General features: G+C 41.7%; 130 protein-coding genes, 3 pseudogenes and 1 riboswitch (1 of these 134 running past the window's edge). Of the genes and pseudogenes, 21 read left to right on the top strand and 112 right to left on the bottom strand.

What is annotated here, in order from left to right; translation table 11 throughout:
• Positions 1–190 precede the first annotated feature (190 nt).
• Positions 191–1000, bottom strand: a complete 810-nt coding sequence (locus tag RSX31_RS10960; protein WP_315634523.1) for a class I SAM-dependent methyltransferase — start codon at positions 998–1000, stop codon at positions 191–193.
• Between the two features lie 126 nt (positions 1001–1126).
• On the bottom strand, positions 1127–1897 hold the full coding sequence (locus tag RSX31_RS10965) for a phosphotransferase (protein WP_315634937.1): 771 nt from the start codon (positions 1895–1897) through the stop codon (positions 1127–1129).
• 289 nt (positions 1898–2186) lie between these two features.
• Here RSX31_RS10965 and RSX31_RS10970 point away from each other — a divergent pair, with 289 nt between their 5' ends.
• On the top strand, positions 2187–2681 hold the full coding sequence (locus RSX31_RS10970; protein ID WP_315634524.1) for a GNAT family N-acetyltransferase: 495 nt from the start codon (positions 2187–2189) through the stop codon (positions 2679–2681).
• 68 nt (positions 2682–2749) lie between these two features.
• Here the strand turns inward: RSX31_RS10970 and RSX31_RS10975 are convergent, their stop codons facing one another.
• Both RSX31_RS10975 and RSX31_RS10980 read right to left on the bottom strand, forming a co-directional pair.
• Positions 2750–3169 (bottom strand): VOC family protein, encoded by a 420-nt coding sequence (locus RSX31_RS10975; protein WP_315634525.1) that lies wholly within the window; start codon positions 3167–3169, stop codon positions 2750–2752.
• A gap of 79 nt (positions 3170–3248) precedes the next feature.
• On the bottom strand, positions 3249–4046 hold the full coding sequence (locus RSX31_RS10980; protein WP_315634526.1) for a class I SAM-dependent methyltransferase: 798 nt from the start codon (positions 4044–4046) through the stop codon (positions 3249–3251).
• Between the two features lie 352 nt (positions 4047–4398).
• Here RSX31_RS10980 and RSX31_RS10985 point away from each other — a divergent pair, with 352 nt between their 5' ends.
• The gene (locus RSX31_RS10985) at positions 4399–5040 is read left to right on the top strand and encodes a GNAT family N-acetyltransferase (RefSeq protein ID WP_315634527.1); all 642 of its coding nucleotides are present in this window, start codon (positions 4399–4401) and stop codon (positions 5038–5040) included.
• 86 nt (positions 5041–5126) lie between these two features.
• Here the strand turns inward: RSX31_RS10985 and RSX31_RS10990 are convergent, their stop codons facing one another.
• The 22 genes and pseudogenes from RSX31_RS10990 to RSX31_RS11095 all read right to left on the bottom strand — a co-directional run bounded on the left by RSX31_RS10990 (position 5127) and on the right by RSX31_RS11095 (position 22674).
• Positions 5127–5744 (bottom strand): NUDIX hydrolase, encoded by a 618-nt coding sequence (locus RSX31_RS10990; protein ID WP_315634528.1) that lies wholly within the window; start codon positions 5742–5744, stop codon positions 5127–5129.
• A 61-nt stretch (positions 5745–5805) separates the two neighbouring features.
• A complete protein-coding gene (locus tag RSX31_RS10995) occupies positions 5806–6396 on the bottom strand; it encodes a GNAT family N-acetyltransferase (RefSeq protein WP_315634529.1) in 591 nt (196 codons plus the stop codon).
• On the bottom strand, positions 6386–6820 hold the full coding sequence (locus tag RSX31_RS11000) for an NUDIX hydrolase (RefSeq protein ID WP_315634530.1): 435 nt from the start codon (positions 6818–6820) through the stop codon (positions 6386–6388). The genes RSX31_RS10995 and RSX31_RS11000 overlap by 11 nt, the downstream gene beginning before the upstream one ends.
• A 144-nt stretch (positions 6821–6964) precedes the next feature.
• The gene (locus RSX31_RS11005) at positions 6965–7714 is read right to left on the bottom strand and encodes a phosphotransferase family protein (RefSeq protein WP_315634531.1); all 750 of its coding nucleotides are present in this window, start codon (positions 7712–7714) and stop codon (positions 6965–6967) included.
• 284 nt (positions 7715–7998) lie between these two features.
• Entirely contained in the window at positions 7999–8370 is a 372-nt protein-coding gene (locus tag RSX31_RS11010) for a VOC family protein (protein ID WP_315634532.1), read from the bottom strand.
• 54 nt (positions 8371–8424) lie between these two features.
• Positions 8425–8922: a DinB family protein gene (locus RSX31_RS11015; protein WP_315634533.1), complete on the bottom strand. Its 498-nt coding sequence runs from the start codon at positions 8920–8922 to the stop codon at positions 8425–8427.
• A 252-nt stretch (positions 8923–9174) separates the two neighbouring features.
• Positions 9175–9607: pseudogene (locus RSX31_RS11020) on the bottom strand (deaminase).
• A gap of 66 nt (positions 9608–9673) precedes the next feature.
• Complete coding sequence (locus tag RSX31_RS11025; RefSeq protein ID WP_315634534.1) at positions 9674–10246, bottom strand: histidine phosphatase family protein; 573 nt, start codon at positions 10244–10246, stop codon at positions 9674–9676.
• A 344-nt stretch (positions 10247–10590) separates the two neighbouring features.
• On the bottom strand, positions 10591–13035 hold the full coding sequence (locus RSX31_RS11030) for a heavy metal translocating P-type ATPase (RefSeq protein WP_315634535.1): 2445 nt from the start codon (positions 13033–13035) through the stop codon (positions 10591–10593).
• An 11-nt stretch (positions 13036–13046) separates the two neighbouring features.
• The gene (locus tag RSX31_RS11035) at positions 13047–13352 is read right to left on the bottom strand and encodes a metalloregulator ArsR/SmtB family transcription factor (protein WP_397540992.1); all 306 of its coding nucleotides are present in this window, start codon (positions 13350–13352) and stop codon (positions 13047–13049) included.
• A gap of 269 nt (positions 13353–13621) precedes the next feature.
• Positions 13622–14380: an HAD-IIB family hydrolase gene (locus tag RSX31_RS11040; protein ID WP_315634537.1), complete on the bottom strand. Its 759-nt coding sequence runs from the start codon at positions 14378–14380 to the stop codon at positions 13622–13624.
• Between the two features lie 26 nt (positions 14381–14406).
• Entirely contained in the window at positions 14407–15063 is a 657-nt protein-coding gene (locus RSX31_RS11045; RefSeq protein WP_315634938.1) for an HAD family hydrolase, read from the bottom strand.
• Between the two features lie 375 nt (positions 15064–15438).
• Positions 15439–15861: a FosM family fosfomycin resistance protein gene (gene fosM, locus RSX31_RS11050; RefSeq protein WP_315634538.1), complete on the bottom strand. Its 423-nt coding sequence runs from the start codon at positions 15859–15861 to the stop codon at positions 15439–15441.
• Between the two features lie 20 nt (positions 15862–15881).
• Positions 15882–16796: an alpha/beta fold hydrolase gene (locus RSX31_RS11055; protein ID WP_315634539.1), complete on the bottom strand. Its 915-nt coding sequence runs from the start codon at positions 16794–16796 to the stop codon at positions 15882–15884.
• A 10-nt stretch (positions 16797–16806) separates the two neighbouring features.
• Complete coding sequence (locus RSX31_RS11060; protein ID WP_315634540.1) at positions 16807–17604, bottom strand: aminoglycoside adenylyltransferase domain-containing protein; 798 nt, start codon at positions 17602–17604, stop codon at positions 16807–16809.
• Between the two features lie 95 nt (positions 17605–17699).
• Positions 17700–18203 (bottom strand): hypothetical protein, encoded by a 504-nt coding sequence (locus tag RSX31_RS11065; RefSeq protein WP_315634541.1) that lies wholly within the window; start codon positions 18201–18203, stop codon positions 17700–17702.
• Between the two features lie 198 nt (positions 18204–18401).
• Entirely contained in the window at positions 18402–18830 is a 429-nt protein-coding gene (locus RSX31_RS11070; protein WP_315634542.1) for a hypothetical protein, read from the bottom strand.
• A 289-nt stretch (positions 18831–19119) separates the two neighbouring features.
• On the bottom strand, positions 19120–19944 hold the full coding sequence (locus RSX31_RS11075; protein ID WP_315634543.1) for a zinc-dependent metalloprotease: 825 nt from the start codon (positions 19942–19944) through the stop codon (positions 19120–19122).
• Between the two features lie 549 nt (positions 19945–20493).
• The gene (locus RSX31_RS11080) at positions 20494–21078 is read right to left on the bottom strand and encodes a hypothetical protein (protein WP_315634544.1); all 585 of its coding nucleotides are present in this window, start codon (positions 21076–21078) and stop codon (positions 20494–20496) included.
• Positions 21079–21180: 102 nt separating this feature from the next.
• Entirely contained in the window at positions 21181–22260 is a 1080-nt protein-coding gene (locus RSX31_RS11085) for an alpha/beta fold hydrolase (protein ID WP_315634545.1), read from the bottom strand.
• Positions 22242–22412, bottom strand: a complete 171-nt coding sequence (locus tag RSX31_RS11090; RefSeq protein WP_315634546.1) for a hypothetical protein — start codon at positions 22410–22412, stop codon at positions 22242–22244. Before RSX31_RS11090 ends, RSX31_RS11085 begins: the two co-directional genes overlap by 19 nt.
• 58 nt (positions 22413–22470) lie before the next feature.
• On the bottom strand, positions 22471–22674 hold the full coding sequence (locus tag RSX31_RS11095) for an ATPase (protein WP_315634547.1): 204 nt from the start codon (positions 22672–22674) through the stop codon (positions 22471–22473).
• 287 nt (positions 22675–22961) lie between these two features.
• Between RSX31_RS11095 and RSX31_RS11100 the strand changes: the two genes are divergently transcribed.
• On the top strand, positions 22962–23252 hold the full coding sequence (locus RSX31_RS11100; protein ID WP_315634548.1) for a hypothetical protein: 291 nt from the start codon (positions 22962–22964) through the stop codon (positions 23250–23252).
• Positions 23253–23338: 86 nt separating this feature from the next.
• On the opposite strand, the gene RSX31_RS11105 is transcribed toward RSX31_RS11100, so the two are convergent.
• The 8 genes from RSX31_RS11105 to RSX31_RS11140 form a co-directional block, all read right to left on the bottom strand.
• Positions 23339–23689 carry a DUF4181 domain-containing protein gene (locus tag RSX31_RS11105; protein WP_315634549.1) on the bottom strand — a complete coding sequence of 117 codons (351 nt, stop codon included), beginning with the start codon at positions 23687–23689 and terminating at the stop codon, positions 23339–23341.
• 50 nt (positions 23690–23739) lie between these two features.
• Positions 23740–24393 carry a hypothetical protein gene (locus RSX31_RS11110; RefSeq protein WP_315634550.1) on the bottom strand — a complete coding sequence of 218 codons (654 nt, stop codon included), beginning with the start codon at positions 24391–24393 and terminating at the stop codon, positions 23740–23742.
• Positions 24386–24931 (bottom strand): sigma-70 family RNA polymerase sigma factor, encoded by a 546-nt coding sequence (locus RSX31_RS11115; RefSeq protein ID WP_315634551.1) that lies wholly within the window; start codon positions 24929–24931, stop codon positions 24386–24388. Before RSX31_RS11115 ends, RSX31_RS11110 begins: the two co-directional genes overlap by 8 nt.
• A 126-nt stretch (positions 24932–25057) precedes the next feature.
• Entirely contained in the window at positions 25058–25732 is a 675-nt protein-coding gene (locus RSX31_RS11120; RefSeq protein WP_315634552.1) for a lysoplasmalogenase, read from the bottom strand.
• Between the two features lie 35 nt (positions 25733–25767).
• A complete protein-coding gene (locus tag RSX31_RS11125; protein ID WP_315634553.1) occupies positions 25768–25992 on the bottom strand; it encodes a hypothetical protein in 225 nt (74 codons plus the stop codon).
• A gap of 152 nt (positions 25993–26144) precedes the next feature.
• Entirely contained in the window at positions 26145–30371 is a 4227-nt protein-coding gene (locus tag RSX31_RS11130; protein ID WP_315634554.1) for a S8 family serine peptidase, read from the bottom strand.
• A 361-nt stretch (positions 30372–30732) separates the two neighbouring features.
• Positions 30733–31110 (bottom strand): hypothetical protein, encoded by a 378-nt coding sequence (locus tag RSX31_RS11135; protein WP_315634555.1) that lies wholly within the window; start codon positions 31108–31110, stop codon positions 30733–30735.
• Positions 31103–31309: a hypothetical protein gene (locus RSX31_RS11140; protein WP_315634556.1), complete on the bottom strand. Its 207-nt coding sequence runs from the start codon at positions 31307–31309 to the stop codon at positions 31103–31105. The genes RSX31_RS11135 and RSX31_RS11140 overlap by 8 nt, the downstream gene beginning before the upstream one ends.
• A 220-nt stretch (positions 31310–31529) precedes the next feature.
• Between RSX31_RS11140 and RSX31_RS11145 the strand changes: the two genes are divergently transcribed.
• Positions 31530–31721 (top strand): hypothetical protein, encoded by a 192-nt coding sequence (locus tag RSX31_RS11145; RefSeq protein WP_315634557.1) that lies wholly within the window; start codon positions 31530–31532, stop codon positions 31719–31721.
• Here RSX31_RS11145 and RSX31_RS11150 read toward each other — a convergent pair whose 3' ends face one another.
• Together RSX31_RS11150 and RSX31_RS11155 are read right to left on the bottom strand one after the other, a co-directional pair.
• A complete protein-coding gene (locus RSX31_RS11150; RefSeq protein WP_315634558.1) occupies positions 31722–31904 on the bottom strand; it encodes a hypothetical protein in 183 nt (60 codons plus the stop codon).
• A gap of 47 nt (positions 31905–31951) precedes the next feature.
• Positions 31952–32359, bottom strand: a complete 408-nt coding sequence (locus tag RSX31_RS11155; RefSeq protein ID WP_262371814.1) for a YbaN family protein — start codon at positions 32357–32359, stop codon at positions 31952–31954.
• A 282-nt stretch (positions 32360–32641) separates the two neighbouring features.
• Between RSX31_RS11155 and RSX31_RS11160 the strand changes: the two genes are divergently transcribed.
• Both RSX31_RS11160 and RSX31_RS11165 read left to right on the top strand, forming a co-directional pair.
• Positions 32642–33835: a YhgE/Pip domain-containing protein gene (locus RSX31_RS11160; protein ID WP_315634939.1), complete on the top strand. Its 1194-nt coding sequence runs from the start codon at positions 32642–32644 to the stop codon at positions 33833–33835.
• A gap of 580 nt (positions 33836–34415) precedes the next feature.
• The gene (locus RSX31_RS11165; RefSeq protein WP_187443565.1) at positions 34416–34586 is read left to right on the top strand and encodes a hypothetical protein; all 171 of its coding nucleotides are present in this window, start codon (positions 34416–34418) and stop codon (positions 34584–34586) included.
• A gap of 25 nt (positions 34587–34611) precedes the next feature.
• Here RSX31_RS11165 and RSX31_RS11170 read toward each other — a convergent pair whose 3' ends face one another.
• Positions 34612–35592 (bottom strand): DUF1835 domain-containing protein, encoded by a 981-nt coding sequence (locus RSX31_RS11170; RefSeq protein ID WP_315634559.1) that lies wholly within the window; start codon positions 35590–35592, stop codon positions 34612–34614.
• Between the two features lie 254 nt (positions 35593–35846).
• Here RSX31_RS11170 and RSX31_RS11175 point away from each other — a divergent pair, with 254 nt between their 5' ends.
• Positions 35847–36782, top strand: a complete 936-nt coding sequence (locus RSX31_RS11175; RefSeq protein ID WP_315634560.1) for an iron-hydroxamate ABC transporter substrate-binding protein — start codon at positions 35847–35849, stop codon at positions 36780–36782.
• Between the two features lie 122 nt (positions 36783–36904).
• Here the strand turns inward: RSX31_RS11175 and RSX31_RS11180 are convergent, their stop codons facing one another.
• The 6 genes from RSX31_RS11180 to RSX31_RS11205 all read right to left on the bottom strand — a co-directional run bounded on the left by RSX31_RS11180 (position 36905) and on the right by RSX31_RS11205 (position 44566).
• Positions 36905–38308 (bottom strand): sensor histidine kinase, encoded by a 1404-nt coding sequence (locus tag RSX31_RS11180; RefSeq protein ID WP_315634561.1) that lies wholly within the window; start codon positions 38306–38308, stop codon positions 36905–36907.
• Entirely contained in the window at positions 38298–39002 is a 705-nt protein-coding gene (locus tag RSX31_RS11185) for a response regulator transcription factor (protein WP_282137272.1), read from the bottom strand. The genes RSX31_RS11180 and RSX31_RS11185 overlap by 11 nt, the downstream gene beginning before the upstream one ends.
• A gap of 189 nt (positions 39003–39191) precedes the next feature.
• Positions 39192–40070 carry a hypothetical protein gene (locus RSX31_RS11190; RefSeq protein WP_315634562.1) on the bottom strand — a complete coding sequence of 293 codons (879 nt, stop codon included), beginning with the start codon at positions 40068–40070 and terminating at the stop codon, positions 39192–39194.
• A gap of 137 nt (positions 40071–40207) precedes the next feature.
• Positions 40208–41092, bottom strand: coding sequence for a peptidylprolyl isomerase (locus RSX31_RS11195; protein WP_315634563.1), 885 nt, complete (start codon positions 41090–41092; stop codon positions 40208–40210).
• Positions 41093–41299: 207 nt separating this feature from the next.
• Positions 41300–42571 (bottom strand): S1C family serine protease, encoded by a 1272-nt coding sequence (locus tag RSX31_RS11200; RefSeq protein ID WP_315634564.1) that lies wholly within the window; start codon positions 42569–42571, stop codon positions 41300–41302.
• Positions 42572–42829: 258 nt separating this feature from the next.
• Positions 42830–44566 carry a phosphotransferase gene (locus RSX31_RS11205; RefSeq protein ID WP_315634565.1) on the bottom strand — a complete coding sequence of 579 codons (1737 nt, stop codon included), beginning with the start codon at positions 44564–44566 and terminating at the stop codon, positions 42830–42832.
• A gap of 313 nt (positions 44567–44879) precedes the next feature.
• On the opposite strand from RSX31_RS11205, the gene RSX31_RS11210 reads away from it, so the two are divergent.
• Entirely contained in the window at positions 44880–45395 is a 516-nt protein-coding gene (locus RSX31_RS11210) for a DUF3231 family protein (RefSeq protein ID WP_148967771.1), read from the top strand.
• Positions 45396–45595: 200 nt separating this feature from the next.
• Here the strand turns inward: RSX31_RS11210 and RSX31_RS11215 are convergent, their stop codons facing one another.
• The 4 genes from RSX31_RS11215 to RSX31_RS11230 form a co-directional block, all read right to left on the bottom strand.
• Positions 45596–46729 carry a zinc-dependent alcohol dehydrogenase gene (locus RSX31_RS11215; RefSeq protein WP_315634566.1) on the bottom strand — a complete coding sequence of 378 codons (1134 nt, stop codon included), beginning with the start codon at positions 46727–46729 and terminating at the stop codon, positions 45596–45598.
• A 33-nt stretch (positions 46730–46762) separates the two neighbouring features.
• On the bottom strand, positions 46763–47386 hold the full coding sequence (locus RSX31_RS11220) for a DUF421 domain-containing protein (protein ID WP_148994630.1): 624 nt from the start codon (positions 47384–47386) through the stop codon (positions 46763–46765).
• 109 nt (positions 47387–47495) lie between these two features.
• Positions 47496–48335: an MBL fold metallo-hydrolase gene (locus tag RSX31_RS11225; RefSeq protein ID WP_315634567.1), complete on the bottom strand. Its 840-nt coding sequence runs from the start codon at positions 48333–48335 to the stop codon at positions 47496–47498.
• Complete coding sequence (locus tag RSX31_RS11230) at positions 48332–49531, bottom strand: MFS transporter (protein WP_148995148.1); 1200 nt, start codon at positions 49529–49531, stop codon at positions 48332–48334. The genes RSX31_RS11225 and RSX31_RS11230 overlap by 4 nt, the downstream gene beginning before the upstream one ends.
• A gap of 364 nt (positions 49532–49895) precedes the next feature.
• Here RSX31_RS11230 and RSX31_RS11235 point away from each other — a divergent pair, with 364 nt between their 5' ends.
• Complete coding sequence (locus RSX31_RS11235; RefSeq protein ID WP_315634568.1) at positions 49896–50531, top strand: lysozyme inhibitor LprI family protein; 636 nt, start codon at positions 49896–49898, stop codon at positions 50529–50531.
• 162 nt (positions 50532–50693) lie between these two features.
• Here RSX31_RS11235 and RSX31_RS11240 read toward each other — a convergent pair whose 3' ends face one another.
• The 4 genes from RSX31_RS11240 to RSX31_RS11255 form a co-directional block, all read right to left on the bottom strand.
• Entirely contained in the window at positions 50694–51470 is a 777-nt protein-coding gene (locus RSX31_RS11240) for an AraC family transcriptional regulator (RefSeq protein WP_315634569.1), read from the bottom strand.
• A 21-nt stretch (positions 51471–51491) separates the two neighbouring features.
• A complete protein-coding gene (locus RSX31_RS11245; protein WP_315634570.1) occupies positions 51492–52067 on the bottom strand; it encodes a LysE family translocator in 576 nt (191 codons plus the stop codon).
• 125 nt (positions 52068–52192) lie between these two features.
• A complete protein-coding gene (locus RSX31_RS11250) occupies positions 52193–52720 on the bottom strand; it encodes an AAA family ATPase (RefSeq protein ID WP_148967764.1) in 528 nt (175 codons plus the stop codon).
• A 35-nt stretch (positions 52721–52755) separates the two neighbouring features.
• A complete protein-coding gene (locus RSX31_RS11255) occupies positions 52756–53460 on the bottom strand; it encodes a CPBP family intramembrane glutamic endopeptidase (protein ID WP_315634571.1) in 705 nt (234 codons plus the stop codon).
• A gap of 89 nt (positions 53461–53549) precedes the next feature.
• On the opposite strand from RSX31_RS11255, the gene RSX31_RS11260 reads away from it, so the two are divergent.
• On the top strand, positions 53550–54275 hold the full coding sequence (locus tag RSX31_RS11260; RefSeq protein WP_315634572.1) for a MerR family transcriptional regulator: 726 nt from the start codon (positions 53550–53552) through the stop codon (positions 54273–54275).
• Positions 54276–54309: 34 nt separating this feature from the next.
• Here RSX31_RS11260 and RSX31_RS23340 read toward each other — a convergent pair whose 3' ends face one another.
• Entirely contained in the window at positions 54310–54648 is a 339-nt protein-coding gene (locus tag RSX31_RS23340) for a DUF4306 domain-containing protein (RefSeq protein WP_397548090.1), read from the bottom strand.
• Between the two features lie 295 nt (positions 54649–54943).
• On the opposite strand from RSX31_RS23340, the gene RSX31_RS11265 reads away from it, so the two are divergent.
• On the top strand, positions 54944–56041 hold the full coding sequence (locus RSX31_RS11265) for a hypothetical protein (protein ID WP_315634573.1): 1098 nt from the start codon (positions 54944–54946) through the stop codon (positions 56039–56041).
• A gap of 133 nt (positions 56042–56174) precedes the next feature.
• On the opposite strand, the pseudogene RSX31_RS11270 reads toward RSX31_RS11265, so the two are convergent.
• From RSX31_RS11270 to RSX31_RS11280, 3 genes and pseudogenes are all read right to left on the bottom strand, one after another.
• A pseudogene (locus tag RSX31_RS11270) lies at positions 56175–56354 on the bottom strand (D-mannonate oxidoreductase); the annotation flags it as partial.
• 266 nt (positions 56355–56620) lie between these two features.
• Positions 56621–60976: a S8 family serine peptidase gene (locus RSX31_RS11275; RefSeq protein WP_315634574.1), complete on the bottom strand. Its 4356-nt coding sequence runs from the start codon at positions 60974–60976 to the stop codon at positions 56621–56623.
• A 576-nt stretch (positions 60977–61552) separates the two neighbouring features.
• Positions 61553–61870: a PadR family transcriptional regulator gene (locus RSX31_RS11280; RefSeq protein ID WP_315634575.1), complete on the bottom strand. Its 318-nt coding sequence runs from the start codon at positions 61868–61870 to the stop codon at positions 61553–61555.
• Positions 61871–61904: 34 nt separating this feature from the next.
• Between RSX31_RS11280 and RSX31_RS11285 the strand changes: the two are divergent.
• A pseudogene (locus tag RSX31_RS11285) lies at positions 61905–62435 on the top strand (cytochrome P450); the annotation flags it as partial.
• A gap of 157 nt (positions 62436–62592) precedes the next feature.
• Here the strand turns inward: RSX31_RS11285 and RSX31_RS11290 are convergent.
• The 6 genes from RSX31_RS11290 to vanR form a co-directional block, all read right to left on the bottom strand.
• Entirely contained in the window at positions 62593–63057 is a 465-nt protein-coding gene (locus RSX31_RS11290; RefSeq protein WP_315634576.1) for a hypothetical protein, read from the bottom strand.
• A 132-nt stretch (positions 63058–63189) separates the two neighbouring features.
• The gene (locus RSX31_RS11295) at positions 63190–63483 is read right to left on the bottom strand and encodes a CBO0543 family protein (protein ID WP_315634577.1); all 294 of its coding nucleotides are present in this window, start codon (positions 63481–63483) and stop codon (positions 63190–63192) included.
• Positions 63484–63696: 213 nt separating this feature from the next.
• Positions 63697–64302, bottom strand: a complete 606-nt coding sequence (locus RSX31_RS11300) for a GNAT family N-acetyltransferase (protein ID WP_148994646.1) — start codon at positions 64300–64302, stop codon at positions 63697–63699.
• Positions 64303–64526: 224 nt separating this feature from the next.
• Positions 64527–65396 carry a VanY-A/VanY-F/VanY-M family D-Ala-D-Ala carboxypeptidase gene (gene vanY, locus RSX31_RS11305; protein ID WP_315634578.1) on the bottom strand — a complete coding sequence of 290 codons (870 nt, stop codon included), beginning with the start codon at positions 65394–65396 and terminating at the stop codon, positions 64527–64529.
• A gap of 90 nt (positions 65397–65486) precedes the next feature.
• Positions 65487–66596, bottom strand: coding sequence for a HAMP domain-containing sensor histidine kinase (locus tag RSX31_RS11310; RefSeq protein ID WP_315634579.1), 1110 nt, complete (start codon positions 66594–66596; stop codon positions 65487–65489).
• A complete protein-coding gene (vanR, locus tag RSX31_RS11315) occupies positions 66589–67290 on the bottom strand; it encodes a vancomycin resistance response regulator transcription factor, VanR-F/VanR-M family (RefSeq protein WP_148967729.1) in 702 nt (233 codons plus the stop codon). Before vanR ends, RSX31_RS11310 begins: the two co-directional genes overlap by 8 nt.
• A 1010-nt stretch (positions 67291–68300) precedes the next feature.
• Here vanR and RSX31_RS11320 point away from each other — a divergent pair.
• A complete protein-coding gene (locus RSX31_RS11320; RefSeq protein WP_315634580.1) occupies positions 68301–69845 on the top strand; it encodes a metal ABC transporter solute-binding protein, Zn/Mn family in 1545 nt (514 codons plus the stop codon).
• A 120-nt stretch (positions 69846–69965) separates the two neighbouring features.
• On the opposite strand, the gene RSX31_RS11325 is transcribed toward RSX31_RS11320, so the two are convergent.
• The 16 genes from RSX31_RS11325 to RSX31_RS11400 all read right to left on the bottom strand — a co-directional run bounded on the left by RSX31_RS11325 (position 69966) and on the right by RSX31_RS11400 (position 80696).
• On the bottom strand, positions 69966–71207 hold the full coding sequence (locus RSX31_RS11325) for an ATP-binding protein (protein ID WP_315634581.1): 1242 nt from the start codon (positions 71205–71207) through the stop codon (positions 69966–69968).
• A gap of 267 nt (positions 71208–71474) precedes the next feature.
• Positions 71475–72620: a DUF418 domain-containing protein gene (locus tag RSX31_RS11330; RefSeq protein ID WP_315634582.1), complete on the bottom strand. Its 1146-nt coding sequence runs from the start codon at positions 72618–72620 to the stop codon at positions 71475–71477.
• A gap of 106 nt (positions 72621–72726) precedes the next feature.
• Positions 72727–73119: a DUF3021 family protein gene (locus RSX31_RS11335; protein WP_315634583.1), complete on the bottom strand. Its 393-nt coding sequence runs from the start codon at positions 73117–73119 to the stop codon at positions 72727–72729.
• 24 nt (positions 73120–73143) lie between these two features.
• A complete protein-coding gene (locus tag RSX31_RS11340) occupies positions 73144–73614 on the bottom strand; it encodes a DUF1648 domain-containing protein (RefSeq protein WP_315634584.1) in 471 nt (156 codons plus the stop codon).
• Positions 73615–73778: 164 nt separating this feature from the next.
• Positions 73779–74126, bottom strand: coding sequence for a hypothetical protein (locus RSX31_RS11345; RefSeq protein WP_315634585.1), 348 nt, complete (start codon positions 74124–74126; stop codon positions 73779–73781).
• A 182-nt stretch (positions 74127–74308) separates the two neighbouring features.
• A complete protein-coding gene (locus tag RSX31_RS11350) occupies positions 74309–74854 on the bottom strand; it encodes a hypothetical protein (protein WP_315634586.1) in 546 nt (181 codons plus the stop codon).
• A 56-nt stretch (positions 74855–74910) separates the two neighbouring features.
• A complete protein-coding gene (locus RSX31_RS11355) occupies positions 74911–75294 on the bottom strand; it encodes a VOC family protein (RefSeq protein WP_148967714.1) in 384 nt (127 codons plus the stop codon).
• 61 nt (positions 75295–75355) lie between these two features.
• Positions 75356–75634, bottom strand: a complete 279-nt coding sequence (locus tag RSX31_RS11360) for an ArsR/SmtB family transcription factor (RefSeq protein ID WP_148967713.1) — start codon at positions 75632–75634, stop codon at positions 75356–75358.
• A gap of 209 nt (positions 75635–75843) precedes the next feature.
• Positions 75844–76281, bottom strand: a complete 438-nt coding sequence (locus RSX31_RS11365; protein WP_315634587.1) for a VOC family protein — start codon at positions 76279–76281, stop codon at positions 75844–75846.
• 402 nt (positions 76282–76683) lie between these two features.
• Positions 76684–77181, bottom strand: a complete 498-nt coding sequence (locus RSX31_RS11370; protein WP_315634588.1) for a DinB family protein — start codon at positions 77179–77181, stop codon at positions 76684–76686.
• A gap of 412 nt (positions 77182–77593) precedes the next feature.
• A complete protein-coding gene (locus tag RSX31_RS11375; protein ID WP_315634589.1) occupies positions 77594–78148 on the bottom strand; it encodes a cysteine hydrolase family protein in 555 nt (184 codons plus the stop codon).
• A 48-nt stretch (positions 78149–78196) separates the two neighbouring features.
• The gene (locus RSX31_RS11380; RefSeq protein WP_315634590.1) at positions 78197–78706 is read right to left on the bottom strand and encodes a MepB family protein; all 510 of its coding nucleotides are present in this window, start codon (positions 78704–78706) and stop codon (positions 78197–78199) included.
• A gap of 120 nt (positions 78707–78826) precedes the next feature.
• Positions 78827–78997, bottom strand: a complete 171-nt coding sequence (locus tag RSX31_RS11385; protein WP_315634591.1) for a hypothetical protein — start codon at positions 78995–78997, stop codon at positions 78827–78829.
• A gap of 40 nt (positions 78998–79037) precedes the next feature.
• Positions 79038–79661 carry a hypothetical protein gene (locus tag RSX31_RS11390; RefSeq protein WP_315634592.1) on the bottom strand — a complete coding sequence of 208 codons (624 nt, stop codon included), beginning with the start codon at positions 79659–79661 and terminating at the stop codon, positions 79038–79040.
• Entirely contained in the window at positions 79658–80212 is a 555-nt protein-coding gene (locus tag RSX31_RS11395) for a GrpB family protein (RefSeq protein ID WP_315634593.1), read from the bottom strand. The genes RSX31_RS11390 and RSX31_RS11395 overlap by 4 nt, the downstream gene beginning before the upstream one ends.
• A complete protein-coding gene (locus tag RSX31_RS11400; protein ID WP_315634594.1) occupies positions 80199–80696 on the bottom strand; it encodes a GNAT family N-acetyltransferase in 498 nt (165 codons plus the stop codon). Before RSX31_RS11400 ends, RSX31_RS11395 begins: the two co-directional genes overlap by 14 nt.
• Positions 80697–80859: 163 nt before the next feature.
• Between RSX31_RS11400 and RSX31_RS11405 the strand changes: the two genes are divergently transcribed.
• Together RSX31_RS11405 and RSX31_RS11410 are read left to right on the top strand one after the other, a co-directional pair.
• Complete coding sequence (locus RSX31_RS11405) at positions 80860–81378, top strand: hypothetical protein (RefSeq protein WP_315634595.1); 519 nt, start codon at positions 80860–80862, stop codon at positions 81376–81378.
• 14 nt (positions 81379–81392) lie between these two features.
• A complete protein-coding gene (locus RSX31_RS11410; RefSeq protein WP_315634596.1) occupies positions 81393–81866 on the top strand; it encodes a GNAT family N-acetyltransferase in 474 nt (157 codons plus the stop codon).
• 93 nt (positions 81867–81959) lie between these two features.
• On the opposite strand, the gene RSX31_RS11415 is transcribed toward RSX31_RS11410, so the two are convergent.
• Positions 81960–82463 carry a DinB family protein gene (locus tag RSX31_RS11415; RefSeq protein WP_315634597.1) on the bottom strand — a complete coding sequence of 168 codons (504 nt, stop codon included), beginning with the start codon at positions 82461–82463 and terminating at the stop codon, positions 81960–81962.
• Between the two features lie 474 nt (positions 82464–82937).
• Here RSX31_RS11415 and RSX31_RS11420 point away from each other — a divergent pair, with 474 nt between their 5' ends.
• Positions 82938–84128, top strand: a complete 1191-nt coding sequence (locus RSX31_RS11420) for an MFS transporter (protein ID WP_282137320.1) — start codon at positions 82938–82940, stop codon at positions 84126–84128.
• Between the two features lie 55 nt (positions 84129–84183).
• On the opposite strand, the gene RSX31_RS11425 is transcribed toward RSX31_RS11420, so the two are convergent.
• From RSX31_RS11425 to RSX31_RS11435, 3 genes are all read right to left on the bottom strand, one after another.
• On the bottom strand, positions 84184–85329 hold the full coding sequence (locus RSX31_RS11425) for a serine hydrolase domain-containing protein (RefSeq protein ID WP_315634598.1): 1146 nt from the start codon (positions 85327–85329) through the stop codon (positions 84184–84186).
• Between the two features lie 89 nt (positions 85330–85418).
• Positions 85419–85691, bottom strand: a complete 273-nt coding sequence (locus tag RSX31_RS11430) for a hypothetical protein (protein ID WP_315634599.1) — start codon at positions 85689–85691, stop codon at positions 85419–85421.
• Positions 85692–86178: 487 nt separating this feature from the next.
• Positions 86179–86421 carry a hypothetical protein gene (locus tag RSX31_RS11435; RefSeq protein WP_262371863.1) on the bottom strand — a complete coding sequence of 81 codons (243 nt, stop codon included), beginning with the start codon at positions 86419–86421 and terminating at the stop codon, positions 86179–86181.
• On the opposite strand from RSX31_RS11435, the gene RSX31_RS11440 reads away from it, so the two are divergent.
• Together RSX31_RS11440 and RSX31_RS11445 are read left to right on the top strand one after the other, a co-directional pair.
• Positions 86327–86893 (top strand): HNH endonuclease family protein, encoded by a 567-nt coding sequence (locus RSX31_RS11440; RefSeq protein ID WP_262371853.1) that lies wholly within the window; start codon positions 86327–86329, stop codon positions 86891–86893. The genes RSX31_RS11435 and RSX31_RS11440 overlap by 95 nt on opposite strands.
• 14 nt (positions 86894–86907) lie before the next feature.
• A complete protein-coding gene (locus RSX31_RS11445) occupies positions 86908–87213 on the top strand; it encodes a hypothetical protein (RefSeq protein ID WP_315634600.1) in 306 nt (101 codons plus the stop codon).
• A 124-nt stretch (positions 87214–87337) separates the two neighbouring features.
• Here the strand turns inward: RSX31_RS11445 and RSX31_RS11450 are convergent, their stop codons facing one another.
• The 14 genes from RSX31_RS11450 to RSX31_RS11515 form a co-directional block, all read right to left on the bottom strand.
• Positions 87338–87781 carry a GNAT family N-acetyltransferase gene (locus RSX31_RS11450; protein WP_315634601.1) on the bottom strand — a complete coding sequence of 148 codons (444 nt, stop codon included), beginning with the start codon at positions 87779–87781 and terminating at the stop codon, positions 87338–87340.
• Between the two features lie 126 nt (positions 87782–87907).
• Positions 87908–88441 carry a GNAT family N-acetyltransferase gene (locus tag RSX31_RS11455; RefSeq protein WP_315634602.1) on the bottom strand — a complete coding sequence of 178 codons (534 nt, stop codon included), beginning with the start codon at positions 88439–88441 and terminating at the stop codon, positions 87908–87910.
• 598 nt (positions 88442–89039) lie between these two features.
• On the bottom strand, positions 89040–89237 hold the full coding sequence (locus RSX31_RS11460; protein ID WP_315634603.1) for a hypothetical protein: 198 nt from the start codon (positions 89235–89237) through the stop codon (positions 89040–89042).
• A gap of 194 nt (positions 89238–89431) precedes the next feature.
• Positions 89432–90412 carry a Gfo/Idh/MocA family protein gene (locus RSX31_RS11465; RefSeq protein WP_315634604.1) on the bottom strand — a complete coding sequence of 327 codons (981 nt, stop codon included), beginning with the start codon at positions 90410–90412 and terminating at the stop codon, positions 89432–89434.
• Between the two features lie 76 nt (positions 90413–90488).
• Entirely contained in the window at positions 90489–90770 is a 282-nt protein-coding gene (locus RSX31_RS11470; RefSeq protein WP_148994675.1) for a cupin domain-containing protein, read from the bottom strand.
• 49 nt (positions 90771–90819) lie between these two features.
• Complete coding sequence (locus RSX31_RS11475) at positions 90820–92109, bottom strand: TRAP transporter large permease (RefSeq protein WP_315634605.1); 1290 nt, start codon at positions 92107–92109, stop codon at positions 90820–90822.
• Positions 92106–92582 carry a TRAP transporter small permease gene (locus RSX31_RS11480; RefSeq protein WP_148994676.1) on the bottom strand — a complete coding sequence of 159 codons (477 nt, stop codon included), beginning with the start codon at positions 92580–92582 and terminating at the stop codon, positions 92106–92108. Before RSX31_RS11480 ends, RSX31_RS11475 begins: the two co-directional genes overlap by 4 nt.
• 68 nt (positions 92583–92650) lie before the next feature.
• The gene (locus RSX31_RS11485; protein WP_315634606.1) at positions 92651–93673 is read right to left on the bottom strand and encodes a TRAP transporter substrate-binding protein; all 1023 of its coding nucleotides are present in this window, start codon (positions 93671–93673) and stop codon (positions 92651–92653) included.
• A 22-nt stretch (positions 93674–93695) separates the two neighbouring features.
• The gene (locus RSX31_RS11490; protein WP_315634607.1) at positions 93696–94346 is read right to left on the bottom strand and encodes a bifunctional 4-hydroxy-2-oxoglutarate aldolase/2-dehydro-3-deoxy-phosphogluconate aldolase; all 651 of its coding nucleotides are present in this window, start codon (positions 94344–94346) and stop codon (positions 93696–93698) included.
• 16 nt (positions 94347–94362) lie between these two features.
• The gene (hxlB, locus tag RSX31_RS11495) at positions 94363–94911 is read right to left on the bottom strand and encodes a 6-phospho-3-hexuloisomerase (protein WP_315634608.1); all 549 of its coding nucleotides are present in this window, start codon (positions 94909–94911) and stop codon (positions 94363–94365) included.
• Positions 94908–95531 carry a 3-hexulose-6-phosphate synthase gene (hxlA, locus tag RSX31_RS11500; RefSeq protein ID WP_315634609.1) on the bottom strand — a complete coding sequence of 208 codons (624 nt, stop codon included), beginning with the start codon at positions 95529–95531 and terminating at the stop codon, positions 94908–94910. The genes hxlB and hxlA overlap by 4 nt, the downstream gene beginning before the upstream one ends.
• Before the next feature lie 9 nt (positions 95532–95540).
• Positions 95541–96494 carry a sugar kinase gene (locus tag RSX31_RS11505; protein WP_315634610.1) on the bottom strand — a complete coding sequence of 318 codons (954 nt, stop codon included), beginning with the start codon at positions 96492–96494 and terminating at the stop codon, positions 95541–95543.
• 18 nt (positions 96495–96512) lie between these two features.
• Positions 96513–97514, bottom strand: coding sequence for a LacI family DNA-binding transcriptional regulator (locus tag RSX31_RS11510; RefSeq protein WP_148994682.1), 1002 nt, complete (start codon positions 97512–97514; stop codon positions 96513–96515).
• Between the two features lie 377 nt (positions 97515–97891).
• Complete coding sequence (locus RSX31_RS11515) at positions 97892–98311, bottom strand: GNAT family N-acetyltransferase (protein WP_315634611.1); 420 nt, start codon at positions 98309–98311, stop codon at positions 97892–97894.
• Between the two features lie 368 nt (positions 98312–98679).
• Between RSX31_RS11515 and RSX31_RS11520 the strand changes: the two genes are divergently transcribed.
• Positions 98680–99348, top strand: a complete 669-nt coding sequence (locus RSX31_RS11520; protein WP_315634940.1) for a Type 1 glutamine amidotransferase-like domain-containing protein — start codon at positions 98680–98682, stop codon at positions 99346–99348.
• 189 nt (positions 99349–99537) lie between these two features.
• Here RSX31_RS11520 and RSX31_RS11525 read toward each other — a convergent pair whose 3' ends face one another.
• From RSX31_RS11525 to RSX31_RS11575, 12 genes are all read right to left on the bottom strand, one after another.
• A complete protein-coding gene (locus RSX31_RS11525; RefSeq protein WP_315634612.1) occupies positions 99538–99873 on the bottom strand; it encodes a hypothetical protein in 336 nt (111 codons plus the stop codon).
• Positions 99874–100068: 195 nt separating this feature from the next.
• Entirely contained in the window at positions 100069–100422 is a 354-nt protein-coding gene (locus RSX31_RS11530) for a Na(+)/H(+) antiporter subunit C (protein ID WP_315634613.1), read from the bottom strand.
• Positions 100423–100500: 78 nt separating this feature from the next.
• Positions 100501–100842, bottom strand: coding sequence for a cell division protein FtsK (locus tag RSX31_RS11535; RefSeq protein WP_315634614.1), 342 nt, complete (start codon positions 100840–100842; stop codon positions 100501–100503).
• Between the two features lie 114 nt (positions 100843–100956).
• The gene (locus RSX31_RS23345) at positions 100957–101226 is read right to left on the bottom strand and encodes a TIGR04104 family putative zinc finger protein (protein ID WP_397548091.1); all 270 of its coding nucleotides are present in this window, start codon (positions 101224–101226) and stop codon (positions 100957–100959) included.
• A gap of 51 nt (positions 101227–101277) precedes the next feature.
• A complete protein-coding gene (locus tag RSX31_RS11540) occupies positions 101278–101538 on the bottom strand; it encodes a CPCC family cysteine-rich protein (protein WP_315634615.1) in 261 nt (86 codons plus the stop codon).
• 161 nt (positions 101539–101699) lie between these two features.
• Positions 101700–102086 carry a DUF4181 domain-containing protein gene (locus RSX31_RS11545; RefSeq protein ID WP_315634941.1) on the bottom strand — a complete coding sequence of 129 codons (387 nt, stop codon included), beginning with the start codon at positions 102084–102086 and terminating at the stop codon, positions 101700–101702.
• A 542-nt stretch (positions 102087–102628) separates the two neighbouring features.
• On the bottom strand, positions 102629–103615 hold the full coding sequence (locus RSX31_RS11550; protein ID WP_315634616.1) for an HAAS signaling domain-containing protein: 987 nt from the start codon (positions 103613–103615) through the stop codon (positions 102629–102631).
• Positions 103612–103953, bottom strand: coding sequence for a PadR family transcriptional regulator (locus tag RSX31_RS11555; protein WP_148994688.1), 342 nt, complete (start codon positions 103951–103953; stop codon positions 103612–103614). The genes RSX31_RS11550 and RSX31_RS11555 overlap by 4 nt, the downstream gene beginning before the upstream one ends.
• A 226-nt stretch (positions 103954–104179) precedes the next feature.
• Entirely contained in the window at positions 104180–105172 is a 993-nt protein-coding gene (add, locus tag RSX31_RS11560) for an adenosine deaminase (RefSeq protein WP_315634617.1), read from the bottom strand.
• A 55-nt stretch (positions 105173–105227) separates the two neighbouring features.
• Positions 105228–105327: riboswitch (purine riboswitch) on the bottom strand.
• 109 nt (positions 105328–105436) lie between these two features.
• Positions 105437–106012, bottom strand: coding sequence for a type 1 glutamine amidotransferase family protein (locus RSX31_RS11565; protein WP_315634618.1), 576 nt, complete (start codon positions 106010–106012; stop codon positions 105437–105439).
• 219 nt (positions 106013–106231) lie between these two features.
• The gene (locus RSX31_RS11570; RefSeq protein WP_315634619.1) at positions 106232–107602 is read right to left on the bottom strand and encodes a HAMP domain-containing sensor histidine kinase; all 1371 of its coding nucleotides are present in this window, start codon (positions 107600–107602) and stop codon (positions 106232–106234) included.
• Complete coding sequence (locus tag RSX31_RS11575; RefSeq protein ID WP_315634620.1) at positions 107592–108287, bottom strand: response regulator transcription factor; 696 nt, start codon at positions 108285–108287, stop codon at positions 107592–107594. The genes RSX31_RS11570 and RSX31_RS11575 overlap by 11 nt, the downstream gene beginning before the upstream one ends.
• Positions 108288–108482: 195 nt before the next feature.
• On the opposite strand from RSX31_RS11575, the gene RSX31_RS11580 reads away from it, so the two are divergent.
• On the top strand, positions 108483–108917 hold the full coding sequence (locus RSX31_RS11580) for a hypothetical protein (protein ID WP_315634621.1): 435 nt from the start codon (positions 108483–108485) through the stop codon (positions 108915–108917).
• Positions 108918–108973: 56 nt separating this feature from the next.
• Positions 108974–109318, top strand: a complete 345-nt coding sequence (locus RSX31_RS11585) for an ABC transporter (protein WP_315634622.1) — start codon at positions 108974–108976, stop codon at positions 109316–109318.
• A 46-nt stretch (positions 109319–109364) separates the two neighbouring features.
• On the opposite strand, the gene RSX31_RS11590 is transcribed toward RSX31_RS11585, so the two are convergent.
• The 5 genes from RSX31_RS11590 to RSX31_RS11610 all read right to left on the bottom strand — a co-directional run.
• A complete protein-coding gene (locus RSX31_RS11590; RefSeq protein ID WP_315634623.1) occupies positions 109365–109880 on the bottom strand; it encodes an SRPBCC domain-containing protein in 516 nt (171 codons plus the stop codon).
• An 820-nt stretch (positions 109881–110700) separates the two neighbouring features.
• A complete protein-coding gene (locus RSX31_RS11595) occupies positions 110701–111663 on the bottom strand; it encodes a carbohydrate kinase family protein (RefSeq protein ID WP_315634624.1) in 963 nt (320 codons plus the stop codon).
• Positions 111656–113173 (bottom strand): glycoside hydrolase family 32 protein, encoded by a 1518-nt coding sequence (locus RSX31_RS11600; protein WP_315634625.1) that lies wholly within the window; start codon positions 113171–113173, stop codon positions 111656–111658. The genes RSX31_RS11595 and RSX31_RS11600 overlap by 8 nt, the downstream gene beginning before the upstream one ends.
• A 64-nt stretch (positions 113174–113237) precedes the next feature.
• Positions 113238–114851 carry an ABC transporter substrate-binding protein gene (locus RSX31_RS11605; protein ID WP_315634626.1) on the bottom strand — a complete coding sequence of 538 codons (1614 nt, stop codon included), beginning with the start codon at positions 114849–114851 and terminating at the stop codon, positions 113238–113240.
• Between the two features lie 28 nt (positions 114852–114879).
• Positions 114880–115070, bottom strand: partial view of a carbohydrate ABC transporter permease gene (locus RSX31_RS11610; RefSeq protein ID WP_148967672.1) — the end only. Its footprint extends 688 nt past the window's final position; the window shows 191 of its 879 coding nt (coding positions 689–879); its start codon lies beyond the right edge, outside the window; it ends in the stop codon at positions 114880–114882.

The following is a 115070-nucleotide window of genomic DNA, read 5'->3' on the forward strand; positions in this document are numbered from 1 at the left end:
ACTGCCAGACTCCGGTAGAATTTAGAGTCATGGCAGCTTAGGTGTTTTATTTAGTCTTATTTGACTGTGTCACTCCAGTTTTAGAGGTGGGTTTTCTTTGTATGTGACGGGACGGTTTCAATGATTCTAATGTAATGCAAAAAGAAGTACGAGATCGGACGCCATTTAATAATAAAAATAGATTAGCAGTTTACTTTTTCCTGCCAATATAAAGCAAGTGAGAGGAAATACCAAGAATATAAGGATCTGTTGCACTTTCTATAATTAAATCGATTATTTTCCTTACTTCTTCGTCACCTTTTTCTCTCCAGTAATCCCAATTGCCATTATTCAAAACCGCTCCTGCATTGGATCCTATTAACTCGATTGTTTCAAATCCGTTTGCTTCCATAAAAGGATTAATGTCTTCTATATTAAAATAATAGGCGCCTGTAAAACGTCCTTCATCTGCGTGATTAAAGCAGCCTGATTGGGAAAATTGTAAGATGGTATCCATATCATTGTTTGGTTTCCAATTGTCAGGAGATAAGAGCGATGTAAGGATGTGTCTAATTCTAGGCATAAAGGCAACAAAGACCAGCCCACCCTTTTTAGTCACTCTGTTTAATTCTTTCACTGCCAGTACACGGTCATTTTCTTCCTGCAAATGGTACATGGGTCCGAGCATTAATGAGGAGTCAAACTGTTCATCTTCAAACAGATTTAGGTCTCTGGCATCAGCTGCATAAAACCCTTCAAATTGTTCAGCTAAATCCAGTTCTTTTGCTTTGTCTTTTGCAATATCAACTAATCTTGGGGTCAAATCGGTCAGCGTTACCCTATAACCAGCTTTGGCAAGTTCCATTGAATATTTCCCCGGTCCAGCACCATTATCAAGTACATAGCCTGTTTGAGACATATATTTTCTTATATAATGCCAATTCACCTGGAATTCAACTGGTTCACGTTCAAGTCTTCCCCACTCATCAAATTGATTGTAATACTGAATGATCTTACTCATGTTTTCACCTATATTCCACTTTTTACCTATATATTCGGTACAACTTTGGTCGAATCCTGCTTAAACTACATACCAATTAGCAATGAATCCATCCAGCAAAAAAGAACTTTTTTACTGACCTGCCTCTTAAACCCACTCTTCACCATGTTCACGAATAAACTTTATATCATTTTGATAATGCTCATGGTGCCCTTCATCGATCATCTTTTGAAAAGCAAGGTCACCTTCACCGGCTTTTCTTTTCATGTAGATACACAATCCTTCCAAGCGCAGCAATACCATTTCCAAATAATCTTCTTCCATTCCCTCCATACCGTAGGATTCAAAGAACAATTTTACTCTTTGTTTTATACGGCCGGCATCACGTTTTGGATCGTAGTGAACAGCTTCACCCGCTTCGGTATGATAATGTCTGCTTAAAGGAACGCAGGTGTACAGAGTATAAGCGATATCCCAAAGTCTCGGACCGGGGCCGGCAACATCAAAATCAATGATACCTACTGGTTTTTCCTTGTTAAAAATAATATTGTATATGGCAAAATCATTGTGACATACAACCTCCATGTTAGCTGGTGTATTGTCCATGGGCTGCCATTCATCCGTTAATGGGAAGTCACTCACTGCATCATGGTAATGCCGGAGCATCTTCGCTATGTCTTTTAAAGCATCATTAGACCACATGTATTCTTTTAAAGGATAATTGCCGGCTTCTCCTGCTATAAATGATAATATCTCTCTATCTTTTTCATCAATTCCCAAAAACTTCGGTGCATATTCAAAACCTTTACTTTCCAAATGCTGCAATAACATATGGATTTTAACACTATCAGACTTCATTTCCCGTCGTATAGTATCTCCCGAACGATATACATCCGAGACATTCCCTCCTGTTAGCATTTCTTCTTTTTCATCCTTACTTTTCACTTAAATCCCCCCAATTTAGGGACGCTGTCCGGGTTTTTCAATTAAACACCTCATCCACAATTGAGAGAGCACTAGACATTACTTAATCTACTTCCAACCCCTACTATAAAACTATTAACGATATGATTCTATTTGTAATCTCAGATTTAAACATTCTCCGTAATTCCCCCTTATGAAGTGATGCGGCACGCAGTATATAGCTTGTCTACACTTTCACGATATCCTATAATGGAAAATATTACATTATGTGGAGATGATCATTATGACGTCAAATACTAAAAGCCCTACAGTTAAACTAGTTGAGTTTCATGAACAATACACACATCAATTGTCCAACTTTTCCTTGCCTGAAGATCAACTAGAGTTTACTAGCCTTCCTTTAGAAAAAATCAATCACCCCAAAGTCTCCAAAACTTCTATTCATGTATTAGTCATGAGTAATAATGAACCAGTGGGATATTTTGCATTAGAAGATGGGGAAAAGGTTCATAAGTATAGTGACAATCCAAAAGCCAAAATCTTAACATCTTTTTCAATCGATTCAAAGTTTCAAGGAAAAGGACTGGCAAAACAAGGTCTAAAACTACTTCCTTCTTTTGTGAAAAACGTTCTGCCTGATATCAATGAAGTGGTTCTTGGGGTTAACAAAAGGAACACGGCAGCCATAAATCTCTACCTGAAATGTGGTTTCGTAGATGAAAAACAAATGTATGAGGGACCTAAAGGGCCTCAATATGTTTTACACTTGATTATTTAATTTACCTGGGGGCTGCCTAAGCTCCTTTTTGCGCATTAATAATTATTCGCATCGTGTATCTACATTGATCACTGTGAAATGAAATATTTCTCCCGGAAAACCGGACTAAGCTCACTCCACACATCAAACTTATTTCCATCTAAATCATAAAAAACAAAATTCCTTCCAGAGTGGCCTCTGTTTTCAATAGTGCCAACCCGAATCCCATTGTCTATAAAATCCTTATGCAGTGTTTCCAACGCTTCTAAACCATTCACTTCAAAAGTTAATGAAAATCGTTCTTCACCATAAACATCTATGAAATTAGCACTTTGATTTTCTTTTGATTTAACAAGAAAAATACTTTGGTTTGCAAGATTCAAGATGGCTTTATCTTCATCTTTATAGCTTAATCCTGCATCTAATTTATGTATGTACCATTCAGATGAAAGATCCACATTTGTTACTGGAATATAGGTTGTACCAACCCTTAATAATTTTTCGTTCATTAATAATTCCCTCCCGCAATCAGATATAGTAAACATTCTCTTTTCACATGGGTTTCCCCTGCTGTAACTTCCATATTTTTCATAACCCTTTTCTCCCGATCTTCACTGATAGCGTTGATTCTTCTTTATATTCTCCAGATTCACCAATATCGAGCATGGCCTCCCTCACATCACGTTCAAATAGCGAGATGTCACTTCCAAGAAAACGCTTGGATCCATAGGATGTAGAATACAGATTCCCTAGTAACGACTCAATGGTCCAAGTGATTTCGTATGTTGGTAAGGTATGAACTTCAAGGTCAAATTGAGAATGGGATATGACTTCTTCATGACTGGTAACGGGATGAGTATAGGTTGAATTTCCAGCCTTTCGATCTTTTCCATACCATTTTTCGATCACTTCATTAAACCTTACTTGCCAAGGTTTCAACGTTTGATTGGGATCATAATTATCAATGATCGCTACCCCGCCACCAGGAGAAATCATATCAAATAATTCCTCTAATACCTTTGGTCTGTCCATCCAATGAAAAGCCTTGGCTATCGTCACGAGAGAAAAATGCTCATGATTCTCAAGGGTGTACTGTTCCAAGGTTCCATTGAACCATTCAATCTGACCCATCCTTACTTCCTGATGGATACGCGTAGCTTCTTCAATCATTTCCGGTTCAACATCTATACCCACTATTTTATGACACCAATCAGAAAACCTTATGGTGAGCTGTCCTGTGCCGCAGCCTAGATCAAGGAGGTTCTGCTCTCCATTTAAAGAAAACGTTTCAACAAGGAATCGTATTAACGAAGAAGGATACATCGGTCTGTATTTCGAATAATACCTTGAAGTGCCTTTAAATAGGTCTTGCCCGTACTTGTTCAAGTTTGTGTTCCTCCCATCGATCTCTATATGCTTTCACTACCAATTATTTCAAAATGAACCCTCCAACTCAATAATTAATTGCATTAAAAAAGAAGCTTATCCTTAGTGGTAAACTTCTTTTCCAAGAAAAAACATATTATTGATTACTATTTGTAAGATTTTACTGATAATTGTATCATTTTGAAAAGTGATTTATACATTTATCCAGTTCCAAGATAAAGGTGATTCAATTAGAATAAGAATATATAATGCACTTGTGTTTGGTTGAGGAGGATTATTATGAACTTTGAGAGATTACGCTTACACTCATTTGAACTATACTCTAAAAAATAATAATTAATGGAGGATTCAAATGAAAGAAGAAATACCAGACTATAATTTGTTTATGATATGTAACAGTTTAAATACATCTGCTATAACTGAACTACCTGAAGGCTATCACGTTCGGTTTTGTAGAAAAGATGAAGTAGATATATGGAAGAGAATGCCCTTTGATACGCCAGAATTAGCGACTCAATACCATCATTTCATGACGGAATTTTTCAATCAAGTTTATTTACCCTATGGTGACTTATTCTTTAAAAGGTGTTTGTTTGTATGTGATGAGAGTGACACGCCTATAGGAACCTGCTTTTTATGGAAAGCATATAACGAGGTATGGACCGTTCATTGGTTCAAGGTAAACATACATTATGAGGGAATGGGTATTGGGCGCAGTTTATTATCTTATGTCATGCAAACCTTATCTCAAGAAGAATACCCAGTGTTTTTACACACACATCCTACCAGTTATAGAGCGATAAAATTATATTCAGATTTAGGGTTCAAATTGTTGACTGACTCAGTAATTGGCCAAAGGACAAATGACCTGAATGAAAGCTTACCGATATTAAAAAAGTTTATGCCAGATGAGGATTTCAATGGCTTAGAGTTTCAATCAGCCCCTGAATTTTTCTTGGACGTTGTAAATTCTTCATTAAAAGATGAATTTTAAATAAGAGAAGTCCTTTGGGCTTCTCTTATTTTCCAAGTTCTTTGGTTTATATTTCATTAATCTGCCGCCCTTTAACTTCATGACCATTAATCATATACAGTTTCTTTACTAGGATCTCTCAAGAATTCAAACAGCATGTTAATCTGGGTTTCTGTATTTCTACCTATCGATAGCTCCGGTAAATTCTCTTCTTCGAAAAAATGAACTCCTTTTGTTTCGATCCCACTTCTTTCCTTTCCACCAGCCACCTCGCACTGAATAAATATTTTATAGTAATGGTAGGGTTGCGAGGGATGGGGATGTTTGTTCATATCGAGCAGTCCGAGTAATTTTACAGGGGTTACATCATATCCAGATTCTTCTCTAATTTCTTTGACGATGTTTTCACTTGGAGACAGGCCTACATCACAAAATCCACCTGGGAGAGACCATTTATCATCAACTTTCTCTCTTACCATCAGGATTTTGTCATCCTTGAATACGACACCGCGCACATCTACTTTCGGTGTCTGATAACCTGATTCGTTCGTAAATAATTCCCTTATTTTCATCATCTCTAAGTCCGTGTATTCCTGCATGATCTCCGCACTGATCGTTCGTAATTCTTCATATCTCTCAATATCGTATACATCCTTTGAAAAAGTCAGCCCTGATTGAGATAATGCTTGGATCCTTTTTGCCCATTCTAACCATTTATCACTCATCGTTTTTGCACCACCTTAAACTTTCATTCACATATGTATGTTGACGGATAATCGTCGCACTTTACTTCGTGTTTCTCTTCCACTCTGACTTACTCAATCTATAATGATGATAAAGTTGATTTCCAATCGCCTGTTGTCCGTGGTAGGTAAACTCACACTTCTCAATCACTTTTTTGGATGAATCGTTGTCAATCAAAGCAACTGCATTCAAGATTTCTACATTGGTATTCGTAAATAAGTAGTTAATCAGCCCTGTAGATGCTAAAGTCGCATAGCCCTTCCCTTGATGTTCAATCGAAATGGCATACATAATTTCTCTATTCGGTGCAGGAAGCTCATTCTTAATACCCGTAAAGCACCAACCGATCAATTCTTCCGTTTGCTTACTAAACACCCCGAGTTTTAACGTATGATCTTCGATGTTGGTTGTTATGGCAGCAACCTCAATAAATGCTTTATTTGCTGGTATTTCGTAATTTATAACCCAGTCCATCCTTTGTTCTTTTGTAGATTTCCAGTCTGGAAGATATTGAGCTATTTCTGGCTGATTTGATATTCTGTATATATCTTCTGCATTTTCTATGGAGAACTCTTGTAGATAAATATCTCCACAATCAATTCTGAATAATCCCTTAGATGTTTTATGATTCATAGCTATTTTTCATCTTTTCCTCTGCGCATATTATGTTTCTTTTTAAATAATCCGGTAGTTCCGGATGGGCAAGAATCTCTGAAGTAGTCATCCAAAATACATCATCAACTTCTTCAGTGCTTTTTGCGAAAGGTTCACCCAATTTATGATGACACAGAAAAACGATATCAATTACATTGATGCCCGCATCAGTAACAAAGGAAGAGCTGTTCACATATTCAACACCTGTGACTTCGCTTCCCACCTCTTCAAATATTTCTCTTTGTAAAGTCCTTTCTAATATATCGGATGAAACTCCTTCGATTTCACACTTGCCGCCGACGAGTGAAAGAGAGCCACCTGCATGTTCCTCCTTCTCGCTTCTCAAGATTAGAAGCCACTTACCATCGCGGTGAATAGCACCTTCTACATTTACAACAAACATATAACAATCCCCCTTATAAGAATGATCCTAATACCCGTTTGTTCAAAATACAGCGATCTAGTTGCACTGGAATATATATTTTGATTGATTCCCTTGGCAGTGCTACCATAATCAAATTTGCTCTCAAAGATAATACAAAGTTTGTCAAATAGGGCAATACTGATTAACAATCTCCAAAAGACGCTCTGGTTTTTCTGATGAAACACACTCAGACAATCTTGCCGCAGCTATAATTGGCGTCCATTGAAAAATCTCATCTTTAGACAAACCGCTTTTCTCACAATAAAGACGCATATACATATCAGCCAATTCCACTGAAAACTGGGAATACAAGAGATACGTTCGATATACGTCAGCACGTATATCCCCTGCACTAGCATCAACCCAGTCGATAATGGTCACTTTATGATCCGACATAATTAAGTTGAAGAAATGAAAATCCCCATGACAGAGTTTTTCGTCGAAGGTCATTGAATCTAGTTTTTTAATTAAGGTAGATTTAAGTTTAATATCCAACCCTGGTGCATTTTCTATTTGTCTACTTAATTTTTCAGACATCGGTTCAATAGAATCCGCTTTGATTTTATGTATTTTCATTTGTATATCAACAGAGATGCTCATATAATACTCCGCTTTTTCCATGTTGTCTGTTAGAAAATTCCCTATAGTTCTCCCTTTTATGTGTTCCATTATGATTACCTGTTTACCATCTATTTTTGTCACATCAACTATTTCCGGCACAGAGAGTCCACACGAATAAGCAAAGCTTTGCTTGAAAGCTTCATTAGTAGATTCCTTATCTGGTAATGAGTCATTAAAAACTTTGAAAACCTTGTTTTCATAGAGATACACTTTTGCTGTATTTCCGATGGCAATAGGAGTTCCTAAATTCATTGTTTTTCACTCCTTTTACTTGTTTTTTAAAAAAAGAAATGGATGTGTCTCACGCTTCCTTTTGCCCATAATCTGCTCCCAAGAATAGGGTCCAGATATTGGTATCTTGTTGGCTATGAAAGACATTACCACAGAGATGATAAAAGAATCGAGAGACTCATCTGATTCGATAGAATTTATTCTCCCTTTACTTTTAATCGATCGATTCAAACGTTACTCCACTAGGCAGTTGTTTCTCATGAGTATTCTCCACAATCGGCCCAACTCATGAAGCTGGTCTAATCTCACCAGTGTACTTGAAGTTTATTACCATTTGGGTCATAAAAGTGGAAAAAGGCATGACCATTATCTTCTTTTATATCCTCAACCTTAACTTGATTATCCATTAAATGTTGATGAAATTTAGATAATTCCGGGCTTGTAAAGCCAATGCTAAATTCTGGTTCATTATCAATTGTAAAATGGGCAAATGTTTCATCTTCAGTAGGAACTAAGATAAGTAAGAAAGGTCCTTCATTTACTTTTATCACCGCAAGTTCCTCAGTAATGTTTACTAACTGGAGCCCTAATACATCTCTATACCATTGTGCAGACAGATCTAAATCTTTTACAGGAATTCTAATATAATGTACTTGTTCAATAAATGATTTACTCATATTCTTCTCTCCTTTATTTCATTTGGTAGATCAAATAGTTTCCTTAATTCCCGCCTATACTAAGTACCTTTCCAGCTCATCTTTTTGACGTACATGATGTCGAAAATGCATTCCGACCAAATCATACCATTCCTTTGCATTCAGCCAGCCGAATCCTCCATGTTCAACTTTATTTTCTGGGTGAATATATTCCACCTTCGTTTCCCAATGAGTCAATCGTTGAATTAATTGTTCCATCCTGCTAATGAGTTCTTCCTTGCTATCTGAATTATTTGGTGGAGCATTTAGTTCATCTGGTAATCTTATTTTAATAGGTGGAAAACCTCCGTTCTCAAATAATTGCTCACCAAATTTTGTTTTCCCAAGGGGTTGTTCCTCATTCAATGCAGCACACTCTTCCATACTATCAAGATACTCATGGGCAACAACAATTAAATGGTCATACATCTGTCCAATGGACCACACCCCTTCTTCCGAGATATACCTAAGCTGTTCTATTGAATAATTGTTAAGGTCACCTTTGAAAGTAATAAGTAGTTTAATGTCATTCATTTAAATACTTCCTTTCAATTTATGAAAAGTGATTTTTGACTATTGCTGTATATATTAGTGAAGACAAATACCAATAAGGCATATTAACTAAAATAATCAGTGTCTTTTATTTTCTCTTTCACTGTTCTCACCCTCAGGAACTATAATGGTTGTCGACGCTATTACTTTATTCCAATTATTTCAAATCACTGATAGAAACTCAATAACTATTTCCCATAAAAAAAAAAGCTTCCCCTATTGCGGATAAACCCCTTATTCTGGAATAGCTTTTCGTAAGTTAGTAACATGATTAGGATTTGTCAACCATTTATACTCATTAGTTCCATTTGCTTCTGTTTCAAGTCACCATAAGGTTCTTCAATAGCTTCAATTTCATGAAATTTCTTGTCAAATATTTTGGTATCGCTGATTTTTTTATAACCGCCAAAACCTAAATCATCGTTTAGTAGCCAAACTACTTTTTTTATATTGGCATAAATATTGATTTGCCGGCATTACGGATAGCGTCAATTTCAGCGTGGGCAGTCATATCTTCATGAGAATGTATTTCTATTACGCCCTCTTGAAATAATGTTCTGATTTTCATCCACAATAATAGCCCCAACTGGATATGTATTCTCATTCAATGATTTTCTGCTTCTTCAAGAGCCAACTCTAAAAAATATCTATCTTTTTTCATGGTCATATTTCTCCCCTAAGACACATATTCCAATCTACTCCCTATATTAAAAGAACAATGGCTAATTTCGGTTCAATTTCCCCCCCACAATCTTCGAACATCCACCAACTTCTTCTCTTTAAATTCCAACCTATAAATATCAGGTTTGGACGTGCTATGTAAAAAATCCAAGTCATACGTACGATCGAAATACCCCATCATCAAGGTCATAACAGCCCCGTGAGATCCTATTACGATATGTTTATCTTTAAATGTTTCTAGTAGTTCTTTTAAAACGTTAATAGCCCTTTTTTGACAGTCAGCATTTGATTCTGCTCCTTCTAAAGCGAAATTTGATTCCTCAAAAGACTTCTCCAACAGTGGAAGCAACTCCTTATCAGATACTCGATTATCTTCAGAAGAAAACATCCTCTCTTTTAAACCTTCATATACGATAACTTCTTGGCCTATTTGTTCAGCTACCTTTTCGACAGTTAAGATTGAACGTATATATGGGCTTGAAACAACTGCGTCAATCTTCTCGTCTTTCAATATGTCAGTTACCCGCTTAGCATCCAAATGACCTTTTGGAGTTAGCCCTCTTGTTCTTTCATTTCCTTCCTTTGGTGACTCACCGTGCCTCACCATATAAAAACACGTACTCATCGTGTATTTACCTCCACTAAGGTTCGATTGATAACATGGTTCCAATAACATGGCCTGAACCCAGGCAGGTTAAAACTTCACCGTGCTTCAGGACATGATAAAGAAATAACTTATCCTATTACATGTATGCAATCACCTTTTTCTATTTTTCAGACGGCATTACCGTACCTTTGTTGCTCTTAATACCAATTATTTCAAATTAATACTTCTTACTCAAGAAGATTTTTCATAAAAAAAAGGCTATCCAGTTTTGAATAAGCCTTCTACTCTTTAAAGACCTCATGGTGGAATTCACACAAAAAAAGCCGCTCAGCAGAAAATACTGAACAGCTTTTATGAATAGTTTATTTGACTTTTACTAGGCGCAACGCATTCAAAATGACGATGATTGCTGCTCCTGTATCACTTAGCACCGCTAACCATAGTGTTAACCATCCTGGGAAGATCAAAGCAAGGGCGACAAATTTTACGATTAAAGAGAACCAGATGTTCTGCTTGATGATACTCAGCGCTTTTCTGCTCAAGTTTATCGTATGCGGCAGTTTTTCAAGGTTATCCGCCATTAGGACAATGTCGGCCGTTTCCATCGCTGTGTCCGTCCCTGCACCGCCCATGGCAATCCCCAGATCCGCGGTGGCAAGTGCAGGAGCATCGTTAATGCCGTCTCCGACCATCGCTACGTTATGGCCTTCCCTTTGTAATTGTTTGATCGCTTCCACTTTATCTTCCGGTAACAGTTCAGCAAAATAGCGGTTGACGCTTGTTTCCTTTGAAATCATCTTAGCTGTGCCTTCATTATCGCCTGTCAGCATGACAACTTGATTGACTCCTGCTTTCTTTAATCCGTTCAAGGCATTAACGGTTGTTGTCCTGATGGTATCAGCAACAGAAATGACGCCGATGATTTCTTTCCTTGTACCGATAATGACAACGGTTTTTCCTTTACTATGCAGATCTTCAACACTTGCTTTCGCTTCCCCGAGAGGAATCTCCATTTCATCAAAAAGCCTTGGATTTCCGGCATAATATACTTCCCCGCCAATGGTGGCTTGAACACCTTTACCCACTATACTTTTGAACAACTCGCCTTGTTTAGCTTGAATCCCCTTGTCATTCGCGTATCGAACAATGGTTTGTGCAATCGGATGAGTTGAATATTCTTCCAGCGTCAAGGCGATAGACAGCAACTCGTCTTCCGATGTACGTAAAGCGTTGATTTGAGAAACGTTCGGTTTTCCTTCAGTCAAGGTACCCGTTTTATCAAAGGCGATGGCATTGATGGCCCCTGCCTTTTCCAGGAATGTTCCCCCTTTGATTAACACACCGTTCTTTGCAGCGTTTCCAATGGCAGAAACAATTGCGACAGGGGTAGAAATAACCAAGGCACATGGGCAGGCAACGACTAATAATTCAAGTCCTTTATAGAACCATTCTCCCCATGTTCCAAAATTTAATAAAGGAGGGATCACCATGACGACTAGTGCCAGGACGAATACAATAGGTGTATAGATCCCCGCAAACTTATCGATAAACGCCTGGGTGGGAGCCTTCTGTTCCTGGGCTTCTTCAACGAGGTGAATGATCTTGGAGATAGTGGTGTCCTCCACTAACTTGGTGACTTTCACTTCAAGAGACCCGTTTTCATTGATGGTTCCTGCGTATACAGTATCACCGGCTTGTTTATCGACGGGTATGGATTCTCCGGTTATCGGAGCTTGATTGACACTGGATTCACCGGTCACAATCTCTCCGTCTAATGGGATTCTATCACCGGGTTTAACAACCAGAATGTCACCGACGGACACTTCTTCAACAGGTTTCTTCATCAATTGAGAGCCCACTTTAATCCACGCTTCCGACGGAGCCAGGTTCATTAAATTCCGTATAGAGTCCCTTGTTTTTTCAAGTGACATATTTTGAAGAGTCGTGCCGAGAGCGAATAACCAAACCACTGTTGCACCTTCCAGCCATTCCCCGATGAAGGCAGCACCAAGGGCCGCAGCTGACATGAGGACATTCATATCCAATGACCGGCTTTTTATAGAATAAAAGGCGCTTTTCACCGGCTTATAACCGCTGATCACCATTGCCATCGCGTACATAAGGGTGGTTATGAATGTGGAAACACCGGTAAAAGATCCGATAAAACCTAGTGCAATCAATATCCCTGATGTAATGATCAACCCTTTACCATCATTGTGCTTAGCTGGTTCAGCACCATTGTTCTTTGAGGACAATGACGCCCTAAAGCCGATTTTAGACACTTCAGAAATGATTTCTTCCACACTGTTTTCATGCTCAGCTTTCAATTTGCCCGTTGAAAAGTGGACACTTACACTGTTTACACCGGGGATAGTGTTTAAGTGGTTTTCAATACTTTTAGCACAGCTGCTGCAATCCATGCCTTCTACATGGTAAATCCTCACGTTTTTATTTTGTTCTAAGGGCTCAACCTTAAATCCAAGCTTTTGCACCACATCTTCCACTTGTTCAAGATTCGTTTCTTTATCCCCCATGAACCGAAGTTTACCTGTATTATAGTTCACCTTTATTTCTTCTATGTTTTTTAATTTTCGTAATCCTTTTTCAATGGATGCGGCGCAAGAAGGACAATCCATGCCGAATACTCTGTATTCAACCATCTCACCGCTTGCAATGCCAGCAGCTCCTACTGCGACCGCCTCGCTTCTGCAACATGACTGTTTCTTCTCAATTACTTCTTCACTGCTGCAACAGCTTTTTTCCTTAAGATCATCTGCAGCTTCAGAACTGCAACATTTATCTGCCATTTTTTCACCCCCTAAATGATATGATTATGACAACGAGCTACATCGTTTTGTACTTCCTCCAACACTACATCAAACATCGTTAACAAATCGCGGACTTTTTGATTGCTTAAGCTATAATAGATATACTTCCCTTCCTGTCTGCCTACAATGAGCCCGCATCCCTTTAAACAGGAAATATGTTGAGAAATACTTGACTGACTGCCATCCAAGTCTTTGACAATCTGCGATACCGTTTTTTCTTCTTCTTTTATACACTCCAGAATTTGAATTCTTAATTTATGGGCAAAGCCTTGCAGAAACTTTATTTTTGTATCCATATCAATCTCTTCCAACACTATAAACCCCTTCCACTCATATTAGATATTTCTAATACGTCTTCATTACTAACATATTACCAATTTCTAATATGTGTGTCAAAATTAGTATAAAAAACTTGTCGTTTCCATAAATCCATGGGCATCCAGAATACTGTTAACGGGGCCAGGCACGACAGTTTTCATAAAAAAATAAGCCTATCCTGATTTGGATAAGCTCACGTTAAATGAAGATCTTCATATGATAATTGATTATGCTCAAGCTGAATAAATCAGCTTTCAAGAATGAGTCCTCTTTGTTGATATAATTCACTGATTTCTTTTATTTTGAAAGGAACATTCTCAATCCTTATGGAAGTAGATGCATGTTCTTTTATTGGATGCTCTCCAACACAGACGCTGTACTTTGCGTTTTGAAACAGTTCTAAATCATTCTGGTCATTTCCGAATGCAATGAACTCGCCTGGTAGTATGCCTAATTGTCTCAAACCCTCCACCTTATGTATTCCTATTGGGCTTATATCCATGAGTTCTTCATCCCCATGTTCGTATACTTGTACAGATAGCTTCTCAAGCTGTTGTTTGATTGCTTGGTCTCTAGTAAATAATACGATTTTCGTGATCTTTAATAATTGAGCCAATGGCTGATTTACAGCACTCTTTTCAGGATCAAGATTACGGAATATAGGATGATGACGATTTCCTGTGTAGCTGTAATCCCAATCACTGTCTATCAGATAAGTCAGCTGGTTGGTTTCTATGATCTGTTTTATATGATTTACTGTTTCTGCTGTGAAAGTACGGGTCTTAATCTCCTGATCTGCATACGTAAAGGCACCATTCCCACCAACCATCCGATAATGCCGGAAATCTTCAGGCAGAACGGGTAATAAATCACGAATCGGCCTTGCTGAAGCAAATACAATTTCGTGCCCCTGTTGCTTACAAACGTTTAACGCATCACAAATCTCTTGGGTTAAGGGTTTTCCTTTAAAACAAATCGTCCCATCTAAATCGAATACAAAAATCATCTTTTTTCACCTCTGGCGTGTTGGCATTAAGTAATATAGCTTATTAATCTATCAAAAGAATCGATCTCGGCATATGGTTTGATATCGATATCATTCTTAATCCTTTTAGGATTGAACCATATGCCCTTAATATGTGCATGTTGACAGCCTCTAATATCTTTTTCTAAGTCATCTCCTACGAATAAGGCATCTTCCGGCTGCACATTCAGCTTATGCAGTGCTAATTCAAATATGCGTTTGTCGGGTTTAGTCATTCTCACTTCTTCAGAAATAATGATTGTGTCGAAATAATTACTTAACCCGGAGTTCATTATTTTAGCTTTTTGTCTATGAGTGGAACCATTTGTAATAATTCCAACTTTTACGTGCTGCTTTATGGTATTTACGATAGTAAGAGTATGCTGATTGATAGAAAAACATCGCGGGAAATGATGATTCCAAAAATCTTGAATGTCATGGCGTGGTAATCTATTCTGCGGTGGGAACTCATCAAATAATGATTCAAAAACGTTTATCTTATTGTTATCGCCATAGCTTCCTTTATCGGATTCTTTGAACCTATGCAACATTTCGTCTTTTGCTGGATGTTGAACATCTTCATAACACTTTTCTAAAATAACCGAAAACATTTTATCTACAGCGAGATCCCTGTCAAGTAAGGTATCATCCAGATCGAATAGGATTGCTTTATAATTACTCAAATATCTTCACGGCCTTTCTCTCATTAAATAATCCTCACATTTTCTTACCAATTCTAGAATGTCTTTTATCAGAGGCACTTAGTATCAATAAAAAAGCAAAAAAATAAGCAACACTTCCTATGATCATCTTTATCCCATTACCTAATGGGAATAGAAATGACAAGAAAAATATACATAATGGACTAAATAATATTAAAGCTAAGCCTATTGTAAATGCCACTTTCTCAGGTAGTGCTTTAATTTTACCTATCATTTATTTTCAACTTCTCTAATAAGATCTGTTTACTTATAAGGGTGGCTGCTGAACTCAGCATTCGAGCTGCTAACTGTTATCGACCTCCTATCTCGGACATCCTTTTAATCAAAAAACTTCATATGTATCTTCTCTTCTTTATAGTAATCCAATCTGTTTTGTAATGTACCTGTATGAAATTCAAATTTATGGCCATCCGGGTCCGTAAAATAGATAGACTCTTTATCTCTTTCATCTCTCGGACGACCTGACAAGATCTTAACATTTAATTTCTTTAGTTTGTCGTACATACTGTCAAAATCCTTTTCTTCAATGGAAAAGGCAATATGGGTGTAGGATTGGTGTATTTCATTGCGGGGGATGTCTTTCTCAACATTAAGGGCAAACCACATACCCTGTACATCCAAGTAAGCCGTTTTTCTGCCCTTTACTAATAATTTTGCATCGAATACTTTTTGATAAAACTCAATGGACGTTTCTAACTCTGTAACTGAAAATAGTAAATGATTAAGCCCTTTGATTGTCATTTACTCACCTCAATCCTTTACTACACTTTTGTTATCCTCGCATTGCACATTTTATGTACACAATCAATAACTAAATCCGGGCGATCGAGGAACACAGAATGTCCTGATTTACTCGCAAAGATTAATTCACTTTTTGAAGATAACTTACTCTGGTCAGTGATAAGCTCTGACCACTTCACTTCAAATTTCTTTAATTCCCAAAGTGGTATTCCTTTGCCCTTTTCTGATTCAATTGTAAATTCTATATCCCGACCAATGACGAATAAGGGTACATCCGGAAAAAACTCTAAGTTCTTAATTGCTTCTGCGTCATGTTTCCATTCCTTAATCTCTGATGCCATCGCTTGATAGAGGGATGGCATCACTTGAAAGTCCAATAGTTTTTGCTGAATAGCCTTTGGAAAGCTAAGTTGCTTCTCATTAAGTACAGGTTGAATGATATCCGATAATTCTTCTTTATCTTTTTTCGAATAATCTAAGCATTTCTTTATCCAGGATTCATCTGATTCCTCATTTATAATGGGTAGATCGAGTGTCTCCAATTCTTTCAATTCAACAGAGGTAGAGTCTACTAAAATCACTCCTGCCACACGTTCAGGATAAACTTTCACGAAGTGTTGGGCACACAGACCACCATAGGAATGTCCTACTAAATAAATCGGCTCATCGATTTTAAAGTATTGGAGTATATCCGCCAGATCACAGACTGTCGACTCTGTATTATGAACTTCCTTACCTAAATCACTTCGTCCGAGTCCCCTTCGATGAAAGGTTAGTATTCTACAAGTATTACTTAATGTTTCAATTACCTCATACCATTCATCAAAAGAGCAGCCCATCCCTGTAAGAATAACAATCTGCGGACCTTTATGACCTTTATGCAGCACTTCAATTTTATTTTTTTCTAGTTGAATAAGTGAATGAATCCTACTCACTCCTTTTCAGTCAGTGCAATAACGTCTGAACCTTTTCAGAAATATAGTTTTTTATCAATTCGAGTTCATCTTTCTCAAAGTCGCAAGTATCTGCCTCACTCGAATAACATTTCACCACTTTGTTAATCGTCATACTCATCTCTTTGGGGAATGTTACTAACCCCCAGTTACCGGCTTCCAGCTTGGAAGAAATAACCTCTTCTTTTAGATACCAAAAAACTCTGATCAAATTTAGTGTACAATAAATGGGGTCTTCTTCGATATTTGTTAAACAATCCTTAAAATCCCCTAATATGGACGATAGATAATCTGATCGTGGTACTAAAGGGAAAACATCACCAATGTGACTTCCTTTTACACAAACCCCTCTATTAGTAGTAATCATAATATGAGCTGCTAAATCTGCATCAGTGTTAACCTCCCCATTTAAATACTTGTATGTTCCACTGACTAAATCATTTTCATACCGTTCTCTCCAGAATTCACTGAAATGAAAATCATATGGACAAGGATGCTGCCATTCTGTTAATTGGTTCAAATTCAGGAAGCTTACTTCAACAGGAAATGGGGAATTGGAACACATTAAGAAGAGCTTTGCTAATTTCCTTTTCGTTTCGACTGTCATCGTCTTTTTCGTGACGACCAATACATCAATATCACTACGGTCCGGATTAAATCCTCCCATCGCTAAAGAGCCGTGTATATATAAACCTATCAAATCACCCTTTATTATTTCAGCAACCTCTTTTTGTAAGTTGAAAATAAAATCTTTTATGTCGGAAGAACACGTAAAATAATTATATGTCATTTGTATGCCCCTTTTATTATCCCATTAACTTGCTGTATGGATGGACAACTTAGGAAGCTTCGGGATGGTTTTGATGCTTCCCTGGCTCTCTCTTTTTACTGTTCCATTTTCTCCAATAAACCATCATCATTCATATTTCGAATGGTTACAATCTTGCCATCGTCATTGAGGTTCATTCTTGCTGTGATCGTAGCAGTGTCGGTTTGGCCGTCTTTCCTGTATTCCACTTCGACTTCATAATCATAGGCTTGGTCTTGATCCTTTTGTATATCAATATTCGTTGGTTTCAATTGGTACCCATTTTCATGTGCAACTCTTTGAAATAACAAAATGTGATTGGTATTAATCATATCTTCCCAATTCATCACCAGCGGCTTGTAGTTTACTTGTACATACTCTTCTAATTCAGGCGGAAATGCACCATCTTGTTCTAGAACGTACGATAGTTCATCATTAGGTCCTGTGAATTCTTTCTCCAAAAAAGTTTGGATGGTCTTCACATTCTCGTCACTTTCCTTTGGAGAGCTACAGCCCGCGCCCAGAACAATGAGAGACGCTAAAACGAATAAGTTCATGGTTATGCCCATGATTTTTTTCATGACCCCAACCTCCTCCGTAATCATCTATACGTACAATAATGGTAAAAGTTTCAATTTTCTTATAACGGATCTGGACTTCTCTACCCACCCTTACCACATTAAAAAGAAGCTTACCCTTTTCTGGATAAGCCTCCGCATCTTGAACCACTTACATAATAACTAAAACATTGGTTCGTCCGTATTTGTGAATTAATATAACTATTCACTTGTTTGGATAAGTTCCCTCGTTTTAGAATCATAGATATTATAACTTATTTCAAACTCATGATCCTTTGTGACTGTGAGCTCACAGTAGTACGGAACTGCCCTTCCATAAGAATCCAAGTCAGGGATATCTCTGAAATAAAAGGCATCGGACGAATCATCCATTTTAAATGATGCTTCACTGGTTCTCCCAGATGAATCTATCTCGATCGTGCAACTCCCTTTTACAACATCATACTCTTGGAATAACATATATTTTAAGCTGGGGAGAGTAATAATTAGCAGAAGACCGCTGAATATTAATGAAAAAAGAGCTTTAAATGTATTTGAAAGAGTAAATTCTTTTTCCTTGAACATATAAATAAACCAAAAAACACCAATCAATAATAATACTGCACCTATTATCAACATAGCATAATACATTTGCATCCTCATTCCCCAGGTGGAAGTAAATCCATTTTCATGTTATTGATTATACGTTTAAATCTTTGAAAAAGTTTCGTAATGTTGAATAATAAGTTTATGTTAATTTACAGGCTAATAAAAGCTATAGTGCAAGTTCACCACACTGATTTCTTATGCACCCCTGACTATTTCTTTACATTATTTATAGAAAAGACTACTAATCTCATATTCTCCTGTAAACATTTAGGGGGAATTTTAGAAATCCATAAGAAAACCTCCCTCAAAAATGAGAGAGGTTCTATATTGTTTACTGACCATACCAAACCTTATTATTCTGAATCTGTGTGTTATGTGCTGGGTGCCAATAATCTACTGAATAAGAATAGTCATAATTCATAACGCATCGAATCCCACTACCTTGTGCATCATGTCCAAGCCCGTAGTTATGTGAGAATTCATGCTGAGCTGCTTTAGAAGTGTTTGTTACACCTTGATCTAAGTTAACGCTAAATGCTGTTCCAGGATCTGAAGAATAAACGTAAGCTATTCCTCCAGCATCAAAGTTAGCATCCTTTGAGAAACCTACTACAAAGTCGTAACTGTAACCCGACCAATCCCTACTTAGATCGGATAAGATTTGTGAGCTGTTTCCACCTTGTGAAGTCCAATTTCCTACTGCCTGTACTTGGAAGTCAATTCCGTGGTCTCTAATAAATGCGTCATCTGCGTTTTCAACGATTTGTTGTACTCTGCTTTGCCAGTCACCATATGTACCTCGATATTCTTCATCCGCTACCGCTAATACAGTTACTGTTTTAGTCGCCTGAGCTTTGAACTCTTTATTTTGTTGTGCATCTTTTGAAGAGAATGTACTTTTAGTCGTTTTTACATCTTTCACATTACCCTTTTGATCTAACTCTACTACTTTAGTAGACTTCTCGATTTTTGCAGGACCTTTATCAGGTGCATATTCCTTAGCCTTTGGTAATGAATCGATGTAAGTAGTCTTTGGTGATGCATGGTCATGGTCGTGATGATCCAGGTCTGTTGGTTGTACCTTTGCTAATCCAATGGCAGGTGCGATACAAATTGATAAGGCTAAAGTAGTTGAAGCGATTTTTTTCAAGTTCATAGAGAACCCTCCTTTTTTGGTATACCTAACAAATTCGGGGGATTCTTCCTAATACCTTTTAATCAGAGGTTGAGAAAGTTCGGGTGAAAAGTCCTGTGTACATTCGAGGTATTTCTACTAAATAGGAGAAAATTTTCATGATTTCTCTGATATTTTAGATTTGAGTCAGTGGATAATAATCGGTTGTAAATTTTTATAAAAACAAGCTGATAATTTCTTCTAATTAATAACTGCCTTTTATTAATTTCAAGCGAATATGGACGTGTTTCTAACAAGAAACATGCTAATAAAAACCTGAATAAACGTATTGTCGTAGATCGAGTTAGTGATTAGCTGAAACCTGATTGGTTGGAGATAAAAGAGGTTTATTTTAATCAAACAATAATGCTCAAATCCTATATTTTTCATTGCCCTCGAATACAATACAACTCAAGTTCAAGACCAAAAGAAAAACCCTATATAAATACAGGGTTTCTCTCAAACTTTCTTTCTTATAAATTATTCAACTTTATTAAATATCAACAAATAAATGCCATAGTGTTTTTCTGATTAGCAGCCAAGAAAACGCAGGAACACTCCTCCCCGTATGGTTACAATCTGGCGCCCGCAAGCATCGGTGATCACTTGTGGAGCAAAGGCAAATGCGCCGACCGTATCAAAACAGGTCCCTTGACAATTTTCCGTTTTGCAAATCGTTTGGATCACTTGATTGACCGGCACGGAAACATCGCTTGCAAGAGTACATGGAATATCACCAATTTGAAGTCCCCCTTCAATCGGTGTCAAGTCTCCCACGTTTATATGAAATCTAGCGGTACCGACCAGACGAACGGCATCGATCGCCACAGGACACGTCAAGGTGCCACCGCATGGGTTCTCAACAGTCCCTTCCGCCTCCTGCTCTTCCAGCATACATACAAGCGCACTCAAATCAGAGCAGGCAGTGAAGCTATCGAACGTAGTGAATCTGAAAGTAAATCCATCCGGAACAATAGCGGTTGCACAATACTCTATGGTGCGGTCGCAGCTTTCCTGCTGGATATCGAGCTTATCTACCATTTTGCCATCTGAATCAAAATACACGACATTGTTTTTTAACATACTATCCCCCCCTCTATTACTATATATATGCATTTCTAGTAGATTTGAGAGGGACAGACACCTTTGATTATCAAACTTCTTTTTAACAAAGCTACAGGACGAATCTATTGATCCCCAAGAAGTCGAGCCGACCAATTATCTTCCCAACTCATTCTGTATATCCAACACAGCTTCTACAATAACTTTCGGTTGGTCATACATGACTGCATGGCTAGTGTTGGGCACAGAAATGTAGTCACTTTTCGTTGAGAGTTCCGTTAGTTGCTCCTGAGCATTTATCCATTTCTCGTTGATTTCATCCTCTTGTTGTTCTGAAAATCCTAATGCTACAGCTTGACTTTCAACTTCTTCGGGGCTGATTATCTTTAAAGGTTTATCGTTAAGTGATTCTATCTCCTTTAGTAATTCAACATTCTCAGGGATTTGTTGAATTTCTTCATCCAACACCTTGAAAAATGGTCCATCATATTGAACATGGGCATACTTTTCTTTAGATATAAACTCAGGCATTCCCGCCAATGTCATTTCTCCAAATAATCGAATAACCCCTAGTCTTGAAAGGATTCTATTATACATTTGGTCTTGTGAACGAAAAAATTTTTCATTATATGCAGGTGCATTTTCTTTAAAAAATTCGTTCCGTGAATCTACGAGAATCAAACCAGCCACCTTTTCCGGGTATTGGTCAGTGAAATGACGCGCATAAACACCACCGACTGAATGACCTATTAATATGACGGGTGTATCAATTTTTGTTTCTTTTAATATAGTGTTTAAATCTGTGATCGTTGTATCAAGTGAAAAGCCATTACTTGGCGGATCACTCCACCCGTAACCTGCGCGATCATAAGTCAGAACCTGAGTATACTTTGATAATTCTTCTTGAAACTGAGACCAGTCATAAGACCAGTTACCAGTTCCTGTTTCAATTACGACTGGTGGAAGATCGGTCTGATTTCCTTTTATATTCACATGAATCTCTCTATCTCCAACATGAATCATTTCTCCATCTGGGGGATAATTAGCTTTGACGTTCCGGTAACTAACCATTTCAAAAATCGATCCAGTTAAAGAAACTATAATAAGAAGTACTAACAGAACGAACCCTGTTACCTTTAATTTTTTCTTCATAAACCAATTCCTTTCTATTAACTCCAAAAGTTTTTCAACACAGCCACCTTTTGCTTTCAAAGTAATCACTTTAATCGTTTCCATCGATACAAAGCGTATCCAGTAAGATATGTAAACAATATTAAAAAAAGTGTACTTGTCAGTTTATTTAGTCCGTAATGAGTCTCAATACCATCTAAAATCCCTGAGTAAACCCCTGCCATGATTGCCGTGAATATAATTTTGCCTGGTCCCATTTACTACCTCCTGATCAAGGTTTCTTATATTTAATTAACTTTCACCTCTACAATTCCCCTATTCCAGAGACCTGGATCGAACAATCCGATCACTACCAAACGCCACTACTATCCCAACAACGATTGGTAGTAGGGCAATTTCAGTATCGGAGGATGAAATCTTGAATACAAGGAATTCTATATTTCCTATAAAACCAACGATATACAGGAGTACCATCGTCCCAATTGCGGCAATTAGCGGTAGCCAAAACAATTTAATCACAACTCCACCTCAATTCAATAAATGTCTTTTAACTTAATTCCAATTATTTCAAAATACTCAAAAATACACAATCCTTTATTCATCACTTTGATGACATCAAAATCACAGAATGAAGTGAAATTGAATTATTAAAATATTAATACCGCAACAAGAATCATAAAGTAATCGTCCTATTTAAAGGTCATTATCCCCAAATTATAGACAATACGACCTACACTCAATATCGAAATTCACAGTATGATTGTCTATACATAATTACATTTATAAACAAAAAGGGGATGGCAACCATGATAGGTTTCCTTCAATGTTCAGTAAAGTATGTAGTTGCGTGTTCACTGGTTTTTTCTGCAGGTGCTGCCGTAGAGGTGACGCAGACATTCGCAGCCGAGAATGACGGTACAAAGGTCATAGAAGATGGCGGCGGCCAAGGGGGAGTCACCTGGATAGAGTATTATTGGAGAACTTCAGGCAGTAATTTCATCATCATGTATCGAAGTGCAAACGGCGGGGATCAGTGGAAAGAAGTGACCTATAACAAATACGGTAATATTGTTAAGGTTTTGTATGGAACATATTAAGGGGAAAGGATGATGGATCTGTATCCATCATCCTTTTCTTTGAGTGAAGCGCAAGCGCAAGGACGGGACTATAATCTCTCGTCTTTCTACTCTAAGAAATCAAATGTATAACCAACCGTTATAAAGATGATGAAGAATACAAGGCCTAAGAGTCTAATGACGTACTCTCTTTCAGCTTTACTCCTTCTCCATTGCATAAAGGCATCGAATCCCGAGAGTAAGATAATGATTATCGCCCCGACGAGTTCAGCCTGGAAGAACACAACACATATAAAAAAGAGCGTCCAACCGATTCTCCTTACCCAAGTGTGAGTTGAACCAAGTCCTTCTAATCCGGATTTTCTGTTATATGGAATGTTCCACCATCTCCTGGCAATCTTCTCAACGATAAAATACGCTGCCAAGGAGATGACAATATAAACGATAAAACTGTGCATGTGATACCTCCAAAAGTCCGTCTACAGGGTAATTATGCTTGCCTAAGGATTTATCTAAACGACTCCGCCATCTTAATCATGTCTTTTTTAGACAAGGTAATGTCAGATCCCCCGGGCAAGTATTCCATTTCATATTTAATGGTATCCCCTTCAATCCACATCAGTCGGTTGACCTTTTCCGGACCTTCTGACTCGTAATAGCTTCCTTTGGATTGGCCGACTTTCACTTCTTCCTGGTATAGTGTCAGATTGGTTCCTGGTTCTATGGATTGAAACGTCAGTTTGATTATTTGTCTTTCCTTACCCGTCAAGGTCACCAATTCTATTTCCCCTGAAGGATCCGCACTTGTTTTGGTTGTGACCTCCGCTACTTCAAATGGGGCCTTTGTGAGAAACTTGAATTCTGCGCCAAGGGATTCAGGACGATCTTTAGCCTCGTATTGATAAAAAGGGGCACTGGCGTTATTTCCGTCAAAGAGTCCCAATTGTGTTCCACCGAAATAAACGAATAAAGAGAGGCATGCGGCAACAAATACAAAGGACATCAACGGAGCGAATATCGGTTTTTTATTGAATGAAAAAGCTTTGGATGAAGGTTTCGAATGAACTTCATTCAGAATGTTCTCCCTCATCTTATTGGTAAAACCATGCCCTTTTAAGGTCTCTTCTTTCATCAGACCTCGCAAACGTTTAAGCTCATCCATTGTTATACACCTCGTTCCGTTTAATCGTTGAACCGAGCAGCGCTTTCCCTCTTGTTAATCTGGTCTTCACCGTATTGGTGTTCAAATCCATACAGGCTCCGATTTCAGATAGCTTCATTTCTTCAAAATAATATAGAAAGATGACCTCCCGATACTTGATGGGAAGGGACAACACGCTCTGGATCAGTTCAGAATTCTTTTCCTTCTCGATCACGGTTTGTTCCGGCGCGCCAATCTTTCCTTTGACCATGTCATTGATTTTATTCGATATGCTGACCATACGTGTATCCCACCGTCTTAAATAATCTTTGCAATGATTGACGGTCACGCTGATGATCCATGTTTTAAGGGTGGAATCCTCGCGAAAGGTATCCATCTTTTGATAAAACTTGATGAAGATCTCTTGAGTCAGATCTTCCGCCAGGCTGTGTTCCTTCACATAGGAATAAACAATGTAATACACATCATTTCCGTATTCCGTCATGGCTTTCTCAAGTAGTCGATCCTTCTCGGCTTTAGAAACAGTTCCGGGTTTCAAACACTCACCTGCTTTGTATGTATCTTCACTGAATAAGACGTTTCTACTATAGAAAAAGTTTGGATTATTTCATAATTTGTCAAAAAAACACACCTGGCGAGACCCCTCGACAGGCGCAAACGCTAATTATATGTTCAACCTTTTTCCCTCTTCATGCCTGACTGACTTCCCTAAGCTTGCGAGGCTTCCCGCAATCAGGAACTGCGCCGAGTAGTAGGTTGTCATGATCAAAACATCCGAATAAGGGATGGCTGACACAAACATATTCCATGACAGGATCGAGTCCGAGATGACAAACAGGATGCTGCCGGCAGTTGCCCATAGGTTACCGGTCAGGATGGCGGTTAAAGCCATCAGGGAAATGACCAGCATGTAGGCAACGACGGGGATCACGAGTCCATCATTTCCTTCAGTTTGGAGCGCGGAAATCAGTTGTCGGCCGATGAAGAAGGAATACAATGCAATCGGCAGTAAGGCGGCGAAGCGTGTCTTGTTCATACTGGACATTTTGATAAATCCCATCAAATAGAAGACATGTCCGATGAGGAAAGATCCAAGACCCGCTACAAATGATACCGCTATAAACCCGTCGCCCAACATGCAGAAAAACAAGCCGATGACGATGAGGCGCATGGCCGGTACTGGTTTTGCAGGCAGCTGACGGAATGCGTAGAAAATGATGAGTAGCATCGGGATCAGCTTAAAGACGATTTTCAATGCTAATGGCTCTGTCGGAATGATCCATATATAGAGGGCTGCCATGATTCCGATCAGGGTGGGGAGCATCCATTTATTCAACATCGTTCACATCCTGTTTATGCGTTTTTCACTTATTCCTATGGCATATATACTCTCTTTGGAGAAGAAATTCCTTCTTTCGAAAGCTTTATAGTCTTAAAAGAAGAGGCAATCGCAATAAAAGTCTGAAATCCCCCCTCTCTTTCAAGGGGCAGATCAATAATTATGCCTGTTTGGACGACTTTCAATCCTGATTTTGGATAATTAAGCCCCATTTGGGATTTATTGAACCATAATTTAATTAATTGAACATTTATATACATAATTGATCCTCTGTGTCGAATATTCTTGATACTTGCTCGCTTCCCCAGTTATAAAGGGGGATTGAAAATGAATGAAAAAAGAGGCTGTCAATCTTTTATCGACAGCCTCCTTTTCATTCTTGAAAACTAATTTGAGAAACGTTTAGCGTATCTCAATTCAATTCTGACACGATATCATCTAATGTTTTTCCGTTATATTCTGTCTTGCCTGCAGGAGGATTCGCAACATCCGGATTCTGCACCAGGTAGTTGTCGATGATATACTGCAAGTCGGTCTTGTCCACGGTGCCATCATAATTGATATCTGCCTCGCGGTGATCGGTTCCATAATGCTCCTGGATTTCGATGGCATCCATAATATCGATGACATCATCTTGGGTGACATCCCCCGCTTGGATTTCTGCGTAGAAGATATAGGTCATTCTTCCAGTCGGCTCTCCGTTGAATTCGTCTCCCAAGTGGCTGATGGTTGCATGACGCGCAAAGTGCCCAGGGAGGGTAATCTTGATATCATATTCCTCATGCGTAACCGGGAGTTCATTAAAGGTATATCTAGCCCTTGGATTGATGCTGCCATCACGAACATTCCCCGACTGATCGGTCAAGCTCACCTTGGCTCCTACTGAAGACATATCCAAGCCAGGTCTGAGCCATACGCCATCGGTAAATCCATCTGGTAAAAACCCTCCTTCAAGTTGAGAATGAGTCGGAAGGATATTGATTCCCTTGCCAAACGATTGAATGACACTGGTTTCGCCAGTTGAAGAGGTAACTTCGGATTTTGTTAATTCAATCGGGTAGATCCATTTTTTATATAAATCCGGTGTTTGTTTGACCTTCACATGAATGTCCAGCAGGTTCATCCCGTTTGGTATGTCTTCATTCAGTTCTCCGTTTACCGTCAAAGTCACCGGGATGGTCGTTCTCGTTCCCGACACAACGGAATCTTTTGCTTCTGTTACAATCTCTACTCCCTGCTCATCTGCGAATGCTCGAAGCTCCTCACTGATGGTTACGTCAAACTCTTCGTATACAGAGTTGTCATAACGGACATCATAGGTAGCTCCATGAATGGAAGTGTGGTGAGAGGAAAGGTTCAAGCTCAGTGATTCTCCGTATTTCGCATCACTCTTGGTAGAACTTAATTTAGCATATGGAGTCCCTTCCCTAATGAGATCATACGTCTGATCCGGATGATCCTTCATCCCATTGACGGCCTGGTCATAGTAGTTCAGGGTGAATTTCCCTGTTTCTTTCCCTTCTGGCAGTTGCAATGAGGCTTCAAAGTCACCTTCCCCGTCCACATTCACAGGTGTCATTTTGTACGGACTTGAAGACAGGACATTGACCGTGTTCGTGGACTGATCAAAGGTTTCTCCATATTCTTTCATCTTGTCGATCTGGTTATTATAGATATTCCCATTTATCACAAGACCTTCATCCGTTACTTCGTACACTCCGCCTTTTTGTTTCATATCTACTTCCGGTAGTGTGTTTTCAATAAACAGATTGTCGGATTTTCTGTATGTCTTACCATTTGAATCCGTCGCGACGATTTCAACCTTATAATTTCCTGGAGGAGCCATGGTTTTCGAATAGGCTACCGGATTTTCGGCATTTCCTGTGAACGGATAGTACAGGCCTACGAATCCAAATTCAAGTCCAAAGAGATAGTCTTCCGGTAAATAAAACGGGAACGAATCGATCACCCCAAGACCTTTGCCTGTATCGGCATCCTTCAGGACAATATCCACCTTTTCCATTCCGTTATTCAGAGAAAACGAAATCGGTGAATATCCCATATAACCATTATTGAAATCACGTCGAGTAGTGAAAGAAGTAAAATGGGCCGTCACTTCTTTGATTCCTGTTTCCAACAGGCGGAACCCTACCGGCAGCTGGTACACCTCATCTGGGTTCTCTTTATTCGTGAACGTTACCATCCCTTCATAAAATCCCGGCTTAGCCGTCTTCGGGATGTTCAGGAATACATTTTGATCCTTGTCTTTTCCGGCTTTCACATTTGCGGATTTAGGAAACGACAGGCTGACTCCATTTTCTTTCATGCTTTGGTTGCCATCGATCTGATTTTCTTCAAACGAGATGGCAAACTTTTTCTGCTCATCACTGTTATTATGAAGGGTTACGGATAGACGTTCAGATAGATTCTCCCCTGTTTTACTTATCCCTCCAAAGCTCAGATCACCACTATGCTCAATAATCTGATCCACCAAATGACTTTCATGAAGGTGTGTTTCCTCCGCATGGGATTCTGAATCCGGAGCTGCCGTCAGGATCTCATGTTCCACTTCGATTTCCACATCTGCATGCATGGCTTCATAGACATCAATCCGCCCGGCGCCCCGTTCAAATACGCTCGTATCCCCCTTCACTTCATCCGCTGTATTCATCAGGGCTGTTTTCACATCTTCCGGCTTTAAGTCCGGATTTTCCTGAAGAAGGACCGCTGCTGCACCCGCTACATGTGGCGCTGCCATCGACGTTCCGGAAGCCCGTTTATACGCGACATCATAATTACCGATATACTCGCTTCCCTGCATATAACTTGGGACAGAGGAATACACACCGACACCCGGCGCAACGATTTCCGGTTTGATGTCATGGGTTATTCTTGTCGGCCCGCGTGAACTGAAACTGGCCAGGTGGTCCCCGTCAGACTGAACCTCTTCAAAATGATTGAAGGAGAATGTGCTGTCTTCTTTTAAAGATTCCAGAATGGCTTGTCCATCTTCATATGTTAATGAGAATCCTGGAATGAATTTCACTTCTTCCCCAAAATAATACGGAATATGCCCTTCTTCCGGGTTGTTATTGAAAATAAGCGCTGCCTTCGCTCCATGTTGTTTGGCAATATAAATCTTTTCATTTACACCGTTTGTTCCTCTTGAGATCAAGACGACTTTGCCTTCTACATCTTTTCCTTCGTAATCAGCATTCCGTCCTATCCCTACGTACGTGATAGCAGCTTCTGAGCCCAGGAGTCCATCCAGGGAACCAAAGTCTTTTCCAAGTAAACGCATACTGGTAAGTTCCATGCTTTCTGATCCATTTACAAGAGCTCCTTCTGCTTTTGAAGCGGTAACAGAATAGTCACTTGCCCCTACGGTGATTCCGAGACTCGCTGTTCCAGGTGCGCCCAACGTATACTGGTCATCGCCAGAGTTTCCTGCTGCCACAACGGCGACTGTCCCTGACAGCATGGCATTGTCGATGGCAATCGAAGTAGGATCCAAAGGACTGAGGGAGGAACCGCCAAGGGATAGATTGATGACGTCCATCCCATCTTTTACGGCCTTCTCGATTCCAGCCATGACTATTGACATAGCCCCGCTGCCGTAAGGACCTAATACCTTATACGCATAAATATCTGCATCGGGAGCCACTCCTTTGACCCCATTCCCCTCCTTATTCTCGGCACGACCGGCAATCGTTCCGGCTACGTGGGTGCCATGAGAGGTGTAATACGTTGATCCACCCAGTGGATGGTACTCCAATAGACCGGAATCCAGCCACTCTTCATACGTCGTTTCCATAGGGTCGTCATCATTGTTGATTAGATCATATCCACCTTTGTAGGCTTCTTTCAAATCAGGATGATGGTAATCAATCCCCGTATCCAGTACCCCTACTTTAATTCCTTCCCCGGTAAAACCTTCAGCGTGGGCTGCCGGTGCAGAAATCTGTGTCAGGCTATCCATTGCAGGTGAAGAACCTGTAGTCTCCTCGCTTAAAGGAACGGGATCTACCCTAATCTCCGCGTCAACATAAACCGCTTTGACTTCATCGTATTTCAATAACTCCTTCACTTCACTTGCCGGCAGTTTCATCGCGACCCCATTAAAAGCCTGACGGTATTCCTTCCCGATTTGAATCGAAGACTTTCCTTTGGCTTTCGCCTGCTTCTTCGTTATCTTTTCTTTAAACTGATGATGGACTTTCTGTACCTTCTCTTTAGCCGCCTGAAGAGAAACCTTCTCTCCCTTAAGCTCCTTCTTCTTCACTTCCACCTCTGCAGGATCTTGTGAAAACTGAACGATGACAGCAATCTCTTCATCAGAATGTACATTGATCTCAGGTGATACAAATTTCTCACCGGCTTGCATCTGCCCCTCATGAATCCGCTCGCGATCCTCCTGAGTAGCATGTTGCAAATACTGTTCCAGCTTGTCCACAGGCGTTGAGTTCCCTTCGGCAAACGCAGGCGAAATGCCCGATACCAGTAAACTGGTTGCCAAGAAACTCGTTGTGACTGCATTGAATGGTTTCAATTCCATCCTTCCTTTCTCGATTAGAATTACTTTGGTTTGTGTTGGAGCGTGCCACTTCTTGGCAATTGGGTTAACTGCTTCTAACTGCATTCACTTTTCATTCCGTATAAAAAAAAGATTAGTCTCCCCGAAGGTATGTATGATGTCGATAAATGAAAAAGTAGTAGATTTTCGAGATGATGTAGAGATGTAGATTGATAGAAGATGAAGTAAGTCGCAAGAAGTGATTCGCACGCAATCTAGTGATGTTAGTTGAATTCTATAATGGTTTAACACATGGGACAATTGGGGTTTTTATTCCACTCTTCTTCCCTATGGATATACGGTCTCAGTGACCTTTCTCTACATTTGCCAGCAAGAAAGAATCTTTTTTGGTCCAATAGTCATTTGGGGGTTGGGGTTATAAAAAAAGAACGCAAGAACCTCTCGTGATGAGTGGCCCTTGCGTCAATCATTGGAATGAAGTTGACTGTTGAATGATTTCTCCCCCAGGACTTACACTATACTGAGCAATCGAGTTGGTTGCTGAATCTTCTCTCAAAAGCCCATCTTTATAGTTAAACGTTATCTTCCATGCCTTTGAAGAACTACTGAAGTTTGTTTCATTAGAAAGGAGTTCTATGTCATCCATACTGATTTTTTCCCAGCTTGTTTCATTATGATCCTTTACATCTTTTTCGAATTTTTCCAAGGCAATTGCTTCGGCTTTTTCACTATCAATGCCTCCCACTTCATCACCCGCACAGCCTAATAATGAAAGGACTGCCATTAAGCTTACAACGATCATCATAATTCTTTTTAAATGAAATGTCCCATTCCCCTCAACCATTGGAACCTCCACCTGAATGGTGATTCGAATTCATGGCTTGTTGGGAATGCCGTGCGGACTTTTCGTATGCTTCATCCCTGGCATTTCGGGACGTATTCTTGATGCTATCTCCATAAAACTCCATCTTCCTGGAACCGATCCAAATCCTAATTGCAAAGTAAAGGACTAGAATTCCGATGAAAATAAAGAAAGACATCATTTGATTTCCCCCTCCTTACTTTTTATGTTTTCTTAATGTGAATTATTTCAAATGTTTTTGCGTTGGGCAACACCTATTCATATAAAGACTAAAGGGGCTTGGCAACATTTAAGGAGCACAGGTACAGTTTTGCATATCCCCTCAATCTTATCGATATTTTTACTGTTTTAACTGGGGAATTAATGTTTCATGTGTGCTCAGGCCGGTCTTGGGATTGATCATGGAACCTTCGCTTATGAATCATGCCGGTTTCGAGGACATTCATGCCGGAATTGAAGGAATCATGCCGGTTCTAGAAAAATCGTGCGGGAATTCCATTTATCATGCCACTTTCGTCCATAATCATGCCAGGTTGTCGAATGTTCTTTATCTTGTCATAAAAAAAGGACCCGTCTCATTGACGGGTCTTTAGTCATTTCAAAGGGATAAAATATTTCTCCATTTCCCTTTCTGAGATAATCAATCTCGTGGATAAGTCTATCGTTCGTAAAACATATTCCTTGATGCCGATATACTCCGATTCAGCAATCAAATAGAAGTAGGCCCCTTTTTTGAACCCTCTGAAATCGCTTTTTAATTGATATCTTTTCAGCATTGTCTCCAATAACTCCTTGGTTCACTACAAGCCCGTAATCCCATAGATCACTGGCTTTTCTCCACCTGATACGACTCCGGATATATCGTTTCGATTTTTTTTATAAAATAATAATGCTTATATAAAGCTAGCCCGATTAAGATGATCCGAACAAACAAGATATCCACGAACACTACTGAGAGCAGAATAAAGAAATCAGCCGTCACGTTGATCCTGATTTTCTCTTTCCTGGTCATCCCCTTCTTTTGAAGGAGGGCGAGAACATATTTATCATATATGACTGTGCTTTTAAACCAACGATCGATCCGCTTGGAGCTTTTAGCAAAGCAAAACGCGGCAAATAAGTAAAACGGGCCACCCGGCAGAACCGGAAGCACAGTGCCGGCAATCCCGAACACCAGGGATATCGAGCCAAGCAGCATAAACAGGATGCTCTTTATCTTTTTCAGTGTCATGATTGATTTCCCCTACCATCGCTAGATTAATAGACATGTCTACTTCCATTCAACATCATTGTACTATAACTATAACAGGAAGGGCCGGGTAGTTGATTAGGTGATTTATGTTAATTGTGTGGCGATTGGCGGGTGGATGAGGAAAAGGGTCTGACCCACAATTAAAAAAAGTGATCACTCACTTTTTTTATTGACTTTCCGAAAAAAGGGAGTAATATTATTTGTGAGTGATTACTCACCCCTTTTTTTATTTTTCCTAAACGGAGGTTCAAACATATGAATATCTTCAAAAACAAACTGGTGCTGGCCTCACCCCTCATTGCATTGGCCATTATCTTTATTTTCTCCCTGACTCTGTTCCCATCGGTTCAGCCCCAACCTAAGAATTTGCCGATTGCGATTGTGAATGAAGATCAAGGTGTACAGATCCCGGATCAACCAAAGTTGAATATGGGCGAAACACTGCTTGAAAAGATCCAAACGATGTCAAAATCAAATACGGATGAAGACCCTGCAATGAAATGGATTGAAGTAAAAAACACAGAAGCTGTACAAAAAGGGTTAGATAACCAAGAGTATTACGCAGCACTCGTCATTCCGGAAGATTTTAGTGCGAAGCAGGCTTCTTTACGAACATCGGAACCAACTTCCCCTGAAGTGGAGATTTACATTAATCAAGGGATGAATACGATGGCTGCAACTGCTGCAGGACAAATGGTGAATGGAATCGTCGACAATATGAACAACAGTGTTCGCGCCCAGCTCCTTGATGAATTTGAGAAGCAAGGTGTCACCTTGTCGCCAAAACAAGTCTCAAGCCTGGTCAACCCGATGACGAAAAACGTGACCAACGTGAATGAAATCGGGACGAATAGCGCAAATGGGAACGCTCCTGTGTCACTATTCCAGCCTCTCTGGATGGCAAGCATGGCAAGTGCAGCAATCATCTATATCGCTGTCAGCAAATTATCCACCTCCAATCGAAAAGAAAAGCTTTCAGCAATGTTCCTCCAAATCCTGATCGGTGCGATAGTCGCCCTAGTCGTCGGATTTGGCTTAACCTGGATGGCTGAGGGGCTGATCGGATTCACTATCCCGGATATGACCGATACCGCCTTGTTCCTGAGTCTGACGTCATTCAGCTTTTATCTCATGATCTCAAGCATTCTTTCACTAATCGGACTTAAAGGCATGCCCCTATTTGTTTTAATGCTATTCTTCGGGGCACCACTGCTTGCCATGGCTCCTGAAATGATGTCGTCGTTTTATCGCGATTGGTTTTATTCATGGCTGCCAATGCGATTCATGGTAGAAGGTTTACGTGAATTGTTCTTCTTCGGAAAAGGATTGACGTGGAGTTCATCTGTGTCGACGCTTGTGTGGATTGGGTTTGGGAGTATGCTTGTGATACTGGCCACTGCTTTAAAACCTAGTGCTGGTGGAGAAGCGAAACCTCAAGCAAGTATAGAAGGTTAATTGGAAAATGGTCAGGGCTTTTAGCTGCTGACCATTTTTATTTGTATTTTTAATTTGAAGAACCGGAGTTTTTGTTCATTTTGGAGATTTTATCTACTTCATCTATTTTCATAGCATGTTCAGATAAATCCGGCGGCGTCATTCCAGACTTTCTCTCGTAATAGATTGCAATACTTGCTACTAAAATAATAGTGGTAATGATAATAACCATATCATTAGAAACCTCTACTTTTAGATATCTGCTTCATCAGAGAATGGGAACTGCCCTTCTTATTTGTGATAGATTTCCCTTTCAAGAACCTCCACCCGCTGTTTTAAATATTCAATTTCATTATTATTCGACTTGTTTAAACCTTTATATAAAGATAGTAAACTCCAAAATATGATTACAAAACATAACCCCAATATAAACAATACAATGATGATTCCAAAGATAGTCTCTAAAATAATTCGTCACCCTTTTCATTTTCCAAATGAGTTATTTCCGTTGGACTCAACCTTTCTCCTCCTTGTTTAAATTAAAGAATCATTCACCCGTACATATGTTATAATTATCCAATAATCGAGAGGAGACCAATCCATGTCCAATGATGTTCTGTTTAGCATTTTCCCGCTATTGACCGTTATATTTTACCTGGCCCCCATTATATTCATCATCTGGTTCTTGATGAAATTCCTGAAGATCCAGCAAGAGAAGAACCGGATCCTGAAAAGCATTTCTGACAAGCTGGATAAGAAACTGCAGGATTAGTTATGGGCGTGAAAGACCGCCCATTTTATTTACGTTTCACACTATAAAACCTCATCGCTTTTGGGACCCCTTTGATCTCAAATACGCCATTCATGATTAAATACCTTACTCGATACTCAAAATATCCGTCATCGATATATTGTTCCACATGTCCCAGCACTTCACCTATAAGTCGAGCTGATTTCATGAACCCATGATTCTCCAACTCTTTATGCAGTTTTTCCGCTGTATGGATGATGTACTCATCAAAATAATCTTCCCGGACTCTTTTTATTTCGCCATTCTCCCAGATTCTCAAGACTTCCTGTGTGGCAGACAGCTCTTGCCACTCCTCTTCGTAAGCTATTCTTTGTTCTTTATTCAATGGAGCAGAAACATGTTCATACATCATACCCATTTTTTCTGGTGAAAGTTCTCCAGTGTGCAAGGTATGAGAATGAGTTGTATTCATGATATACAGAACGTTTTGCTTCCCTTTTAATAGATATAGAACATATCGCAGGGCCGTTTGTTCGTGAGCATTTCCCCCGCCCCAAATTGTAATGGGGATATGGTCAGGAATCGCCTCAATCTCCGAAATCGTTTCATTGAACCTTTCATGGCATTCCGCTAGTTCATCACCTTCAAAAAGAATATGATTTTCGAGCCATTCATACCGGTGATGAATCCCCCGTTCTTCATGCAGTTTCCATATGGGACCGATGGAGAACACATCCGAAAAAGCGAGCACCTTAGCGTCTCCCACATCCCTTTCTTTTAAGGTCATTTTCAAACTGCCGGATGCAGAATCTCCAAACAAGATATGGACGGCTTCATAGGTCTTTTCCGTCACAGCCTGACTTCTTTTATACTCCACAAAATTCTGATAGGTGTTCTTAAGATCTATTACCAGCTGGTCTTGCTCTGTTTCTTGCGCCATATTGATTCGTAACAGCATGTGGAATAGCAGGGATTTTACTTCGTCCTCCGTTGAATGCTCCACTAGTTTTTTTATTTGATCAATCAATTTATTTCACCGCCTTAACATAGAAAAACTATCCATATTTTGTAATGATATCAAAGGGCTCCACGTTAAACCAGATGTAACGATAAATCAGACCGCTAACGATTCTTTTAAAAAGCCCTCTCCATTAAACCCATCATCCAAATCCAAACTTTAGAATCACTGTCAAATTATATTGACAATGATAATCATTCTCTGTATATTTAGAACTACAATGAGAATGATTATCACTATTAATTAGAAAGAAGGAAAACAAATTGAAAAAAATACTCATCCCATTTCTCCTCATCGCCATCTTCATCCTTCAGGCTTGTGGCAGCACCGAAACGGCAAAGACTGAACAAAAGGAAGCAAAGACTAATCAGAAAGCAGCATCAGAAACCATTACATATCAATCTGAAACCGGTCCTGTTGAGGTACCTGCGAATCCTACCCGCATTGTGGCGCTTTCCAACGCTCCAAACGTGCTTGCCTTGGAAGGTGAAATTGTCGGAGTCGATGAATGGACGAATATGAATCCCCTGTTTCAAGAGAAGCTGGAGGGAATTGAAGTAGTATCAGAGGAAAACATCGAGAAAATCGTTGAGCTTGAGCCAGACCTGATCATCGTTGGATCCCATTCGAAAAATATTGATAAGATGAGTGAAATCGCTCCTACGGTGGCCTACACGTGGGGGAAACTGGACTACTTGGAACAGCAAATCGAAATCGGTAAGCTCCTCAATAAAGAGCAGGAAGCCAAAGATTGGGTGGAGGAGTTCACTACCCGTGCAGAAGAAGCCGGGAAAGAGATCAAAGAAAAGATCGGTGAGGATGCCACTGTATCGGTCTTTGAATACGATACGAAGTCGGCTTATGTATTTGGAAACAACTGGGCTCGGGGCACCGAATTATTATATCAAACCATGAAACTCGAAATGCCTGATAAAGTGAAAGAAAATGCATTAGAACCAGGCTACTTTGCACTGAGCACAGAAGTCCTTCCAGAGTTCGCGGGAGATTATATCGTCCTAAGTAAAAACCAGGACGGTGACGGTTCATTCCTGGAAACACAGACATGGAAAAACATCCCTGCCGTTCAAAACAATAGAGTCATAGAATTAGATACGAAAGCGATCACGTATAGTGATCCAATCACACTGGAATATCTTCTGGATGTGTTTAAAAAAGCATTCCTTGAAGAACTGAACTAATTTTAAAACATATGAAACCCGCATGGATTGTTGGAATCCATGCGGGTTTTTTAAGGCCAAAGGGACAGGTACCGCGGCTCCTATCCAAGATCGGTCCAAGGTACCTGTCCCCTTGGACCCTTTCAAAGAGGCAGCCGAATCACAAACTTCGTACCCTTCCCTTTCTCACTGAACACATCAATCGTCCCCTCATGCATGAGCACCAATTGCTTCACGATCGAGAGTCCGATGCCGAATTCACCGTATGGATTATTCGTCCGGGACAGGTCCGCTTTATAAAACCTGCGCCAAATTGATTTGATTTCTTCGGGGTCCATGCCGATTCCGCTGTCTTCGATTTCGATGACGGATTCAGTATTGGTAGAAGAACCCCTTAACGTGATTGTTCCTCCAGAGGTGAATTGAATGCTGTTTTTCGTGATGTTGATCAGAATTTGTATGAGCCTGTCATAGTCCGCATGTACTGTGGCACCGGAATCTGCAACCACCCTGATCTCGTTTCCTTTTTCTTCAGCCTGCAAGTCGAGCTGTTCCTTGATGACTTCAAAGATATCCAGTAAAGGTAAGGTTACTTTCGTGATGGCTACCTGGTTGGAGCGGATTTTTTCGTAGTCCAGGTTTTCGTTCACCAGTCTGATCAGGCGCCTCGTTTCCTCGCTGACGAGACCGAAGCTTTTTTCTTTCTGTTCTTCGGGGATCATATCGTTTCGAATCCCCTCGATGACACCTCGAATCGTAGTCAGCGGTGTTCTCAGTTCGTGTGACACATCCGCCATGAACTGCCGTCTACGGTTCTCCAGGCTGTCGATTTCCTCTTTGGATGCCTGGAGTTTCGTGACCATTTCATTAAAGTCTTCGGCAAGATCGCCGATTTCATCGAAGTTGGAGCTTGGGACGCGAACATCGTAATGACCGGATGACACACGGGAAGTGGCATCCCTGATCCTCTGAATCCTTTTCACATGGAGCTTTGATAAGAACAAGCTGATCAAGAGAGAAATCGCCAGTGACAGGAGCACGATATATAGAAGATATTTATTAATCTCACTCAGCATTTCCCTCGAGCCGCTGATTGGGGAAATCAAAATCAGTCCGCCAGCCAGCTGATCATTGATGATCCGGGGCATGATGACGAGGGATACAGCCTGGTCAAACCGGCCGAAATCTTTCTTCAGGGGGACGGTTTCACCTCGTTCGATTTTTTGCCACTCTTCTTTGGAGAGCTCTATCCGCGGGTACACCCCTCCCCTTGAGAAGGATACCTCCCCTTGGCGATTGAACGTGATCACATCGATGTTCCGGGCATGGAGCAAGTTGCTGTATTCCTCAAGATACAGAGGTCTTCTCGGGCTTGGTCTTTCAAGGTCTGATAAAATTTTTTCCCCATACGACCTGAGTTCCGTGACCTTATTTTCGTAGACAAGATTTTCGACATATTGGGAAAACAGGAGGCCAAGGATCATGAAGGCGATGATGAGTACGCTTGTATGGCTGAGAAGCAGCTGATAAAGATATCTAAATTTCATCCCCGGCCGCCGTCTCGTCGAATTTATACCCTACTCCCCAGACCGTATGCAGGTACGGCTTTTCCTTGCTGCCGATTTTGTTGCGGAGCCGCTTGATATGGACATCGACCGTCCTTTCGTCCCCGTAGAAATCATACCCCCATACGCGTTCGAGTAGCTGCTCCCTCGAGAACACTTGACGCGGATGCCGTGATAGGTAATAGAGCAATTCAAATTCTTTCGGTGTCAGGTTCGTAAGGGGAACGCCTTTCAGAAGGACTTCACGTGTTTCTTTACTGATTTGGAAGTCTGCCGTCGAGACATCCTGAGTTCCTGACCCACTGTTTTTCTCCCCTTGATATCGCCGCGTAACAGCCCGTATCCTTGCCATCAGGGCAAGGGGCGAGAAGGGCTTGGTCACATAATCGTCGGCACCGAGTTCGAGCCCGAGCACCTGATCCGATTCACTGTCTTTCGCCGTCAGCATGATGACCGGGACCTGGGACCCTTCCTCCCTGATTTTCCTGCATATGGTGACGCCGTCCATCCCCGGCAGCATCCAGTCCAGGATGACAAGATCCCAATCTCCTTCTTTATAACGCCGGTACCCATCAGCCCCGTCGTGGACAAATTCTCCTTGAATCCCTTCTTTTATAAAAAACATCTCAAGCATCGACGTGACGCTCTTATTGTCTTCTACTACCAGCACGTTCATCAACATCGCTCCTTTCCCGACTTTTTTCTATTTAGAACCATGGGGACAGGTACCGTGGCTCCTATCCAATACTGTGCCAAGGTACCTGTCCCCATGGCTCCCTATCTAAAGTATAGCCGTTTTGACTGATTCATTCTATTGTTTCCTCCTAACGAAAAACCCCCGCTCACTTGGCGGGGATCCCAATCCTTATAATGTGTCATTTGGAGATTCGGCTGCCGGTTCCTCACTCTGTTCGCCCTCAGGCACAGATTCATGAGGTCCTTTTCCATGGCCTGGGCCACCATGATGGCCTTTACCGCCCTTTAGGAAAAAGAAGCCTTCTTCTTTATTAAAAGGGAAGAAATCCAGTTTCTTCGCTTCGTCGGCATGATTGGTCATGATTTCTTCCATCAGTTCCTTCGACGTTTTGCCATCTGTTTCAATGCCCAGTTCTTTGGCAGCTTTTAAAATGGAAGCTTCGAATATCTCTTGTTTCAATTCATGGTGCTCCTTTCCTTCTGACTCAATTCCAAGGTCTTTTGCCTGCTTCAGAAGTGCTGCTTCCCTTACTTCATCTGCAAGTTCATCCAGTTCCTTGCCCTCGGTTTCCACTCCAAGTTCTTTCGCTTTCTGTTTAAGTAAAGCTTCCCTTACCTCTTGAGAGAGCTCTTCCTGGTCTTTTCCATCAGTGGCAATCCCCAGCTCTTTCGCTTTTTTGTTCAGTTCCGCCTGACGGATTTCATCCATGAGCGCACGGTGATCCTTTCCTTCTGTTTCAATACCCAAATCTTTTGCTCTTTTTTCGAGTTCAGCATCCATGATCTCTTTCGCGAGTTCCCGTGAATCCTTATCGGTGCTGTCGATCCCAAGTTCTTCTGCTTTTTCCTTCACCTGTTCCTCATTCAGATGGAACTTTCCATGCCCACCGCCACGATGTCCGCCAAATTCCGGCTCCGACTTTCCGCTAACAACCGCCGAGTCGTTTGTCTTCGCACTGTCCTCCTCAGCAGCAAAGGCTGGAATAGCCCCGAGGATCCCGACAGATAAGGCACCTGTCAGTACATACGTCAGTGTTTTCTTTTTCATATTCATTTCCTCCTTTATTGGTTTTGCAGGGATCGAACCCATCTATGTAGCACACGATGAGATCAGGATTCAATCCCCTGCCCTGTCATCTTCTCCAGAAGTTATGACCAATGTATGAACAAATAGTTGCCGGTTCATTAACTTTTCAATAAATTTTCGATTTGGTACTTCTCTTTTTGTTCCTCAAGCCATGTCCCATACTCCGTTTGAAGTGCCTGATCAAACAGAATATCCTTTATTTCCTCTTTATGATTATCAAGGACCGCTTCTTTCGCGTCTTTTTTATCCGTCACCTTGATGATATGATAGCCAAATTCCGTCTTCACCGGTTCACTGATTTCACCCTTTTTCATGGCAAACGCCTTATCATCAAATTCCGTCACCATTTCACCTTTTGCAAAAAAACCTAGCTCTCCGCCTGACTCGGCATTGGACGTATCAGTGGAGTATTCTTTTGCAAGCTCCGCGAAATCCCCTCCGTCATCAAGCTTGTCCTTCACTTCCTTGGCTGTTTTCTCATCATCAACAAGAATATGGCTTGCCTGTACCTGTTCTTCTTGAGCAAACGAGTCTTTATTCGCTTCAAAATATTCCGTTATCTGATCGTCCGAAATCGAGACTCTGTCCTTCAGCAACTTTTCCGTTAACAAAAACGATTCGACATTCTTTTTGACACTATCAAGGCTCGCTCCGCTTGAAGTCAATGCCTCATTGAATGCCTCTTCGCCCCCATAGGACTCTTTAATTGACTCCAGTTCCTCCTCGATCTCACTGTCCTTGACTGTGAGATCCTTCTTGTCACTCTCAAGCTCCACTATCTTCTCGGCAATCAGTGTATCCAGGGCGGCATCCCCATACTGGTCCACAAGCGTCGTATACAAGTCCTCTTTACTGATCGACTTGTCCCCCACCTTTGCCACCACTTCATCCTTCGAAAAGCCAAACATCACAAGCATCGTGCCGACGACGACAATGCCCCCTATGACACTCCATAATGTGATCGAACGTTTCTTTTTATCCACTCACCCGTACTCCTTTATTTTCTATTATTTGTATACTGTTCGGTAGTTTCTTTTGGTGCCAGGTACAGTTTGGTCGATTTGTACCTGGTACATTTGACTTGGATTGTGCCTGGTACATTTCACTCGATTTGTACCAGGTACACTTCACTCGGTTTGTACCTGGTACATTCCACTCACTCTGTACCAGGCACCATCCAGACCACAACTTTACCCATTCATCATTGCATTACTAGTAAGAGTCAGACTGACCGTCATTTCTTCACCGTCCCGGAAGATGGTCAGGTCGATCTTATCCCCAACTTTCAGGTCACCGTACAACTGCCTTCTCAAGTCGGCCACATCCGCTACTGCTTTTCCATTCAGCGCCGTAATGACATCGCCCTCTTTGACACCGGCTTTTGCTGCCGCTGATGTTTCATCAACACTCGCGACGACTACACCTGCTTCGACTTCATTAGGCAGATCCGGCAGATAATGACGGGGAACATCGGCAAGATTCGTCATTCCGATTCCGATATACGGCCGCTCCACTTTCCCCGTTTCGATGATTTCACTTACGACCGGCAGAAAATCCTTACTTGGAATGGCAAACCCAAGCCCTTCTACACCGGAGTTCGAGATCTTCGCACTGTTGATCCCGATCAATTCACCTTTTGAATTCAGCAGCGCACCTCCGCTGTTTCCAGGATTGATGGCCGCGTCGGTTTGGATGACATTCAATTCAGATTCACCTGCAGAAGTCTGCACTGGAATGGTTCGATCAACGGCACTGACAATTCCTTGTGTAACCGTCCTTGATAAATCGAGGCCCAGTGGATTCCCGATCGCGATCACCTGTTCACCGGCGCGCAACGCACTGGAATCTCCCACTTCCAACAGGTTGTCTGCATACTTACCATCGATCTTCAATACGGCAAGATCCGTCAGTGGATCGGCTCCGATCAGCTCCGCCTCGGTCTTTTCACCATCATAGAGGGACACTTCAATCTTAGAGGCACCTTCAATGACATGATTGTTGGTGATGATATAAGCACTCTCGCCCTCTTTCTTGAAGAGAACCCCTGAACCTGTCCCTGCTTGAGCTTCTTGAGATGCACCCATGCCATTCTGCTGCTGATAATTGACAATTCCGACAATCGATTCAGAGGCATCTTCCACAATATTCGCTACATCGCCGCTACCCGTTGAAACCGTCGTAGGGTTGATTCCTGAATCCCCCGAAGTCTCCACCTCGCCGTTGTCCCCTGCCGATTGTTCGATGCCGGGCTGAGCCAGGTTCTGATAATAATCGGTTTGAGGCAATACCGTCAATGTCAGGACCGAACCGATGATCCCGGCACCTACAGTGTTTAGAAACCCACGTCCTTTAAAAGGCTTCTTCGGCTTCGGGCTTCGTTGCATTTCTTCTTTCTTCACGTCTTCCATATTTTCCGACTCTATATTCTTCATTTCTTCATTTTGATTGTTATGTTCTAGCATTTTGTTTCCTCCTCTATTTATTTTGCTCGGTTGATCTTTGCTGTTGATTTCATCTTAGAGGGAAAATATTACGAAACTATTAACAATGTGTGTACAGGGTGGGAAGTTTTTATTGATGGGGAAAAGATTATTAAATAAAAAGATACAAAAAAGGGTTGATCCCGGTACGTTAACCCATTAACGTACCGGGATCAGCCCTAATATACTTTTCTAAGGATTCATACCAAGCCACAAGGGGACAGGTACCTTGTCTCTAGATCATTTCAAAGACTGGGACAACGTACCTGTCCCCCAGTCCCACTCACCCTTAAACTCCTCAAGCGACTGCTGACGCTTCTCACGATCCTCGCTCACTGCTTTCAATGCCATTCTATATAACTTCTCACTCAGTCGCCATTTATCGATGGACCGGTCTTTCTCCCCGCCAAACAACGCAAAGGCGGTGGCTCCGATCAGATACACATTCGTGATTTCATCGATTTCTGCCCCTTGTTCGAATTCCTCCGGCGACATGAATCTGGAGGATCCCCACATCCTGCCCACTGTATTGGTATAGGGACGTTTGGAATAAAGGTCGATATCGCAAATCAGGGTCTTTCCTTTTTGAAAGTCATACAGAATACTCCCGTCATAGAAATCGATTGCTACATACCCCTGTTCTATCACATGAATGTGAAAATCGAGGATGTCATGAAATACGTCCATCTTTGTGCTGTCCGGCATCTTCATAAATTTCTCCCTGGATAAGGGATACATTCTTCCCATGCACTCCCCATCTGTCCATTCAAATATGGAGGCAAATCCACCGCCGATTTCTTCCGCACGAAGCAACTTGACTAAATGGGGATGTGCCAAATCTTCATAAACCTTTACACTAGCCTTCAACTCTGCGACCGCATCTTCCGGTTTCCCTGTAAATCGCGCTGTAGGGGCCCCTGCGAATTTCATGAAAATTTTCTGGTCGTCGTCCTTTATCCCAAAGCAAATATTGCCGGAGTCCTGATCATCATACACCTTGAAGACCTCCCCATATCCCTCGATGAAAGAGAAGTCGAAAGGAGACTTTAATTTGTATGGGATTTGATCGATGTACTGAATATAAAAGTCTTCCACATACCACGTGGGCACTGGATTGTTCATGCCGTCAAACCAGGCAAGAACTTCCGTAGCCTGCTTCTTCATGACCTCTACCTCCTCTTCCCCGAACGCCATGGCCCATGGAACGGACGACAGCATATTGCTGCTTATGTAAAAGAGCATGAGCCTGAAGAACTCCTCAGGCGGCCGGCCGTTGAAATAGCCGTTGAGCTGTCCTGTAGCAAAATGAGGACTGACCGAAGCACTCCACACGATGCGGTTGAACTCTTCCCACGGATCACCGAAGTCATGCCGGTTGAAATCGATGATGGAAAGTTCCGCTTCTCGCGATATGACCATATTCCCCACGTGATAATCACCGTGATGAAACGATTGGGGCCGCCCTCGCAGGAGATGTCTGTTCGACTCTATGTATTCAATGATTCTGTCGCCGCCTTTTATTTTCACCGGACAATCATAGTACTGCTTGATCTTGCTGTCCGCTTTGCGATTGAACTTCGTTTCCCATTTCTCTTGATCAACAGGCGCAGGAATACAGTGGATTTCCCGGAGATAACGACCCGACTTCAGGCCGAGCTCGTATTGCTCTGTATCGGTCAACTTAGGCAGCATCTCTGCAGCGTCTTCTCCTTCACACCAGGTAAAGAGCGTATAAACACTTTTCCCATCGTCACTCATACCGAACTTCAACGGCTTCGACATCGGTATGCCCGTTTCGGCCAACCGCTTCATCGCCTCAAACTCACTCTTCTTACTCTCATATTCGGAACGGTCCGCTGTCCGAAGCAACAGTCTTTCACCAGTCTCCGCTTCAACATAGTATTTCTTATCACTCGACCAACCCTTGTTAATAGAAGTGATCGTTTTAAAAATGTAATCGGTTTTTATATCAATCATTCGGCAACCCTCCAGTAAAGCGTGAATCCCTTGACTCAGTTATAAATCGTTTAGTGATAGGCCATAATAGTCTAATTTTACCAATGGTTGAATCGTAAAGATATAGGAGTCATAGTGTTTTTTAATCCCTTTTTCCCACCTATGCTATGAGATGAACGGACATTTCCGAAGCACGAAAACGGTTTGCCTTTTTCATATACAAAAAATGTAAAAAAGCACATACATACTTCCATGTGATTAGTGAAAAAATAAACTTTGTGCTCAAACATTCACTTTGAAAGGCGGCACAATAATGACAATCAGGAGGATGATTATGGGTATTTTAAGCGGAAATCCACAAGAAGAACCATTGCATTATGGTGAAGTATTTGGGACGTGGAACTATTTGTTGACGGCTAAAGCCACTGTGGCAGGATATCAGATGCAGCTTAACCATGCCGGAGATGATGATCTGAAAAAGTTACTGAAGGACAGCATCGAGGGTGGACAAGAAGAAATCAAGCAAGTTGAAAAACTTCTGAAGGAAAATGGGATTGGATTGCCTCCAACACCGCCAGAGCCTCCGCATGCCTGCCTTGATGATATTCCGACAGGTGCCCGCATGCCGGATCCTGCCGTTGCAGCAGGGCTATCCGCTAATATCGCTTCAGGCTTAGTTGCATGCAGCACAATCATGGGACAAAGCATACGTGAAGATGTGGCGATGATGTTCGGCCAATTTCATATGCAAAAAGCCCAAATGGGTGCTAAAGTACTTAAGTTAAACAAAGAAAAGGGATGGTTGATCCCTCCACCCCTTCACAAAAACAAAAATGAACATTGTGAGTGATCACTGAATAGGTAAGATTCTCAGGTTGCTGGCGAATTTTTCAGTCAACCTGAAAATCTTTTTTCATGTGCATTCTTTGATAGAACACGAGTCTAATTACCCCCACTTCATTACTTTCATAACATCCTTCCCCTTTATATACGCGTATAATATCCCGTGAACACAAAGAAGGAGGGACACTATATCCCTCCTTCTTACCGTTAAGGCTTCAAGATGACTTTGATGCAATCGTCTTCTTTTTTGTTAAATAGTAAATACCCTTTTTCCGCTTCTTCAAGCTTAAGTATATGTGTGATGATGGATGTGGAGTCGATTTCCCCTTTGACGATTTGTTCATAAAGGGGGGCCATATACGCTCTTGCAGGAGCCTGTCCCATTTTCAATGTAATATTACGGGCAAAGAATGCCCCAAGGGGGAACATATTGTATAGACCGCCATATACCCCGGTCAATTGAACGGTTCCACACTTCCTGACAGCTTTGGTGGCGATCTGGATCGGACCGATCGTCCCTCCCTGAAGCTTCAATTTCTGTTCCATGAATTCAAGGGGGGATTTCTTCCCGTCCATGCCGACACAATCGATCACCACATCCGCTCCGCCTCTGGTTAACTCCTTCAACGTTTCACCCATATCATCGTATTGGGTGAAATCAAAGGTTTCGGTATGGTTCATCTTCTTCGAGTGACGTAAGCGGTAATCGAAATAATCGACGGCGATGACTCTCTCAGCACCTTTTTTCCAGGCAAACTGCTGGGCCATCAATCCGACCGGCCCGCATCCGAGAACAATGACCGTGTCCCCTTTTTTCACACCTGCATTCTCCACACTCCAGTAGGCCGTCGGAAGTACATCAGATAATAAAAGGATTTGTTCATCCTCCAGTTCACAATTCTCCGGTACTAAAAAAGGGGTGTAGTTCCCGTATGGAACCCGGAGATATTCCGCTTGTCCCCCGGGATAATTACCGAACTTCTCAGAGTATCCGAACAGCCCACCAGAGTCATAATGGGGGTTCGAATGATCGCATTGACTTTCCAAGTGTTGCTCACAATAGGGACATGCCCCGCACGCCACGGTGAAAGGGATGATGACACGGTCTCCCTTTTTCACATTGGTCACATCTTTCCCGACTTCCTCCACGATCCCCATCGGCTCATGTCCAATGACGTACCCGATCGGAAGTGGGAAATTCCCTTGATAAAGATGCAGATCCGATCCACAGATGGCTGTTGATGTAATGTTGACAATGACGTCTTGTGAATCCTCTATCCGAGGGTCGTCCACTTTCTTGACGGCTACGGAATTCTTTCCTTGATAGGTGACTGCTTTCATGAGCTTCCTCCATTCGAATATTCTTGTCTTTTGCTACTGAAGATGTTTAGGGGGTGGATTGGCGGAAGATTTCTGCTTGATCTCTTTAAATATATCTTCCCCGCCGACTTCCTGACTGACTGGCCTCTTTGTTGTGGGTGGAACATTGAGCATATTGATCAGTCTCTGTACTTCTGCCTGGAATTGTTCGAAATCTTTCTTCGTCACCGGCTTCGCCTGGGGCATCAATTCCACCCCGACTTGTCCATTCGGTTCAAGCGTCGCCCATTTCACATCGGAAAGTTTACTGACTCCCTGTTGTCGCAGTTTCATTTCGAGTTGATCGACTGTCATTCGTAACTTTTTAAAGTTCTTTTCATTGATGTTGCCATTTTCCATAAGAATCTTGGATTTCCCCGTGATAAACTGTTCGACACGATCGGATTTCACCTGCAGATATTCCATGACCATCAAGGTTAAAACAAGAATAAGACCGACTCCGATCGTTGTCCATATATTCTTTCCGGCAACTGGTTGAATTAATAATGATCCGATACCGATCATAATGACTGTTTGTGCCAATGTCATCTGCGAAATGGACTTTCTCCCGGCGATTCTTAACAATAATGTACCAGCCACAACAATGAGAATGGCTTTCCAAATCCAATCTAGATCCATGAACTGTATCCCTCCCTTTCAATTGCTAAAAACCCCCTTCAGGTGAAGAGGGGAAAAGGTTTTCACAAGATTAATTTTCCCTGCTGGTATAAAATTATTCGAATCGAAGTTAATGACGTTTCCGATTAGCGGGTAATGCGATCACATCAAATTGTTCAACCAATTTTCTTAATGCTTCTTCCAACTCATCCCCCGCCATCGCCTCTCCATGTCCAGTGACAGCTACTTTCGGTTTCAGATTGGATAATGTGGCAACCGATTCTTTGGCCGCTTCCCAATCCATCGTGAAATACCTCGGGGGACCGCTGATTTCTTTCTTTTGAAGGACAACCCGGTACAAGGATTCCTGCTTCACTGTCACAAAGGCGTCCCCAGCGACCAATACACCATCCAACTCCCTATATAGGGAAATGTGCCCTGGCGTATGGCCAGGTGTATGAACCCATCTCCATCCTTGCATAAAGGGGACTTCACCATTTTCCGGGAGTGCGTGAATCCGATCGGACACATCGATTCCATGATGGGGATAAAATGGGGACAACTCGCTGACCAAACCGCCATCCACAGTAGGTTCCCCTTTTGGATAGTTCCGTTCTCCATTAAGGTAAGGGATTTCCAGTTCATGGGCATAAACTGGAACGTCCCATTCCTCTAAGAGCGGCTCCAGGGACCCGACATGGTCAAAATGGCCATGAGTCAACACGATGGCTTGCGGTTTACCCCTATGGCCAAACCGTTCTTCCGCCGCTTCCATGATCTTCTGCTTAGAGTGAGGCATCCCACAATCAATCAACACCCACTCCCTGCTTCCCGCAATTCCGTAGAAACAGACATTCACAATCTGATTGGTCCAATAGTAAAGATCTTTGCCTACTGCCCTCCCCTTCCCACTGTTCACACTAAAGAAAGGGAGATGTGTGTCAGAAAAATCACTGTCTAATGGTTTCATGTTGCACCTCCTTGATTTGTAGTAGAAGTGGGGGATTTTTCTGATTGAATAAAAAACAACACAAGCAGAAACATCCCGATACCTAAGATACCTGCACCGATAAGACTTTCATTCAATAGAGAATTCATCACCAAGGCCATCAGAGGGGGACCGGCAGCCACCCCGATGAAACGGGATGAACTATAGAAAGAAGAAATCGTCCCCCTTTCCTCTTTCTCTATGTTTTCGGTAATCAAAGCATCCATGGTAGGCAGCAAAGCACCAATGGAGAGACCCATTAAGCTTGAGACAGACAGGAGAAGAATCAATCGCTCGTCGACAAATCCTATCAATGACACACTGACACTGATCAGAATCAAGCTCACCGTCATGATCACCTTCATGACCTTCAGCTCACCTTTAATCTTTCTACCTGTAATAAAAGAAGCGATGCAAAGAGCCAGTAAAGGAATGGCCAACACAAACCCTTTTTTCACCCCATACAAGCCGTGTGTTTTCTCCAGGGAATCAGAGAGGAAAAACAAGACGGCAAACAAGAGCAGCATGCTATAGATCCCCACGAGAAAAACTGTAAAGATCCATCTCCCTTCCTGTTTAAAAATCTTCTTTGTATTCTTGATGAATGTTTTCAGTGAGACGGGCTTCTCTTTCTTCTTAGGAACTTGAATGAAGAAGATGACGAGTACAATTGAAATGAGACTAAAAACAGAAATAGAGAAAAAAGGAAGATACCATAAATACGCGGCAAACAACGCCCCCAATATGGGACTTAACACCTTGCCGAAGGTGTTGGATGTTTCAATCAACCCAAGACAGGAACTCGTTTTCTCATCATCATCCTTATAGAGATCACCCACCAACGGTAAAATGATCGGGGCCGCTCCAGCCGCTCCAATTCCCTGCAGAATACGCCCGATGATGATCCAAGTAAACGGATCTGTCATTTTCCATGAAGCAAACCCTGCAACCAATCCTCCCATTAACGCGATGAGTAAACTGGGTAGGATGACCACCTTCCTTCCGAAGCGATCTGACAGATATCCAGCCACCGGAATCAGAAAGATCGAAGCAATGGAGTAACTCGTAATAATCATACTCGTTTGAAAAGAAGAGATCCCCACCTCTCTTTCAAAAATGGGCAGTACAGGGATCAGCATGGAATTCCCCAAGGTCATTACCAAAGGAATCGAGGCCATGCTTACCACGCACCAATTACTGATTTTCGTTGTATTCTTGCATTGTTCTTTCAATTGAACCACCCTTTAAGGATTGATCTACCATTACCTAAGTATTTGAATTTTCTATGGAGAACATTCGGAGAATATGACGACTTCCTGTAAAAAATGTTGAAAGTAAGCCTAATTCCAACACCCATTTCCTCCACCTTTAGGAACTTCGAGACCATTCAAGCGGGAAGTTACTGCCCTTAATCGACTACCACCAAACGTAAGAACCGTCCCTGAGGACCACGAACGATCAAACACAAACAGGTTAGAAGATAATTCCCTTATATGTTAAAATAAACCAACATAAAACCAACAAAGAATTGGAGCTGTAAAAATGAAAAAATCGAAAATGTTTATCGTGACTGCCTTATTAACTATGTCATTCGTCTTCATGTCTGCTTGTAGAGATTCACCTGAAGAGGATGCTTCTAATCAGACTGAATCTGATACGATTCCAGCAAGTACAGATGGATCATCTACAGAAAGCACTGTAGAATCCGATAACAACAAGGAGAATCAATCGGATGAATCAGCAATGGACGATAGCAACTCTCAGGAAGAAAGCAGTCAGGAGGAAGATCCTACTCCCGAAACAAAAGTAGCGGGAAAAACAGAATATCTGAACAAGCTGGACAACATCCAAAAGGAACTTGATGTCATGCCAGATAAGAAGGATTCAGATAAAGGTGTCACGAACGCTATGAAAAACTATTATGGAGTGTCCTATGAAAAGTATGACGATGCATTAAATGAGATTTATTCACTTCTGAAAAAAGAGCTGTCTCCAGAGGACATGAAGGAGTTAAAAGCGGAACAGGTAAAATGGATTGAAGAGAAAGAAGCGAAAGCCGAGAAAGAAAGACTGAAGTATGAAGGCGGGACGTTTGAGAATGTGGCGTGGTACATCTCTTTATATGAGTCGACGAAGGATCGATGTTATGAGTTGGTGAATGAGTATATGACGGAATAGATGATGAGGCGAAAGGAGAGGAAGTTATCAGCACTTCCTCTCCTTTCGCCTTTGAACCACAGGAACAGATTTTTTGCGTTTTTTTCACAAAGAAAACCCCGTCATCTAAACTAAGTCATAGCATTATCATTTATTAAAGTAAGATTTAAAACGGATTTACCCTCAATTCAGATAGGAGCTATATTCAAATGCCGTTGTACCATATACATTTTTAAAGTGCTTATTTAAATGCGTTAAATCGACAAATCCGCAATCAGCTACTGCTGAATAGATATCTCCACTTTTTTCTATCATTTGCTTTGCATGTTCGATTTTGACGTTAAGATAGTACTGATACGGGGAAATTCCTGTATGAGCCTTGAATAGTCTGATGAATTGATATTTCGATAAGCCGAGCTCTTTAGATATGTCATCCAGTTTAAGCCCGGTTGCCATATGGGCATGAAGGATATCTTTCGCTTTTTTTATTAAGGTGGTATCTTTCTTCATTTCTGTAGAAAGATCAGTTTGAATAAGACTATCCGTTAGGGATAAAAATAGTTCACTACAAAACGCATCGTCTTTATCAGTTAATATCCCCTGAGCAAGATTTAAAATGCTTTGTTTCAGTCTATCATCATATACAATCGGAGAAGGAAAGCGTATCATGTCCTTCTTCTCAAGGGCTTCTAAAAGCAATTGCGGCTTAATATATAACATCACGTAATCAAGGCCGGACTCATCATGGGCCATTCCGTCATGTGCTTGTTCCGGGTTAAAAAGCATGACCCCGTTCTGATAGGAGAGTTGCAAGCTGCCATCCAAGTTGTAGCGCTGGATGCCGCGAATGGTTACACCTATGGCATACTCTTCATGGGCGTGCTTTTTATATGAAAATTCATTGATACTTGCTGACAATGCGGTAATGTCTGCCCTTTTTTTATAAATGAATTTCTCCAATTCTTTCACCTCTTCACTCGCCTATATCCATAGCATGAAGGCAGAATAGGCTAAAAATAACGCCATGATTACATTAGCAGCCTTATTGTACCTCAGTAAGATTTTTTTGAAAATGGTACCGAAAAGCACCCAAGTCGTAAAGGCCATAAATCCAATAACCGTTATCACGATAACCCCTGCTGTCACCGCAGGTTTCGAGATATAGAATGGCAAAATGAAACTCGGAATGACAGTCATGGTAAACAGTACTACCTTTGGATTTAGAAATTGCATTAGGAAGCCGGACATAAAAGTACCCGATTGATGTACAGTAGGTTTCGATGTGTCCATCTTGTATATTTGATAAGCCAAATAGAACATATAACCACTTCCAAGTATTTTCATTACTATGAGGATTTTAGGGAGAATCGTCAGAAGGACAGTATTTAATACAGCTGAAATAACCAGCAGCAGTCCGAACGCAATCGTTGCCCCATACGTAAATTGCATGGCCTTTTTCATCCCTAAATTATGTGCGGTGGATAATATAACAATATTTGTGGGGCCGGGAGTAAAAGTAATAATAATGCAGTAAATTAAAAAAGATGTAAAATTCATAGAGAAACCCCTTTCCAAGTGTTCTCATGTAATCATACATCTGTCTTTGAGCTTTCTTATAGTATATTATTGCAGTAGCCCACTTCCTTACTTTCCTAGAACACTGTCTGCTGTATCAGCAAAGTCTAATTCTCAACAACCATTTCCCCCTCACCATCAGGAATTTCAAAACCCTTAAGATAGGAGTCTAACAATTCTTCTGTAATCGGGAACGCATTGGCATCAAAGCGCTTGTTCCTTATTTTAAGGCGTTCACGCAAATCATCAGGAGAAACGTTTATATAAATCAGCTTCCATTTGCCACCGGACTTTTCGATGAGTTGTTTATATTGCTCCCTTCTTGCACGGTCCCAAAAACTGAAGTCAATGACCACCTGTTGTTTATCGTGAATGAGCTTCAATAAGTCATTCCGCAATTTACTTTCTGCCTCTTTCTTGTATTCCTCCATCTTTTCCATAGGGAAGTCAATCCCGTAACGACCATGAGTCGCCCATATTTCTTCATCAATGGAAAGACGCACAAATCCATTCTTCTCAAGTTGCTGTGAGAATGTCGTTTTCCCGGAACCGGCCACACCACACATCATGACGACTAGTGGTGTGGAAACACTCCGTTCACGATAAATCGTTTCAAAATTAAAATCGTTAAACATGTGGGCACTCTCCCCATTTATATATTTCTTTGTAGTTACCCCAAACTTGCCAGCAAAACCATTATCCCATTCGTCAACCCGTGGATCAAAACCGATGGCCAGATGGAATTGGTACGTTCATATGCTAAAGCAAAAAGGATCCCGCTAAAGAAATTTACCGGCATGACGTTATATGTCGGGATGTGGACGATGGTAAAGATGAGCGAACTAAGTAAGAGAGCTCCAGTCAACCCGATTCGAGTACGCAACCAGCGATATAAGAAACCGCGATAAAAAATTTCTTCGTATATCGGTGAGATGATCGCCGCAGAGATAAAGGCGATCAGTACCGTAAAGAACGTTGCATTTTGCTGAATGGCCTCTGTTTTGCTGTTCTCCCACGAATTGCCTATAAAACTGATCAAAACGACGATGATTACGGCACCAACTAGTAAGATGACAGAATAGATGATTATGATTTTCCAATCTTTCACATTGAATGGTTTGATCCCTACTTCGCTCCAGGAAAGCTGTTTTGGACGTAGTGCAATCAGATAGACACCTGAAAGGAGAATAATGGCTATGGTTAGCCCCATTAACGTTCCGGCATACAGTTCATTGTCAAGCCACCCAGAATATAGGGGCTTAACCACGAATTTAATGCATCCGATCACCAAACCAAATTCAAGTAACATCAATAATAGGAATTCTTTCCAACCCCACGGGTCCTGTTCATTCCAGTTCATTTGACTCTTTTCCATTCATCTTCCCTCTTCCTATATATGGTATAATCCAACTATAGGAGATGACGTTACGTCACCTGCAAGCATTTTTTTCAGGAGGGAATGGAATGAAAAGATGGACCACCGGGGAGGTAGCCAAAGAGCGGAATATATCGATTCGCACACTTCGCTATTACGATCAGATTGATCTCCTTACACCAAGTTTTAAGGATGGGAGCGGAAAACGTTATTATTCAGAAGATGACTTATTTACATTAGAGAAAATCATCATTCTAAAATCCCTTTCACTCCCCTTGGAGGATATTCGCAATATATTAGATAAACTATCCTTCAAACAAGTTCTAGTCTCACACTACAATTACCTCCAAGAACAACTCTCGACACTTCAAACAAGCATCTCCAATACGACTTCATTAATTCATATGATGGATCTGGAAGAATCTTTACCCTGGGAACGCGTCTCCAAACTGGTCCGCCGTTCACAACACAGCTCAAAGAAGTGGATGGACTATTTTCAAGAAGATGAACAGGTCCTTTTACAAAAGTCAGTTCCAAACCTCAGTAACAACGATGAAGCAACCCAGCAATATATTTCATTAATCCGGCAAATGGAATCGTGCATCAAACACAATGTGAAGCCTGAATCAGAAGAAGGCTTTCAAATCGGGACCAGGTTACTGGAACTATCAAATGAGATGTTCCAAGGAAATAAAGAGTTGATGGATAAATTCTGGGAAGTACGAAAACAGCCTGCAGAGGATACCGGATTATACCCGATTTCGGATGATGTATTGGGGTTTGCGGAGCGTTGTATTGAGTATGCAATAAGTTAAGGTGAGGGGGTGTGCGTCGAACAAGGCCGCTCCCTTATACCCTGTTCTTTATGTTTGTAAAAATGATATAGACAAAAAAGCTTACGATATAAATCCCTGATATTAAACATAGATATGAAATCGGGTTTGTCTGTAAGGCTATTAAAAAGACATCAATTGCGTAGATGTCACTGCAATATTGAACATCTTGTGGGGTAAAAATAAATTCAGGCTTACATTCTGTTTGCGGTAAGTAAGCGATTTTACTTGAGATAAAAAAAGAATAAACATATGAGACAAGAAATATCGGTAAACTAATAATGAATAAAATCCAACGCTTTTTAATTTGACTCCCCCCCTTTGTTGCAGCCACAAAACCAGCAACCCTTTCCATTAAAGGATGAAAGAAAATACCAAGAAATAGATTTCCAGATCAACTCGGTTTATTAATAGCTTATTAGTTTTGTTTGAATTCTATCTCCTCAATTTTCATATGACTAACTTAATACCAATTATTTCAAAGTGAAGCGCCTTACTCAAGATACTTTTTTTAAAAAAAGGCCCCTGTCTCCGGTGTCCCATTAACGTTTAGATTAAAAATTTCTATCAATTTCTTTACATAGGTTTCATGTACAGGAAAATGTGTTAAAGTCCTCCATATTCTTCTATATAAAAAGGTGTGTGAGGCAATGAAAAAGTTATCTCTGCTATTTGCAGCTGGGTTACTTATTTTAGGAGGTTGTGCTGATCCTTCGACCACAGAGGAGAGTAAGGAGAAAGCACCGTCTTCCAATCAGAACGAATCCAAAAAGGAAAAAACGGAAAACGAAAAACCAGAGAAAGACGCACAGCCCTTCAAGCCGCTGGAACCGTCTGAAGATGCTGTTTCCCTGGATAAAACCCTATCAGAAAAGGAACAGCAGAACATCCCTGAAATGCAGGCGGCGCTGGTCGGAAACCCCGAGCGTACGGTTCCTGTCGGTGAGACACTTGCCGACGGAGTGAAAGACCCATCTGACGGACCATTGAAGGATCATCGGTTAGTTGCCTATTACGGAACGCCCGATTCTGAAAATATGGGGATTCTGGGAGAGATGGAGCCTGAGGAGTACATGAAGAAACTGAAGGAACAGACGCAAGCCTATTCTGACGCTGACCCCGACCGTCCTGCGGTTCCGACGATCGAGTTGATTACGACAATGGCCCAGAGTGAGCCTGGCCCTGATGGAGATTATGTGCGCATGACGTCAGAGGAGAATATTAAAAGGTATGTGGAGCTTGCGGAGAAGCATGATGCACTGGTACTGCTCGATATTCAGCTCGGGACAGACACGGTCATGGAGCAGGTGAAAATGGTCGAAAAGTGGCTTAAGCATCCGCATGTTCACCTGGCGATCGATACGGAATTCCACGTAGCTGAGGGGGAGAAACCCGGAGAAGATCTCGGACAAGTGGATGGTAGGGAAATCCAGAAGGCTGTCGAGTATGTCTCAGAGCTCACAGAAAAGAATGACCTTCCGGATAAATTCGTCCTCGTCCACCAATTTACCGGTGCCGTATTGACGAATAAAGAGGCAATCCAACCGACAGACAACGTCGAAGTCGCCATAAACTTTGACGGCTGGGGAGCATCCGCGGACAAGCAGGCTTTGTACGGAAAATACATACGTAATGAACCGAATCAGTATGGGGCATTCAAGATCTTTTATGATAAGGATGTACCGGTCTTGGAGCCGGAAGAAGTTTTGAAGATGGAGCCTAGTCCTGCGATTATTAACTATCAATGATGCGAATAAAGCACAGGAACGACTCTCAAGGATGAACCTAAATCCAAAGCTCAGACTGAAAGCCGGTAATCGATATGATTACCGGCTTTCTTATTGAAGCATCTGTACACCTTAGCCCTCGATTTAAATACCACTAAACCCCCGAATAAGACATAAATCCACCATTAACGGGAACCGTAATACCTGTTACAAATCCAGCCGTATCCTCGTCTACAAGCCATAATAACGTACCCAGTAAGTCCTCGGGTGTACCGAATCTGCGCATCGGGGTTTAAGAAAGGATTTTGGTTGATCTCTCTGTTAAACTGCCGTCTTCCTAAATCGGTTTAGTTGTTGATTGTTTTCAATTATAAGAAAATTAAAAGCGTTTCACATTGGTTTTTAGAAAGTTTTTAAAATATTTTTATAATTAGGTTTGGTTAAGGTAAAGGTCGCACCTTTGAAAAACAGAGGATAGGCGAATTGGGGTGTGGCCATTACAGGATATAACACTCACTATCACCCCGATTAAGTCTCATGAGATGTAGGCACACCATAAAAAAGAAGAGTTGACGAATCAACTCTTCTTCCAATCACCGGTTATTTCTTGGAGTTAATATATAATTTTCCTTCTGCACGCTTTGTGGTTACGTTTCCATAATCATCGGACACCTTCACTTCAATGACTGCTCCAGGGGCTTTCACATTTGAAGTGGCGGTGTAGTATCCAACGTAATGTCCTTCAGACGTTTCCATCATCGGCAGGTCATTTGCGTTTGACACTTGAGCTCTTGCATTTGTCAGAGGCATTTGGATGACAAAGGTTGCATCCAGCCCTGGTTCACTGTCAAACTCAATTTTTACCGATTCACCTTTTTTCAATTCCTTATCTTTTGAAGGCTGGAGGTTGTCAATTGTAATGTCACCAAATTTGGCATCGACCGTGAAACTTTGTTTTTTCTTGTTACCTGCTTTGTCATTTGCGACCACTTGGATGACATTTTCTCCCTCACTCAATAATAATCTGTGGGTGAACTGTCCGTCGTTTACAGTGGCTTTTTCACCGTTTACTTTCACCCAGGCGAGGTTTTCATCTGAAATCGTTCCTTCTACAGTAATGGCCTCACGATTTGTCTTTATCCCCTCTTTAGGCGAGGTGATTGCCAATTCAGGTTTTACTTGGTCAAGGGTTATGGTAACAGGCTCTGATGGACCGGTTATGCCTGCTTCTGTGGATGCCTTGGCTGTGATCGTATTTTCACCCGTTTGTAAGGAAAGATCTGCAGAGAAAGTACCTTCTTCTGTGGTTTCAGCCGTTGCCACTTCATCTTTACCATTGAACAGATGAACGGTTATGTTCGGAGCTGATGTACCTTCTACTGTAACGGTTTCATGTTTCGTGAATGAGTTGTCTTTTGGTGAAGTAATGACCGGAGCATTCACTTCATAATTGACGATGGCACGGATCATGAAGTTACCGAGCTCTTCACGGGCCGCAGTCCAGGCTCCATCTACCATTTGCCAGCCACGGGCAGCATACTTTCCGTTATTATCTGTACTTAATCCAGGCGAGTCAGGATAAGGGTCGGCTTGGATATATACCAAATAGAAGTCTTTCTCAACAACTATTCCGTACTTAGAAAGATCGACATTTGTCCATTCACCATTTCTTAATGCGGTAGCGTCGAATGGCCCTGCTATTTTTTGACCAGGAGCCCCGTCCGCACCAGAAGCATCATAGACAGCTACCTTGAAATCAGTACCACCAGGATTTGGCCAATCCGTTTCCCAGAATCGGAACAAACCTCCAGTGACTAATGCTTTTTCTTTTCCTTCAGGCAAGGACATTTTTACAGCCCAGCCATCGCCTGCTTCATAGAATGCGCGTGCATCTTCAGCTGTACCATCATCATAACCGATTTCCCCAGGATAGCCGATGAATGGGCGCAGCTCCAAATTGAACTCCGTATCTGTATTGCCTTCGATATTAACTTTCACATTTTCACTATAGTAGGATGGACCCAGCACTCTTAGTGTATAATCTCCTTCGTATGCAGTAATCGAGAAGTTACCATTTCCATCTGTTGTAACAGGTGCCACGGAAGCATCTTCCATAAGGAGTAACGTAGCATTTGCTACAGGTTCTCCATTGGAACTGTTGGAAATTGTCCCAGAAAGAGTACCATAATCCTTTTCTTCGAGGGTGAAGTTTGCTACCACTTCTCCATCCTCTGGAATTTCGACTTTCTGTTCACTTGAATGATAACCATAGCTTTCCGCTTTGACTGTATAGGTTCCGGCAGCGTGGGTTAATTCGTATTGTCCGTCAAGAAGTGTGTTGACGGTTCTGCCAGTTTCTACAACTGTAACTTGTGCGTTAAGTGGAAGTGCATTTGGATTGATGCCCGCTTCCTTTGTTTCTTCTTTTACAGGAGTGCTGACAGGTTGAATCTTGTCTGGATCCACTTTTTTATCTTTTACTGCCGCTTTTTCCGGTTTATCAGGCTGAACTCCTAGTTGGGCTTTGTTAGATCCTTCCTCTTCTATAGACTCTGCCGATAATGCAACATCATCTAAATACCATCCGTTTCGTTGGAGGGCATCATTCGTAGTGACGTTGAAGCCGATGTAAATCCGCTCACCAGCGTATTCGGATAAATCGATTTCTTCTGCTTCCCATGTTAAATTACTATTACTGAAACGCAGCAACTGTGTCCAGTTTTCCTCGTCTGTGGACACAAACACAGTACCAAAATCCTGATTAGTGTATAACCAATGCCAGCTCATAAACTGTAAGTAAGCCGGACTATCTTCAGGTAAATCGATAGGAGGCATAGCTAATGTCATGTTTGCATCATTATCATAATTTCCCCAAAGATTTGTACCATACACATTCGCACCTGAGAACGGGGGTACTCCAACGCGGGGCTTACCCCATTCCCATGAGTCCTTTACACCGTATGAATACCAGTCGACAGGCTCAGACTCAAAGTCCTGGAAATAGCCCAAGGTAATCCCAGGCTTCACACTTACTTCATACGTTTCTGTCGTCACCTCGTTGCCGCCGAAGTCTACGATTTGAAAGCGATAAGATACCGATGGTTCTGCAATCTCCTCACCAGGAATGGAGGCTGTATACGTACCGTCATTCAATGAGCCGGAAGTACGTTCTGCCTCTGTATCTGCCCAGTCCCCGGACTGATTGACATATTGCAGAGTAACGGAAGAGATACTGATATTGTCTTGAACATCAATGGTTAAAGGCAGTTTCCTATTTGCATAGGTATCTTCTTGAGCAGTATGATCGAACGCCGGGGCTTCTTCGTCCTCCCCACCCTTTAAAACCTGTCCTTTGATTTTGCCTAATCCTGAAGTGATCGAGGAAACAGCATCAAAGGCATTGACCAATCCATGTCCATAGCCATTATTTGGCGATTCAGGGAATGAATCATCTGTTAACGGGACAGCAGTGTCAATTAAAATTTCTTCTATTTCTTCCACTGTTAAGCTCGCATTCGCTTGCTTCATTAATGCGACTACTGCTGATACGTGCGGCCCTGCCATGGAGGTGCCATTCCATCCGCCTTCATAATTGCTTCCAGGTACTGAAGAACGAATATTCACTCCTGGTGCAGAGATTTCAGGCTTTACTTCTTCGTATGGAGAAGGACCTTGAAGAGAGAAGCTGCCTAGCTTGTCATTAATATCGGTTGCCCCTGTAGCAAATGACTCCGGATAGTTAGCAGGAGTTGCTATGGAACCGGGCCCCCCCGAGTTGTATTGAGTGGTGTTTCCCGCAGAAAATTCCGGGAATATTTCAGCGGCTCTCCAGGCTGCAACCATTTCACGGTACCAATCATCGAGACCAGGTCCGCCGCCCCATGAGTTGTTGACAACGTCGGGAGCCATTTCAGGGTGGGGATTTCCTTCAGCGTCTTTTGGAGCGAGAATCCATTCTCCTGCCTCCAGTAGATCAACATCGGTTCCTCCGTCGGCAGTAAAGGCTTTTACTGCGATCCATTTAGCTCCAGGAGCTACGCCGATTTGATTGCTGCCATCAGGTTCAGACCCAACCATGGTCCCGGTTACGTGTGTACCGTGACCTTGATCATCGTAAGGGGCACCTTGCCCTGCAGTCGCATCAAACCAGTTGAATTCATGGGCAGGGGATTCAGGATTTTGTGGATCAAATCCCCGGTATTTTTCTTTCAATGCTGGATGATTCCATTGAACACCGGTATCGATGGAAGCTACAACAGTACCTGCTCCGTCGATTCCCATTCCCCAGACAGCAGGAGCACCGATATGGTCGATGTTCCATCCAATGCTGGATGTATTATTTCCGGCTTCTTTCCCCTTTGGCATAACTCCTACAGAAGAAGTATCCGCTTTAGCCGGCTGGATAAGCTGACGTGTTTCATTTGGAAGTATTTTTTCGACTTCAGGGAAATCAGCGATCTTTTCCATTACTCCTTTTGTACTTGTAACAGCCATGCCGTTGACCACATAGAAATCGTTAAATTCTTTGACATCACCGGATTTTTTATTTTTATTTAAGTATTTTTTCACTTCTGCCTGGGTTTCAAGTGCGGTAGAACGCAACTCAGAAACGACCATGTTTCGTTTTAACAGTTTCTTACTATTTGTCGATAACTTTTGCTTCTGAGCTTTCTCAGTCGCTTTCTTTGCAACAGACTCAGTGTCTACCTGCTCCTTGAACTTCACTAAGTATGTGACGTGCTTTTCCTTCTTGAATTGATCTTGTAATTTAGATGTAATTTTTGATTGCGGGCTGACTTTTGCGCTGTCTTTTACTGAAGTATACGGCTTATCGCTTGATAGTGCCGGTTGAGTGGAATTTGCTGCTCCTGCTGTTGGTGGAAATATTAATGGAACACACATGACCAGGGTAAGAACAATAGACAACCATTTTGCTTTGCTTTTTCTTCCTCTCATAATTCCCCTCCATTAATTCAAGAATTGTAAGTCTTGTTCCTCCAGTCAGAAAATGGCATCAGGATGATACTGGATGATTAACCAAAGCTGTCCCATTTCAATAGACTTCACCTCCTTTCAAAATTCACATAAATAGCCAAAAGCACGTCATGTACAATGAATCAGAGAAATAAAAAAACATCAAGATAAAAACTGAGACCCATTATCATTTTTTCTACTTATCTCTTAATCTGCATGTGATTTACTTCCAGCCTTTCTATTGAATGTTACAATTCAGAGTTTTATTTACAATTTCCTTTATTTTTCTAATTTTCCCAACATTTACCCAAGAGGAGCTTGGATTTTCAAGGGTTATTAAGAAAGCAGGATAAATAGCCCCTATGATTCCCCCAAATTTATAATTATTGATAAATTTGAATACGGTACAAATAGAAAAAGCTGTCGGGGAGACAGCTTTTTCTATTCAATATAATGGAACCAGTCAACATTCGACTGAAAGTTCTGGTTGAATAAATATGATATTTCTAATAGAAAATGAGCAAGACTTTATAACTATTCCCGTTTTAAGAGACTTTCCTACTTCTTATGATTAAGTACCATATCGCGAATATCGTCTGCTTGATCAAATAACTTGTATATTTTTCCGGGTAATTCTTCACGGCCTTTAGCTGTGATACCAAACACTTGCTTATCTGGTCGATGTTCTTCTCTAATGATTTCAACGGTTTCGATTAAACCTTGTTTGGCTAATGAATCAAAATGATAGTATAGTTTGCTCTCTGTTAACCCACCCAGTTTATCCAATGGGATCGGCTCTGATAGTTGTTTTTTTAATTTATATGGGTAGTTATTTTCCTTCATCAGCTTGCTTAATATAAATATATGAATAGACATGTTCAAAGCTCCTTCAAGACATTCTCTTCTTATTTTAGTGCTATTGGGTGCAGGTGTCGAAACCACCAGTCATGCCATCTCCAATACGTTCTATTCGTTGCTCTATGATGATGCTTCTATCTATGAAGAGATAAGAAATAATCTCGATTTAGTTCCGAACACGGTCGAAGAGATGCTCCGCTATCGCTTCCATATGTCAAGAAGAGATCGTACAGTGAAGAAAGACAATGATTTAATAGGTATGAGTGCGTGCAATATGGATGACGCGGTGTTTGAGAACCCTTTCACCCTCGACATTCACCGCTCCAACAATAAAAAGCATTTGACGTTTGGAAATGGCCCTCACTTCTGTCTCGGTGCCCTCCTTGCACGATTAGAAATGAAAATAGCACTTGAGACATTTGCACAAAAATTTTCCAGGATTGAAGCAGTCGATGGGTTTGAATTAGAAAAGAACTTAACGGCATCCGCTACCGGGCAGTCCTTGACGAATTTACCTATGAAAGTCTATTCATATTTAATACATCATTCGCATTATAAAAGGTGCAACCATTGCTTTGGCTAAAGCAAAAAGACTCGTCGAATTCGACGGGTCTTTTGATTTTGTACAGAAATGGATCTGGAGAATACCTCTCGGATTGTGGGTACAGGGCAGTAAGATTTGTGTATCGGTTCAAATTTAACGGTTCAGTGATGTCTGCAAAATAACATAGCACATCCGTTTATGATAACGAGGTAAACCTCAATAAAATTGCCCGAATGATAAACCCTGCCGCCAGTCCCGGAATCAGCGCAAGCATCGGCAGCCAAATTGGACCAAAGTGAACAGAGAGGAATGGTTTTGGGGAATACATAATTCCAACCGTGACAAAGTAGGCAGCAAAGGCATATGGAATAAACGATAAGGGAGGATTTTCTCCATCTGAAAATTTGTAGGCATCATACATCGCATACATGTAAACACATGGATAAAACATGATCCATTGGTAGTGGATCACTTCTTCAGCTTCCGAGATTCTGCCAAGAAAGCTATACATGATAGACAGATTAAATGTACTCATGCTATTAATGATGAATTCTAATAAAACAAATAAGAATCCTTTTATGAGATGACCATTCAACAGCTGCCCAAAGCCTGGAAATGCTATGCTCCATAACACCACTTCTAGTTTTTGAGTCTTTATCATATGACCAAACCTTAAGTTAACGATTTAATATTGAGTACTCTTGGCTTGATCCAATCTTTTAACGACGGATACAAATCCCCTGATGATAAATAATGTGAAACTTACATAACCAAAGGTATGAAATGCCGACCACTATTTCCATTGGATTAACTTTGTGTATTTCACAAGAAACCATTGAGTAATACTCATGGGAACACTCCAGGTCAAACTTTTCCAAAGGATCTTCCATAACCCGTCATTATACGTCTGTCTAACCCAGATCACACTCAACAATGGAAAAAACAACATATCAAAAACAATATTGGTCTTAAACACTCCTGGAAAAGGGCGAATTGGATAGGCAACACGTTTCTCCGACACAACATATGTATCAACTAGAGTGGACACAACGCCCTTTGAAAAGAAAACGATTAAGTTCTGCTTCATCATAGAACCCCTGAATAAGAATGGGAAGCAAATCAGGCATAAGGAAATGAGTACGCTTAACATTTTTTTCTCCACAACATGATCCTCCGTTTAAAGGTTTTGTTACTAGTATGATGTTAAGCAGGACCCGTTATGCCATCTCTTTTCTTCTAAAGTATCGGAGCTAATTGTACTAACCTGTTATTCCAGAAAATCAGTCATTCCATAGGCTCTTTAGTCCCCCACTTCTTTCACCTTCACATGCTTCATATAGACAAGATCATTGACACCACTTTTTTCACTGTGCTTTTGAGGTATACGCATGAACTCTGCAAAACCCAGTTTTTCATAAAGCTTGATGGCACTTATGTTGGTATCTGCTACCTCTAAGACATATTCGTCGTATGAAGTTGAATGTATGATCGATTTTAGCAGTTCAGTTGCCACACCTTGTCCTCTATACTTTACCGACGTTGCCACAAACTCTATTGCACCCATCTTTTCAGAAAGTTGAAAAGGATATTGCTTTTTCTCAAATTCTTTTTTGAGAATGACATAAGCAATACTCCCCATGAATAAGCCGAGGTGCTTTCTAAATTCACTATATTTCAGTCTTACAGAAGGTATATTGTTTGTAGTGCAAGCGGCTATAGCCGCAATACGATCGTCTACTACTGCCGTATAAAAGACCTCTTCATTAAACATATGGGCAAATGTCTTGTAAAGTTTAGCCTTATCTTTTGAAAAATAATTCAACCATTGATAGAAGCCGTCTACAAAGATTGTACTCATCTCATTTCTTCTATTACTTTCTGATTCACTCGCACGAATAATATTCATAGGTTATCCCTCTATTCTTTGTGAATGTATCCTGCATATTCATTAAGTTACTATTAATTCAATTTTTTTAGAACATATCCTTCATGTACCTAGGCAAACAATTCCCAAAGCGCGCATTAACCCAAAGATTGTCACCATGTAAATGAAAGGAAAAGAAGAATCGTCAAAACGAGTGCTATTTTTTTAGCCATGTACCATCATGCCTTTCATTCATTTCGTTCGTCTCATTCCGCATCAGGAAACACGGTCACAATCACACCATCGATATTGTTACCTGAAATTTCATAACGAAGATCACGAGGCACATGAATGGTCATACGTTTCGTAACAGGATAATAAGAAATCTCATATTTTTCCCCATGTACACTAGCAGAAATCGTTTTTTCTTCTTTTAGGTATTCCAGATATTCTTCTAATACGAAATTCTTGGATTTCATGATTGCGCTATGAGGGAAACCAACATAGCGAATGTGCCACGGTTCATACTGTATTCCTGTTATGTCCGTTTTATTCTCTGGATAACGTAAAATGAATCCGTATTTCCAAGCGTATTTTTCTATCCATTTTCCTTCTGGTGCATTAGCCATCTTCATTTGAGTAGATCCCACATCAAGGGATAAGCCCAGATTATGTTCACTGTAGCCTGCTGGCAAGGCATAGTCAGAACCCATATCTTCATAAAGAACACTTTGCTCATCAAAGCCCCGAAAGCCGCTCGTAATGGCGAAATGTCGAAGACTATCTTTTTTAGCAGCAGCAACCATCTCTGAGAATGTATGGGCAATATCCTCTGATAAATAAATGTCACTGCCTAACAACACGTACCCTTGTGCCAGTTCATTGTTTGCAGATAAATTGACAATATCCGATCGAATGCTTTCCTGGTGCACAGGATATTCACTGTTGACCAAAAGCAGGTCACCTCGATAGATATGATCTTCTGTTATTTTGATTTCTTGGGTATCAGCACCCTCAGCAATACCATTTTCAGATTGAACATGATTTTGTATTTTTACTTCTGGTTCGGACAAGGGTCCCATATAGACGAACGTTAACCCCAGGCAGGATAATATTAAAAATCCCCACTTCTTCATTTAGCTGTTTCCTCCTTACTCTTCGTTGCTTATAAGTGTAGGGAAAACTTTTTAAATAAAGAGTGGGGTAAATTTTAAATTTTTCTTAAATCATTCATTCGGTTTTTCACTATCCTGCGGCAAGCGCACTTCAAAAATGGTACGTATGATACTACTTTCGGCCGTAATGGTTCCATCATGCTGCTCCACGATATTCTTGGCAATGAAGAGGCCAATTCCGGTGCCGCCTCCTTGATGAGTTCGTGCTTTGTCACCGGTATAAAACATATCAAAGAGATGGGGCAGCTCATTCTGAGGAATGGGATCTCCATAATTCACAATCTGAATAACCACTTTCCCGGAATCAATAAAGCCATTAATATCCACAAACTGGCCATCGTTACCATAGCGATTCGAATTGGTAAGAAGATTTTCAAACACGCGTGCCAAGAGCTCTCCATCACCCAATACAGGTAATTGCGGAGTCACATTCACTCTAGCGATCAAATCATTCTTCTCGAAGACAGGATACAACTCCTCCTTTAATTGATTTAGGAGATCACTTACATTTATATGATTTTTTTTAATTGGCATTATGCCATAGTTCATTCGCGTTATTTCGAATAATTCATCAATCAGTCTTTCTAAACGCTGGGATTTCGTAAAGGCAATCGTTAAAAAGTGTCTGACTTGTTCTTTCGTCAAATTCTCATCCTTAAGGATCAAATCCAAATAACCTAAAACGGAAGTGAGGGGCGTACGGAGATCATGAGCTAAATTGACGACTAACTGCTCTTTACTACTTTCCGAAAAGTCCCCTCTTTCGATGGCTTGTTCCAATTTTTCACTGGCGAGATTGATGCTCTCGGCAAGATCACTAAACTCATCATTCGACACGATTTGAACCCGATGCTTGAAGTCACCCTGGGCGAGAGAATGAATTCCTTTTGAAATCTCATTAAAATAGGCTGAATAAGGCTTTGTAAGTAAAAAGAAGAAGAAGATCGAAAGCAGGATGAATACTAGTAAAAAAACGTTGAAGTCACCAATATTTCGTATGATAATGCGAAAATAACCTAGTGAATCTCCATAATTCACATTTGAATAATAATACATTTGGAGTGCTTTAAAGAGTAGATATGTAAGAGCCGCAGACAACAGCATGCTTAGTCCCAGCAATAAGATCATTTTCGAACGGAAGCCTCGCAGTAATTTACCCATTGAATGTATACCCTACGCCCCAAACGGTTTTGATAAATTTATTCTTCCGTTTATCCTCTTCAAGCTTTTTTCGTAAGGTACGAATATGGACCATTACGGTATTCCCACCTTCAAAGTATGCATCCCCCCACACCTGCTGAAAAATATGTTCCACACCAAATACTTTCCCCGGGTGACTGGCCAGTAAGTACAAAATATCAAACTCTTTAGGCGTTAGTTCGATGTTCTCTCCATAGAGAGTCACTTTACGCTGATCGTGAGAAATAACCAATCCACCACTTTCCACGGAGCCTTTCCGTTCTGTAGTCGTCTTAGGTTGATTAAGCTTCAAAAAACGCCGCAGCTGGGCATTCACACGCGCAACCAATTCGATCGGGGTGAATGGTTTCGTCATATAATCATCTGCCCCAATGACAAGGCCCTGAACTTTATCGAAATCAGATGTCTTGGCACTCAAAAAGATGATGGGCATATTATGCTGATCCCGAATGCGTCGGGTGACTTCATATCCATCCATTTTCGGCATCATGATATCCAAAATCAGCAAGTCAATGACCTGAGTCTCGACCACACGAACAGCCTCTTCTCCATCTGATACTTTCGTCACGCGGTACCCTTCTTTTTCTAAATGGATAGCAATCAGATCAGCAATTTCCTCCTCATCATCAGCTACTAATATTGATAAAGGTTTCATTATTTCACTCCTACTAAAGTGATAGTCGCTAAATCTCCATCGTTTTCTTACTAGCTGCCCCTAAAATTGCTTGTTGTTTTTGGTAATCTACGTGGCAGCTAATGGAATCATTTAGGGCTTTCATTTATTTTCTATTATTTTTTCTTATTAAAGAATAGGGCCGATGGTGTTGAAATTATTATGTATTAATTCTCATAACAATACCCTTTGGACATATTATTTCCAAAGGGATATAGAGCCATATTTCCTTTCATCACCCTCTACAAGTATGGTTTCATTACTCATAAGAAATCCTCCAAGTGTCAAATTCCTTACACCTTCACATGTAAGTTTAATAGAGATTTCTTAAAAATATAGAGGGCGAATTCTTAACTTTTTCTTAAGTTACTATATATTGTACTTTAAATACATATTTTTAATTTATTTTTCTTCCACAATAGGTTCCATTAATGGACTATTTCCTTTTCCAATAAAAAGCAGATAATTCGAAGCTCATGATGTCTAAAAACAGGAAATTGCCACCCATTGGTCTGCTTATATGAACGACACGATGGCTCACTGCATCTTAGAATATTTTTGGGTCCATGCAAAAGATAGTGAAATACGTCCGCTTGTTGGATATGCAAGAACCCATACAAAAAACGTTAAGTTAAATGGTGTATGTGTGGTTCTCACATAGATTGAGGAAATCACGTCAGTTAGTTTTATGCTGACATCTGATAAGCAATATGCTATTAAAGAACCCATTTAAATGTTGAAAGCATTGATTGAATAAAACAATCTGATCCCCCAATTAAGTTCCCCGCAGCCCATAATCTCAACCCACCTCATTGACTTGCACTGGGTTCATCACCTCTTTTAAAACGCTCCATTAATTTGTCTGCGGAAATATTCACTTCAATTTCTGCGATATTTTACTATCTACTGTTACCTGTAAATCGTAATAATTACTGTTTACAAATCGTAATAGTTACGATATATTATTTTAAGAAATCATAAGGAGGATATATATGAGGAAAAAATGGATGGCTTTATTTAGTTTATTATTGGTCCTTTCCCTTGCTGCATGTGGAGAAGGAAATAAGAGTAATAGTGAGGAACAGGAAGCGTCTTCAACTGATCCGGTGAAGATTTTCACTACGGTATATCCCCTGCAGTTTTTTGCAGAACGGATTGCTGGTGTAGAAGCTGAAGTTGAATCACTGTTACCTCCCGGGTCGGACTCACATACATATGAGCCCACTTCTAAAGACGTAATGGCCATTGCTGAAGCAGATGCATTTATTATGAATGGCGCGGGGCTTGAGGCGTATGCTGAAAAAATCGCTGAGGCTGTAGAGGTTGAAGATGTGACCGTTGTTGAAGCAGCTGAAGGGATTGAGCTTAATGAAGGAGCCCATGACCACGATCATGAAGAGGATCATGACCACGGAGATCAAGATCCTCACGTATGGCTGGACCCAATCCGCTCCATTGAATTGGCAGAGAACATTAAGAATGTATTAGTGGAATTGAAGCCTGAAGAAGAGACACTATTTAATGAAAACTATGAAACTCTCAAGATTGACCTTGAAGCTCTTGATCAGGAGTTTGCCACTGAACTGGAAGCAACATCTGGCAATCACTTTATCGTCTCTCATGCCGCCTATGGCTATTGGGAAGAAGCTTATGGTGTACATCAGATTGCTGTTTCCGGCTTGAGCCCGACACAGGAACCGTCTCAGAAAGAACTTCAGACCATTGTAGAGACTGCTAAAGAATACGGATTAAAGCACGTCTTTTTTGAACAGAACATTACGACGAAAACAGCTGAAGTCGTTAGGGATGAAATAGGTGCAGAAGCACTCAGGCTTCATAATCTGTCTGTACTGACGGATGAAGATATTGAAAAGAATGAAGACTATTTTTCACTGATGAGACATAACCTGAAACAGTTGCATACAGCATTGGAACAAGCACCGGCTATAGAACCGGAAGAAGACGACCATGACCACAGCCATGAATTAGATGAAGAAGCGCAGAAGATTTATGATGGTTACTTTGAAGATGAACAAATAAAAGATCGTGAGTTATCTGACTGGGAAGGTGACTGGCAGTCCGTTTACCCTTATTTACTGGATGGGACCCTTGATGAAGTATTTGCCCACAAAGCAGAAGACGGAGATAAGACTGCTGAAGAGTATAAAGAGTACTATACAACAGGATACAAAACAGGCGTCGATCGTATCATGATCGATGGGGATACGTTCACCTTCTATGAAGATGGAAAAAAATCGTCTGGACACTATACCTATGACGGGTACGAAATTCTAACCTATGAGAAGGGAAACCGTGGAGTGCGCTATATCTTCAAGCTTGCTGACGAGGAGGAAGGAAAGATGCCAAACTATATCCAGTTTAGTGATCATAGCATTGCCCCAACCGATTCACATCACTATCACTTGTATTGGGGAGATGACCGGGAAGCGTTGCTGGAGGAAGTCGTTAACTGGCCAACCTATTACCCTTCTGACTTGAGCGGCGAGGATATCGCTGATGAAATGATGATGCATTGATTCTCCCTTCCTGAGACAAGTAATATTCTGATAGGATCATATCCGGTGACCCCATATTTGGGCACCGGATATTTTTATAGAGAGAAATCATTTTCACACATTCAAAATAGGTATACATTCTTATGGATTCCCAGGCAAAAAAATTCGAAACGTCGTCCCCACTCCCCGCTCGCTTTCCACTTCTATTTCACCCTTCAACCCTTTGACAATTTGATAGCAGAAGGTCAAACCAAGTCCTGTCCCTTTTTCCTTGGTCGAGTAATAAGGTCTGCCCAATACCTTGAGTTGTTCCGGAGAAATGCCAGCCCCATTATCTTGAATGACGATCAAGATCCGGCCGTCTTTATGTACAGTGGCCGCCGCTGTGATTCTCCCATTTTCTTTTACCGCCTCGATGGCATTTTTCAAAAGATTGAGCAGTACTTGCTTCATCTCAATCTTTATCCCTTTAATCATCAGGTCGTTTTCAATATTTCGATTGATTTCTATGCTGTTCATGACAGCATACGTAGACATCACGTCAACAGATTCATTCATGGTCTCGGTCAAACTGAACAATTCGTATTCCTCTGTTTGCGGCTTGGCGAGGGAGAGGTATTGATTGATGACGTCTTGTGCGTGATCTAATTCCTGTATGGATATGGAAATAAAGCTCTTTTGTTCTTTTGTTAACGTTTCTCTCTGCAGGAGCTGCATGAATCCTCTTACGGTCGTCATGGGATTTCGGATTTCATGCGCAACGGAAGCCGCTAACTGGCTGACTACATTAAACTTTTCAGCCTTCATGAGCTCAGTTTTAATCCTGATTTGTTCCAATCGGTTTTCAATCAGATAAATCGTCAGGATCAGCGTAATCCATATGATCAAGGTAGAGCTTGCCACAAGCGGGAGCTGCCCTACTTCATTGTTTTGAAGTAAATAAAGGGATCTTGTAACCGGGATGAAGAAATAAAAGACGGAAATCAGGAGAATCTTGTTCTTCCAAGTCAACCTTTTATACCATTTCGATAAAGGGATCAGCAACACACCATAGATCGCATAATTCACAATCAAAAAGATCATTACATGGGTGGTAAATAAACCAATCAACAGCATGGCGGTGAACATACTGAAACCCATTCTCTTACCACCATAGAGAAAGGCAAGGATGAAGGGAATCACTTTGAAATCGTACACATAACCGCTGGAGTATACAACGGGGAAGATCATTGTAAACAGTAACATAGCAAGGTTCATGAGAAAGAACTTAAAGGGAAACCCTTTTGTATTGCTGTCCGATCCATTCGTAACCATTTGAAAAGCAAGAATCGTAAATAGGATAAATACCACATGCAAAATTAAATGATGGACAGTCTCAAACATATCAGGTCTCCTTTAAGAAAAAGAATCTTCTTTAATTCTTCGACATCCTTATCGGAAATCCTTTCCATTCATCACGAACATTCGACAAAAATCAGGCTCTGTGTGATAGGCTCGTGGAATACAAAATGGCCTAGACGGACATTTCCTCTAAGCCTGTTCAATCAGATGAAAAAATTTGTCATTCATAACAACATCCGTTGTGTAGATAAGCAGCAAAGAACCTACTCCCATTGCTTAGGCGGAAGTTCTTCGCATCCTTCAACTTATTTAACTGTCTACATTTATGGTTTGTTTAATGGCTGATTTTTTCCTTAAAATAGTCTCAAAAGGTCCACGTATAGACCGTTGATCCATATAATGAGCAATCATTACGGTAAAAATCCAAACCAATACGGCAACCACATCACTCCATAATTGATTGATGTGTCCACCGAGACCTCCAGCATAAGGGGCCAAGATCAAAACAAACATAACGGACTGAAATAGATAAAAACTCAGTGAACGTTGTCCAAGTGCCGCAATAGCCTTTGTAAAGCGCCCGCTTTTCCCTTCTACCTTAATGACAAAGAGTCCAATCAGTGCGGTCCATCCTACTCCACCCGCATAACCAGTGATGGTATGAAGTGACTTTGCCATTGCTTCCAATCCATCACTGTAACTCGTCCAAAACAATGATGACATCAACGCCATCGGGATACCGCCGGCCGTCGATAGGAAAAGTCCCAATATACCAACCGTGAGTAGTGCCTTCTTATGTCTTATAGGATGATCTATTACCTGAAAACGAGCAACTAAAATACCCATTAGCACTCCTGGGATCACTTGATAACTCAGAACAGGCGTGTAGAACATCCATTCAACCATTCGGGTAATGGATGCCTCGAAGGGATCTTTAATCGTGGCTGAATTCGTGACTTCCATATTTAATGCATCAAAGCCCCTTGGCATGGACGGAGCAAACAAGCCCACTAAGACTAGAAAAAAAATCGTCAAAATGATGCTTTTTCTAGTCGATAATCGAAGAAATAAACTCGCAAAAAGGAGAGCGATAAATCCATACACCCCTATAATATCTGCAAAGAATAGAGTGGCGTGGAAAAAGCCTATCACTAACATCCAAGCTCCCCTACGCCTGAAAATTTTTTTCGTATCTTTCCAAGTGGTCCCTTTTCTCTCTTGCCCTTTATACACTTGATGGAGCCCATATCCAAAAAGGATGGCAAACAAAGGGAAGGCACGTCCATCAATGAAAACCTGCCTGAAAAATACAGTGAACTGATCGGTTAACGTAACTCCCAGGTCAGTTGAAAAGATAAATTGATTCGCGTGAGCCAATGCAATAAACAACAACATAAAACCTCGTGCTAAGTCTGGTGTTAATTTTCTTTTTTTAACATGTGAGATCTGATTCATAATGTTCCCTTATCATTAATTATTTTGGTTCGGAAGCAGGGGGACGGAAGCAGGGGGACGGTTCTTATGCTTCTATACTTTTGGAAGCTACAGACCCATTCATGTCCTATTGGTGCCGGGCTTTCAAATAAGCCCTTTTACGCCATGTAAAAATAAAATATGTAGTCAAGAATAAGATAACTCCAACCTTATTAAAAAGGAAAAATACGTTCACTGCATCTCTGAAAGAATCAAGCGGATAAAAACCTCTCAGAAGTAAAGTTGGAAAAACAGTCATCAGCATGGACAAGTAATGAACAATAATTTGTTTTAAGAACCCCCATTGTTCAATTTCATATATGACACTTGCCAGCCCTAAGAAAAAAGCGATCAGACCATAAAAGAAGAATGTGTTTGAAATAGCTGATGTCCCTTGGAGTTGATTCCATAGCAGAGAAATGATGATCAAGAAACCAAATGGAATGACTCCTCTGATCAATCCTTTTTTCAATAGTTTCATTGTATGCTCCTTTCTTTACATCCTCTAATTTTTCAACGTTGCTGCCCAGAATAAATGGTAGATGGGGGCCATAAAACAAATACACAATAGAACGATGGCCATTGAAAAAGGCAATCTTGACTCCATTCCAACTGCATTTCTAAGAAAGGCTTCATTAGCAAATATAAAGGTTATAGAACCAAGGTGTTGAATGAGTACCATTACTTTATCGGCTTTTGCAGATTGTATTTCTTTGTTCCCCTCCGTTAAATTAACATAGTTCAACTTCTCCGGTTTTTTGGCTACTAATCGAATAAGGAACCAGGTTAAAATACTTACAATGGGCATGATGAACAGGAAGTATTTTGAACCCCATTGATCAGGTTCTCCTTTACTAAAATGGATAGCGATTGTATTTGGAATCTCTGACCAAAGATAAAATAAATGAAAAGTATGATATAAAAGAATTGTAGTTGAGATTATTATAAGAGTTAATTTAAGAGGCTCGTTTCTCATTTGACCGTCACCCCATTGTATTTTTATTAAAACTTTCTCCCGTGCTTGGTAAGTACAATCAATCAAATATTTCCATCTATATAAATTATACGTTTTACTTATCATTTGGTTTCAACAACAAAAAAAACGGACCCTCTTCTAAAAGAAAGCCCATTTCCCTATTCTTAACTCAATTTAACTGGTGAATGTATATCATCAGCATCCCGGTAGGATCGATATGAAACCAATTCCTTTCCACTTAATGAACCATCCAGTTGTAAAATACGTCCCTTGGTTGTTTCTAAGTAGAATCGATAGTTGTTCACGTTTAATCTAAAAAAGGTATAGGTGTTGCCGAGCAGATGCTTCTTGATTTCATGTGTATCAGGGTGTATCTGAATGAAATCCGCCAGCTCCTGAACGGAAGCTGTGGGAATATCAGCGATAGAATAGTACGTCCCCTTCATATTGTGTTTGAACTTACTCATTGCGGCCAGAGCCTTGTCTTTTAATTTTCTGCCAGCTAACTCCATACGTCCACTCCTCTTTCGTTACTATTAAGAAGAATCCCCAATATCTCATAGAATAAACCGATATTTTTCTAACTGGCCATCCCTATTTAAAGAAAAAGGACCATTCCTCAACATGCTGTTTACAGCACGTAAAGGAATGGCCACGGGGTTAAGGTATCGTTCTTTAAGAAAAAATAGTTGACTTACTTCCAAATATCCATATACTTTTTTTTGTACTTTTTGTCGTCAACCGTATCAATCAGATCTAAAGCGGTTTGTTTGATAGACTCATTATTAAAATGATCATATAAATTCCTCATGTTTTGAAGGATGTCATTCCGAATTAAAGTAAAGTTTTTTTCATCTGTTCCTTTTTTAAAACGTTCAACCATATAATCCATAACCATTTCTTTTTGAGGTGTACCAGCAATTCCGACCTTCCAGATTGATTGGAGAGAATGCCTGGCCGTCACAAACTTTTCATCTTTTGTTACCTCCCACAACCTGGGGAAATCTTTCATCATCCTCATCTCTGGATCGCTGATGGCTAGGTTAGCTAAATATTGTGCTGCACGAGAGCGTTGATGGTTATCTTTATGAGTTAAGTCCTCTAGTAGTTGATCCCATACTTCATATGCCCAATCAACTTTTTGGTCAGTTACCTTTAATATATATTGGTAGGCTTCATAACGCTCTTCTTTATCGCCTGACTTAGAATGTTCAAATGCCAACTTTACTTGACTGTCCACTTTTATCCCACCTAATTTTCAATGCTCCGATTTATTTTATACATCGTCATAAAAAATTACTGCTGTATCATCTGAATAAGGTTTCCACATGTATCGTCAAAGACAGCTATCGTGATATCTCCCATGGCGGTTGGCTCCATCGTAAACGTTACACCTTTTTCCACTAACCGCTCGTGCTCCTTGCGAATATCCGAAACTCCAAACATCGTTACGGGGATGCCGTCAGCGAATAATTTCTCTTGATACTCTTTCGCAGCCGGGTGCTCATTTGGTTCAAGTAAAAGCTCGGTCCCGTCCTGTTCATCAGGTGAAACAAGCGTAATCCACCGGTGTGCTCCTGTAGGAACATCATGCTTTTTCACAAAGTCCAGGGTGTCCGTATAAAACGCTAATGCTTTGTCCTGGTCTTGAACGAATATACTGGTGATTATAATTTTCATCCTCATTTGGCCTCCTTTAATCGTTGCGATGGCAGTTTATCTTCTGCCGATTTGTGATAAATTAGTCTACCCATCCTTTCAATAAGTTTTCAAGTGGTTCTTTGTTAAACATAAGTACTCGATATTTTCCCTTCCGTTCTGAAATGACGAGTCCTGCATCTTCCAATAGATTAAGATGTTTCGTGATCGCCTGTCGCGAAATGGAAAGGTTGTGCTTCATAACGAGGCGTGCCGTAAGTTCATACAACGTCAGCTCGTTGCGGTCGGAAAGCTCATCCAGGATAAGTCGCCGAGTCGAGTCGCCAAGTGCTTTGAATATAGTGTCTTTGTCCCAAGTCATATATTGATTATATGCAACTCATTGGTTGCCCGTCAAGTATAAGCAACTATTTAGTTGCTCAACAGTAGGAACATTATGATTCAGCTATATTCCCATTTAAAGATTTAGAGAGTCATTAGGGACATAGAAAACACCAGAAACTTTTTCAAGTACCCGATCATTCAAGAATAAAGGTGGAGATCTAAATCATTTAAAGTCCCATTCACTATTTAACTGATTTTCTCCGCCAACTCTAAAATAATCCCTTCCGGACCACGAACGTAGCATAACTTATAACTTTCTTCGTACTGCTGTATCTCACTAAAGATTCCCGTTCCCTTCTTTTTCAAATTGGCAACAATCGTTTCAATATCTTCAACAGCAAAGCAAATATGTCGGATTCCCAGCGTATTGGCTAAAGGCTGCTGAATACCTTTTTCATCTGACGGTGTATAAAATTTGACCAGCTCTATCCATGCCTGACCATCTGGCATCCCCAATCCTACACATGCCGTTTTCACACCTTTAAGCCCTACTATTCTGTCCAACTGTTCTCCATCCAATTCCCATTCCCCTTGCACTACAAGTCCTAAATCAACAAAAAACGCTTTAGCCTCTGAAAGATCCTGTACGTTTATACTCACATGATCGATTCTATTGATCTTCATATTTCATATCTCCTTTGTTTCTGTTATTTTCAATACCTGTATTACTGTAAGGTTTATTTGAAATTATAATTCCCTTAATACAGAAAATATCCTTCTTGAACAAATCAGCCTCATAATTGAAGAAGGCCAAAAGCCTGATCCATTAGCCCATCTTCAGTTAGTGCCTCCTTTACTTTAAGTACAGGATTTCACAATCTTTTTTTACACCTCATTAAACTAAATCCCTAACTATTGTACATGCAAAAAGACGCCTTCTTATTTAAGAAAAGCGCCCGACTGTTGAATAATGAAATATGCCAGTACGTTCTAATTTATTGACTAACCGTTTAGCCATCCATAAAGACGGAAAATGGCTGCACACCGCCAATACTGCTTCTGGGAAGGTCGCTGAATGATGGTGCTTTAGGACCAATCAACGCCCCCCCAAGTGGATTGCAGCTTTCGCAACAGAACAATTTGGCCGAGATGATACGTATCGTGCATCATGATATTGCTGAGTAAACGCTCAATAGAGTACCTGTTAGCTGCATACGGAGCTTTTAACTTTTCATCGTCAAGGTCCGCTATGACCGTTTTTAATTTATTCATGACTTCATTGAGGCGCTGCACTGTCTGGGTCCACCCAATTTCGTCTTCAGGATTCCCCGGATTTCCAAAGGTTTCTTCATTGTCTTCTGCCTTACGCGGATTCTCAGTGCCCTTAATTCGATGGATTACGTCTTCATTCCAAAATATCAAGTGGTTGACAATCTGCCAAATCGAATTGCTGACTTCCGAGCTTGTCCATGCTGCCTCAGCTGCGATGACTCCATGAAGCGCCTGATCCATGGATGCAAACCAATCATTCTCATGGCAATGCATGTCGAGTTGTTCTAAAAACATCTTGGTTACAACTTGCATACAATCAATCTCCTCACTGTTTAGTGTAATCTTACAAAGTTAAAAGACAAGAAAAAATCTGACAATAGTATAAATTAACCGGTCCTAAAAAGGTAAAAACCAAGTGGTCCCTTCCATATTGGACATACCTTTCTCTCCAGCATGACAGGGTAAACAGAAATTTCCGGGTGATGATAATAATCCTCAATCAATTTCGAAAAAAGTCATTCATGCGCATAAAATAGCTTTCATTTTCGACGATAGGACATATAACGAAAAATACTCTCAATGAAATACTCCATTCTATTATTTTGAGAATACAACCAAACCATGATCCCTATGACTTATTCGGCTTATCCTGCTTATATTCCTTCACGTGAGTAATATGCCTAAGGTTTTTATATCCCTACATTAAAGCATTAGTGAAAAAACATTAACTCAACCTATTTAGCAATTGTTCCGTTGAAAGAATGGTGGCAAATTCATCATTCAATGTAGCTAAAGACACGTTATGTATCATTTCCGGATCATAATAATGGCCATCTTGATCTTCCATTCCAAATGCCGCTGTGGCATCGGATATCAGGTAAGTGTTAAAGCCTAAATTCCCGCTCATTCTCGTAGTTGTTGAGACGCAATGAGGAGTGGTTAATCCTGTTATTATCACCGTTTTAATATAATTGGCCTTTAAAAGTTCTTCTAAATTGGTGCCAATAAAACTACTATTCACTTTCTTGGTAATAACCACTTCATCTTCAAGAGGACTAACCAATTCCTTTATGGTGAAACCTTTATTGCCGAGATGAAATACAGAATCCGGATTATCTGACTTGTGTTGAATATGAATGACTTGCCCTTCTTTCGCTCTCCAAACCTTTAGTATTTTACTAATATTCTCTTCTGCATTTACATTATTTCGTTCTCCCCACTTTGGGTCATCAAATGCTTTCTGAACATCCACTATAATCAATGCACTGTTTTGATTCATGATACTTCCTCCTCTATAAAATTCTGGGATTAATTGAAAGCTACTAATTTACTGCGAATACAGTTCCAGTAATTTTTTTATGGGTAATTTATTTGTATCACTCAGATCAACAAAATAGGGTAACTGCCATTTTTGAGTTTTTATCGCTTGTTTGCTGGTTGGGGTATCCCAACTTGGGTACACTCTAATGGCCATTTTCCCTTTTGTAGCACTCGTTTTAAGAATATCTTGTTTGGCAAGAATGTCTTTCGGGAAAATAAATTGCCCCATTTCATCATTATTCAAAAAGGTATTGATGACCAACAAATCCGGTGCCTTTTCATATGTATATGGTTGATTGTTATCATTTACATCTTTTTCCCAAAATGCAACGAACTGCCCCACCTTATTAGGTGTTTTGTTTGCGACTCTAAATCGAACTGAACAAGAAGCTAATTGAAATGTACCAGCTCCGTAGTTTGAATTTTGTTTTTCTTCTTGAATCGATGTTAAGGTTAATTGATTAGGTTCATAGACTAATTTGTTTACATGATTTAACGCTTTAATAAAATTGTTCACATCTTCACTCCAAAATTTTAAATTTTTTCAAATATAATCATCATATTCAAATCAAGATTTTACAATAAAAAAGCTAACCGTTTTCTTGATATACCTCCTTTATTGGCATAAAACAATGTGCTATTTTTTAATCTTTGGCAAGAAGTATGAGCTAACACCCATCATGAAACCTCCAATGATTGCAAGTGACGTGCCAACTACAACCCAATGAGTGGATAATAAAGTAGATAAATATACTCCTGACATAAACATGAATAAGCCGGTCAACATAAAGATTGTCACTTTTCTCATTTAACTCTCTCCCCAATCTCTCACAATCACATTAGTAAATTTAACTCTCTATTTTCACTTTACCAATCAACCCTATAACCTCATCATCCTCACCCGTACCAACCGAAACCTGCTCCGTATCCTCCACAATCCCCTTCGTATAATCTTCCATTGACCCCTCTATCTGCTCACTACTCGGCCAATGGGAAGGTACATCATACACATTAATCGTGCCGTCCCCATTACCGCTATAGGTGACGATTCCATCTGCCATGATTTTCCCGATTAACACAATGACGTCTTCTGGATAATCCACGCTGTTGTCATCATAAGGATTCAGCTGCTCCCCGGCTGAAATATGTCGAACATTCAGTTCCCCCACGCCTTTATTCCCGATCACTTGTAGCCAGACGCGGGCGTATTCGATTTTCTCTGAAGGGTATGTAGACAGAGGATCTTCTGTGCTGCTCGATTGATCCTGGGACGCTGCGTCTTCCAAATCCACCGAATCGACCGGTTCTTCTGCTTGTGCTTCTTCTGATGTCTTTCCCCCGCTACCTTCCTTTTTGCTTTCCAGTACAGTCTCCTCCTGCTTCGTACTTCCTGTTTGCTTCGCTTCCCCACTGCAGGCCATTAAAAGGAATGCAGTGACTAGGATCATCATCAGCAGCAGTCGTTTTTTCATTTTCTCTCCCCCATTTCCGAGCGATCCAATACTCTTTCAATAAATGCTGCTTTCCCTTCCGAATACGCTTCCCGGTCGTCGGGGAATTGATGGGCCAGGTGCTTTTTCAGCTCGGCGTATTCTTCTCTTAATGAAGGATTTACGTTCAAACGATCCCGGAATGACCGCTGTTGTGCCCACCTTAGTTCACCTGTCAGCATGAGGTGTAGATGTGCGACACGTCTTTCGTTTTCTACTTTTATGAAAAACCTTCTCCACGGCCGGTTGTCAAGCTCAACAGGTACAAAATGCCATTGATCTTCTCCTAGTCTACCTGCAATCTCGTCAAGATCGTCGAAGGATGAGATCATCGCCATCACGTCAATAATGGGTTTGGCAGGAAGGTCGCGGATCGCGGTACTTCCAACATGCTCTACTTCCTTTACACCAAAGGGACTCAAAGAGTGTAAGAGCTCCTTCACTTCAGCTCTTCCCGCCTCGATCCAGTCCGGGTTTGGAGGTTCAATCTCGATTGCTTCCACAGCCCATTTTGGCCACTTACGATTTTCCATCCGTCAGAGTCACACCCTTCTCCAGTTCAATTTCATCCCTAATCGGAATCCCGTCATTCCCGATCAAGGGGATCTCTGGCTTTACCTTTCTCGCCTTCTCCACAGCGAACAGGTGAATAGTTGAAATCATGAAACCCCTCTTTTGGTAAAATTTCAGTGCCTGCAGATTATCATTGGTCGTAATCAGCGTGATGCGTTTACATCGATTCTCGGCCGCAACCTTTTCTACTTCTTTCATCAGGGCGGTGCCGATCCCCTTCTTTTCTTCCAAACTATCAAGCGAAATAATCTCGCATTCTTCGTCTTTAACCACATATGTAATCAAACCTGCGATTACGGTTTCTTCATTCAGGTAGGCAAAGCCGTCTAACGCAGCACAGTCATAAATCCCACTGGAAATGACCATCTTCGGACTGCCCCAATGCCGATTGAAGAATTCAACCAGGTTCTCTTTCGGCATCTCTTTAAGTGATACGATGTTCATTCGTCCTCTCCCCTTATCCGTTTCGTGAGCTACTCTACTGGAAGATACCATAGATTTAATTGTAAAAAAAGGAAAATACAAGAAACCATATGGTAAAATGGAATAATATTCTCCATGTCTTATAAACTTCAAAAATACATGTATACAAGGAGCAATGGACATTTTGAAAAAGGTACGGGTTTTACTTTTACTAATGGCAGCGGTCTTATTTACCGGGTGTTACGGGAAAGAACTGAATTTGATCGACGGAGATAAACAGATAACCCAACAGATCGATGACGCGATTTCCCAATATATCATCCAGAACTACTCTACCTCCTACTACGGCACAGAAAAGCAGTTCGAAGTCCACAAAGTCTATGGAACGAGCGAAACGGATGGGATCCTGAGTGTATATATGTGGTCCTATTATGGAGGATTTAATAAAGCGACCGGAATAGAGGCCCAGTCCGGGCATTCCTTACCCGCCGTGATCCGGTTAAGCAAAAAAGAGGGGACGTATTCTGTGATTGAATACATAGAACCAAAGGACGGCAGCATGTACCAGTCCTCCTTGGAAAAAATGTTCCCGGCGAAATACGTTAAATCCGCTCAGCGTGACAGTGGAAATATTGGGGGATTGCAAAAAAAGATGGAGAGAAAAGTGGAAAAATGGATCGAGAAACAAGACAAAGAATCCTAAGGTGGATGACAAGCATGGAACTGACCATTAGAAGAAGGACCGAAGAAGATATCAAAGAATTCATTACCTGGACCTATGATGGAATCTATTCGTTTTATGATAACAATAGTCAGGCAGAAAAAATCGAAGGATTGAAACAGAGTGTTCATCTGGAAAGAGCCTTTTCAGTCGTTGATGAAAAAGAGAATCTGATCGGGAATTGTGAGTTTTATGATATAGAAGAAGACGGGAAAGACATCCTGGTCCTTGGGGTGCAAATGAAGCCTTCCATGACAGGAAAGGGATACGGTTCAACCTTTGTGAAAGCGATCATCGATCAAGGACGGGAACGGCTGAAGTTCACTCATTTGGAATTGGCCGTCGAAGATTTTAATGAACGGGCCATCCGGACGTATGAGAAAGAAGGATTCAGAAAAAGAGGAGAATTTGAAAATGAAATAAGGGGTCAGGTGTATCAGTTTGTTATCATGTCTAAGGATTGGGAGTAGTTTTTAAAAAAGGCTATCTTAACCTTTAATGTTAATAATAAATTAACATTCAGGGAAACCCTATTTCAATTGGGTTTCCCATTCGTATTAACATTAAAGTGGCGGATTTTCCACACCTAAGTGAATCCAATCTTCCTTTGGTGGTCCATAAACCCCAAAAGGTTTGATGCCAGCTTGACGCATAAGAATTGTAACTTGTCCACGATGATGAACAATGTGCTTAATTAGCCCCATAAAAATTTGAGCATTTGTTTCTTCTCTGCCAAATGCGGTTTGCACTTCCTTCAAGGATTCGTCTGTCCATTGTTCTTCAATGACTTTGATTGCATAAGAACTTATCTGTTTAAATGTTTGAGCAATTTCTTTAGCTGAGTTAGGGACATTTATTGCATTTTCTACTTCGTTTACTTCCAGCCCGAAATGAGCTAAATACTCTGGGATATTTGTTGTAAAATGCCAAACAATTCTTCCCAATGTACGACCTTCTGGGTAAACTTTTTGATTCAATGAATGATCGGTTAATCCTTCCAAAACCTTTTGAGTTAGCGTTGCCTCCCAATTCCATTCTCTTATAAAGTCTGCAATCGTTACATACATATACAATACCTCCATAACCACTTTTCAATGAATTTTTTATTTTTGAAAACACATTTCAAAACATTCGTTCGTATTATTCATTCGAATGAACACCAGCAGAAGGAGAAGGTTCAACATAGCGTTTAACTCATTAAATTACTTGCTCATTTTTGGTATGCGGTAATATGTCGCTATACTTAAAGCGTTGCTAAACGTTTTGCTTACCTTGATAACCTCCGCCAGAACAATTGTTCTCATTCTAATACTATCAAGAATTCGGACAGGTATCAAATAACGCCATTTACCTTAAACAGAGCCTATATTAAAATAGAGCACATAGAGCACAGGTAGAGCACAGGGACGGTTCTGATGCTTCCTTTTCATTTAATAGGAAGCATCAGAACCGTCCCTATGCTTCCCCATTTTATGATATGATAATTAAATTGTTTGCCCATACTAATACTGATGTATATCCATCCTAGAAAAGAGGTTCATATGCAAGAGACTGTATTAACCAAACAGCATTGGTTTCTTATCTTCACACTTAGTTTACTAACTTTTGTTCTCGGGACAAGCGAATTTGTCATCGTTGGGATCTTAACGGAGATTTCCTCGAGCCTTCATATAACGAACGCAAAGGCAGGTACGCTGGTGTCGGCGTTTGCGATTACTTTCGCCATCGCCACCCCGATCGTGATGTCCGCAACAAGCCATTTTCCTAAGCGCAAATGGATGTTGTTTTTGATAGGGTCGTTTATCATTCTGAATGCCTTGTGCGTGATTTCGACCAGTTACATCATGCTCCTTGTCCTTCGAATGCTGACAGCCATCGTCACAGGCGTGTCGATTTCCCTTGCCATGACGATCGCGAGCGAAGCGATTCCAGTGACGAAACGGGGAGTGGCCATTTCCTTCGTTTTCGGCGGGTTCACTCTGGCAAACGTGATCGGAGTGCCCATCGGTACCGTCATCGCGGAGTGGTACGACTGGCATGCCACGTTCCTGTTGACGACGATCCTTGGCGGGGTTGCCTTTTTGGCATCTTTCATGAACTTGCCCAGTAAGCTCAGTCAATACCGCAGTTCCATGCGTGATCAGTTTTCTTTATTGACCCACCCGCGGATCTTGATGGCTTTCTTCATCCCGGCTCTTGGATTCGGTGCAACCTACGCGGTATTTACGTATCTTGTTCCGATTCTCGACATGATGGGAGCACCAGGCAGTTCCATCAGCTTGATCCTGTTCGCCTACGGATTCATCTCGATCTTCAGTAACATACTGGCCGGAAAGATTGCCAGTCACAATGCCATCGGACGCCTGCGATTCGTTTTCCTTATCCAGGCCTTTGTCCTGATCGGATTGTACTTTACGACCGGCCATTTTATCATCGGTTTGATCAACATTGGCTTGATGTCCTTGATGGCGATCCTGCTAACGACCTCAACCCAGCTTTACTTGATTGACCTTGCCGGTGTGTATCAACCGAAAGCGACAGGACTTGCCGCTTCCTTGATGCCCGTTGCAAGCAATGTCGGTATCGCCATGGGATCGGCACTCGGTGGACTTGTCTACCATCAAGGGCCATTGATGAATGTGTCACTTGTCGGTGGAGTGGTTGCGCTTTGTGCGAGTCTGTTGACATTCTTGAGTCATCGATTGGACCGGAAGCATGAGACATTAGCGTAGATATAAAAACTTGGCCGGACCCTCTACGTGTTGAGGGTCCGGCCATAAACATTTCTTAAATGTCATGTGATGAATCAATAAAAACGTCCATGATCTTATCACAAATATCATGATGAATAGTCCCGTCAAAATTCAATAAAACCACCACTCCCAGATTGAGCTCAGGTACCATGGTCATCAGGGATCTTACACCTAACTGGCCCCCACCATGTTCGACGATTTTATATCCCCTATACGTATCTGTAAACCATGCAAGTCCATAGCTCCTGACATCACATCCAGGCGCCCTCCATTCTTCGCTTACAAGATGGATGGGCTTTTGCATTTCTACTATTAATTCTGATTGTAAAACAGTCGATTCTTTATTCAAATGGAATGTTAAATAGTTCCCTAAATCATTGGCGGTTGAATACAAATACCCGATTGGCGCCGAGATTGGGTTGATGGGGAAAGGCGTTTCTATTTTATCCTCGCCTACATAATATCTGGCACTGTTCTGATCTTCCTCAACTTTATATGAGTCACTTGTAGTCCGCTTCATATCAAGGGGTGTGAGGATGTCATCGTGAAGGGATGCTTCCCATTTGCTGCCTGTCACCTTTTCAAACAGATCGGCAAGAATCACATACGCATCTGTGCAATAATTCCATCCCTCTCCTGGAGGATATTCCAATTCTACTTTTTCAAACCATTTCGTGATATCTTCGCGATTCTTTATACTAGCAATCTCTTCTTCTGTCAGCTGATAATGATCCAATGCTTCCTGAAATTCCGTCGGTGTATCTGAGAAGATTTCCCTTACATTCGGAGCAATCATATTGGCGATTCCCACTTCTGAAGGAAAACCTGCCGTGTGGGACAACACATGCCTGATCGTGATTGCGTCACTCTGTTCTTTATTCTTCGTTCGGAAGTATGGCAAATAGGTAACAACCGCATCGTCCAATGCAATTAAATTCTTCTCTATAAGCTGCATAATGGAAAGGGCCATAAAGTTCTTGGAAATACTTTGAATGCTCATCCTAGTATCGCCGTCAATCGGGCGTTCTGCGTTACCGATCCGGGCGTTCCCAAAACCTTTAGAATAGATCGTCTCTGAGTCTTTCACAATGGCAACGCTTACTCCGACTCCATGGTGATCAGGAAGTAAGTCTCTTATGTAGTCTGTTAGTTGGTTATATTGTTCATTAATTTGTTTCATACTGACCTCCATATGTTCGGTTCCGGGTTCTAAATGGTACGATCGCTTCGTACACTTTTTGAGTACTCTCTCCATACATTCTCTTTATGTTACCAAAAAAACGGTGCCTGACTCCAAAAGAATGTTGAAACAAGTGGAACAACTACGGAAATGAGAAGAATGAAAGAATTACCTATGATTCCGAATGTTTTAAAACCGCCTTTGGCTTTAAGACCCAATATCAGTCCGATCATCGGAAGCACTATGACGATCATTATCATTCCTTTTCCAGAGAATAAGTCCCCTGTTATAAACATCGATATAAAATAAATTGAAAATGCTGCTAAAAAGAACAGAACTGACAGTAACCCGTACTTCTTCATTCTATATCCCCCATTCCCCTTTACTTTTTTTCCATTATATTACTTTTTCGTTATTTATTCAAAATTATTTCTTGCGGACGGCGACTCCTGTAAAGAATAGGGCCAAGGATACCTGTCACCATGTTTCACACTAACCTGTTAAACAATTCTATAAGCTAACCGAATCAGAGACCGATACATCATCGTCTCATCATAAAAAAATACCCTTCCCAATATTCCAAGAAAATGTTGGAGTCAATCTCTTCAAATGATCACCCTCTATAGGTGTAATGACTCACGAAAAGCCGAACCGTGATGATCAACTGATCCTGATGGAATAGGAAGAAGGATTCAACCTTCGGAAAGTGTGGGGATTTACAAAATATTAACTTGTTAGAAGGTTATTCCATCCTCTATCATTTCAAGTAGAGGCGAACTAACGCTATAGTCAATCATCTATGAAAATCACTTCAACATGAAACCCGATCCACTCCCTTTTCTGAATGTACTACATTGTTATGCCTGCAGGCTTACTATTAATATCCCATTCTCTCAGAATGAGATGTTGATATAAAAAAATACATACAGGAGGCATTCCCATGCTAAAGAAATCGATGTTGTTTGTTGTTGCACTACTTCTCTCGTTCGCTTTATTCCTGCCGTCAGCCCTAGCATTCCCGCCTGGCACACCGTCCAAGTCCACGGCCCAATCACAACTGAACTCACTGACTGTGAAATCCGAAAGCTCCATGACCGGCTACTCCCGGGACAAGTTTCCCCACTGGATCGGGCAAGGCAGCGGCTGCGACACCCGCCAGCTTGTGCTCCAGCGTGACGCCGACTACTACAGCGGCAGCTGTCCTGTCACGTCCGGCAAATGGTACAGCTATTACGATGGTGTTACGTTCTACGATCCGTCCGACCTTGATATCGATCACGTTGTCCCCCTTGCTGAAGCGTGGCGCTCCGGTGCCAGCAGCTGGTCGACAGAGAAGCGCGAAGACTTCGCGAACGACCTGAGCGGTCCGCAACTAATCGCGGTCAGCGCCAGCTCCAATCGCTCCAAAGGCGACCAGGATCCATCGACATGGCAGCCACCGCGTTCCGGAGCAGACTGTGGGTACTCTAAGTGGTGGATCAGTACCAAGTACAAATGGGGGTTAAGCCTTCAGTCTTCAGAAAAGACCGCGCTTCAGGGAATGCTGAACAGCTGCGTTTACTGATTTGAATACCAGCAATGCCCGTACGATCGGCTCGTACGGGCATTGTTCATACCAAACACAAGAATGGAGGAATACATATGGATAAGAAATCAACGATCTTTACCGCAACCCATGGTGTCATGACCTCTGAGGTCGGCGTCATCAGCGGCGAGCTTGAACTTGTCACCACCTGCGATGATGATGGTGTGCTGACTCTTGCTATTACATATGTGGGAGCTGAGGAGTGGTATTCGCTTCCGGGTGAGGAGTACCGTCTGCATGATGTGCGTGATCATGAGGTTGTGCATGGGATGCTTGCCGCTGTACTGGAACGTCCTTAACGAAAATCAAATCAACCGAAAGAAAAGAAAAAATGCCAGACAAACTGATTAGTCTGTCTGGCAACTTCATTGACTTAACAATCGTTTATCAGTCTCATCTATAACCTGACGAAAAGGACCTCCATTACTTTTGCAAAATCATATCAATATGAGGGATACCATCATCCAGATAGGTTTCCGTTATCGCCCTGAATCCAAATGCCCCATAGAACTCCCGCAAATATTCCTGAGCCTGAATCTTCACCGTTCTTTCCCCTAATTCATCATGAATGAAATCCAATCCTCTTTTTACCAATTCGCTTGCCAGTCCTTTACCACGATAGTCTTCCTTCACAAGAACCCTGCCAATGGACGCTTCTTTATACGAAACACCTGCCGGTAAAAGTCTCGTATAAGCAACCACTTCCCCGTTCTCTTCTTTATAAAGATGATACGCGTGCAGATCCTTCCCATCCACTTCCAGATAGGGACATTCCTGTTCCACCACAAAGACCTGGGTCCTCACTAGTAAAATCCCGTACAACTCGTGAGTGGATAGTTCATCAAAGCTCTTTAATTTCCAGTTCATGATATTGGACACCTCTTATGTACTGTTTTTTTGTTGGGTTAGAGAAGCGCGGGGACGGTTCTCGTGCTTCCTGTTCGTAAAAACGAAGCAGCAGAACCGTCCCCATGCTTACGATTCATTAGTTTATTATACAAATCTGTACATAAGAATATCATCAATATATTCACCATGATTTAACTTGTATTCTTTAATTAAACGACCTTCTTCCAAAAAACCCATCTGCTTGTACAGGGAAATTGCTCTTTGATTTGTTGAAAAGACCCCTAAACTTACCTTTTCAATTAATGGATTTTCTTCTGCCCAGTCTAATAATGCCTTTAAAAGCGCCTTCCCTATTCCCATGTCTCTGTAATTCTTACTTATCGACATTGAAACAGAGCCAGTGTGTGATAATCTCTTTCTAATTTGTGAACGAAATTCTATCGATCCGACAACTACCCCATTCACTTCCGCTATAATAAGAGTTTCTTTTATGTTATCCAATATACTTTGTATTCGTTCTTTCTTCTCCTGTAATGGCTTTTTTTCTACCTCTTCTGATACTGCGATGAAATAATCACCTTCAGAAATAACAAAGCTCTCAATATCCAAAAGTACCTCCGCATCCTCTACTTTCACATTTCGAATTATGTATTCTACATGACCTTTAGACACTGGCATTTAAACCCTCCTAAGTGATGATCTCTAAGAAATAAATACGACATCCGATTATAATATCCTTCTTCAACGATCTGACTCTATTGTGGATTACATATAAGTATCTTTTATTCCTGATAACTGCCTTTTTAGTGAATAAATAATGATTCTTGAACAGTTGAATTAATGATCAGATAGATTGCTATTTATCGTAAATACACAAAAACACTAAAGGGAACATGATAAAATAAAATTTTAGATCTGAAAACGAGTATGAGAAAGCAGTTTTAGAGTTTTATCGGTCAAAGGACAAGGAAGATGAAAAGCCCTATATCTAGTTTAAGTAATGGATTGGAGTTTATGTTATTCAGCTCTAATGATTCATCTTTTTGAAAAGGAAACACGAGAACCGTCCCTATGCTCCATGCTTCAAAAGTAACCGTCTACTTATGGTTGAAAATGGTATCAGTAACATTTCACCGTTAAGATTGCCGTAACCATGAATATCCCTAAGGAAGCAAGCAAAAAAGGAATGATTGTAATCGAAAAAATTGTAACAGGGGTATCCGAAGAAATCTTGATGGCATATTTCATAAACACTCTTTCTTCATTTAGCATATGGCTAGACTTCGAAGCTGATTTTTTTGACTTCAAGACCTTCTGCCATAGTCAAAACGTGTTCTATTTGTTGCTTATCACTCACTACCTTTGTTAATTCTTCAGAAGATGTATCGTTTTCTACTTTTTGAATAAATAATGAACTCGCTTTTTCTTTATTCTCAATTTCAATAACTTGTTCACCATTCGAACAACCACTCATTATGAACACAAGGATTGATAGACTTAAAATTAGGATTTTAATTATTATTACACCTCATTTTCTTCTTCAATTGAGCTGACCTTTAACTTATTACCAATTATTTCAAAATCAAGTTACTTACTCAAGAAAAACATTAAACAAAAAGAAGCTCATCCTTGTTCCGGATGAGCCCCTTAAATCCAATTAGTAAACATCTACTTCCCCATGATTGAATCCATCACCCAGTTGGTTCGCGCACCAGAATCTCCAGTACTCGGACAACAAACGCCATCCTCGGTCAGCTCTCTTACAATAGTTTCAACAAGCGGCTGATGAACATGGAGGGGGTGTTCAAAACTCCATTGCTCTTTTCCTTCAACAGTCGTCAACGTGACTGGATCATCTCCAAAAGTAGAAAAGCTGATCTTCCCTTTACTTCCGACAATCTCATTCATGTCCACATCTTCAAAAGCCGTGAAACACCACTTTCCTATACCTTGAAAGCCAGATTTGAATCGATATGTACCGGTCACAATATCTTCTGCCTCATAATAGCCCGCTTGATTCGACGCAAACCCTTTTGCTTCTTGTATGGGGCCGATAAGAAAATCAAGAATGTCGAGAGTATGGCTGGCCAAATCGAAGAATAATCCGCCACCAGCAACACCAGGCTGGACACGCCAAGGGAGGTCTTCTGAATCTTTCACATCGTCCCCTGCTTTTTGATACAGCGTCGATGAGACAAAACGAACGTCTCCGATCGCCCCCTGATCCAGCAATTCTTTAATTTTCAAAAAGCGCTCTTGTCCCCGGCGGTAATAAGCTACATACAAAGGAACACCAGCCTCTTTACAGGCAGCTACCATCTCACAGCATTCTTCGTAGTTACGAGCCATCGGCTTCTCAACATAAACCGGTTTCCCCGCAGCGGCTGCCTTCAGTGTATATTCCTTATGAGAGTCTGGCGGCGTAGCGATATAAACCGCATCTACCTTAGGATCGTTAATAAGAGCCTCCGCATCATCGTACCACTCCGGTACCTGATGTCTTTCCGCATAATCCCTTGCCAGTTCACCCGTCCTCCGCATGACTGCAACAAGATCTGAGTTTTTAACCTTTTGAAAAGCAGGGCCACTTTTCTTTTCTGTCACATCTCCGCAGCCGATTATTCCCCATCTGACTTTTTCATATTGCATGGGTGGATCCCTCCTCTTGAATGTCATTTTTCTTTAAGAGCCTCACACCCAAAACGGGGTGAGGCTCAGCTCTACCTTATCCCTGCAGCAAGTCCTTCCGAATCGGCGAGAACATATCCAAAATCACACATTCCTCAAGCACTCTAACACGATGCTGGATACTCGATGGGATATACTGCGTATCCCCTTGATTCAGGATCCTTTTTTCTCCACCGACTTCGAATTCCACTTGTCCTTTTTCAATGAAGCTTAGTTGTTCTTCTGGATGCTGGTCGATGTCACCGACGAATCCTTCCGCCAGTTCCACCTTCACGAGCATCATGGAGCCTTCGCTGCTTAATATTTCCCTCTTCACCATTACGGTCCACTCCCCTTTTCAAATCATTTCAGTCCCAATAGCCCGATTGTCAGAATAGGCTTGGGTTTATTAATTTTGGAAGATAGAATGCCACTTCCGGTAAAAATGCTACGAACAACAGGACGACGAGGACAATCAATATATACGGCATGACAGCAGAGAAGGACTTCTCGATGCTGAGATTGCCTATTTTCGCCGCCAGTAAGAGACATAACCCATAAGGGGGGGTGACGAGTCCGATCGCCAGAGTCATGACCACGATCAGTCCAAGGTGCACGGGTTCCATTCCGAATAGATTGGCTGTCGGCAAGATGACCGGTACGAATAAGATCATGGCAGGAATTGCATCCATGAACGTACCAACGAACAGGAAGAATGCGATGATGATCAGGATGAATACCCACTCTGCCCCAACGTTGTTCACGAAGAATTCCTGTGCCTTAACTGATAATTGATAGTAGCTCATCAGTTCACCCAGTGCACTTGCGGCAGCAAGGGCAAAGAGTGATAGCGAGCTTAGTGCCAGTGTATCTTTGATGATCTTCGGAAGATCGGATAGTTTCAATGTTTTATAGAAAAACATACAAATCAATAATGTGTACAAGCAAGCAACGGCCGCGGCTTCAGTCGGGGTGAAAAACCCGGAGATGATACCTCCGATAATGATGATCGGAGTGATCAGGGCAGGTACCGTTTCGTACACTAGTTTGAAAAATTCGCTGAATGTCGCACGTTTCGATCTTGGATACCCCTTTTTTAATGCCATGATATAAATGAAGAGCATCATACCAAGCCCAATCAGGACGCCGGGAACAATTCCTCCTAGGAATAACGCACCCACGGATGCATTCGTCAAACCTGCGAAAATGATCATCGGGATGCTCGGGGGGATGATGACACCGATTGTGGAAGAAGCTGCAGTTACACCTACAGCGGTTTCTGTGTCATATCCCTGTTTCTTCATGTTCGGGATAAGAATTTTACCGACCCCGGCAGTATCAGCCTGCGCCGCTCCTGACACCCCGGCAAAAATCATTGAGACCAGGATGTTTGCGTGAGCAAGGCCCCCCCTGATATGACCAACCATCGTCAAGGAGAGGTCGATCAGCTTTTGTGAAATCTTCCCGTGGTTCATCAGGTTTGCAGCCAGGATGAATAACGGCACCGCCAGCAGGACGAACGAGTCGATCCCATTCAGCATCTTCATTGGGACCGTCACCTCTGGGATATAAGGAACCGTAAAAATACCGAGGAGGGCAATGATGCCGATGACAAAGGCAATCGGTACACCTATCAACATCAGAATGAGAAATAATCCAACCAACCCTATACCAATCATGATTGTGCCCCCCTTCCTTTAAGTGCTTTGATATTGTTGACTAATTGACTCGCCGAGTATATCATCATGGTTGCCCCCATGATTGGGATGGCAATCCACACATATCCCATTTTCAACTCAGGGATGGACGTCCAATTGTAGTTCCAGAAATTCTGTACGGCTTCAATTCCATAGTAGAAAAGAGCAAAAGAGAATAATAAGATCACAGCATCAATCACGATCAGTAATGACACTTTCGATTTCCCTTCCAATTTCTCTACAAGGAAGTCGAAGCTGAAGTGTTCCCTTTTGCTCACCATGACGGATGCCCCCATAAAGACAGACCAAATGAAGGAATAGTTGGCTACCTCCTCTGTCCATATGACAGATATGCCAAGATGTCTGGTGATGATTTGAACCATAATCGCTGCAAAAAAGATAAGTAAAAAAATAGCACCGATGGTCATTTGGATTTTTTCAAGAGCCTTAATCATCTTGATCGTCTTCCCCCTTTCACAATTAAAGGGAAGAACAGATCATCTCTTCCCTTTTAACAACGTTTTTACTTAAGCTTTTTAACCTTTTCAAGCAGGTCTTCTGCTCCCATGTCTTTGGCTGCTTTCTCATGAAGAGGCTCTGCCAATTTAATGAATGGTTCACGGTCAATTTCGTTCACTTTCGCCCCTTCATCGATGGCTTTTTGTTTGTACTCATCTTCCTGTGCATATACCGCTTCTCTTTCTGCTTTCACAGACGCCTCTGCTGCTTCAATGATGATATCCTGTTGTTCCTTCGAATAGGAATCAAATTTCTTTCCGTTCACCAGTAAGAAGCGTGTTGTGTAATCATGCGCTGTCTCAGTGATGTATTTCCCGTTGTCCGTTTTATGATGGTTCTGCTGTACAAAGTATGGATACGAGTTTTCAGATGAATCAACGACATTTTGCTGAAGCGCCTGATACAGTTCCCCCCAAGCAATCGATGTCGGGATGGCCCCTACTTCCTTCCAATAATCCGCCACAACACCTGAAGTCTGCGTTCTAAACGTCATTCCCTTAATGTCATCCATTTTTTCAAGCGGCTTTTTCCCGTAATAATGTCTCACACCGGCAGACCAGTATCCGATCAATTTAAAATCATTGTTGGACTTTTCGTTGATCAATTTCGCCATTTCTTCCCCAACTTCTCCGTCTACCGTCTTTTCCCAATGATCATAACTGTCAAAAAGGTAAGGAAGCGCCAATAGGTCGATTTCCTTGATTCCGGTCTGAGTCATGAAGCCAGGTGATACGAGCACCACATCCGCTCCGCCAAGCTTCAGTTTTTCAACAAGTTCTGACTCTTCCGTTCCAATTGTACCTGCGTGTACTTCGACTTCGATATCGCCGTTTGACTTACTTTCAGCCACTTCCTTGAATTTAACCAGCCCTGTTTGATATGGATTATCCGGTGATGTCTGGTTGTGTGCCGCTACAATCTTGATTTTCTTGCCTGCTTCTCCCCCGGCTTCGTCACTTCCACATCCGGCCAGAATGCCGGAAACAGCCAACAATAATACAAATGAAATTGAGAAAAATTTCTTCATCCCTAGTTCCCCCTTATTATGATTAAATGGTTTGAACTGCCTTTACCTTCTGAACGATTCGTGTGTATTCGCGGGCTTTCTGCGTCAAGCGCTGAAAATCTTCATCATGTTGCAATTGTTTCGTATTTACCAGGTTTCCGCCGAGGCCCACTGCCAGAGCACCAGCTTCCAGATATTCCGTAAGATTATCCATATTGATCCCCCCGGTCACCATCAATGGGACAGCTGGGAAAGGACCGTGAATGCTTTTAACATAGCCTGGTCCGAATGTATTTGCCGGAAATACCTTGATCATGTCCGCCCCGAGCTCATATGCCGTCAGGATTTCCGTCGGTGTCAGGGCTCCAGGTATACTTGCGATGCCGTAGCGTTTTGTCATCTTCACCGTGTCTGCATTTAATGTCGGGGAAACGATGAATTCACTCCCGGCCATGATCGCAGACCTTGCCGTTTCCGGATCGAGGACGGTGCCCGCACCAGTCAGGACCCTGCCGTCCATTTCTTCTCTTATGATTTCTATCAATCTTGTAAACTTTGGTGTCTCGGCCGTGATTTCGAGCACTTTAACCCCGCCCTCATACAGGGCTTCTGCGATTGGCAGAATCGTCTGTGGAGTGGCTTCCCGGATGACAGCCACAAGGATTTCTTCTTTTATAAACTCTATCGGGTTCACATGATCACCTCCCATTTCACTCTATATTCGCATGCCGTTTGGCCATGGTTTCATTCGTATCCCCATCTTCCAGTGTCCCGATGATGACCGCGTCAAGCACAAGATGGACCGACTGATCAAACTGATTGCCAAGAGGTTGGATCGTAGCAGGCTCCTCCGCTCTCCGGTACTTCGTTGCTGCGGGTATGCCCATAATCCCGTCGCTGATCGACGCAAGCTTTGATTCCCGGTTCGTAGTGACGAGGAACACGCTCGCCCCAATTTCTTTTGCTTTCGAGGCAAATTGGACAATGGCTCCTGTAGAGCCGGAGCCTGAAATGGCGATGAGAAGATCCCCTTCGTCCATGCTTGGTGTTATTGTTTCCCCAATGACGTAGACCTGAAAGCCTCCGTGCATCAGACGCATCGCAAAGGCTTTCCCCATCAATCCGGAACGTCCTTCACCGTAGACAAATATCCGTTTGGCTTTTTTCAACTGCTCTGAAAGATGGGTCGCCTCTTCTTCTTTCACCTTTGATAAAACTTCTGAGATTTCATCGGCTACCGTCGTGATGATTGATTTCATTCCCTGATCAGTCCCTTCATCGCTCTAGCAGCCTCGGCCGGATCAGCTGCCTTTGTGATAGCGCTGCCAATGATAACTGTATCGGGGTTATTTTCCACAATGTCTGGCAGTGTGGCAAATGTGATCCCCCCGGCAACGGCCGTCTCGAGTCCGTTAATCCCTTGTATCAAATCGAACAGGCTGCCGGTGCTTTCACCTGTTTCCTGCATGTCCTTCCCGATGTGCAGACTGACCATGGAAACACCAAGTTCCTGTAATTCCCGGACTCTCTTATTCTCCGAAACTCCCAATAGATCGATCATCACTCTCTTTCCACGTGAGGCTGCCACTTCGAGAGTATCGGTGATCGTCTTGTCGGCAGAGAACGCCATGACGGTCATGATATCCGCCCCGGCATCAAATGCCTGGATGGCCTCGTGTTTTCCGGCATCGCACGTTTTCATATCTGCAACAATCGTTTTATCGGGATACTTCTCACGGGTTTCCTGGATGATCGTCATTCCATATTCCTTAATCACACCGGTTCCTACCTCAATCCAATCCACGTATGGAGCCGTCTTCTCCAAAATCTGAAAGCATTCTTCCCTCGTAAGGCGGTCAAGCGCCACTTGTATATTCATCCCATCCCCCTATCTTTCCACTCGTTCTTTTTCACCCAAATGGACAAGGACATCTTCTAAATAAGGCAGCCCTTCATTATCACCCGTCACACTGACGACCATCGACCCGATGATGTTCGCAAAATGAAGCGCTTTGTCTAACGGCCAGTTCTGCAGGATCCCGTAAATGAAGCCTGCATCGAATCCGTCGCCTGCGCCTACCGTATCCACCACTTTCTTCGCTTTAACAGCAGGAGCTTCAACATATTCACCGTCCACATAACCAATTGAACCTTCTTCACCTTTCTTGATGGCGAGATGCGTGATGCCGAATTGCTTACAATGCTCGTTGATTTCATTGGTGTCTGTTGTTCCGAATAGCAGCTCGGCTTCCTCGATCCCTGTCACAAGGATGTCGACATATGGGAGGAAGCTCCTCAGCACGTCCCTCGCTTCATCCTCACCCCACAGTTTCAGTCGGATATTCGGATCGCATGATATCATCACACCATGCTTTTTGGCTTCGATGATCGCGTGGCGGATCAACTCGATATTTTTTGTTTTATCCACTGCAGGGAATACCCCTGTGATATGGAGGATCTTCGTGTTTTTCAAAAACTCTTCATTCAAGGTTTCCTTCGTCAACACCGTTGTAGGTGAACGGTCTCTGTAGTAGAAGGTCCGCACGCTCCCATCTCCCATGATTTCCTTGAAGTTCAGGGAAGTCGGATATCCATCCACCAGTTCCACTTCGGAAACATCCACTCCTTCACCGCGGACGGTGTTGAAGATATGCCTGCCAAACTCATCATTCCCCAGACGGCTGATCCAACCGGTCTTTAATCCAAGCCGTGCACAGCCAATCGCAAAGTTCAGCTCGGCTCCCCCGATTTTCCGTTCAAAAGAAGAGACAAACCGCATCGGGCCCGTCGATGACGGATCGAGAGTGATCATCGCATCGCCTATCGTCACTACATCATTCATGGGTAACACCCTTTCTGTCTAACAAGATTCTCGTATGATTAACTCCGGATCAAAACGGAAAACCAAGCCCTCATCCTGATCCTCTTTTTTCTGGATTTTGTTTAATAAGAATTCCGCTGCTTTCTTCCCTATTTCAAAAGTAGGCTGAGCCACGATCGTCAATCCCGGTTCAAAAAATCCGGCAAAGGACACATCATCAATTCCAATGATGGCTAAGTCTTCAGGAATCCTTACATGATTTTCTTTGACATATTTTAATATTTCAATGAGCGTTAAATCATTTCCCGCAAGGATGGCTTCCGGGGGATCATCGAGGGATAGCAGATCGTGAACCCCTTCTCTAATCCTGTTCACTTCCAGGCTCTTAATATAGTCATCCCGGATGTCCAGACCATTGGCATTCATCGTGTTTTTATAGCCGTTGATCCGCTCCATCCTTGGCGTAACATTCCGGATCACATTCGTGATGATACCGATCTTCGTGTATCCCCTGTCGATAAAATGCTGAACCCCAATCCCAGATGCTTTCTCGTTATCAAGGAGCATAGATGGAATCGGTACACCCGGCACCGTCCGGTCAACGAACACGATCGGATAGCCTTCCTTCAGCATCTCATTGTATAATGTCGCATTATCCCCAGTTGGCAGCAGGATGATGCCATCTACCTGTTTGGCGCGAAGCATTTCGATATACTTTCGCTCCTTGTCAGGATCATCATCTGCATTACAGACAATCGTGTGAAACTCCGCTTCCTGGCATGTGTCTTCAATGGCCCGGATCACCTGAGTCGAGAACGTATGTAGAATATTTGCCACAATCACCCCGATCGTCGTCGTCGACTTCTGCTTGAGGCTTCTCGCCACAATATTTGGACGATACCCGAGCTCTTTGATGGATTCTTCTATTCGATTCTTCGTGCCTTCCCTCATATAATCAAAACGATTATTTAAGTACTGGGAAACGGTACTCTTAGATACATTCGCGTGCTGAGCAACATCAGCAATCGTTACTTTTTTCATTCCATTCTCTCCAACTTTCATTTCCTAAACCGATTTACTAAACCGGTTTACTAAATCGATTTATTGAAATTATATGACAATTGAAAGCGCTTTACAATATGTTTTTAAATTTTTTTTGAATATTAAATTTTAAGCAAAAAAAAAACGCGTTGGTAACGCGGTTTCTAAAGGGTTAATGATTCAGTTTCTTTATTTAATAATTGCTTTTACAAAGTAAAGGACGGTTCTTATGTATAATGAAGTGGTTTGATTATTTTGATGAAATCTTATAACAAGATAGATGACAGATGTAAGGAAAAAGGTCAGAGTTTATGAGAAGTCCCCTAATTTTTTTACAGTCTTTCTTAAGGGGAGCAATTCATACCTGCTCTGAGCTTTTACTCTAAATACTCATCACTTAGACTGGGATTTAAATACCTTGCCATTCCAGTTTTCAGCTTTTTCAATCTAAATTTCCGATAAAATCCTTCATTACCAGTTGTTGATATTAAATGGACACAAGAAACATTACTTAGCTTATCAAGTAAAAACTCCATAATTTTTTGGGCAATTCCTTGCCTTTGAAAATCTCGATGAACCACTACATCATAAATGGCGGCATTAAAAACGCCATCTGTCATCCCTCTACCAATCCCAATAATTCTTCCATTGAGCTTAACTAAAGCTATGACATTACTTGCTTCAAAGACTTGTCTGATTATCTCGTTTGTATGTTTCATCCACCCAACTGAAGCATAAACATCCTTAATTTCATCAATATTTGCATGAGCAAAGTCACTATGAATTTCTATATCCATATATACTCCCCCTATAATCGCGTATCTAAATTTCATAAAATTTTTCCATAAATTCAGGGACTCTTCTTAATCTAACCTGCCCTTCGTGAATAAGCGATCATTTTTATTGAACAGTACTTAAATTAAAGATCAGACAGATTGCTATTTATCGTAAATACTCAAAAACATATGAAGGGAACATGATAAAATGAATAGGAGATAATTAACCATCGAAGAAGTGACTTCTACGCACGACATTTCAAGTTATTGCAGTTAGGAATCAACAAAAAAATCCGTGATAATCTTAAAGATTCAGGTAAAAAAGTTCGTACCCTAAGGAGGAAAAACTTATGTCGCAAAATTATTTAGAGGATTCAAGAACATCGGGAATGAAACTTCTGCTAACGTCCGCGGGCGTCAATAACCCGACGATCCACAACGCGCTGGTTGACATGCTCGACAAGCCGATCGCCGACTCCAACGCGCTGTGCATCCCCACCGCGATGTACGGACACCCCTGGGTCGGTCCCGGCGACAAAGCCTGGCAGTTCATAAGCGGGAATTCCGAGAATCCCATGGTCGACCTGGGCTGGAAGTCTGTCGGCGTTCTAGAGCTCACAGCCCTGCCAAGCATCGACGAAGACCGCTGGGTGCCCCTTGTCAGGGAGACGGACGTCCTGCTGGTGTCTGGAGGCGACGCCATCTACCTGTACCACTGGATGCGGCAATCGGGGCTTGCAGACCTTTTACCATCACTGGATGCAGTCTATGTGGGAATGAGCGCCGGAAGCATGGTGATGGCCCCGAATATCGGAGAAGAATTCGTAGGCTGGCGTCCGCCCACAGGGGGAGATAAAACACTGGGTCTGGTGGATTTCGCGTTGTTTCCTCACCTGGGTCACGAGATGTTACCGGACAATACCTTGGCCAATGCAGAAAAGTGGGCCGCCGGCGTCTCATTGCCAGGGTACGCGATTGACGATCAGACGGCCATCAAAGTGACTGGTGGGGCCGTTGAAGTTGTTTCCGAGGGGGAATGGAAGCTATTCACCACTTAATATCGAGACGGTCAGCCCACATTTAGGCAAGGTACGGTAATGGATTATTGAAAAAAGCCTGATTTCTTCACTTGAATTGAGGAATTAGGCTTTTTCATATTGAGTTTCCATAAACGTTGTAAATTCGCATCCTCCTGACGTTATCCATTTTTCATTCTACAAACATCCCCGTTAATTGAATACAAAAAATTAACCAACGTAATGGAGAATCAACTGATATAATGCCACGCAAAGTCCTAAAATACTGGCTTTCATTTTGGAGGGATGGTTTCCTTTACTAAAAAGCAAGTAAATGAAAACTACTATAAACCCTAAAGGAACCCACAGCTCGAAAAGCCCTTCTTTTGTACCTAGAGAAAAAATTGGACCCACGCTTGTGCTAATCAAAAAGTAAATAAAAACCGTATAACGACGTGTTTCTAATTGCTTACTCCACCTTATTAATAAGTAGATAATAATTAGTGCAATGATTGTAATGTGGAAGGGCGGTAGAACAATAGAAAAGTCACTAAACTTGAATTCCATTCTGAATAGCCCTCCTCTTTAATATGAAGTCGTATCTTACCCAGTACACACCTTCTAATGTTATTGCTTGTTAATCGTATCTGGCCTTTAATTCACTAAAGAAATGCCGAAGAACGACAGCCTGATTTACCCTAACCAAACTTTATCCTATGATTATTTTTGCCCTAACCATCTTACGGAAAATGAATAACTCTTTTACCCCCAATAATCCTCGCTTTCTCTCATTCTCTCCATATCATCCGTTCCGAGCTCCTGATAAGCTCTGTACGCTAACACTAAGAAAAATGCCGTTACTCCAAAACTGATTACAATCGCAGTTAAAATCAACGCCTGAGGGAGAGGATCTATATACCCTTTAACAGAATGCTCACCCAGTAGAGGGGGTGCTTCTTCTCCCTTTGGTAATCCTCCCATTGTTATAAGCAAAAGGTGAACCCCGTGACTGAGAAGTCCTGTGCCGATAATTATTCTAAGCAGACTTTTAGAAAGAATTAAATAAACCGCACACATCATAATAATTCCTATTACTATGGACATTAATATTTCCACTTAAAATCCCCCTGACCTTATTTACTAGAACAAACTAGAGGTACTTCCTTGTTCAGCAAACCAAAAGAATGACTCTAATCATATTAGAATATGAACAGCCCCAACAATATTCATATATAATCCTATGAGAGATAGAATCGATCCCAACATAAATGTCCACGGATTGTCTTCTTTTTCTTTATCAAAAGTTCCAATGGTAAGTATGGCAATAATCAAAGTTGCGACAGGCAGAATGACATATTGTGGTCCAAATGTGAATGAAACCCCACCAAAGATTAACACCAAAAGCCCATACGGATTTGTTTTCTTGATATTATCAATATATTCTTTCTCAGAGGTCGAAAAATCTTCATCGTCATAATAATAAAATACTTGCTTGAAACTATTTAAGAGTGTAACTATCCTTTTATATACGCCCATGTGTGCCGGTTTCATCTCCCTTCTTTGTTCAGTAATCCTGCGGGTTTATGTAATAAAGATGAAGAATCAGCTTGCAAATCTTAATCTATAGCCCCTTTAGCTCACACTACCCCCTTATACAAAAAATGGTGTTAGTAATGAACCACCCAAGAGAATGAATATCCCTATAAAAAAAGTTAAAATGAAATTATCGAAAGGGGATAGGAAATTCAAAAAAATCAGAGCAGGAACAATTGTGCAAAGAACAAAAGATAACCTCCCCAAAATGGTTATTCTATGTTCCGTTCCACAGTTATTACACTCAATTGGTTTGTATGTCCATACAAAAAATTTATAGATTTTACTCCAGCTAAATGGAGTATTACAATGATCGCATTTCTGCAAAATTAAACACCTCGATAATAGAGTTTCATAGATAATGTACTTCTCCCCCGCTTATAATGGTTTCCAATTTGGGTCTTTAATGTCAGACTTATTCGGCGTTCTTACATACTTCAAACTTTTTTCGCCTTTAGCACCAAATTTTATAAAATTTTGTTGAGCTGCTCTAAAGGAAACATAATTCGCCCCTGTTTCATCCGGATATTTATATTGGTAGCCATTATCTTCCCAAAAACAGATTTCACATATCTCATAAGTGTAAGGCGATTGTTCATCTAATGTTTTGTAACCACAACAAGGACAAGTGAATTTCATGCTTTCACCTCAGTACTTTATGCATTCTACTATATGTTTTTACTGAACTGCTCAATTGTTAAGAAGGCAGGAGCCGTACATCCATCGTCCATTTTGGAAGTCCCTTTGTTAGTTCAATAGAATCGCATTTCATAAAGATGCTCCCATTTGGATGATAGGAACTAAGCAATCCAAAATTGAAATACAATTAAGACGGCTGTTAACACCAAGAACATTTCAGCTAACGTCAAAATAGCTTGCTTAGGATATTCGCTGGATTTCCATTCAAAGAATGCCCTTACAGCATAGTCCAGTGCAGATAAGGTAGTAAACCCTAGTATGTATAAGTAGGTTAAGTCTTCATTGTTTATCATCACGATCCCTAAAACCATTAAAGTGATTGCAGTTAGAATCCTCACCCATTTGTCAACATTACGATGGGACTCATTGATATGATTATTGGAAAAGAATTTCCTTTTCACTTTCTCTATTTTAAAAATATTTCTTAAAAGAAACTTAACTATTGAGATAATGCTGAAAACAAGTATCGCCATCAAACTAAATTTCACCCAGAACAAAACACCACTCCTAGCAAAAAACTGCTCTTTCCTTGAATAAGGCTTTAGTAATTAGACGAAAGCACAATTGTTTAAGTTTCGAATTGTTCCATTCTTATGCAAATTCTATGAGCCACGAAGACAGGTACCGTGGCTCTTTGACAAAAATGTGGCCAAGGTCCCATCTCAGTGTAAGGCTCCGGTTCTGGGATTGCTGCCCGAATTGAAGTTCATCGGTCCCCTTATTTCTGCTTCTCGAGGGGAAAAGACGTTAGATTGTCCTTTTTTAGTTGGAGACGGCTCTTTGGTGGGTATGAGGTGCCAGATGTAGAGTGTGAATCCCCGAAAGAAATCCCTTCGGCTATGGAATTGATCCCGATTTGCCCACATTCAATCCTGATTTTCAATTATTAATCCTGTTCAGAATTTATCGATCCTCTTTTTGGTTTATTTAATCCTCTTTTTAAATAATTGATCCTCCGTGTCGAATTTTCTTTATGAAAAACCACGTAGACAAAATGGAGCCATGGTACCTGTCCCCATGGCTCCCCCATTCATTTATAAGCCTTCTTAAACCCATCATAGCTGTTGACCACCGCAGTGACCAATAATCCAACCGATACGGTCAGGTACAGCCACTGAAAATTGAAAGAGGCGTCGAACAGTTCCTGTACCCTATCTATGAAATCTGTATTCAGCACATCCATGTTCCTGAAAACAAACATAAAGGCTAGAACAGGTATGAACTGATATACTGCATTCACGATCGCAAGCTTCCTGGTCCAGACACCCGCTTTCCATTTTCTAAGCAGCAGGAGAAGTTCCAAGCCGATCAGGAACACGACCAACGGCCAGTATCCGATGAGCACATCCCAATCAAAGAAAGGGGTGAACGTTCTTTCGTTGTCACCTTTTTCATACAATCCGACGATACTTGACGCTTTAAAGTAACAGGTTGACCAGATGACCGTCCAAATCAGACCACCGAAAATCTCCAGCTTGGAAATTCGTTTTTCTTTTGGGACATACGGGATGTCTTTCAAGTCATCAGGCGTCCACTCTTTTCCTCTCATGGTGATTGGAAGCTGACTGTCAGAGGAAACGGTCCGCTCGATGATGGCGAATGTGAGGGTCAGCCAAAAGAAGACCTGCATCCCTGTTCCGATGGCCTCGATCACACCATTTCCTGCGATGGACAGGAATATCTCAATCGGACTTGATTCCCCTGAATAGCTCAATACAGATGATACGGCTAACACGATGAACGTGACAGCAACAGAAATGGGGAGAATGATCTTCAAGAGCGTCTTATACAAATCATAATATCTTGGCCCGATCAAGTGCATCGGCCTGTCTTGATAATTCGAGGCAAGCACGGCAGGATTCCCGAGTGAAGTCAGTACCTCTCTCACATCATCCTCTGTATACTCCTCCGGCAGCATGTCTTCAATCGTTGATTTCAATTCAAGGGCAATATCATCCCGGTTCTTCTCCGGCAGCCTTCTCATCACTTCTTGAATATAGAGTTCAACAAGTTTCATCCTTCCTCATCCCCCTTTAATAAAATGGACAATTCCCCAGACATCTTTTCCCATTCGGCCTGTAACTGTCCCAGGATCTCAATGCCGTATTCGCTCAGCACATAATATCTCCTCGGCCTGCTTTCCGACCGGTCCCAGCTGCTTGTGACCAGTTCTTGTTTCTCCAAACGGCGCAGCAGCGGATAGAGTGTACTCTGCTCCATCGAAATTCCGCTTTTCTCCAGTAATTGGACAAGTGAATATCCATACTGCGGTGTCCGCAATTGACTTAATACCGCCAGGGTCAATGTCCCCCTCCGCAGTTCCGTCGTCAGAGATGTCAGCAGTGACTTATCCATATGTTCACCTCTTTGATTGAATTATACTGTGTATCGTACACTATACGGTTTATACTATGTATCATACACTATGGACGTGCGTAAATGAAAGATTTTTTTAAAAAAAGTAAAAAAGAAGGATCAAAGAACGTTGGGTTGTTCTTTGATCCTTCTTTTTTTTAACCACAGGGACAGGTACCGTGGCTCTCATACAAAACGGGGCCAAGGAACCTGTCCCCATGGCTCACTACAAATACTTCTTCAAACCTTCCTTCACCTCATCACTCGCAAAACAAGCCTCCACACTATTCATATAAATCTCCCTATAATCCTCATCACTCATCGAAAATTCACCCCAGACCAACTCACATTCCTTCGTCATCGTTGTATCGGATACGGTTCTGTTGTCTGTATTGATGGTGATTTTGATCCCATCCCTGTGAAAATCGTAAAGGGGGTGATCACGGAATTGGTTTACGGCTTTCGTTTGAACGTTACTCGTTGGGCAGATTTCAAGCACGATTTGTTTTTCCTTTACAATCTGATACGCTTCCGGACAGTCTGTAATATATACACCGTGTCCGATCCTCTCTGCCCCTAACCATTCAACAGCCTCGAGCACATTTCTTCCGATTCCCGTTTCACCGGCGTGGATCGTGACTCTGTAGCCATATTCTCTCGCCAGAGCGATGGGTTCAATGAATTTCCCACAGAACCCTTCTTCTTCGGAAGCACATAAATCAATCGCGACGACTCCTTTTCCAAGGAATTTCTTCCCATGTTCGACGACCTCAAATGCACGTTCCGCCGACATCATTCTCATACAGGACAAAATGATATTCCCTTTAATATCAAATTGTTCTTCTGCTTCTTTCATTCCCTCAATTACACTTCCAATGATTTCTTTTACAGATAACCCCTTCTGTGTATGAAGCAATGGAGCGAACCGGACCTCCATATATTTCACGTTTTCCTTGGCTGCATCTTCATAAAGCTCAAAAGTGATTCTCTTTAAATTCTCTTTTGACTGCATAACGGCATTAGGGATCGAGAATTTCTCTAAGTATTCATCCAATGATTCGCAGTCTAATGGGGCAATGAGCTCTTCTTTCATCTCTTCTATATCAAAGGAAGGGATATGGATGCCATCTCTCTTCGCAATATCAATGATGGTCTCGGGTCGGACACTCCCATCCAAATGGCAGTGCAGTTCAATTTTAGGCATTGTAGAATGATTCATTGTTGTACCTCCTCAATTTTTCAACAAAAAAAAATCCTGATTACGAAGAAAATACAAATAAATGTATCTTCTTCGTAATCAGGATTTATTGGTTCCTGGTAGAGACCTCCAAACCATATTATTGGAGTTATACGAATGTGAGAAACGTATTAGGTTTTTTATTACGATAATAAAATTTTCATTCATTGTCAAGGGGAAGCACGGGGACGGTTCTCGTGCTTCCTCTTAGATCAAAACGAAGCAGCAGAACCGTCCCTATGCTTACTACTTTTTTATAAATCCATTCTTAAAAATATCATACCATCTATCTAGTTCTTCACCCTCTAAAACACCCAATTTACGCAAGATATCTCTAGAAAACTCCACTGCTCCACTTCCATTCGCAGTGATCAGACAGCCATCACTAACGGATTGATCGGCTATATAGTTCTCTTCACCCCTGTAATCAGGTGCCCCCTCTTTTAAATAGGGCAGAGAATTACCTGTATGTTTAAGATGGTCAAGATACCCGTGAATTCCTAGAAATGTCGTCGCATCACAAATCGCGGCTACCGGAATGTCATGCTCAAAGCAATAATCCACAAGCTGCTTCGCCTGCTGATTCTTCTCCTCTCTCCACCCGGTACCACCAGGAATGATGAGCATCTCAAATTCCAGAGGAGCGCCTTGTAAACTAAAGTCGGGAAGAACCGTGAATCCACCCATTGACACCTTAGGATCCTTGTCGATCGCAATGGTCTGAACTTGATAACCCGTTTCTGGTTTATTGATCTCCGCCGTCACGTAACTTGCTTCCCAATCAGCAAAACCATCCGTAACAAATACCAACACTTTTTTCATTTGCATGTCCCCCTTATTTGTTCATTACAAATGTACCTAAGAAAGGAGCTGACCTTCGTTCTCAATCAACAAAACTCCATCCTAAGGATCTTATTGAACTTACAACAGACTGTATAACCTCCTATATTTTAACACGTAGTTTCGCTTTTCTATTAAAATTGTTTAAATAATCTAAAAAAAACCTGACCCCCATGCCGGCTGGAGGTCAGGTCCCACTATCTATTGAATGCCAAGCACAACCACAAACCGGCATCCCTCATCATATCCCCTATCCAATTCAATCGATCCACCATGTTGTTCAATTATTTTCTTCGCAATCGCAAGTCCCAGGCCCGTTCCCCCGGTCTCACCATTCCGGGATTCGTCCATCCGCACAAACGGTTCGAATATTTTGTCATGGTAGGCGGCGGGTATCCCTGTTCCCTTATCCTCAATGATCATCACAGCCTGTTTCTGTTTCTGTTTCTGCTTGAGTGAAATGGACAGATACCCATCACTGTACGTCATCCCATTATGGAGAATATTCGTAATCGCCCTTTCAAGCTTGAAAGGATCGAACTTCACCATCAGGGGATCCTCGATAATATCCAGGTGATACTCCATTCCTTTTTCCTCGAACTCTTCTACAAAGGAAGACAGCATGGTACGGAGCCATTCGGCCATATCCTTTACCTTAAGCGAAACCGAATCGCAGTCTATATCCATATGGGACAGATCGAACAGGTCATGGATGAGCCGGTTTGCTCTCTTGCTGTTGGACACGATGATGTCGGTGTATTTCTTCTGATCCGCTCGACTCAGATTCGTCAGGCTGGTCAACGTTTCAGCGTAACCCTGTATATTGGTCAATGGGGTTTTCAGATCGTGGGAAATATCCAGGATCAGCTGCTTCCTCAAGTTCTCGGACCTTTCCTTCAATGCGATTTCTGTGCCGATCGTCTCGGCCATTTGGTTAATGTTATTCTTCAACTGGTTCAATTCCTGATTCGCCTCGAACTCGATTTTCTCTCCGTAGTTTCCTGATGAAATCGAATCGATCCCCTTCAGAAGCTTCTGGATCGGCTGAATGAGCTGGACGGATGTTCTCTTCACGTACCAGTACAGGATGACGATCAAGCACACCATGAAAAAGATGATGGTGAAGAAGAACACATCATCCAATTGGAAATAGTCATCTGCGGGAAAATAGAGTAATAGATACTCTCCCCCCTTTTCCGGGATATATAAATCCGTATCATACGTATCGGTTTCCTTCAGAAATTCATTCAACCCATAGGTAAACCCGATCTTGTGAGGACTATTGAATTGATCGGTCACCTTATAATCGGGACTGATGATTTCAAGATAGGCATGATCCGGCAGCTCATTCTTCTTGAATGCCGCTTTCATCCCCAATTTCTTCGCATCTTCATACGTCCCTTTCAGGAAGTCCTGATCCAAATCTTCATACACGGTCTCGACATACACAAAGTTCGCCACCAGGGTGAACGTCCCTACTCCGAGTAAAATGATGAACAATAAAGCATAGTTGATAAAAAACTGCTTGGTGATGGAGATGGGCTTTTTGAGGAGGATCGGATTAGTTTTCATGATTCTCCATCCGATAGCCGAGTCCTTTCACCGTCGTGATATACTTCGGGGATTTAGGATCGGATTCAATTTGTTCCCTGATCCGACTGATGTGGACCATGATCGTATTGCTGTCCCCGATGTAGTCCGTATTCCATACAAGCTCATACAACTGGGCCTTCGTATACAACCGGTTCACATTCTTCATGAAAATCGATAGCAGCTTCGTCTCCTTCGGGGTTAACAAGAGCCGCTCCCCATCCTTCGTCACCGTCTGATTGATCGGATCATACTCCAAGGATCCGTTGCGAATGACAGGTTCCTCCTCCACCACACTATAATCCGTATACCTTCGAATCTGGGCATTCACTCTTGATACGAGCTCAACCATACTGAAGGGCTTTACGACATAGTCATCTGCCCCCAGCCCGAATCCCAACACTTTGTCTGCATCATCCGCCCTCGCTGTCAGCAGCATGATCGGGACCTTACAGTTTTTCCGAATCTCCTTGATCACCTGAAACCCGTCCACTTTCGGCATCATCAAGTCCAGGATGAGAAGGCTCGGCCGCTTCTCCCTGCATTTACGGATCACTTCATCTCCATCATAACTCTGCTCCACCCGATAACCTTCATTCCGCAAATGAAGGCTGATCAGTTGGTTAATTTCCACATCATCTTCTGCTATATAAATCAACTCTGCCATACCCTTACTCCCAGTCTTGTAAAATCAAATTTTCATCCTATTTTACCATGAAATTGTCAGCGATTTTTGAGATTTATGGTTAATTTAAGGTTGCTTTAAGGTTGGGGTTAAGGAAGTCGTGTACAATGAACTAGTTAATGGCCTTGAAATATAAGGCTCATTTTTTAAAAAAGTAGTAATTGGTGGGTAATGAACATGACAAACAAACTAAATGAATTCATCATAAAAGGCCATTTTGAAGAAGCAAAAGAAATGGCGAATGACCTTTCCTATTCAGAACTCGATGAAAAACTGATGGAAACGGCCTTCAAGGATTCAAGTATAACGAATTACGCCTTCATTATGAGTTTACTAGTCGAAGAGGAAATCGTTGAGTTACATGAGACGGCGTTTCGATTGATGGTGGTTCCACTAAATTACCTGGACGGTGCTTATTACGCTGCCCTTTATCATGCAAGGCGATGTGTGGAATTAACAGACCGACAAGATATCAAGTACTTATCCAACCTATTATTCTTGCATCAAATCCCCGATAAAGTCGTCAGTGAAGAGGAAGCCTCTGATACGGCGAGAAGGATGCTGGCATTAGACCCTGATCATGTAATTGCTAAAGAGTTTTTGAATAAGTGAAAGAGGGACGGACCTCTCTAAAGAGGAGGTCCGTCCCTAAGAAAGGGATGAATTCCGTGAAACCACTACATGAAGTATTCCATAACTGGCAGGAGAAACTTGATCAGGATGAATGGTATTTCGGCCATTTCTTTGAGGAGATCACTACTAGCATGACTTCAGAGGAAGCTTTTCAGTACATACCTGTCGTCATCCAGGAATTAGTGAAATTGCGAAATGGGTTTTTAATAGGGGAAATGGTCGATTTTCTTCATGCCGTCTATGAAGTGGCCAATACAACGGAAATACATCCCGTCTTAATTCAGGAAAAAGAAAACATCGAAGAAATTATTCTGAAGTTTGGGGATGAGTACTCTCAGCAGGCGTTTCGTGAGTTTAAGAAATCGCTCCGATGGAATTGAAAGAGGGACGGACCTCTCTAAAGTAGGAGGTCCATCCCTAAATTCATTATTTCACCTTCTGAAGGGCTTCCTCCAGGCGGTCCCACGTTTCGGTGATGCCTTCTATCACACCCATGTCAATTACGGTCTTGAGAGACTCTGCCGAATCATATTCAGCACGGTTGATCAGCTTCGTCCTCCCGCCCAAATCGATGAATTCCAATGTATTAGTCGTCGATGGCATGTCTTCATTCGTATTGCCCTCAGGATCTGAGAAGGAATCGACGTAGATGATCTTCTCCGGCTCGATGATCTCCTTGTAGACCCCTTTTCCCCAAGATTCCATACCGAAGAATTCTCCTTGATTCTGATCCGTGCACTTCATGCAGAAGTGCCACACACCTCCCGGCCGGAAATCCACGTTACAAACGGGAAGCTCCCAGCCCCTTGGTCCCCACCACTGTTTGAGATGTTCAGAGTCTTTAAACATAGTAAACACTAGCTCACGCGGCGCATCAAAATCCCGTTCAAGCACAAGTACCCGATCATTCTCCACCTTTGAAGTCATCGTATTGTTGGACATTTCATTTCCTCCCGAATATTAGAGTATTTGATTCGAATCACATCATAAAACGGTATATCGTGTTTACGGTGAAAAACTTAGACACTGCAATCGCTATGATGAAAAATACTCAAGGATCACCCATTGCAATAGGGAATACATGACGCCCGTCAAACCAATAGCCGCCATGATATCTGGAAAAGAACCTAAAAGCATGATTGGGATCAACAATGTAAGAAACCAGTATCCGCTATTACTATTCTTCAAAGATTCCTTATTTCCTTCTTTGGTTTTGAGATTGTTGGAAAAACGGTGTCTGCCCCACAGCTCACCTGTCATTCATTTTGAAATTTCATTTTTTCCCCATGGTGACCAAACTAAAGATAATACTCGTAAGGATATAATAGATTCCTATAATCGATAACGCATCTGTAAACACGGTCCATATACTATTTCTTTGTATCACAATCTCCCATACCAAGAAGCTCGTGAAAAATAGGAGTGGGAATACGAGAAAGTATCCGAGGAAGTATAGTTTCTCCTTTTGTTTCATTATCATCATCCTTGTCTAGGGAATTTGTTTATACATTTCTGTTTCATGAGTCCCTTCTCTACGATACCACTTACTTGTCAAATTTCATTGATAGGCTCAACATTGAAAGATTCATTGGTAGAGGATACATTATTTACCTTACAGGAAACTTAACGGATGGTTAAGGGAAACTTAAATTTTCTATATGGAATCAGCTATAGAAAATGAAAAAATGGTGCCTGACCCCAACACGCTAAAGCTTTATCGTGCTGGTCATCAGACACCAATCAGTACGCTAATGTATAACTATCACCATTTAGAGGTCCGTCCCTCTAATTCCCTAATCGCGCTGATCGCCCCTATTTTTGTACAGACTGTTGCCCCCACGCGATTGCTGGTTGAAATGACGTTCTTTAGTTTTTTGAAATCCTTCAGGGGGGCTTTCGGGTCTTGATAGTGATTGAGTTGATGCAGGGTCGCCCCAACGAATGCATCGCCTGCCCCCGTTGAATCAATGGAATGAACGGGAATGCTTGGGACGATACACGATTCTTTTCCATTTGAAACCAGTGTTCCATCCTTCCCAAGGGTGACGGCTACGGTATTTGCTCCCAGTCTATGAAAATGTTCGACTCCATCTGATAGATGGGCGAATCCAGAAATGATCTTACATTCCTCTTCGCTTACTTTGACGAAGTCTGCTTGACTGATGCACTGCTCCGCCACCTCAATGAAGTCCCTCTCTCTCCCCTTCCATAAATCGCTTCGGAAGTTCGGGTCAAAGGAGACGAATTTCCCTGCTTCCTTGGCCATTTGGATGAAGGATACGTATGCGGATTTAAAGGGATCATCCAGTAAGGCGGTGGCAGATCCAAAGTGAATGATTGAAGATTCCCTCCAGCTGCTTTGATGAAGCTCTTCCTTGTTCAGATGGGCATCCGCCCCTCGATTAAACACGAAATCTCTTTCCCCATCTTCTTTCAATGATACAAACGCCAGAGTTGTAGGATGATGCTCATCAAGAAGAATGGAAGAATCATCAATGGTAAGATCTTTCATGGTGTTTTTCAGGAAATGGCCGAACGGGTCATTTCCTACTTTGCTCAGGAATCTTGCGCGCCCCCCAAGTGTGGTAATGGTGGCACACACATTCGCAGGGGCCCCTCCTGCTTGCTTTGAGAAATGTTGGCCATGTGCCAGGTCTTTATTGATATCGGTACAAAAGAAATCGATGAGCAGTTCACCGATGCATAAAATCGATGGGTCATTCATGCTCTCGTACTTCCTTTCCCCAGATAGAGGAAAGCTCGGTAACCATGAGCTCTTCTACTTTGGCACCACCTCCAAGGGCAGTGAGGGAAAGGGTGTGATTCGTTCTCTTTGGAAAGATAAGATTAGTTAATACTCCCCTGCCTCCCTGTGCGAATACCTCTAAGGAAGACGAGTCCAGGAATAACTGAAGGCTGAGTGTATCGTCCATTAATGCCACAGGACATTCGGAAATTCCCTGAAATGAATCCGAAAACTCGTGTTCTCCGGACTGAGTCCGATCGACAGATAACATGTGGGTGATTCGACTGTACTGAACACTCGTTTTCTCATCGGATGAATGATGGATAGTCAGACTGAACTCCTCTGTCTCTTTCATCGTTACAGCCAGATTCACTTCCACTAATGCATGATTCACATCCATTAAGTATGCTTCTTCCGTTAACTCTATTGCTTTTGTGACCTTCGATCCTTTTCTGATTCTATTGATTTCGGTTACAGGTTTTTGTAAAAGACGAACACCATCTGCCGTAGAAATCAAAGTCATTTCTCGCGGCAAGGTCATGGCTCCTCTCCACGTTTCAGTCGGAACCTGGTTTGCATATCTCCAGTTGTTCATCCATCCAAGATAGATTCGTCTTCCGTCCTTTTCAGGGATATCGGACCAGCTCACTCCCGCATAATTGTCCCTCCCGTGATCGAGCCAGAGGATGGTGTCTGCATTATGATGGTTGCTAAACGTCTTGCCGTCAAAGTCCCCAACAAAGTACTGGGTCCTTGAACCTTCTTTGAAATCAGGGTTGTCACCAATGCTCACCAGCATCACCCATTTCACATGATCGGGATTTCCGTCAACCATGAGTGGAAACAGATCCGGGCATTCCCATACTCCCGAATGGGAGCCTTCGTCCTGACCGAATTCACTGGCAAACTCCCAATCGATCAAGTTAGGGGACGTATATATGGTAATCGTCTGACCCGTCGCCAGCACCATGACCCACCTTTCAGATTCCTCATGCCAAAATACTTTCGGATCCCGGTAATCGGTAATATCTTCATCTGACAGGACAGGATTTCCCTCGTATTTCTCCCACGTCCTGCCATGATCAAGACTAAAGGCTAGACTTTGTCTTTGCCTTGGACGATCGGAATCCGGATATGAGTCCGCACTTGTATAAATGGCGACCAGCCCGCCATTCCCCTTTTCAAAGAAACCCGATGTATTCTTCCAATCCACCACGGCGCTTCCAGAGAAAATAGCACCGTGCTCGTCGGGATAAAGGGCGATCGGCAGCTCCTCCCAATGGATCAAATCCCGACTAACCGCATGCCCCCAGTGCATTGGTCCCCACGTGGTTCCTTGTGGATGATATTGAAAGAAGAGATGATATTCCCCTTCGAAATAGACCATCCCATTCGGGTCATTCAGCCACTTTTCCTTCGGGGAAAAGTGAAATTGCGGACGATAGGTTTCTGAATAAAGGCTCATTTTTTCTTGATAATGATTCGTCATAAGGATTCTCCTTTGCATTCGAAAGGCTGCACGATTGCCAGGGCAAGGTACAGCCTGAATTTAATTATGATTGGTTACGGTCATATCCATCCTGCTTTATTTTCAGCCACTCCTGTAACCCGAGGCGATCGAGTTCTTTCAAGTAATCCGCCCATTCTTCATCGGCTTTCCCGTTGGTGATCCATTCCGCCTTTTTACGCTTCACATAAGCAAGCAGATCGGTCTCGATCTTCGAAAGCTTATCTAACTCCTCAAGGGAGAAGAATACTTTTGGATAGATGTTTTCCGCCTTCATATCCGGTACCATGACATCCTTCATGAGCCCCAGTCTCCAGGCAGCATCATCCGGTTTCGTCGTCACGGCTCCATAGTATTCGTCCAAGATTGCCAGTGGACCGCCGACGGATGTCTTTTCCCTGAGTTCAACAGGAGCCGTTCCTTCTAATGGAAGGTGCTTTAATGAATTACTGGCACTATCCATTTCGAAGATGTTTTGCTGTTTGTCATCCCCATATGTTCCCCAGTTGTTTTGAACCGATTGAAGCGGATTATAGAATTGATCGATCCACTTCGCCGTCAGTTCAAGGTTCTCGTTCGCACTCGTGATGACCATTTTATTCCGGTCAAATCCCATACCGTTCGTTCTCGCCACATTCTTCGTTCCATCGGGGCCTTCAAGGGCCGGCATGAGGTCATATTGATCGTTCATACCCGTGATGTTGGCTTTATCCCATGTGAAGTACATGCCGTAACGTCCTTCTTTCCCTTTCGACAGGTAGGTATTCCAATCCTGTTCAAAGGCTTCTACGTCAATCAAATCTTCTTTATATAATTCATTTAAATAATTGATGGCATCCTTATACCCTTCGTCGGCTGCCGTCAGCTTCACTTCACCGTCATTGGTGACGACCGTGTGATCCCAGTTCTCACCGAGTCCGAATGAACCGAACAAGAAGGACACATCTTCACCTCCATGGTTGATGATGAAGGACATCGGGATTTCATCTGCCTCACCATTCCCGTTTGGATCCTGAGTCTTGAATGCTTTCAGGACTTCTTTAAGTTCATCGGTTGTTTTCGGCATTTCAAGCCCCAGTTTATTCAGCCATTCGACGTTGATCCATGGGAAGTCATCGACGGAGTGGATGCTTTCCTTTCCTGAACCAAGCTCTTCAATCCAAGGGAAGGAATAAATATGCCCATCCGGTGCCGTCATCATCGAGCGATATTCAGGCGCATCTTCCAAGACCTTTTTCAGGTTGGGCATATGCTCATCAATCAGATCCTCAACAGGAACGATCGCTCCATCCTTCGCAAGCTTCAATAGCTCATAGTCACTGTATCCCGCATTCATGATCGCGTCTGGAAGCTCGCCGCTCGCGACAGCCAGATTCCGCTTTTCATTGAAGGTTTCCCCCGCTGTATAATTGGTCCAGTCGATCTTCACTCCCGTTTCTTCCTGGAGCCTTTTGAAGATCAGCTTTTCATTTGGATCATCCGGAGCAAGTGGTGAGCTGGATGTCATCATCTTAAGCGTCACCTGTTCCTCTAACGGAAACTTTACATTTTCCAGTTCATAATTCTCAGAAGAAGCACTTTCACTGTTGTTGCTGCACCCGGCTGCAAGCAGCATTCCTGACATCAGAAGTACCGACATTGTCTTCGTCTTTTTCCCCATTGTTAAACCCCCATTGATAAAATATAGATTATTTTAAAGATCCCACCATAACACCTTTTTCAAAGTATTTCTGGAAGAATGGATACATAATGATCAGCGGCAAGCTTGCTAATACGATGGATGAATACTTGATCATCTCTGAAATTCTTTGGAGTTCCGCAGCAGCCTGCTGGTCAGCGATCATTCCCGGCTGCACCTCATTCTGGATGAGGATCGATC

Source organism: Rossellomorea yichunensis (assembly GCF_032337515.1).
GTDB classification, from domain to species: domain Bacteria; phylum Bacillota; class Bacilli; order Bacillales; family Bacillaceae_B; genus Rossellomorea; species Rossellomorea yichunensis.

Coding starts and splice junctions, on each gene's coding strand:
- RSX31_RS11365 (WP_315634587.1), bottom strand. CDS start 76,281: ATGAAGATCAATAGAATCGATCATGTGAGTATAAACGTACAGGATCTT.
- RSX31_RS11460 (WP_315634603.1), bottom strand. CDS start 89,237: ATGAGTGGTTGTTCGAATGGTGAACAAGTTATTGAAATTGAGAATAAA.
- RSX31_RS10975 (WP_315634525.1), bottom strand. CDS start 3,169: ATGAACGAAAAATTATTAAGGGTTGGTACAACCTATATTCCAGTAACA.
- RSX31_RS11185 (WP_282137272.1), bottom strand. CDS start 39,002: ATGAACGTGCTGGTAGTAGAAGACAATAAGAGCGTCACGTCGATGCTT.
- RSX31_RS11105 (WP_315634549.1), bottom strand. CDS start 23,689: ATGCACAGTTTTATCGTTTATATTGTCATCTCCTTGGCAGCGTATTTT.
- RSX31_RS11205 (WP_315634565.1), bottom strand. CDS start 44,566: ATGATTGATATAAAAACCGATTACATTTTTAAAACGATCACTTCTATT.
- RSX31_RS11520 (WP_315634940.1), top strand. CDS start 98,680: ATGAAACTTCTGCTAACGTCCGCGGGCGTCAATAACCCGACGATCCAC.
- RSX31_RS11470 (WP_148994675.1), bottom strand. CDS start 90,770: ATGGTGAAGAGGGAAATATTAAGCAGCGAAGGCTCCATGATGCTCGTG.
- RSX31_RS11310 (WP_315634579.1), bottom strand. CDS start 66,596: ATGGGTAAATTACTGCGAGGCTTCCGTTCGAAAATGATCTTATTGCTG.
- RSX31_RS11385 (WP_315634591.1), bottom strand. CDS start 78,997: ATGAGAAAAGTGACAATCTTTATGTTGACCGGCTTATTCATGTTTATG.
- RSX31_RS11400 (WP_315634594.1), bottom strand. CDS start 80,696: ATGAACATCGTATCACTTAAAGAGATGCCGAAAGAGAACCTGGTTGAA.
- RSX31_RS11410 (WP_315634596.1), top strand. CDS start 81,393: ATGGAACTGACCATTAGAAGAAGGACCGAAGAAGATATCAAAGAATTC.
- RSX31_RS23340 (WP_397548090.1), bottom strand. CDS start 54,648: ATGGAAAGGGTTGCTGGTTTTGTGGCTGCAACAAAGGGGGGGAGTCAA.
- RSX31_RS11295 (WP_315634577.1), bottom strand. CDS start 63,483: ATGAAGCAGAACTTAATCGTTTTCTTTTCAAAGGGCGTTGTGTCCACT.
- RSX31_RS11075 (WP_315634543.1), bottom strand. CDS start 19,944: ATGAACTTGAAAAAAATCGCTTCAACTACTTTAGCCTTATCAATTTGT.
- RSX31_RS11570 (WP_315634619.1), bottom strand. CDS start 107,602: ATGAAAACTAATCCGATCCTCCTCAAAAAGCCCATCTCCATCACCAAG.
- RSX31_RS10960 (WP_315634523.1), bottom strand. CDS start 1,000: ATGAGTAAGATCATTCAGTATTACAATCAATTTGATGAGTGGGGAAGA.
- RSX31_RS11505 (WP_315634610.1), bottom strand. CDS start 96,494: ATGAATGATGTAGTGACGATAGGCGATGCGATGATCACTCTCGATCCG.
- RSX31_RS11485 (WP_315634606.1), bottom strand. CDS start 93,673: ATGAAGAAATTTTTCTCAATTTCATTTGTATTATTGTTGGCTGTTTCC.
- RSX31_RS11250 (WP_148967764.1), bottom strand. CDS start 52,720: ATGTTTAACGATTTTAATTTTGAAACGATTTATCGTGAACGGAGTGTT.
- RSX31_RS11515 (WP_315634611.1), bottom strand. CDS start 98,311: ATGGATATAGAAATTCATAGTGACTTTGCTCATGCAAATATTGATGAA.
- RSX31_RS11290 (WP_315634576.1), bottom strand. CDS start 63,057: ATGATAAAGACTCAAAAACTAGAAGTGGTGTTATGGAGCATAGCATTT.
- RSX31_RS11265 (WP_315634573.1), top strand. CDS start 54,944: ATGAAAAAGTTATCTCTGCTATTTGCAGCTGGGTTACTTATTTTAGGA.
- RSX31_RS11210 (WP_148967771.1), top strand. CDS start 44,880: ATGGGTATTTTAAGCGGAAATCCACAAGAAGAACCATTGCATTATGGT.
- RSX31_RS11600 (WP_315634625.1), bottom strand. CDS start 113,173: ATGACGAATCATTATCAAGAAAAAATGAGCCTTTATTCAGAAACCTAT.
- hxlB (WP_315634608.1), bottom strand. CDS start 94,911: ATGAAATCAATCATCACGACGGTAGCCGATGAAATCTCAGAAGTTTTA.
- RSX31_RS11430 (WP_315634599.1), bottom strand. CDS start 85,691: ATGAAGAAGTACGGGTTACTGTCAGTTCTGTTCTTTTTAGCAGCATTT.
- RSX31_RS11040 (WP_315634537.1), bottom strand. CDS start 14,380: ATGATTTTTGTATTCGATTTAGATGGGACGATTTGTTTTAAAGGAAAA.
- RSX31_RS11000 (WP_315634530.1), bottom strand. CDS start 6,820: ATGTTTGTTGTAAATGTAGAAGGTGCTATTCACCGCGATGGTAAGTGG.
- RSX31_RS11035 (WP_397540992.1), bottom strand. CDS start 13,352: ATGGATACAAAAATAAAGTTTCTGCAAGGCTTTGCCCATAAATTAAGA.
- RSX31_RS11130 (WP_315634554.1), bottom strand. CDS start 30,371: ATGCAGTTAGAAGCAGTTAACCCAATTGCCAAGAAGTGGCACGCTCCA.
- RSX31_RS11090 (WP_315634546.1), bottom strand. CDS start 22,412: ATGGGACCAGGCAAAATTATATTCACGGCAATCATGGCAGGGGTTTAC.
- RSX31_RS11260 (WP_315634572.1), top strand. CDS start 53,550: ATGAAAAGATGGACCACCGGGGAGGTAGCCAAAGAGCGGAATATATCG.
- RSX31_RS11155 (WP_262371814.1), bottom strand. CDS start 32,359: ATGACACTGAAAAAGATAAAGAGCATCCTGTTTATGCTGCTTGGCTCG.
- RSX31_RS11340 (WP_315634584.1), bottom strand. CDS start 73,614: ATGAGAAACGAGCCTCTTAAATTAACTCTTATAATAATCTCAACTACA.
- RSX31_RS11275 (WP_315634574.1), bottom strand. CDS start 60,976: ATGAGAGGAAGAAAAAGCAAAGCAAAATGGTTGTCTATTGTTCTTACC.
- RSX31_RS11535 (WP_315634614.1), bottom strand. CDS start 100,842: ATGGGCGTATATAAAAGGATAGTTACACTCTTAAATAGTTTCAAGCAA.
- RSX31_RS11100 (WP_315634548.1), top strand. CDS start 22,962: ATGATAGGTTTCCTTCAATGTTCAGTAAAGTATGTAGTTGCGTGTTCA.
- RSX31_RS11220 (WP_148994630.1), bottom strand. CDS start 47,386: ATGGATCTAGATTGGATTTGGAAAGCCATTCTCATTGTTGTGGCTGGT.
- RSX31_RS11480 (WP_148994676.1), bottom strand. CDS start 92,582: ATGATTAAGGCTCTTGAAAAAATCCAAATGACCATCGGTGCTATTTTT.
- RSX31_RS11445 (WP_315634600.1), top strand. CDS start 86,908: ATGCCCGTACGATCGGCTCGTACGGGCATTGTTCATACCAAACACAAG.
- RSX31_RS10990 (WP_315634528.1), bottom strand. CDS start 5,744: ATGAGTGATAAATGGTTAGAATGGGCAAAAAGGATCCAAGCATTATCT.
- add (WP_315634617.1), bottom strand. CDS start 105,172: ATGAATCATTCTACAATGCCTAAAATTGAACTGCACTGCCATTTGGAT.
- RSX31_RS11375 (WP_315634589.1), bottom strand. CDS start 78,148: ATGAATCAAAACAGTGCATTGATTATAGTGGATGTTCAGAAAGCATTT.
- RSX31_RS11190 (WP_315634562.1), bottom strand. CDS start 40,070: ATGAAAAAGAAAACACTGACGTATGTACTGACAGGTGCCTTATCTGTC.
- RSX31_RS11355 (WP_148967714.1), bottom strand. CDS start 75,294: ATGAAAATTATAATCACCAGTATATTCGTTCAAGACCAGGACAAAGCA.
- RSX31_RS11070 (WP_315634542.1), bottom strand. CDS start 18,830: ATGTATTATGCTATGTTGATAATAGGTGCAGTATTATTATTGATTGGT.
- RSX31_RS11125 (WP_315634553.1), bottom strand. CDS start 25,992: ATGTATATAAATGTTCAATTAATTAAATTATGGTTCAATAAATCCCAA.
- RSX31_RS11335 (WP_315634583.1), bottom strand. CDS start 73,119: ATGAAACTATTGAAAAAAGGATTGATCAGAGGAGTCATTCCATTTGGT.
- RSX31_RS11180 (WP_315634561.1), bottom strand. CDS start 38,308: ATGAAATTTAGATATCTTTATCAGCTGCTTCTCAGCCATACAAGCGTA.
- RSX31_RS11025 (WP_315634534.1), bottom strand. CDS start 10,246: ATGAGTACGTGTTTTTATATGGTGAGGCACGGTGAGTCACCAAAGGAA.
- RSX31_RS11370 (WP_315634588.1), bottom strand. CDS start 77,181: ATGCAAGTTGTAACCAAGATGTTTTTAGAACAACTCGACATGCATTGC.
- RSX31_RS11010 (WP_315634532.1), bottom strand. CDS start 8,370: ATGAGTAAATCATTTATTGAACAAGTACATTATATTAGAATTCCTGTA.
- RSX31_RS11030 (WP_315634535.1), bottom strand. CDS start 13,035: ATGGCAGATAAATGTTGCAGTTCTGAAGCTGCAGATGATCTTAAGGAA.
- RSX31_RS11605 (WP_315634626.1), bottom strand. CDS start 114,851: ATGGGGAAAAAGACGAAGACAATGTCGGTACTTCTGATGTCAGGAATG.
- vanY (WP_315634578.1), bottom strand. CDS start 65,396: ATGAAGAAGTGGGGATTTTTAATATTATCCTGCCTGGGGTTAACGTTC.
- RSX31_RS11580 (WP_315634621.1), top strand. CDS start 108,483: ATGACAAACAAACTAAATGAATTCATCATAAAAGGCCATTTTGAAGAA.
- RSX31_RS11135 (WP_315634555.1), bottom strand. CDS start 31,110: ATGGTTGAGGGGAATGGGACATTTCATTTAAAAAGAATTATGATGATC.
- RSX31_RS11120 (WP_315634552.1), bottom strand. CDS start 25,732: ATGTTGAATAAATGGATGCTCCCCACCCTGATCGGAATCATGGCAGCC.
- RSX31_RS11360 (WP_148967713.1), bottom strand. CDS start 75,634: ATGACTTGGGACAAAGACACTATATTCAAAGCACTTGGCGACTCGACT.
- RSX31_RS11245 (WP_315634570.1), bottom strand. CDS start 52,067: ATGAATTTTACATCTTTTTTAATTTACTGCATTATTATTACTTTTACT.
- vanR (WP_148967729.1), bottom strand. CDS start 67,290: ATGAAACCTTTATCAATATTAGTAGCTGATGATGAGGAGGAAATTGCT.
- RSX31_RS11280 (WP_315634575.1), bottom strand. CDS start 61,870: ATGTCTATTCATATATTTATATTAAGCAAGCTGATGAAGGAAAATAAC.
- RSX31_RS11330 (WP_315634582.1), bottom strand. CDS start 72,620: ATGAATCAGATCTCACATGTTAAAAAAAGAAAATTAACACCAGACTTA.
- RSX31_RS11300 (WP_148994646.1), bottom strand. CDS start 64,302: ATGAATATTATTCGTGCGAGTGAATCAGAAAGTAATAGAAGAAATGAG.
- RSX31_RS11540 (WP_315634615.1), bottom strand. CDS start 101,538: ATGAAATTCACTTGTCCTTGTTGTGGTTACAAAACATTAGATGAACAA.
- RSX31_RS11555 (WP_148994688.1), bottom strand. CDS start 103,953: ATGGATAAGTCACTGCTGACATCTCTGACGACGGAACTGCGGAGGGGG.
- RSX31_RS11005 (WP_315634531.1), bottom strand. CDS start 7,714: ATGAATTTAGGAACTCCTATTGCCATCGGAAATACAGCAAAAGTGTAT.
- RSX31_RS11085 (WP_315634545.1), bottom strand. CDS start 22,260: ATGGAAACGATTAAAGTGATTACTTTGAAAGCAAAAGGTGGCTGTGTT.
- RSX31_RS11595 (WP_315634624.1), bottom strand. CDS start 111,663: ATGAATGACCCATCGATTTTATGCATCGGTGAACTGCTCATCGATTTC.
- RSX31_RS11590 (WP_315634623.1), bottom strand. CDS start 109,880: ATGTCCAACAATACGATGACTTCAAAGGTGGAGAATGATCGGGTACTT.
- RSX31_RS11475 (WP_315634605.1), bottom strand. CDS start 92,109: ATGATTGGTATAGGGTTGGTTGGATTATTTCTCATTCTGATGTTGATA.
- RSX31_RS10985 (WP_315634527.1), top strand. CDS start 4,399: ATGAAAGAAGAAATACCAGACTATAATTTGTTTATGATATGTAACAGT.
- RSX31_RS11525 (WP_315634612.1), bottom strand. CDS start 99,873: ATGGAATTCAAGTTTAGTGACTTTTCTATTGTTCTACCGCCCTTCCAC.
- RSX31_RS11465 (WP_315634604.1), bottom strand. CDS start 90,412: ATGCAATATGAAAAAGTCAGATGGGGAATAATCGGCTGCGGAGATGTG.
- RSX31_RS11140 (WP_315634556.1), bottom strand. CDS start 31,309: ATGATGTCTTTCTTTATTTTCATCGGAATTCTAGTCCTTTACTTTGCA.
- RSX31_RS11060 (WP_315634540.1), bottom strand. CDS start 17,604: ATGACATATAATTATTTTACGTGTTCTTCCGACATAAAAGATTTTATT.
- RSX31_RS10965 (WP_315634937.1), bottom strand. CDS start 1,897: ATGCTAACAGGAGGGAATGTCTCGGATGTATATCGTTCGGGAGATACT.
- hxlA (WP_315634609.1), bottom strand. CDS start 95,531: ATGAATATACAAGTGGCGCTTGACCGCCTTACGAGGGAAGAATGCTTT.
- RSX31_RS11345 (WP_315634585.1), bottom strand. CDS start 74,126: ATGGAGTTAGCTGGCAGAAAATTAAAAGACAAGGCTCTGGCCGCAATG.
- RSX31_RS11550 (WP_315634616.1), bottom strand. CDS start 103,615: ATGAAACTTGTTGAACTCTATATTCAAGAAGTGATGAGAAGGCTGCCG.
- RSX31_RS11255 (WP_315634571.1), bottom strand. CDS start 53,460: ATGGAAAAGAGTCAAATGAACTGGAATGAACAGGACCCGTGGGGTTGG.
- RSX31_RS11065 (WP_315634541.1), bottom strand. CDS start 18,203: ATGAAAAAAATCATGGGCATAACCATGAACTTATTCGTTTTAGCGTCT.
- RSX31_RS11080 (WP_315634544.1), bottom strand. CDS start 21,078: ATGCATATATATAGTAATAGAGGGGGGGATAGTATGTTAAAAAACAAT.
- RSX31_RS11450 (WP_315634601.1), bottom strand. CDS start 87,781: ATGAACTGGAAATTAAAGAGCTTTGATGAACTATCCACTCACGAGTTG.
- RSX31_RS10995 (WP_315634529.1), bottom strand. CDS start 6,396: ATGAATCATAAAACATCTAAGGGATTATTCAGAATTGATTGTGGAGAT.
- RSX31_RS11165 (WP_187443565.1), top strand. CDS start 34,416: ATGTCCAATGATGTTCTGTTTAGCATTTTCCCGCTATTGACCGTTATA.
- RSX31_RS11150 (WP_315634558.1), bottom strand. CDS start 31,904: ATGCTGAAAAGATATCAATTAAAAAGCGATTTCAGAGGGTTCAAAAAA.
- RSX31_RS11565 (WP_315634618.1), bottom strand. CDS start 106,012: ATGAAAAAAGTGTTGGTATTTGTTACGGATGGTTTTGCTGATTGGGAA.
- RSX31_RS11390 (WP_315634592.1), bottom strand. CDS start 79,661: ATGAAAAAACGACTGCTGCTGATGATGATCCTAGTCACTGCATTCCTT.
- fosM (WP_315634538.1), bottom strand. CDS start 15,861: ATGACAATCAAAGGGCTTAATCATTTACTATTTTCAGTTACAGAGTTA.
- RSX31_RS11215 (WP_315634566.1), bottom strand. CDS start 46,729: ATGAAAGCAGTCACCTATCAAGGAAAGAATTCCGTAGCCGTCAAGAAA.
- RSX31_RS11510 (WP_148994682.1), bottom strand. CDS start 97,514: ATGAAAAAAGTAACGATTGCTGATGTTGCTCAGCACGCGAATGTATCT.
- RSX31_RS11230 (WP_148995148.1), bottom strand. CDS start 49,531: ATGGCCTCGATTCCTTTGGTAATGACCTTGGGGAATTCCATGCTGATC.
- RSX31_RS11425 (WP_315634598.1), bottom strand. CDS start 85,329: ATGAAACAAATTAATGAACAATATAACCAACTAACAGACTACATAAGA.
- RSX31_RS11575 (WP_315634620.1), bottom strand. CDS start 108,287: ATGGCAGAGTTGATTTATATAGCAGAAGATGATGTGGAAATTAACCAA.
- RSX31_RS11395 (WP_315634593.1), bottom strand. CDS start 80,212: ATGGAAAATCGTAAGTGGCCAAAATGGGCTGTGGAAGCAATCGAGATT.
- RSX31_RS11420 (WP_282137320.1), top strand. CDS start 82,938: ATGCAAGAGACTGTATTAACCAAACAGCATTGGTTTCTTATCTTCACA.
- RSX31_RS10970 (WP_315634524.1), top strand. CDS start 2,187: ATGACGTCAAATACTAAAAGCCCTACAGTTAAACTAGTTGAGTTTCAT.
- RSX31_RS11455 (WP_315634602.1), bottom strand. CDS start 88,441: ATGCCAGTGTCTAAAGGTCATGTAGAATACATAATTCGAAATGTGAAA.
- RSX31_RS11415 (WP_315634597.1), bottom strand. CDS start 82,463: ATGTATGTAACGATTGCAGACTTTATAAGAGAATGGAATTGGGAGGCA.
- RSX31_RS11110 (WP_315634550.1), bottom strand. CDS start 24,393: ATGGATGAGCTTAAACGTTTGCGAGGTCTGATGAAAGAAGAGACCTTA.
- RSX31_RS11235 (WP_315634568.1), top strand. CDS start 49,896: ATGAAAAAATCGAAAATGTTTATCGTGACTGCCTTATTAACTATGTCA.
- RSX31_RS11225 (WP_315634567.1), bottom strand. CDS start 48,335: ATGAAACCATTAGACAGTGATTTTTCTGACACACATCTCCCTTTCTTT.
- RSX31_RS11015 (WP_315634533.1), bottom strand. CDS start 8,922: ATGAATGACATTAAACTACTTATTACTTTCAAAGGTGACCTTAACAAT.
- RSX31_RS11145 (WP_315634557.1), top strand. CDS start 31,530: ATGGAACCTTCGCTTATGAATCATGCCGGTTTCGAGGACATTCATGCC.
- RSX31_RS11200 (WP_315634564.1), bottom strand. CDS start 42,571: ATGCTAGAACATAACAATCAAAATGAAGAAATGAAGAATATAGAGTCG.
- RSX31_RS11435 (WP_262371863.1), bottom strand. CDS start 86,421: ATGGAGCTTTCGGATTTCACAGTCAGTGAGTTCAGTTGTGATTGGGCC.
- RSX31_RS11325 (WP_315634581.1), bottom strand. CDS start 71,207: ATGTTTGAGACTGTCCATCATTTAATTTTGCATGTGGTATTTATCCTA.
- RSX31_RS11320 (WP_315634580.1), top strand. CDS start 68,301: ATGAGGAAAAAATGGATGGCTTTATTTAGTTTATTATTGGTCCTTTCC.